Origin of the sequence: Moritella yayanosii, from assembly GCF_900465055.1 — a bacterium.
GTDB lineage: Bacteria > Pseudomonadota > Gammaproteobacteria > Enterobacterales > Moritellaceae > Moritella > Moritella yayanosii.
The window spans coordinates 1-115343 of sequence record NZ_LS483250.1 but is presented as its reverse complement, the minus strand read 5'-3'; the positions used below and the strand labels follow the sequence as shown (position 1 = coordinate 115343).

At 41.0% G+C, this 115343-nt stretch carries 106 protein-coding genes, 11 tRNA genes and 4 pseudogenes (1 of these 121 running past the window's edge); 52 read left to right on the top strand and 69 right to left on the bottom strand.

All coding sequences use genetic code 11. From position 1 onward, the window contains the following. From MORIYA_RS00600 to fabB, 3 genes are all read right to left on the bottom strand, one after another. A protein-coding gene (locus tag MORIYA_RS00600; RefSeq protein WP_112711788.1) for an aspartate-semialdehyde dehydrogenase crosses the window boundary here: on the bottom strand, positions 1-127 show its start. It extends 890 nt beyond the left edge of the window; only the first 127 of its 1017 coding nucleotides appear in the window; the start codon lies at positions 125-127; its stop codon lies beyond the left edge, outside the window. Between the two features lie 17 nt (positions 128-144). Next, on the bottom strand, positions 145-1263 hold the full coding sequence (locus MORIYA_RS00595; protein ID WP_112711786.1) for a 4-phosphoerythronate dehydrogenase: 1119 nt from the start codon (positions 1261-1263) through the stop codon (positions 145-147). 161 nt (positions 1264-1424) lie between these two features. Continuing rightward, entirely contained in the window at positions 1425-2642 is a 1218-nt protein-coding gene (gene fabB / locus MORIYA_RS00590) for a beta-ketoacyl-ACP synthase I (protein ID WP_112711784.1), read from the bottom strand. A gap of 451 nt (positions 2643-3093) precedes the next feature. On the opposite strand from fabB, the gene MORIYA_RS00585 reads away from it, so the two are divergent. Together MORIYA_RS00585 and MORIYA_RS00580 are read left to right on the top strand one after the other, a co-directional pair. After that, positions 3094-3993, top strand: coding sequence for a PhnD/SsuA/transferrin family substrate-binding protein (locus MORIYA_RS00585; RefSeq protein WP_232011442.1), 900 nt, complete (start codon positions 3094-3096; stop codon positions 3991-3993). Beyond that, positions 3990-5822: a response regulator gene (locus MORIYA_RS00580; RefSeq protein WP_112711782.1), complete on the top strand. Its 1833-nt coding sequence runs from the start codon at positions 3990-3992 to the stop codon at positions 5820-5822. The genes MORIYA_RS00585 and MORIYA_RS00580 overlap by 4 nt, the downstream gene beginning before the upstream one ends. Here the strand turns inward: MORIYA_RS00580 and nagZ are convergent. From nagZ to seqA, 10 genes are all read right to left on the bottom strand, one after another. Beyond that, positions 5807-6823, bottom strand: coding sequence for a beta-N-acetylhexosaminidase (gene nagZ, locus MORIYA_RS00575; protein ID WP_112711780.1), 1017 nt, complete (start codon positions 6821-6823; stop codon positions 5807-5809). The genes MORIYA_RS00580 and nagZ overlap by 16 nt on opposite strands. Beyond that, positions 6811-7713 (bottom strand): phosphotransferase, encoded by a 903-nt coding sequence (locus tag MORIYA_RS00570; protein WP_232011441.1) that lies wholly within the window; start codon positions 7711-7713, stop codon positions 6811-6813. Before MORIYA_RS00570 ends, nagZ begins: the two co-directional genes overlap by 13 nt. Beyond that, the gene (locus MORIYA_RS00565; protein WP_112711778.1) at positions 7710-8225 is read right to left on the bottom strand and encodes a penicillin-binding protein activator LpoB; all 516 of its coding nucleotides are present in this window, start codon (positions 8223-8225) and stop codon (positions 7710-7712) included. Before MORIYA_RS00565 ends, MORIYA_RS00570 begins: the two co-directional genes overlap by 4 nt. 131 nt (positions 8226-8356) lie before the next feature. Then, positions 8357-8710, bottom strand: a complete 354-nt coding sequence (locus MORIYA_RS00560; protein ID WP_112711776.1) for an HIT domain-containing protein — start codon at positions 8708-8710, stop codon at positions 8357-8359. A 204-nt stretch (positions 8711-8914) separates the two neighbouring features. Then, complete coding sequence (locus tag MORIYA_RS00555; protein WP_112711774.1) at positions 8915-9787, bottom strand: 6-carboxytetrahydropterin synthase; 873 nt, start codon at positions 9785-9787, stop codon at positions 8915-8917. Between the two features lie 65 nt (positions 9788-9852). Then, positions 9853-10245 (bottom strand): DUF2750 domain-containing protein, encoded by a 393-nt coding sequence (locus tag MORIYA_RS00550; RefSeq protein ID WP_112711772.1) that lies wholly within the window; start codon positions 10243-10245, stop codon positions 9853-9855. Positions 10246-10388: 143 nt separating this feature from the next. Next, entirely contained in the window at positions 10389-11330 is a 942-nt protein-coding gene (locus MORIYA_RS00545; RefSeq protein ID WP_112711770.1) for a pyridoxal-phosphate dependent enzyme, read from the bottom strand. 13 nt (positions 11331-11343) lie between these two features. Further along, positions 11344-12138, bottom strand: coding sequence for an ABC transporter ATP-binding protein (locus tag MORIYA_RS00540; RefSeq protein ID WP_112718342.1), 795 nt, complete (start codon positions 12136-12138; stop codon positions 11344-11346). A gap of 26 nt (positions 12139-12164) precedes the next feature. Beyond that, positions 12165-13184 (bottom strand): vitamin B12 ABC transporter permease BtuC, encoded by a 1020-nt coding sequence (btuC, locus tag MORIYA_RS00535; protein WP_112711768.1) that lies wholly within the window; start codon positions 13182-13184, stop codon positions 12165-12167. Positions 13185-13282: 98 nt separating this feature from the next. Next, positions 13283-13903 carry a replication initiation negative regulator SeqA gene (gene seqA / locus MORIYA_RS00530; RefSeq protein ID WP_112711766.1) on the bottom strand — a complete coding sequence of 207 codons (621 nt, stop codon included), beginning with the start codon at positions 13901-13903 and terminating at the stop codon, positions 13283-13285. 170 nt (positions 13904-14073) lie between these two features. Here seqA and MORIYA_RS00525 point away from each other — a divergent pair, with 170 nt between their 5' ends. From MORIYA_RS00525 to fur, 5 genes and pseudogenes are all read left to right on the top strand, one after another. Next, entirely contained in the window at positions 14074-14841 is a 768-nt protein-coding gene (locus MORIYA_RS00525) for an alpha/beta fold hydrolase (RefSeq protein ID WP_112711764.1), read from the top strand. A 47-nt stretch (positions 14842-14888) separates the two neighbouring features. Beyond that, positions 14889-15104 carry a DUF2788 domain-containing protein gene (locus MORIYA_RS00520; RefSeq protein ID WP_112711762.1) on the top strand — a complete coding sequence of 72 codons (216 nt, stop codon included), beginning with the start codon at positions 14889-14891 and terminating at the stop codon, positions 15102-15104. 25 nt (positions 15105-15129) lie between these two features. After that, positions 15130-15288, top strand: a pseudogene (locus tag MORIYA_RS00515) (LexA regulated protein); the annotation flags it as partial. Between the two features lie 59 nt (positions 15289-15347). Next, complete coding sequence (fldA, locus tag MORIYA_RS00510) at positions 15348-15875, top strand: flavodoxin FldA (protein ID WP_112711760.1); 528 nt, start codon at positions 15348-15350, stop codon at positions 15873-15875. Between the two features lie 411 nt (positions 15876-16286). Then, a complete protein-coding gene (gene fur, locus MORIYA_RS00505; protein WP_112711758.1) occupies positions 16287-16712 on the top strand; it encodes a ferric iron uptake transcriptional regulator in 426 nt (141 codons plus the stop codon). 131 nt (positions 16713-16843) lie between these two features. On the opposite strand, the gene glnS is transcribed toward fur, so the two are convergent. After that, positions 16844-18487, bottom strand: a complete 1644-nt coding sequence (gene glnS, locus MORIYA_RS00500) for a glutamine--tRNA ligase (protein ID WP_112711756.1) — start codon at positions 18485-18487, stop codon at positions 16844-16846. 220 nt (positions 18488-18707) lie between these two features. Here glnS and MORIYA_RS00495 point away from each other — a divergent pair, with 220 nt between their 5' ends. Next, the gene (locus MORIYA_RS00495; RefSeq protein WP_112711754.1) at positions 18708-19088 is read left to right on the top strand and encodes a type IV pilin protein; all 381 of its coding nucleotides are present in this window, start codon (positions 18708-18710) and stop codon (positions 19086-19088) included. Positions 19089-19150: 62 nt separating this feature from the next. Here MORIYA_RS00495 and rfaH read toward each other — a convergent pair whose 3' ends face one another. Further along, complete coding sequence (rfaH, locus tag MORIYA_RS00490) at positions 19151-19675, bottom strand: transcription/translation regulatory transformer protein RfaH (RefSeq protein ID WP_112711752.1); 525 nt, start codon at positions 19673-19675, stop codon at positions 19151-19153. A gap of 320 nt (positions 19676-19995) precedes the next feature. Between rfaH and MORIYA_RS00485 the strand changes: the two genes are divergently transcribed. The 3 genes from MORIYA_RS00485 (at position 19996) to MORIYA_RS00475 (ending at position 22764) form a co-directional block, all read left to right on the top strand. Beyond that, the gene (locus MORIYA_RS00485; protein WP_112711750.1) at positions 19996-21444 is read left to right on the top strand and encodes a peptide MFS transporter; all 1449 of its coding nucleotides are present in this window, start codon (positions 19996-19998) and stop codon (positions 21442-21444) included. A 115-nt stretch (positions 21445-21559) separates the two neighbouring features. Beyond that, the gene (locus tag MORIYA_RS00480; protein ID WP_112711748.1) at positions 21560-22105 is read left to right on the top strand and encodes a septation protein A; all 546 of its coding nucleotides are present in this window, start codon (positions 21560-21562) and stop codon (positions 22103-22105) included. 269 nt (positions 22106-22374) lie between these two features. Then, entirely contained in the window at positions 22375-22764 is a 390-nt protein-coding gene (locus MORIYA_RS00475) for a ComEA family DNA-binding protein (protein ID WP_112711746.1), read from the top strand. 94 nt (positions 22765-22858) lie between these two features. Here MORIYA_RS00475 and nadA read toward each other — a convergent pair whose 3' ends face one another. The 22 genes from nadA to ruvC form a co-directional block, all read right to left on the bottom strand. Beyond that, the gene (nadA, locus tag MORIYA_RS00470; RefSeq protein ID WP_112711744.1) at positions 22859-23866 is read right to left on the bottom strand and encodes a quinolinate synthase NadA; all 1008 of its coding nucleotides are present in this window, start codon (positions 23864-23866) and stop codon (positions 22859-22861) included. Between the two features lie 184 nt (positions 23867-24050). Next, a tRNA-Met gene (locus MORIYA_RS00465) sits at positions 24051-24127 on the bottom strand. A 36-nt stretch (positions 24128-24163) separates the two neighbouring features. Continuing rightward, positions 24164-24239: transfer RNA gene (locus MORIYA_RS00460), tRNA-Lys, on the bottom strand. Positions 24240-24365: 126 nt separating this feature from the next. Then, positions 24366-24442: transfer RNA gene (locus tag MORIYA_RS00455), tRNA-Met, on the bottom strand. 40 nt (positions 24443-24482) lie between these two features. After that, a tRNA-Lys gene (locus MORIYA_RS00450) sits at positions 24483-24558 on the bottom strand. Between the two features lie 66 nt (positions 24559-24624). Then, a tRNA-Val gene (locus tag MORIYA_RS00445) sits at positions 24625-24700 on the bottom strand. 40 nt (positions 24701-24740) lie between these two features. Further along, positions 24741-24817, bottom strand: a tRNA-Met gene (locus MORIYA_RS00440). Positions 24818-24857: 40 nt separating this feature from the next. Next, a tRNA-Lys gene (locus MORIYA_RS00435) sits at positions 24858-24933 on the bottom strand. Between the two features lie 79 nt (positions 24934-25012). Continuing rightward, a tRNA-Val gene (locus MORIYA_RS00430) sits at positions 25013-25088 on the bottom strand. A gap of 29 nt (positions 25089-25117) precedes the next feature. Beyond that, positions 25118-25194, bottom strand: a tRNA-Met gene (locus tag MORIYA_RS00425). Positions 25195-25239: 45 nt separating this feature from the next. Next, positions 25240-25315, bottom strand: a tRNA-Val gene (locus MORIYA_RS00420). Positions 25316-25344: 29 nt separating this feature from the next. Further along, positions 25345-25421 (bottom strand) — tRNA-Met (locus tag MORIYA_RS00415). Positions 25422-25649: 228 nt separating this feature from the next. Beyond that, positions 25650-26435, bottom strand: a complete 786-nt coding sequence (gene ybgF, locus MORIYA_RS00410; RefSeq protein WP_112711742.1) for a tol-pal system protein YbgF — start codon at positions 26433-26435, stop codon at positions 25650-25652. A gap of 12 nt (positions 26436-26447) precedes the next feature. Continuing rightward, a complete protein-coding gene (pal, locus tag MORIYA_RS00405) occupies positions 26448-27032 on the bottom strand; it encodes a peptidoglycan-associated lipoprotein Pal (RefSeq protein WP_112711740.1) in 585 nt (194 codons plus the stop codon). Between the two features lie 19 nt (positions 27033-27051). Then, complete coding sequence (gene tolB, locus MORIYA_RS00400) at positions 27052-28377, bottom strand: Tol-Pal system beta propeller repeat protein TolB (RefSeq protein WP_232011439.1); 1326 nt, start codon at positions 28375-28377, stop codon at positions 27052-27054. Positions 28378-28423: 46 nt separating this feature from the next. Beyond that, positions 28424-29416, bottom strand: coding sequence for a cell envelope integrity protein TolA (gene tolA / locus MORIYA_RS00395; protein WP_112711736.1), 993 nt, complete (start codon positions 29414-29416; stop codon positions 28424-28426). Between the two features lie 49 nt (positions 29417-29465). Further along, entirely contained in the window at positions 29466-29891 is a 426-nt protein-coding gene (gene tolR / locus MORIYA_RS00390; protein WP_112711734.1) for a protein TolR, read from the bottom strand. A gap of 3 nt (positions 29892-29894) precedes the next feature. Then, positions 29895-30587, bottom strand: a complete 693-nt coding sequence (tolQ, locus tag MORIYA_RS00385; RefSeq protein ID WP_112711732.1) for a protein TolQ — start codon at positions 30585-30587, stop codon at positions 29895-29897. Further along, complete coding sequence (gene ybgC / locus MORIYA_RS00380) at positions 30574-30993, bottom strand: tol-pal system-associated acyl-CoA thioesterase (protein WP_112711730.1); 420 nt, start codon at positions 30991-30993, stop codon at positions 30574-30576. The genes tolQ and ybgC overlap by 14 nt, the downstream gene beginning before the upstream one ends. A 154-nt stretch (positions 30994-31147) precedes the next feature. Continuing rightward, positions 31148-32155: a Holliday junction branch migration DNA helicase RuvB gene (gene ruvB / locus MORIYA_RS00375; RefSeq protein ID WP_112711728.1), complete on the bottom strand. Its 1008-nt coding sequence runs from the start codon at positions 32153-32155 to the stop codon at positions 31148-31150. A 16-nt stretch (positions 32156-32171) separates the two neighbouring features. After that, positions 32172-32792: a Holliday junction branch migration protein RuvA gene (ruvA, locus tag MORIYA_RS00370; RefSeq protein WP_112711726.1), complete on the bottom strand. Its 621-nt coding sequence runs from the start codon at positions 32790-32792 to the stop codon at positions 32172-32174. Positions 32793-32882: 90 nt separating this feature from the next. Next, complete coding sequence (gene ruvC / locus MORIYA_RS00365) at positions 32883-33404, bottom strand: crossover junction endodeoxyribonuclease RuvC (protein WP_112711724.1); 522 nt, start codon at positions 33402-33404, stop codon at positions 32883-32885. Between the two features lie 257 nt (positions 33405-33661). On the opposite strand from ruvC, the gene MORIYA_RS00360 reads away from it, so the two are divergent. The 5 genes from MORIYA_RS00360 (at position 33662) to MORIYA_RS00340 (ending at position 36902) form a co-directional block, all read left to right on the top strand. Further along, positions 33662-33889 (top strand): glutaredoxin family protein, encoded by a 228-nt coding sequence (locus MORIYA_RS00360; protein WP_112711722.1) that lies wholly within the window; start codon positions 33662-33664, stop codon positions 33887-33889. A 78-nt stretch (positions 33890-33967) separates the two neighbouring features. After that, positions 33968-34375, top strand: coding sequence for a cytochrome b562 (locus MORIYA_RS00355; protein WP_112711720.1), 408 nt, complete (start codon positions 33968-33970; stop codon positions 34373-34375). Between the two features lie 63 nt (positions 34376-34438). Beyond that, a complete protein-coding gene (locus MORIYA_RS00350; RefSeq protein WP_112711718.1) occupies positions 34439-34831 on the top strand; it encodes a DUF2750 domain-containing protein in 393 nt (130 codons plus the stop codon). A 211-nt stretch (positions 34832-35042) separates the two neighbouring features. Further along, positions 35043-35981, top strand: a complete 939-nt coding sequence (locus MORIYA_RS00345; protein WP_112718340.1) for an alpha/beta fold hydrolase — start codon at positions 35043-35045, stop codon at positions 35979-35981. 126 nt (positions 35982-36107) lie between these two features. Then, positions 36108-36902, top strand: coding sequence for a ribonuclease H family protein (locus tag MORIYA_RS00340; protein ID WP_112711716.1), 795 nt, complete (start codon positions 36108-36110; stop codon positions 36900-36902). Positions 36903-36908: 6 nt separating this feature from the next. On the opposite strand, the gene MORIYA_RS00335 is transcribed toward MORIYA_RS00340, so the two are convergent. The 5 genes from MORIYA_RS00335 to fruB form a co-directional block, all read right to left on the bottom strand. Beyond that, positions 36909-37217, bottom strand: coding sequence for a hypothetical protein (locus tag MORIYA_RS00335; RefSeq protein WP_112711714.1), 309 nt, complete (start codon positions 37215-37217; stop codon positions 36909-36911). 80 nt (positions 37218-37297) lie between these two features. Further along, positions 37298-37711, bottom strand: a complete 414-nt coding sequence (locus MORIYA_RS00330) for a phosphate-starvation-inducible protein PsiE (protein WP_112711712.1) — start codon at positions 37709-37711, stop codon at positions 37298-37300. Positions 37712-37867: 156 nt separating this feature from the next. Further along, on the bottom strand, positions 37868-39613 hold the full coding sequence (gene fruA, locus MORIYA_RS00325; protein ID WP_112711710.1) for a PTS fructose transporter subunit IIBC: 1746 nt from the start codon (positions 39611-39613) through the stop codon (positions 37868-37870). A 13-nt stretch (positions 39614-39626) separates the two neighbouring features. Beyond that, positions 39627-40574 carry a 1-phosphofructokinase gene (gene pfkB / locus MORIYA_RS00320; protein WP_112711708.1) on the bottom strand — a complete coding sequence of 316 codons (948 nt, stop codon included), beginning with the start codon at positions 40572-40574 and terminating at the stop codon, positions 39627-39629. Continuing rightward, complete coding sequence (gene fruB / locus MORIYA_RS00315) at positions 40574-41689, bottom strand: fused PTS fructose transporter subunit IIA/HPr protein (protein WP_112711706.1); 1116 nt, start codon at positions 41687-41689, stop codon at positions 40574-40576. Before fruB ends, pfkB begins: the two co-directional genes overlap by 1 nt. A gap of 308 nt (positions 41690-41997) precedes the next feature. Here fruB and cra point away from each other — a divergent pair, with 308 nt between their 5' ends. Further along, positions 41998-42981 (top strand): catabolite repressor/activator, encoded by a 984-nt coding sequence (gene cra, locus MORIYA_RS00310; protein WP_112711704.1) that lies wholly within the window; start codon positions 41998-42000, stop codon positions 42979-42981. Positions 42982-43007: 26 nt separating this feature from the next. Here cra and MORIYA_RS00305 read toward each other — a convergent pair whose 3' ends face one another. After that, on the bottom strand, positions 43008-43892 hold the full coding sequence (locus MORIYA_RS00305) for a LysR substrate-binding domain-containing protein (RefSeq protein WP_112711702.1): 885 nt from the start codon (positions 43890-43892) through the stop codon (positions 43008-43010). Between the two features lie 164 nt (positions 43893-44056). Between MORIYA_RS00305 and MORIYA_RS00300 the strand changes: the two genes are divergently transcribed. Beyond that, positions 44057-44812: a TSUP family transporter gene (locus MORIYA_RS00300; RefSeq protein ID WP_174216884.1), complete on the top strand. Its 756-nt coding sequence runs from the start codon at positions 44057-44059 to the stop codon at positions 44810-44812. A gap of 26 nt (positions 44813-44838) precedes the next feature. Here the strand turns inward: MORIYA_RS00300 and MORIYA_RS00295 are convergent, their stop codons facing one another. The 5 genes from MORIYA_RS00295 to MORIYA_RS00275 form a co-directional block, all read right to left on the bottom strand. After that, entirely contained in the window at positions 44839-45150 is a 312-nt protein-coding gene (locus tag MORIYA_RS00295) for an S-adenosylmethionine decarboxylase family protein (RefSeq protein ID WP_112711698.1), read from the bottom strand. A gap of 69 nt (positions 45151-45219) precedes the next feature. Then, complete coding sequence (locus MORIYA_RS00290; protein WP_112711696.1) at positions 45220-46968, bottom strand: polyamine aminopropyltransferase; 1749 nt, start codon at positions 46966-46968, stop codon at positions 45220-45222. Between the two features lie 169 nt (positions 46969-47137). Next, positions 47138-48028, bottom strand: a complete 891-nt coding sequence (locus MORIYA_RS00285; protein ID WP_112711694.1) for a DUF350 domain-containing protein — start codon at positions 48026-48028, stop codon at positions 47138-47140. 83 nt (positions 48029-48111) lie between these two features. Continuing rightward, positions 48112-49083, bottom strand: a complete 972-nt coding sequence (locus MORIYA_RS00280; RefSeq protein ID WP_112711692.1) for a CHAD domain-containing protein — start codon at positions 49081-49083, stop codon at positions 48112-48114. A 144-nt stretch (positions 49084-49227) separates the two neighbouring features. Then, entirely contained in the window at positions 49228-49848 is a 621-nt protein-coding gene (locus tag MORIYA_RS00275) for a 3'-5' exonuclease (protein WP_112711690.1), read from the bottom strand. A gap of 116 nt (positions 49849-49964) precedes the next feature. On the opposite strand from MORIYA_RS00275, the gene MORIYA_RS00270 reads away from it, so the two are divergent. The 7 genes and pseudogenes from MORIYA_RS00270 to MORIYA_RS00245 all read left to right on the top strand — a co-directional run bounded on the left by MORIYA_RS00270 (position 49965) and on the right by MORIYA_RS00245 (position 58706). Further along, positions 49965-52367 carry a Lon protease family protein gene (locus tag MORIYA_RS00270; protein WP_112711688.1) on the top strand — a complete coding sequence of 801 codons (2403 nt, stop codon included), beginning with the start codon at positions 49965-49967 and terminating at the stop codon, positions 52365-52367. A 172-nt stretch (positions 52368-52539) separates the two neighbouring features. Continuing rightward, entirely contained in the window at positions 52540-54726 is a 2187-nt protein-coding gene (locus tag MORIYA_RS00265) for a bacteriohemerythrin (protein WP_112711686.1), read from the top strand. A gap of 595 nt (positions 54727-55321) precedes the next feature. Next, positions 55322-55753 carry a tyrosine-type recombinase/integrase gene (locus MORIYA_RS21135; protein ID WP_232011438.1) on the top strand — a complete coding sequence of 144 codons (432 nt, stop codon included), beginning with the start codon at positions 55322-55324 and terminating at the stop codon, positions 55751-55753. A gap of 7 nt (positions 55754-55760) precedes the next feature. Continuing rightward, positions 55761-56069, top strand: a complete 309-nt coding sequence (locus MORIYA_RS21130) for a tyrosine-type recombinase/integrase (RefSeq protein WP_232011437.1) — start codon at positions 55761-55763, stop codon at positions 56067-56069. Next, a pseudogene (locus tag MORIYA_RS00255) lies at positions 56048-56978 on the top strand (IS91 family transposase). The gene MORIYA_RS21130 and the pseudogene MORIYA_RS00255 overlap by 22 nt, the downstream one beginning before the upstream one ends. A gap of 355 nt (positions 56979-57333) precedes the next feature. Beyond that, complete coding sequence (locus MORIYA_RS00250; protein ID WP_112711684.1) at positions 57334-57720, top strand: hypothetical protein; 387 nt, start codon at positions 57334-57336, stop codon at positions 57718-57720. A 122-nt stretch (positions 57721-57842) separates the two neighbouring features. Next, positions 57843-58706 (top strand): HNH endonuclease, encoded by an 864-nt coding sequence (locus MORIYA_RS00245; RefSeq protein WP_112711682.1) that lies wholly within the window; start codon positions 57843-57845, stop codon positions 58704-58706. Between the two features lie 258 nt (positions 58707-58964). Here the strand turns inward: MORIYA_RS00245 and MORIYA_RS00240 are convergent, their stop codons facing one another. Beyond that, the gene (locus tag MORIYA_RS00240; RefSeq protein WP_112711680.1) at positions 58965-60026 is read right to left on the bottom strand and encodes an IS91 family transposase; all 1062 of its coding nucleotides are present in this window, start codon (positions 60024-60026) and stop codon (positions 58965-58967) included. Beyond that, a complete protein-coding gene (locus MORIYA_RS00235; protein WP_112711678.1) occupies positions 60023-60910 on the bottom strand; it encodes a site-specific integrase in 888 nt (295 codons plus the stop codon). Before MORIYA_RS00235 ends, MORIYA_RS00240 begins: the two co-directional genes overlap by 4 nt. A gap of 276 nt (positions 60911-61186) precedes the next feature. Here MORIYA_RS00235 and MORIYA_RS00230 point away from each other — a divergent pair, with 276 nt between their 5' ends. Further along, positions 61187-61363 (top strand): DUF3606 domain-containing protein, encoded by a 177-nt coding sequence (locus MORIYA_RS00230; protein WP_112711676.1) that lies wholly within the window; start codon positions 61187-61189, stop codon positions 61361-61363. 155 nt (positions 61364-61518) lie between these two features. Beyond that, positions 61519-62244, top strand: a complete 726-nt coding sequence (locus tag MORIYA_RS00225; RefSeq protein ID WP_197713337.1) for an HNH endonuclease — start codon at positions 61519-61521, stop codon at positions 62242-62244. A 261-nt stretch (positions 62245-62505) separates the two neighbouring features. Here the strand turns inward: MORIYA_RS00225 and MORIYA_RS00220 are convergent, their stop codons facing one another. Further along, a complete protein-coding gene (locus MORIYA_RS00220) occupies positions 62506-63444 on the bottom strand; it encodes a transposase (RefSeq protein WP_232011705.1) in 939 nt (312 codons plus the stop codon). Between the two features lie 395 nt (positions 63445-63839). Here MORIYA_RS00220 and MORIYA_RS00215 point away from each other — a divergent pair, with 395 nt between their 5' ends. Then, entirely contained in the window at positions 63840-64604 is a 765-nt protein-coding gene (locus tag MORIYA_RS00215) for a glycoside hydrolase family protein (RefSeq protein ID WP_197713336.1), read from the top strand. Further along, a complete protein-coding gene (locus MORIYA_RS00210) occupies positions 64598-65059 on the top strand; it encodes a lysozyme inhibitor LprI family protein (RefSeq protein WP_112711674.1) in 462 nt (153 codons plus the stop codon). The genes MORIYA_RS00215 and MORIYA_RS00210 overlap by 7 nt, the downstream gene beginning before the upstream one ends. A 292-nt stretch (positions 65060-65351) precedes the next feature. Here MORIYA_RS00210 and MORIYA_RS21880 read toward each other — a convergent pair. Next, a pseudogene (locus MORIYA_RS21880) lies at positions 65352-65483 on the bottom strand (IS91 family transposase); the annotation flags it as partial. Between the two features lie 81 nt (positions 65484-65564). Between MORIYA_RS21880 and MORIYA_RS00200 the strand changes: the two are divergent. Both MORIYA_RS00200 and MORIYA_RS00195 read left to right on the top strand, forming a co-directional pair. Continuing rightward, complete coding sequence (locus MORIYA_RS00200) at positions 65565-65798, top strand: ribbon-helix-helix domain-containing protein (protein WP_112711672.1); 234 nt, start codon at positions 65565-65567, stop codon at positions 65796-65798. Next, positions 65785-66048 (top strand): type II toxin-antitoxin system RelE family toxin, encoded by a 264-nt coding sequence (locus MORIYA_RS00195; protein WP_112711670.1) that lies wholly within the window; start codon positions 65785-65787, stop codon positions 66046-66048. Before MORIYA_RS00200 ends, MORIYA_RS00195 begins: the two co-directional genes overlap by 14 nt. A gap of 250 nt (positions 66049-66298) precedes the next feature. On the opposite strand, the pseudogene MORIYA_RS00190 reads toward MORIYA_RS00195, so the two are convergent. Together MORIYA_RS00190 and aspS are read right to left on the bottom strand one after the other, a co-directional pair. Next, positions 66299-66640, bottom strand: a pseudogene (locus MORIYA_RS00190) (transposase); the annotation flags it as partial. A 122-nt stretch (positions 66641-66762) separates the two neighbouring features. Continuing rightward, a complete protein-coding gene (gene aspS, locus MORIYA_RS00185; protein ID WP_112711668.1) occupies positions 66763-68541 on the bottom strand; it encodes an aspartate--tRNA ligase in 1779 nt (592 codons plus the stop codon). 374 nt (positions 68542-68915) lie between these two features. On the opposite strand from aspS, the gene cmoA reads away from it, so the two are divergent. From cmoA to MORIYA_RS00155, 6 genes are all read left to right on the top strand, one after another. Beyond that, positions 68916-69644 (top strand): carboxy-S-adenosyl-L-methionine synthase CmoA, encoded by a 729-nt coding sequence (gene cmoA / locus MORIYA_RS00180; RefSeq protein WP_112711666.1) that lies wholly within the window; start codon positions 68916-68918, stop codon positions 69642-69644. 59 nt (positions 69645-69703) lie between these two features. After that, complete coding sequence (cmoB, locus tag MORIYA_RS00175) at positions 69704-70696, top strand: tRNA 5-methoxyuridine(34)/uridine 5-oxyacetic acid(34) synthase CmoB (protein WP_112711664.1); 993 nt, start codon at positions 69704-69706, stop codon at positions 70694-70696. Between the two features lie 52 nt (positions 70697-70748). Continuing rightward, positions 70749-71594, top strand: coding sequence for an ATP-dependent zinc protease family protein (locus tag MORIYA_RS00170; protein WP_232011435.1), 846 nt, complete (start codon positions 70749-70751; stop codon positions 71592-71594). A 358-nt stretch (positions 71595-71952) separates the two neighbouring features. Next, on the top strand, positions 71953-72747 hold the full coding sequence (locus tag MORIYA_RS00165; protein WP_112711662.1) for an ATP-dependent zinc protease family protein: 795 nt from the start codon (positions 71953-71955) through the stop codon (positions 72745-72747). 2 nt (positions 72748-72749) lie between these two features. Next, the gene (locus MORIYA_RS00160; RefSeq protein ID WP_112711660.1) at positions 72750-74246 is read left to right on the top strand and encodes an inactive transglutaminase family protein; all 1497 of its coding nucleotides are present in this window, start codon (positions 72750-72752) and stop codon (positions 74244-74246) included. A 2-nt stretch (positions 74247-74248) separates the two neighbouring features. After that, positions 74249-75208, top strand: coding sequence for an alpha-L-glutamate ligase-like protein (locus tag MORIYA_RS00155; protein WP_197713335.1), 960 nt, complete (start codon positions 74249-74251; stop codon positions 75206-75208). Positions 75209-75290: 82 nt separating this feature from the next. Here MORIYA_RS00155 and MORIYA_RS00150 read toward each other — a convergent pair whose 3' ends face one another. Both MORIYA_RS00150 and MORIYA_RS00145 read right to left on the bottom strand, forming a co-directional pair. After that, positions 75291-75584: a DUF406 family protein gene (locus tag MORIYA_RS00150; protein WP_112711656.1), complete on the bottom strand. Its 294-nt coding sequence runs from the start codon at positions 75582-75584 to the stop codon at positions 75291-75293. A 170-nt stretch (positions 75585-75754) separates the two neighbouring features. Then, positions 75755-76276: a ferritin gene (locus MORIYA_RS00145; RefSeq protein WP_112711654.1), complete on the bottom strand. Its 522-nt coding sequence runs from the start codon at positions 76274-76276 to the stop codon at positions 75755-75757. Positions 76277-76615: 339 nt separating this feature from the next. On the opposite strand from MORIYA_RS00145, the gene adhE reads away from it, so the two are divergent. Both adhE and MORIYA_RS00135 read left to right on the top strand, forming a co-directional pair. After that, positions 76616-79261: a bifunctional acetaldehyde-CoA/alcohol dehydrogenase gene (gene adhE, locus MORIYA_RS00140; RefSeq protein WP_112711652.1), complete on the top strand. Its 2646-nt coding sequence runs from the start codon at positions 76616-76618 to the stop codon at positions 79259-79261. Positions 79262-79537: 276 nt separating this feature from the next. Next, positions 79538-80305 carry a DeoR/GlpR family DNA-binding transcription regulator gene (locus tag MORIYA_RS00135; RefSeq protein ID WP_112711650.1) on the top strand — a complete coding sequence of 256 codons (768 nt, stop codon included), beginning with the start codon at positions 79538-79540 and terminating at the stop codon, positions 80303-80305. Between the two features lie 90 nt (positions 80306-80395). On the opposite strand, the gene MORIYA_RS00130 is transcribed toward MORIYA_RS00135, so the two are convergent. Continuing rightward, the gene (locus MORIYA_RS00130; protein WP_112711648.1) at positions 80396-81121 is read right to left on the bottom strand and encodes an oligogalacturonate-specific porin KdgM family protein; all 726 of its coding nucleotides are present in this window, start codon (positions 81119-81121) and stop codon (positions 80396-80398) included. Between the two features lie 680 nt (positions 81122-81801). On the opposite strand from MORIYA_RS00130, the gene MORIYA_RS00125 reads away from it, so the two are divergent. Then, positions 81802-82350, top strand: coding sequence for an acyl-CoA thioesterase (locus MORIYA_RS00125; RefSeq protein WP_112711646.1), 549 nt, complete (start codon positions 81802-81804; stop codon positions 82348-82350). Positions 82351-82379: 29 nt separating this feature from the next. After that, on the top strand, positions 82380-84155 hold the full coding sequence (gene ggt / locus MORIYA_RS00120) for a gamma-glutamyltransferase (protein ID WP_112711644.1): 1776 nt from the start codon (positions 82380-82382) through the stop codon (positions 84153-84155). 88 nt (positions 84156-84243) lie between these two features. On the opposite strand, the gene MORIYA_RS00115 is transcribed toward ggt, so the two are convergent. Then, positions 84244-85269, bottom strand: a complete 1026-nt coding sequence (locus tag MORIYA_RS00115; protein ID WP_112711642.1) for a DUF2860 family protein — start codon at positions 85267-85269, stop codon at positions 84244-84246. Between the two features lie 306 nt (positions 85270-85575). On the opposite strand from MORIYA_RS00115, the gene MORIYA_RS00110 reads away from it, so the two are divergent. Next, a complete protein-coding gene (locus tag MORIYA_RS00110) occupies positions 85576-86145 on the top strand; it encodes an NAD(P)H-dependent oxidoreductase (protein ID WP_112711640.1) in 570 nt (189 codons plus the stop codon). A 2-nt stretch (positions 86146-86147) separates the two neighbouring features. Next, positions 86148-88070, top strand: a complete 1923-nt coding sequence (locus MORIYA_RS00105) for a monovalent cation:proton antiporter-2 (CPA2) family protein (RefSeq protein WP_112711638.1) — start codon at positions 86148-86150, stop codon at positions 88068-88070. A 133-nt stretch (positions 88071-88203) separates the two neighbouring features. On the opposite strand, the gene MORIYA_RS00100 is transcribed toward MORIYA_RS00105, so the two are convergent. Further along, complete coding sequence (locus tag MORIYA_RS00100; RefSeq protein ID WP_112711636.1) at positions 88204-89631, bottom strand: MipA/OmpV family protein; 1428 nt, start codon at positions 89629-89631, stop codon at positions 88204-88206. Between the two features lie 489 nt (positions 89632-90120). On the opposite strand from MORIYA_RS00100, the gene MORIYA_RS00095 reads away from it, so the two are divergent. The 5 genes from MORIYA_RS00095 to MORIYA_RS00075 all read left to right on the top strand — a co-directional run bounded on the left by MORIYA_RS00095 (position 90121) and on the right by MORIYA_RS00075 (position 94970). Beyond that, positions 90121-91152, top strand: a complete 1032-nt coding sequence (locus tag MORIYA_RS00095; protein WP_112711634.1) for an NADP-dependent oxidoreductase — start codon at positions 90121-90123, stop codon at positions 91150-91152. 9 nt (positions 91153-91161) lie between these two features. Next, complete coding sequence (locus MORIYA_RS00090) at positions 91162-91782, top strand: glutathione S-transferase family protein (protein WP_112711632.1); 621 nt, start codon at positions 91162-91164, stop codon at positions 91780-91782. A gap of 458 nt (positions 91783-92240) precedes the next feature. After that, complete coding sequence (locus MORIYA_RS00085) at positions 92241-93059, top strand: metal ABC transporter ATP-binding protein (RefSeq protein WP_112711630.1); 819 nt, start codon at positions 92241-92243, stop codon at positions 93057-93059. Next, a complete protein-coding gene (locus MORIYA_RS00080) occupies positions 93056-93916 on the top strand; it encodes a metal ABC transporter permease (RefSeq protein ID WP_112711628.1) in 861 nt (286 codons plus the stop codon). The genes MORIYA_RS00085 and MORIYA_RS00080 overlap by 4 nt, the downstream gene beginning before the upstream one ends. Positions 93917-93962: 46 nt before the next feature. Continuing rightward, on the top strand, positions 93963-94970 hold the full coding sequence (locus MORIYA_RS00075; protein ID WP_232011434.1) for a metal ABC transporter solute-binding protein, Zn/Mn family: 1008 nt from the start codon (positions 93963-93965) through the stop codon (positions 94968-94970). 134 nt (positions 94971-95104) lie between these two features. Here the strand turns inward: MORIYA_RS00075 and MORIYA_RS00070 are convergent, their stop codons facing one another. Both MORIYA_RS00070 and MORIYA_RS00065 read right to left on the bottom strand, forming a co-directional pair. After that, the gene (locus MORIYA_RS00070) at positions 95105-96130 is read right to left on the bottom strand and encodes a nickel/cobalt transporter (RefSeq protein ID WP_112711626.1); all 1026 of its coding nucleotides are present in this window, start codon (positions 96128-96130) and stop codon (positions 95105-95107) included. 27 nt (positions 96131-96157) lie between these two features. Next, on the bottom strand, positions 96158-96826 hold the full coding sequence (locus MORIYA_RS00065) for a DUF1007 family protein (protein WP_112711624.1): 669 nt from the start codon (positions 96824-96826) through the stop codon (positions 96158-96160). Between the two features lie 228 nt (positions 96827-97054). Between MORIYA_RS00065 and MORIYA_RS20675 the strand changes: the two genes are divergently transcribed. Continuing rightward, positions 97055-97336 (top strand): Flp family type IVb pilin, encoded by a 282-nt coding sequence (locus tag MORIYA_RS20675; protein ID WP_162629207.1) that lies wholly within the window; start codon positions 97055-97057, stop codon positions 97334-97336. Between the two features lie 38 nt (positions 97337-97374). On the opposite strand, the gene MORIYA_RS00055 is transcribed toward MORIYA_RS20675, so the two are convergent. After that, a complete protein-coding gene (locus tag MORIYA_RS00055) occupies positions 97375-97731 on the bottom strand; it encodes a winged helix-turn-helix transcriptional regulator (RefSeq protein ID WP_112718330.1) in 357 nt (118 codons plus the stop codon). Positions 97732-97842: 111 nt separating this feature from the next. On the opposite strand from MORIYA_RS00055, the gene MORIYA_RS00050 reads away from it, so the two are divergent. The 3 genes from MORIYA_RS00050 to MORIYA_RS00040 all read left to right on the top strand — a co-directional run bounded on the left by MORIYA_RS00050 (position 97843) and on the right by MORIYA_RS00040 (position 100811). Beyond that, on the top strand, positions 97843-99177 hold the full coding sequence (locus tag MORIYA_RS00050; protein ID WP_112711620.1) for an aldehyde dehydrogenase family protein: 1335 nt from the start codon (positions 97843-97845) through the stop codon (positions 99175-99177). Positions 99178-99216: 39 nt separating this feature from the next. Next, positions 99217-100041, top strand: coding sequence for a prolyl hydroxylase family protein (locus tag MORIYA_RS00045; RefSeq protein ID WP_174216883.1), 825 nt, complete (start codon positions 99217-99219; stop codon positions 100039-100041). A 140-nt stretch (positions 100042-100181) separates the two neighbouring features. Continuing rightward, positions 100182-100811 (top strand): SHOCT domain-containing protein, encoded by a 630-nt coding sequence (locus tag MORIYA_RS00040; protein WP_112711618.1) that lies wholly within the window; start codon positions 100182-100184, stop codon positions 100809-100811. A gap of 60 nt (positions 100812-100871) precedes the next feature. On the opposite strand, the gene MORIYA_RS00035 is transcribed toward MORIYA_RS00040, so the two are convergent. The 7 genes from MORIYA_RS00035 to MORIYA_RS00005 all read right to left on the bottom strand — a co-directional run. Then, positions 100872-102824, bottom strand: a complete 1953-nt coding sequence (locus MORIYA_RS00035) for a bifunctional diguanylate cyclase/phosphodiesterase (protein ID WP_112711616.1) — start codon at positions 102822-102824, stop codon at positions 100872-100874. A 5-nt stretch (positions 102825-102829) separates the two neighbouring features. Continuing rightward, positions 102830-103513 carry a transglutaminase-like cysteine peptidase gene (locus MORIYA_RS00030; RefSeq protein WP_112718326.1) on the bottom strand — a complete coding sequence of 228 codons (684 nt, stop codon included), beginning with the start codon at positions 103511-103513 and terminating at the stop codon, positions 102830-102832. 41 nt (positions 103514-103554) lie between these two features. After that, a complete protein-coding gene (locus MORIYA_RS00025; RefSeq protein ID WP_112711614.1) occupies positions 103555-104190 on the bottom strand; it encodes an OmpA family protein in 636 nt (211 codons plus the stop codon). Further along, positions 104190-105581, bottom strand: a complete 1392-nt coding sequence (locus tag MORIYA_RS00020) for a TolC family outer membrane protein (RefSeq protein ID WP_112711612.1) — start codon at positions 105579-105581, stop codon at positions 104190-104192. The genes MORIYA_RS00025 and MORIYA_RS00020 overlap by 1 nt, the downstream gene beginning before the upstream one ends. A 34-nt stretch (positions 105582-105615) precedes the next feature. After that, entirely contained in the window at positions 105616-106983 is a 1368-nt protein-coding gene (locus MORIYA_RS00015) for an HlyD family type I secretion periplasmic adaptor subunit (RefSeq protein ID WP_112711610.1), read from the bottom strand. Continuing rightward, the gene (locus MORIYA_RS00010; RefSeq protein ID WP_112711608.1) at positions 106980-109166 is read right to left on the bottom strand and encodes a type I secretion system permease/ATPase; all 2187 of its coding nucleotides are present in this window, start codon (positions 109164-109166) and stop codon (positions 106980-106982) included. The genes MORIYA_RS00015 and MORIYA_RS00010 overlap by 4 nt, the downstream gene beginning before the upstream one ends. Before the next feature lie 30 nt (positions 109167-109196). Next, on the bottom strand, positions 109197-115343 hold a 6147-nt coding region (locus MORIYA_RS00005; RefSeq protein WP_112711606.1), incomplete at its 5' end, for a tandem-95 repeat protein.

The following is a 115343-nucleotide window of genomic DNA, read 5'->3' as shown; positions in this document are numbered from 1 at the left end:
CACTACGGCTACTGGCTAATGGATAAATATTACCGATTGGAAATTTACGTTCTTGTAAAATTTCCAACATCATTTTTCCTACAGCACCTGTTGCGCCTAATACTGCAACATCATATAGTTGACTCATCAACAACTCCTAAAAAATTATTTGGCAAACCCAAGTTGATACAACGACTCTACCGCATAATGTGACTCATTTACTAGCCTCAATGAGGAAAACTCCCTTCTTTCTAAGTAATTTTTACGCATTTCATCAAAACCACCAGCTTTCATTATGCTTTTTCTAAAAATAGCGTCATCTCGGCGCACATCGTATACCAAATGAACCAATTTTTTAGCGAATGTTTGATCAGCACTTTGGTTGATATCAATGCGACTGATCGCAGGCACAGGTAGGATATCACTGATACTACGGTCCGCTTGCAGCCCTAGAAATTGTGCGTACGCCTGATAAATCATTTCCGTACCACGCGCTTTTCCTTCAAGGCTATAGCCCGCAATATGCGGTGTAGCAATAGCAACATAAGGGATCAGCTCAAGTAATGGCGTGGGTTCGTTTTCCCACACGTCCAGTACTAACGTCATTGCATGTCCCATTTGTTTTAATGCCAGCAGCGCCTGATTATCAATCACATCACCACGACCACTATTAACCAGGATCGCGTCTTGCCCTATACCCGTCAGTAATTCAGCGGTTAATAAATGCTTGGTTTGATGACTGCCGGTTTTAACTAATGGCACGTGTAAACAAATGATATCCGCTTGTAATGCTTGCTCTAAACTAACAAACCCCGTCAGGTCTTCTTTTTCAACGCGAGGTGGATCGCATAACATCACTTGTGCACCTAAAGCCGTTAGTCTGCTGACCGTTTGTGAACCGGTATTACCAACACCTATAACCGCAATCGATTTATCTGCTAATGTAAAAAGTTGCTGCTCAGCTAATACTAATAATGCGCTACAAACATAATCGCCAACGGATACTGCATTACAACCTGGCGCATTGGTGTATGCAATATTTCGTTGCTGTAAGCAAACTAGGTCTAAATGGTCGATACCAATCGTCGCGGTCCCCACGAACGCTAATTTATTGGCTTGAGCAAGTAATTCGTCGTTCACTTGGGTGACAGAACGTACCATCAAGGCATTTACATCGTGTAAATCCTCGGCTTGAATTGTACGGCCAGATAAAAGCACTACTTCACCAAACTGAGAAAACAGTTCGGTTGCATAAGGCATATTCTCATCAACTAGGATCTTCATTTAAGTATTCTCTTAATAATACGACTAAAGCCATTTTGCGGGTTGTGCAGATAAAAAAAAAGCCCATTTATCAATAATCTGAGAAATGGGCTTACATTGTCTGAATCACGGTAGTGTGTACCGTCACTGAAACCTGGTTATTTAAGCGTTTTAATGCTCAATTATTTAGTGAATTTACTAAATACTAGCGTCGCATTCGTACCGCCAAAACCAAAGCTGTTCGACATTACGTTCGTTAGTTCGGCATCAATTGCCTGACCTGACACGATGTCTAGACCGTCGGCTTTTTCATCAAGGTCGTCAATGTTGGCACTGGCTGCGATAAAGCTATTTTCCATCATGATCAATGAGTAAATCGCTTCATGTACGCCTGCCGCACCTAATGCATGGCCAGTCAGTGATTTTGTTGCACTGATTTTTGGAGACTTATGACCAAATACCGCTTGAATCGCTTCAAGTTCTTTGGTATCACCTACAGGTGTCGATGTACCGTGTGTATTTAGGTAATCAATGTCACCGTCTACTGTTTCTAATGCTTGTAGCATACAACGAATAGCACCTTCACCCGATGGCGCGACCATATCGTAGCCATCTGATGTCGCACCGTAACCGGTGATTTCAGCATAGATAGTTGCGCCACGAGCAAGTGCATGCTCAAGTTCTTCGACGACAACCATACCGCCGCCACCAGAGATCACAAAACCATCGCGGTTTTTGTCATAGGTACGTGATGCTTGTTGTGGTGTATCGTTATACTTGGTTGATAATGCGCCCATCGCATCGAACTCTAATGCTAATGTCCAATCAATCTCTTCACCGCCACCAGCAAATACCACGTCTAGTTTACCCAATTGGATTTGTTCTACGGCATGGCCAATACAATGCGCACTTGTCGCACATGCAGACGTAATTGAATAGCTTGGGCCTTTAATTTTGAATGGTGTAGCAAGACAAGCAGAAATTGTGCTCGACATAGTCCGGGTCACCATATATGGACCCACACGCTTCACGCTTTTATTACGAGCGATATCAACAGAATCCACAACGTTCTTTGATGATGCACCACCTGAACCAGCAATTAGACCAGTACGTACGTTAGATACTTGCTCTGCTGTTAAACCTGAATCATCAATCGCTTCTTGCATAGCAATATAACTAAAAGCGGCTGCATCACCCATGAAACGCATTGCTTTACGATCAATGATTTCCTTAGGATCAAGATTAACAGAACCGCAGACGTGGCTACGTAAGTTTTGTTCAGCAAATTGTGGTGAAAATTCAATACCACTGTTGCCAGCTTTCAGTGACTCACATACTTCAGCTTTGTTGTTACCGATACTTGATACAATACCGATACCTGTTATAACCGCTCTTTTCATGATATTCCCTAATATAAAATTATTACGTCATTCTTACTTATTTTTTAACGTCATCTGGTCTGCTTTCCCTATAATCGGATAAGATTATGACCGTTTTATTAATTTTTCGCCTAAGGATTAATTATTTTCAATCCAAAAACATCGCTTGCCCTTAACAGAAGCCCGACTAGACTCGTGATTCTATCTAACTTCATTATAGCAAAGTGATTATTAACCAGTATCCCATTGCTATCAATAATTGTCACCGCCTAAAGATTGCGTGTGATCAAATCATCTGCAATTATTGTTCCTTTTGCTGATAAAACAACCATAACAACTCTTAAATGGCGCTAACAACAAGCAAAGTTGGCAATTTAAGTCAATGTAAACAATCATTAATAATCACACTTTATTAATGATAGTTGTGAACCCCATAACATCAATTTAACAGATAATGTCTAAGGAGTCGGATATGACCAGACAAGGATTTACTCATTTACCGAGTATGCGTGTTATACACTTTCGCCCACTACTATTGTTGATTACGCTACTGTTTAGTTTTCCAATCAGTGCCGAGATCAATCTTATTTTTGGTCTATATACTTCAGATAAACCAACCACTATGGTCACTAAATTTCGCCCTTTTATTAATACGCTCGAAGCACAGTTAACGCATAAGTTACAGCAGCCAGTCCATATTAAAATGCATATATCGAGTAATTATAATGATGGAGTCGAAGCCCTTACCAGTGGTGAAGTTGATTTTTCTCGTCTCGGTCCAGCCTCATATATCACCGCTAAAAATGCCAACGCCGACTTACAATTGCTTGCTATCGAAGCTAAAAAAGGTAAAAAACGCTTTCATGGTGTGATTGCAGTCCAAACTGATAGCCCAATAACAAAGCCTGAGCAATTAGCAGGTAAGCGATTTGCATTTGGCTCTGAACAATCCACAATAGGCCGCTACCTGTCACAATCTTATCTTGCCGACCATCATATATTTTCCACAGATTTGGCCAAGTTTGACTATTTAGGCAGACATGATGCTGTGGGTGCCGCTGTTGCAGCGGGACGCTATGATGCGGGCGCATTAAAAGAAGGCACCTTTAATAAACTGCGTAGCAAAGGGGTATTATTACGTGAAATAGCAAGGTTCCCCAATGTCACTAAACCTTGGGTGGCAAAAGCGGGATTAGACGAAAAAATTGTCCAAGCTTTATCTGCATTGTTAATCGCAAGTAATGAGTCCAATGCACTATACAAAAACTCACTGAGTAAAAATGGCTTTCTCGCCGGTGATGATAGTGACTATGACATCATACGTAAATCCATGAATGATAATCGGTTTTTCTCAACCAACGCGATTAAATGACCAAGTTTGTTAAACATTTCCCACTCTGGTCCAAGGTCCTTTTTGCCACCTTGTGTATTACCATTGTCACAAGTTTAGCCGCCGGGGAATTGGCTCGGCGCTTTGAATACAATTACCTAACCAATAACCTAACCTTACAACTACAACAAACATTCAATCTTTTATCTGCAACAACCATTGATAGTCTGATCACCGAAGATATCCCGTTACTTGAAACCATCATGTTACAAATATCATCGAATTATCCCGGTATCGAGTTCTTCGCAATTTATAATGAGCTGCAGACAGTGTTAGTCACTTGGGGGACGCTACCAGCAGAAGATAGTTTGCAGCACCAAGTATTTCAACAGCCTGTTATTTTTGGTGGTGAAACCTTTGGCTATATGAAAATAGCCGTCAGCACTGCGCGTTTGCAAGATGATATAACGACACACGTAAACTTAATTCGCCTACTCATCGCCTTAATATTATTATGTTTAGCGCTCTCGATCTCGTTATTTCTGCATTCGTCAGTACTAAAACCAATAACCAATATCAACAAGCGCCTATTACACTTATCACAACTCCATCATAGTGATGAACAAATCATATTAATATCAACCAACGAATTAGACCGTTTAAATGAATCTGTCGACCTTATTCAAGCGTTTACCCATAAGCAAAAACAACGTGAGCAACAATTACACGCAGCAAAAGAACAGGCCATTAATGCGAATACCACAAAATCGACTTTTCTCGCCACCATGAGCCATGAAATAAGAAATCCAATGCATGCGATCTTAGGAGCATTGTCGCTAATTGACAAAAGTGAAATGAATACAGAGCAGCAGCACTTTATCGATACTAGCCTAAAGTCAGCGCATATATTACTGAGTTTATTAAACAACATCCTCGATATGTCAAAAATCGAAGCCGGAAAATTACAGCTCGAACATCGCCCTTTTAATATTCAAGAGATCTTGCAAAGCATCACGAGTGTCCTTGAACCACTCGCGCAGCAAAAACACATCATCTTAAATCATACCAGCAATATAAATGCACCTTTATGGTTGCTCGGTGATGATAATCGCTTAACACAAATACTCATCAATCTGGCCAATAATGCCATTAAATTCACCCAGCAAGGTCAAGTCAATATGATGATGAACGTGGTAAAAGAGCCAAACTATACGCAAATTTGTTTCACTATCAAAGATAGCGGCATTGGTATACCAGAACATAAACTAAGCCATATTTTTGATGATTTTGTTCAATCTGATAGTTCTTTTTCACGAGAATACGGAGGTTCAGGCTTAGGTCTTGCTATCTCAAAACAGTTGATTACTTTAATGAAAGGAACCATCACAGTCACCAGCCAATTAAATAAGGGCAGTGAGTTCAGGGTTAAACTAAAACTAAAAAATACCATGGCTCCAGTTACTGAGCAACCGGCATCACAAGCTCAAGTCGTCAGAAAAGGCCCTCCCCCTCGGCTGCTTCTCGTTGAAGACAATAAGGCCAATCAATTTATTACCAAAACTATTTTACAACGGGCGGGTTATACTGTGGATGTTGCCGGTAATGGGTTACTTGCTATTGCAGCCTGTGAGAATCAGCGTTATCAATTAATATTAATGGATTTACAAATGCCCGAAATGGATGGCTTTGACGCGACAAAAGGGATACGTCAAATGTCTAATCTTAATATAAACACACCGATTATCGCAATGACAGCCAACGCCACGACCGAAGACCGAGAAAATACCCTTGCTGTTGGTATGAATGACTTTTTAATGAAGCCTGCAAGTGAAGACCAATTAATGAAAAAAATACATCATTGGTTAAATTGAATATTAAACTTGGCTAGCGACGTCGCCGTATCTTGCCACAAACGGCTATTTTTAAGCTCCGATAATGAAAAATTACTGGTATGCTTAAGGCCAAAATCATCGGTGGTTAAATTATTATCTAAACCATCGAGTAATGCTTCAACACCCTTGCGATCATTACAGGCCAGCAATAAATTACAGCCAGCCCACATCGCCTGCTCCGCACGCGCTAAATAATTACCCGCAACACTGGCACCGTGCATAGATAAATCATCAGAAAAAATCGCACCTTTAAAGCCCAACTGTTGTCTTAGCACTGTTTGTAACCAGTATTGAGAAAAACCAGCCGCATTACTATCTACTTGCTGATAAATAACATGCGCAGGCATAATGGCATCAAGTTGCGCATTAGCAATGAGGGATTTAAATGGCAATAGATCCGTTGCGGTGATGTCTGCGAAGCTGCGTTCATCAATCGGTAAGGCAATATGTGAATCGGCTAACACACTGCCATGACCAGGAAAATGCTTACCTGTGGTTTTCATACCGGCTTTATGCATACCAATACAAAGCTGTGTTGACAGGTCTGTTACCCAGCTTGGGTCGGCATGGAATGAGCGGTCGCCAATAACTTGACTCCCACGCTCTAAATCAAGCACAGGGGCGAAGCTTAAATCAATATCAAACGCTAATAGCTCAGCGGCTAACATCCAACCACATTGCTGGGTAAACTGTTTCGCTGTCTCACGATCATCCGCATATAATTCCGCTATGTTTCCCATTGCTGGGATCCGGGTAAACTGCTCACGAAAACGTTGCACGCGGCCACCTTCGTGATCAACCGAGATCACAATCGGAGCATTAGCGGCGTTACGAATTGATTTAATTAACGCGGTTAACTGAGCATGATCACCATAGTTCCGACTAAACAGGATCAACCCGCCCGTTAATGGATGCGCTAAGATCTCTTTATCTTCAGGCGTTAATTCATAACCGTTAACATCTACTATTACTGGTCCCACTGCAATTCCTTACTCAATCGGTTAATTTTATCTGTTATGGCATATTCAGATTGCTGCCATAATCTTAAATAGGTGGCATCTTTATCCTGCTGATACATAACTATACACCACAACAAAGTCATCATTTCCACTACTACAGCCATCACATCTAATTGCGCTAATGTCACTTGCGCGGCAGGATAATACTGATTGTAATACCTTAAAAACAGCGCCTGTTGTGCGTTTTGCCACGCGAATGTCTGAAACAAGGTGACGATATCAAAATCACAATGACCCGCAGCGGCAAATTCCCAATCCAACAAATATAACTTAGCCTGCTCATCTTCAATAAAATTCAATGGATTCATATCATGATGACAAAAACCCAATCTATTCGCAGGTAAATGTTGCTCAATTAAATCAATAACAAGTGTCAGCTGCTGTGCGAGTTGCACCGTTTTAAGTTCAGTATTAAGTGTCTGATAATAATGCTGGAGGCGCTCGACCATATCAAGGTGATGGCTAGGCATAGGTTGTTGATGAAGCATGGCGACTAATTGCGCTAATTTTTCAATGTTTTCATCTCGAACTTGCGCGGTTTGATCCCAATGCTCACCAGTAACCCAATCACAAATCATCCCCTGTTTATGCTTAACAATAACATTCGGCGCTAAACCAATATTTGCGGCTTGAATTTGCGCGGCGTATTCGAGCTCAACATCATTATCCATACCAAGATAAGTCGCAGCAAACTGGCGGACAAAGTAGCTGTTGTTCAGACCATTTTGTTGAAACTGCAATCGATAATTATGATTGCTTAAACCACCTAGTACCGGCGTTAAAGAAAATGATTCGGGGCTAAATTGCACGACAAATTCAGGTGTTTTTTTCATCATAAATTTATGGGTCACAATGAGATCACCCGGCTAACTTGCGCTTCAACCGTGTTAAAACGGTTATTAATCAATTTAATAATTAGCGTGTGCTTATTGATGGTATTTTCAACTTTTACAATATGAATCACTAATGAATAACTACTTTCTGTACTCTCTGTACTTTCTGTAAAATAAGTATTGTGGCTACGCAGACGTTGTTGCGCAGTGACAATCTGAATATCAAACCAGTTGAGTTGCGCGAGTGTTTCAGCACTGGCACGTTGTAGTTCTTGATAAGTAATTGGCAGCGTAACCGCACTATTAGGATAAGTAATATAAAGGCGTTGGCCATGCTCAAAAGTGCCTTGCACAAAGAAAGCTTGCTGCAACAATACCCAGTTTAGCGCTCGCACTTGTGTGGTTAACGGGTGTTCTTGCATCGTCTCCAGCTGAATTGTCATCACTTGTTGAACCGGTGTAGCTGGTGATGTACAAGCGGTAACGAATAATGCACTCAGCAGAGACATTAATGTGAGAATCCATTTCATGTACACTCCCCTCCAACGTTACTGATAGTGAATAAGATGACCGATCAAAAGTGTCATGAGATAAGCGGTCATCGTTATGCTGTGTGCCGAACTGTCAATAAACAGGCATTATTTGCTATTTTTGATCCGTACTATTTTATCGTCACCATAGCACCGAGCTGTTCGCCACCAACCAGGTGCATATGTAAGTGGTAAACCTCTTGTCCACCATGCTTGTTGCAATTAACGATAAGACGGTAGCCATTTTCAGCGATACCTTCCTGCTCGGCAATTTTCCGTGCCACAGTAAACAAACGCCCTAGTACTAATTCGTCTGCTTCGCATACGTCATTCGTCGTCGGGATCAGCTTATTAGGGATAATTAATACATGTGTTGATGCTTTTGGATTAATATCACGAAATGCAGTAACTAACTCATCTTGGTAGAGAATATCGGCTGGGATCTCTTTATCAATGATCTTGCGAAAAATCGTTTCTTCTGCCATTTTCAACTCCATTTCAAAATTAAGTGACTCAATAATAAGTGAAAACAAATACAAATACACCTGTTATCCGCAATCGCTCATTATCTACGCCTGATTCAGTGATAAGCGCAACAAAAAAACCCGCTAACCGCTACAATATGAGTGTAGTGGCTAACGGGCTTATTAATTAATTTTAAGTTTAAATGACGTCTCCGCTAAGGACGATCAAGCAGAAGCAATCGCACCTTTACCAACACCTTCATAAGCAAACACAGTCAGTGAATCATTGCAGTCTTTTGCTAATGTATCGGCAATAAACTGGGCAATGTTCTCAACCGTTGTTTCGGTTGGCATAATTTCAACAATTGATTTACTCAGCGCAAGTTGGAACTCACCTTGTGGTGCTTGATATTTAAAGCAGTAATGCTCAGGCGTTAATGCAGCCATACCGGCACGTGAAAGTGATAATTCAGATGCTGAGACCATGTCGCAATGCTCAGCAAGGTAGATGTCTCTCCAACGCTCAGCCCAACTAAATTCAAGGGCAGTATCACGCTCATCATTACGCAGAATTTCAATCGTCGAGCGATGACCATGGGCAATACGCTGGCAATTACCTAAATGTTGACGTAAACCATGACTGTAACAGTAATCGGCACCATCAATTTTTTCTTCACGTAATTTCACATCTAACTGTTTAACGTTATTTGGTAGGCGTAACATTAACTGCTCAGTCAAATACGTTTCTAAACTTGCTAAGGTGATTTCCTCTGCAGGGATAAGTGCAAACGCTTGGTCAGGGCAAGCTAAGTGAATTGATTCACTGTGTTCGCGCCAAGCATCAACGTAGGTAAATGCACCATCACTCATCACATCACAAAATTTGGCATGTGCCGGTACGATCAATTTATGATCAATGAGTTCATCAACCGTTGACTTAATTAACTTTTTAACAATACCAAAGTCAAGGATCATGCTTTGTTCATTTAAGTCGCCATGCAGAACGATATCCACTAACCAACTCTGGCCAATAATGCCACGTGAATAATCCAATACTGACGAATCAATAACAGTAAGATCTTTGACGAATAATTTCATCTAAATTATGTCCTTTATGCTAACTAAAATGGGTAAAGCTGTTGGGCTGGTACTATTTATTGGTACTATTTTTGAGCGTCGTATTCATCTTTAAATGAAGCGATAAGCTCTTCACTATCAACAACAACTACTTCTTGGTCTGCTTTTGGAAATACTGAGATAACCACCCCATCTGCAGCAAGACCTGGTAACCAGTTATTACGCCAAGCACCCATTTCAATTTTAAGCGGCTGACACGCAGACCAATCGCCTTGGATCCATTCACTAGCAAACTCAGCATGTGGCCAAACGGGAATACTTCTCTCACCATCCGCTTCGCTAACAACAAAACCGTTTTCATCCGCTAATGTCCATACTTCTTCAGACTTAACCGCACGAAATATGAAATAGTTGAAACGCGCTTCTGGTGATTTTTCAACTGCTTCAGCAGTTTGCTTGTCATGAATTTTAAATGTCATATTCTTCTCTCAAGAAACCGCCGTTTGCAGTTTCAAATAATGTTTATAATAAAGCAGCAGCGGATTGTACGCTGCACAATAATAAATACCAATAATAAATACCAATAATAAGAGTAAATAGTAAAAGTTAAACCAACGTGATCTTATCTTACCAATGCCAGCTTGCGTAAATAACGCGGTATCATGGTTTCATTACCCTGCAATCCACCTTGGTGTATGTACAGAATGGGGCGTTTATCGGTACTTTCAAGCCCTGCTGCTATATTGGTATTATCGGCAATAAACTCCCGCTGTAAGCACAACCAAGCGAGCGGATCGTAGAGTAAATCAAACTCAATATTGGTGGTTTGTTTTAACTCAGTCCAGATGTGATAAAAAGGCAGGTAAAGTTTACCAAAGTGATACTTTTTCTCTGTTGCGATAATCGTTGGATGTAAAGATTCATCCGCGCACAATTCCAAGAACTGCTGTTTTAAATAACCATCGCCGCCAACACACGCACAGGCTTGCACTTCAAAGGGTAAATGTTTTTGCAAAAATAAGGCGGTAGTGCCGGTGCCAGCAGGTAATACCACGCGAATGTCCGAGTACGCTTTTGCTTCCGCCCACGCCATAATTTCATCGGCAAGTATTTTCAATCCCGTTTCAGCATATTGACAGCGTCCACCCTCAGGAATGAACACCGCGCGCAGACTTTGCGCAACTAACGCCGGTAATACTTGCTGTTGTATATGCTCAATGACAGTAAGTTCAGAATCAACCACGATGATCTTAGCGCCTTGCTCTAACGCAGCGCGATAATTGCCTTGGGGGTTATCAGTAAGATATTGTGGCAGGTGATCAACATAATAATGCAGCTGGCATTGCTTTAATTTAGCTAATACAGACAAGGAATACAGCGAGTTCGCTTGAGCAGAGCCATGACCAACCAGGATATCGACCTGGGATAGATCTTGTTGTAAAAAGTGATAAAACTTTCTGGCTTTATTACCGGTAAAAGCCACGTCCAATAAATCATCGCGCTTAACGTAAACTTGATGGCCTAAAAATTCGATCTCATCCACAGGGGTATTACGGAGTTGCATAGAGCTTTCCTAACTAAACAGACACAGGTAGCGCTGCAGATACAATAAATTGGCGGCCATTAACAGCCAGCAACTCGGTATCAACATCATAGACTTGTTTAATGGTATCAACCGTTAATACTTGAGCTGCATCACCTTGCCCAACCACACGCCCCGCCTTTAACAATAACACTTCAGAGGCATGATTAAGGGCAAGGTTAAGATCATGAATAGAGGCGATCACCGTAATACCAGACTCAGAAAGTTCTGTTAATATTTGCAGTACTTCAATTTGATGTTTTAAATCAAGTCCTGTTAGAGGTTCATCTAACAAGCACAAAATTGATTGTGGATTTAATATTGGTGATACTTGTACTAAGGTACGGGCAATCAATACGCGTTGCCATTCACCACCGGATAATTGATCGCAATTACGCTCAACTAATTTGGCTATATCCAAACGCGATAATAACTGATTAATTACCTGACAAGCTTGTTCATCTTCCAAGCTTATACCCAATGGATGTAAGCCTAACGCGATGAATTGGTATACTGGGATCGCAAACGGTGGCGGTGATGCTTGTGGTAACCAAGCACGCTGAAGCGCTAATTCGGCAATAGGGTAATCCGTGACGCTACGTTCCGCCAATCGATATTCGCCATCGCAAGCTTGCGTATGACCTGCAAGCAATGCTAATAACGTGCTTTTACCACTGCCGTTAGGCCCCAATAAAAATAAACAACCACCGTCATCAATTGAGATGTTGATATCAAACAAGCGTTGTTGATAGTTAACGTCGACAAGCGTTAATATTGCCGGTTTATTCATCGTATTTTTATCCATACTAATGTGCATTAAGCTACTTGCTTACGTAATAGCAAATAGATAAAAAAGGGGGCGCCGAGACTGGCAGTAATGGCCCCAACAGGTAACTCTGCGGTAGCAAATGCACTGCGGGCAATCAGGTCTGCCAATAATAAAAAACTCGCCCCAAGTAATGCCGAAGCAGGCACCAAAAAGCGTAATTGACTGGTCACTAATATGCGGAGTATATGCGGAATAACTAAACCGATAAAACTAATTACCCCCGCCATTGAAACAGATATCCCTGTTAATACCGCAACGCATAAAATAAGCTGAATACGTAACTTAGGCACATCAATACCCGATTGGAAAGCGCCCTGTTCACCAAACTGTAAAAGATTTAGTGCATCAATACGACCCATTATCCATATAAAACTCAAACTTAAGGGGATCACTGCAATATAAATCAGGTCTGCGCCATAAGCTAAATTACCCATCATCCAGTACAGCATTTGACGCATGCTACTGTCATCGGAAAAATACAACAGCCAGGTCATAATAGCACCAGAAAAGATGCCGATCGCCACGCCAAGTAATAAGATTTTTGTCGTGGGCAAGTTATTTTTGGTCACTTGATACAGTACATACGTGACTAAACTGGCCCCAATAAATGCCGATAATGGTAAAATATAATGCTGTAGACCCGCCCACTGTGGAAACAAAGTATCAAGAAAAACAATCGATAACACCGCAAACAAACTGGCAAAAGATGAGATGCCGATAACACCGGGCTCGGCGAGTGAATTGGCCAGCAAGACTTGTAAAATACAGCCCGCAACAGCTAAAGCAGCACCGACTAAAATAGCGGTAACAATGCGTGGCAAGCGTAATTCAAATAATACCTGTTGTTGCAAAGGCGATAAACCATTAACAAGATCATCGACACCAATACTAAAATTACCCGACGCGAGTGAAATAAAAGTAACAGCAACAAGGAACATAGATAATGAAATAAGGGTAGTTCGACTTTTTTTCGTACTAGCACGCTGTAATTTAAGTAGGTCGATCATAATTTAAGTGGGGGATCTAAAAGAAGCAGACAAGGCAGTTCAAATGATGTCAGCATCACGCTTAAGCACATTTCAAATACCTTGTCAGCAGGCTGTAATTAAATAGATTGGCTTACAGCATCAATTAACGCATGGGTATAGCCTATTTCAGCCATCAGTTGCGTAATTATATTACGTTTGCGTCCCGTATTGGTATTAGTAATAACCCAATATGGCGTATGCTCAATATGACGCGGCTTCGTGGTATTACCAGCACTTAACAATTCACTTTCAGATTTTGCAAAGTAAATACGTTTACGGCCTTTAATATCAGTCGCACTATCGAACTCTTTCGGGTTTTCAGCATAAAGCACAGATAAAATCTGAATAAACTTAGTCACCGAAACCGTCGTTTCTTTGAATTTCTTATTTTTAATAAGCTTAGCGATACTGGTTGGCAATGTAGAATGGCTAACTACCTCGACTTCTGTATCTACCACAATAGGTGCAGATACAGGTGTAGGTTCTACTATTACCGGTGATTTAGTTACCGTTTGCTTAGTCTCACTGTTGGTGTCCACTACATGCTGCTGCAATGCTTCAACATTAGTCAAATCTGCAGAAACATCTGTTGATACATCAAGTAAGCGACGTAAAATATCTGATGCACTTTCGCCAATATCTTTCGTTTGACTAGCAATATAACGATATAGGTCGTCTTCAAGCTCAATCGTTTTCATATTTAACTAGTAAATCCTTGCTTATAAATTTGGTTTAATTATACCTTGAGAATAGATTACTCTCTATGGTTATAAGAAAAATATTACCTCTGTGATGCATTTATCGACGATCCATACACGACATTAAGCTAATTATTGCGGTAGAATCAGTCACAATAACGGAGAGATATATGTTACTTAGTCACAAAATATACGGTCAGGGTGTGCCTGTTATCGTTATCCATGGTTTATTTGGCAGCGCCACTAACTTAGGCATGTTAATTAAACAACTAAAAACTGACTATCAAGTCATCGCAGTTGATGTCAGAAACCATGGCTTATCCATGCGCCATGATAGTATGCATTATGATGATATGGCAAATGATATTATTCAGTTGATGGATCATTTAACCATTGAACAAGCACACATTGTCGGCCATTCCATGGGCGGTAAAATTGCAATGCGTACCGCACTAAACTTCCCGACTCGCGTGACGAGTTTGGCGGTAGCCGATATTGCACCAGTGAATTACCCACCTCGACATAATAATGTCTTTGCCGGTTTAAAAAATATACCGTTAGCAGACATCAGCAGCCGCAGTGAAGCGCAAGCAAAACTGGCTGAGTATGTTGAAGACGCTGGCGTGCAACAATTTTTGCTCAAAGGTTTATATAAAAATAGCCAAGGCCAGTTTGATTTTTACTATGCGTTAGACACCATCATAGCCCAATACGATGCTATTTCTGATTGGCCAGAAGTAAATAAACAATATGATAAACCCGTGTTATTTATCAAAGGGATGAATTCAGATTATATTACTAATGCGCATAAATTGGCGATCGCCAAGTACTTCCCACAGGCAAAAGCAAAATTAGTACCAGGTACAGGGCACTGGTTACATGCCGAAAAACCAGTGATATTTAATAAAATAATAGTCGACTTTTTATTTAGTCATTAGTCACATTGTGATATATTTGCCCATTCGTACTTTAGGTGAAAATTGATATGTTGTATGAATACACTGACTTAATTGAAACTGTGGGCATTAAACTATTCTTTGTCGTGCTATTTTTCTTGATCGGGATGGCCATTCACGACGTACTAAAAAAAGGTAACGTACCTCGATTCGGACGTATATCGGTTTGGTTTGTACTCTGTTTTGGCATGGCTGGTTTTGTGTTTAAAGAAATATTGATCACTGTCTGGGAAACCCAGATTTAATTACTAATACTATTAACTGCAATGGCGCAAAGAGCAGTTGACACATACTAAACGTAATCAATTGAGCCGAGATAAGGCTAATGGATTAAAACGTATTGAATTAAAAGTCGAACAAGACTTATTTGATATGTTAAATATGAAAGCAAAAAGTGCTAATATGATACGCAGTGAATATATACAATAATTATTGCACACTCATGTAGTAAGATAAGTTTAAATTAAAACTATTAGGATAATTTAAAAATGGCTAGCGTAGGCTTATTTTTTGGTAGTGACACAGGTAACACTGAAGTAATTGCTAAAATGATCCAGAAACAACTGGGTAAACAGCTTGTTGATGTTAAAGATATTGCAAAATCAACAACTGCAGATATTAACGAATTTAGCCTATTAATTTTAGGTATTCCGACTTGGTATTATGGCGAATCTCAATGTGATTGGGATGACTTTATGCCATCACTCGAAGAAATTGATTTTTCTGACAAGCTCGTTGCAATCTTTGGTTGTGGAGACCAAGAAGATTACGCTGAGTACTTCCTCGATGCAATGGGCACACTACGTGACGTTATTGAAGCAAAAGGTGGTACATTAATCGGTGAATGGTCAACTGAAGGTTATGATTTCGAAGCGTCAAAAGCACTCACTGATGACAACCACTTTGTTGGTTTAGGTATCGATGAAGACCGTCAACCAGAATTAACAGCAGAACGTGTTGAAGCTTGGGTAAAACAGATCCACAGCGAAATGTGCCTTGCTGAACTAGAAGACTAATGTTTTAGTTCATACTCAAACTACTTCAAGGTCGCGATCAGCAAACCTAAGCAGCTTGGGTATAGAAAATAAAAGGTAAATAACGTGCTCATACATTATTTATCTTTTATTGCACTCTCCTCCCTCCAGATCCTTAAGCTACTAAAACGTCATTACCCAACTCTATTTCTGCTAAACACATTTATCTATTTGACAAATATAATATTTACGACTTCAATTAAAGGCTTAATTCAAACTTAACCAGCCACCTTTTCCTATCCAGAAACATGTCCATTTCCATTATATTTACTTAAATTTATGTATTTAAATCCCGCTTTAACAAATATGAGGTTTATTGTTTTTGCGTCTCGTCATATAATGGTCAACAATATAAAGAAATAATACTCTTCTCTATTTTAAAATGAGTACGTTATGACTGATAGAAAAAGCGCATTAAAAAAAGCAGGGTTAAAAATAACACTGCCACGAATTAAAATTTTAGAATTATTACAACTCCCTAGCAGTCAGCATACTAGTGCCGAAGACTTATACAAACAACTGCTTAGCAAAGGCGAAGAAATTGGTCTAGCGACAGTATATCGAGTACTTAACCAGTTTGATGATGCCGGAATTGTGACACGTCATTATTTTGAAGGCGGTAAATCTGTTTTTGAATTGGCAACTCAAGAACACCACGACCATCTTGTATGCCTTGATTGTGGCCACGTAATTGAATTTCATGATGACTTGATCGAAGATCGTCAACGTGACATTGCGGCCGACAATGGAATGTCATTGCAAGCCCACAGTTTATACCTGTATGGCCGTTCATTAGATGGCAAGTGTAACCACAAATAGTCGCACTCTAAACACCAGATAAATAAAAAGGAGCCTATAGCTCCTTTTTTTATATGTCTTTTTTACGTAGATATAACCCCAAGAAACAAAATATTATGTCTTGGGGTTATATTGCTAACTTATAAGCATGCTTAACCACGTAAAGAGACGGTACGGTTAAACACCAGTTTATCCGCTGTTGAATCTTTGTCGGCACAGAAGTAACCTTCACGTTCAAACTGGTATGCGCTTTCGGCTTGCGCTGCAACAAGACCCGGTTCAACTTTAGCTGTTTTAATCACAACTAATGATTGTTCATTCAATGCTTCTTCTAATGTTTCAACACTGGCAGGATCTGCTATTTTAAATAGGCGATCATAAACACGTATTTCCGCATCAACAGCGTCAGCAGCTGATACCCAATGAATAACGCCTTTCGCTTTACGACCATCACTTGGGTTCTTACCCAGTGTTTCATCATCGTAAGTACAGTGAATTTCAATGATATTACCCGCGTCATCTTTGACAACGTCATCAGCTCTAACAATGTACGCATTACGTAAGCGCACTTCTTTGCCTAATACTAAACGTTTATATTTCTTGTTCGCTTCTTCACGGAAATCCGCACGATCAATAAATAGTTCACGGCTAAAGGGCAGAGTACGGGTACCCATATCTAGTTTAGGATGTGCTGGTGCAATTAATTGCTCAGTTTGATCTGCTGGATAATTAGTAATGACTAATTTAACTGGATCAAGAACCGCCATTGCACGTGGTGCTGAATCTTCAAGATCTTCACGGATACAGGCTTCTAGCATACCCATTTCGATGGTATTGATTTGTTTAGTCACACCAATACGTTTGCAAAATTCACGAATTGACGCAGCGGTATAACCACGACGACGTAAGCCAGCAATTGTTGGCATACGAGGATCATCCCAACCAGTTACATGGTTTTCTGTCACTAATGCGTTAAGCTTACGCTTAGACATCATCGTATATTCCAGATTTAAACGTGAAAATTCATACTGACGCGGACGACAATCGATTGAAATATTATCTAATACCCAATCATAAACACGACGATTATCTTGGAATTCTAATGTACAGATAGAATGTGAAATTCCTTCTATCGCATCAGAAATACAATGGGTGAAATCGTACATTGGGTAAATGCACCATTTATCGCCAGTCTGGTGATGATGTACACGTTTAATTCGGTAGATAATAGGATCACGCATACACATGAATGATGAAGTCATGTCAATTTTTGCACGTAAACAACATTCACCATCAGCAAACCCAGCATCACGCATTTTATTGAATAGCGCTAAATTTTCTTCAATGCTAGTGTCACGGTAAGGGCTGTTTTTACCTGGCTTATTCAAGGTTCCACGATATTCACGGGTTTCTTCTGCATTTAAGAAACAAACGTACGCTTTACCCGCTTGAATAAGTTCAACTGCATACTCGAATAACTTATCGAAGTAATTTGATGAATAGCGCACTTCGCCATCCCAGTTAAACCCTAACCACTTTACGTCTTCTTGAATGGCATGAACGTAATTAATGTCTTCTTTCTCTGGATTAGTATCATCAAAACGTAGATTACACTGTCCCTGGTAATCGTCAGCAATACCAAAGTTCAAACAAATAGACTTGGCATGACCTATATGCAAAAAGCCATTCGGCTCTGGCGGAAAACGCGTATGCACATTAGTGTGTTTGCCGGAATTTAAATCTCCATCAATAATCTGACGAATAAAGTTCGTTGGGCGTACTTCAGCCTGACTCATGCCTTACCTCAAACAGTAAATTTTTAATAAAATAGTGAGCAATGATCTAACAAAAAGACGTCAGACACAACAACTAAATGCTAATGCGAGCCAGTTAACCTTGTTCCAGCGCCATTAATCTTCACCTGAACTTAATTACGATCACAACACTGTTTAAAACATCATCAACAGAGTATTTATTACCTAGACTCAAGCCAATTTAACAATAACGGGAAACATAATGCTAAAATTGTTTAGATCATCAGGATTTACGCTCATTGAATTGTTAATCGCACTCGCCATCATGAGTATTTTAGTGGGTATAGCAGTACCAAATTATCACCACAACATATTAACCACATATCGCGATCAAGCTAAAATGAAGTTGGCCACGATCAGCTTATTACAAACGGATCATTTTAGTCGGCAGCAACAATACGCTGAGTTGAGTAATTTAGCGGTTGACCTCAGCAGCAGTAAATACCAGTACCGCATAATCATCGCAGCCAATAATCAGTACCGGGTACTCGCAACAGCGATAAATGAACAACGCAATGATAGTGAGTGTCGAGAATTGAGTTTAGATCATAATTTAACGCGGTTACCAGCAATCTGCTGGTAACAAAAAAAGCGGTGTAATTTAAACGGATGTTCTGAAGAGATGCCATAATGTAGACCAAATACTTAATATTCACTCTCTGATTTACTTTTTATCTCACCGTTAGCGACACTCATTGTGGTGGTGTTATTGATCAAATTAATCAGTAACACCGAACGTTCTAGTCCATCTTTACATTGATAAATAGCCTCTATGCCTTTAAAAGCACCATCTTGAATGATCACTTTTTCTCCGGCGCTAAATACGGTCACTGCGTTTTCCGATTTATCTCGGCATCGTTGTGTTGCTCTTAACTCCGCAACCAATGCAGCAGGCACTTTCGTGTAATTTGCCCCAAATTTAACAAAATCAATGACGCCACGGGTAGAGCGAATACTATTAAAATTTGCCGTATTCTTATCTATTTCAACAAACAAATAATTGGGGAAAATAGCAATATCTTTTAAAATCAACTTGTTGCGCAGTCTCTTTTCAACGGTCATCGTAGGGTAAAAACTGTCAATCCCTTGATTTTTTAGGTTTGTTAATGCCCTAGGTTCTTCTTTTCCTTTACAGTAAAGTAAGTACCAGTCTTTTTTATCGTCCGCCATTTTGACTTGATTATCCTAATCATGATCTCACTTTTAATTTTACGTCAACTTCGACGAAATTAAAGTCTAAATGAAAATTACTTTTAAATGTATATATATCAACCATAAATAATCATAAATACAACACTGGCGCAACATTGAAGATTCAACAATAGAACATAGACTCAATTTAGGGTGATGAAGCTCTTAAAATTGATATCTACGCTTGTCAGTCTCTAACAAAAGGGATATAAAAGAATGAATCGACTGATAACAGATCAATTATCAGCATAAAATTATAAACATAAAAACAAATACAAAAATACAAAACAGGCGATATTATGAATCCTAATAATTCAGATACATTTATGGGTCATCCAAAAGGATTATTCCTTTTATTCAGTACAGAAATGATGGAACGCTTTAGCTATTATGGCATGCGTGCAATTCTGGTTCTTTTTCTTGTGTCTGTAACTCAAGATCAGCAAGCCGCGGCATTATTAACCGACCCTAACTACCAAGCAGGTATTCCAGGTTTAGGTTGGACTCAAGCAGATGCGCTTTCTCTCTATGGAACATACACAGGTTTAGTTTATATCACCCCGCTTATTGGTGGCTGGTTAGCTGATAACTTCCTAGGACAACGCAAAAGTGTGATCTTTGGTGGTATCTTAATGGCCATTGGTCAATTCCTTTTGTTTGCACCATTAGAAGTATTAGCACTCAGCACGACAGCAAGTCTTTACTTAGGTCTTGCTTTCCTAATAGCTGGTAACGGTATGTTCAAACCGAACATCTCAACCATGGTTGGTGATCTATATGAAGAGGGTGATAACCGTCGTGATGGCGCGTTTACTATCTTCTATATGGGTATTAACATTGGCGCTTTCTTTTCCGGTATTCTGGTTGGCGCAGTTGTTGTTTACACGGGCGATTACAAATATGGTTTCTTAATGTCTGGTATCGCCATGGTACTGAGTGTTGTATTGCAGAAACTATTTGCTAACAAATACTTAGGTAACATTGGTATCGAAGCCGCAGCTAAAAAAGCACGTGCTGAAAATAAAGGTAAAAAGCAAACACTAACCGCGATTGAAGTTGATCGTATTAAAGTTATCTTAATTTTAGGTCTATTTGTTATCATCTTCTGGGCTGGCTTCGAACAAGCCGGTGGTCTAATGAATCTTTACGCAAATGATTATACCGACCGTATGATTGGTAGTTTTGAGGTACCTGTTGCTTGGTTCCAATCACTCAATCCATTCTTCATTATTACCTGTGCACCTATCGTGAGCATGATTTGGATTAAAATGGGTCCTAAAGAGCCAACATCACCAGTTAAATTTGCAATGGCACTATTGATGTTAGCAATTGGTTTTGTATTCATGATCTTTGCAACATTAGAACAAGGTGGTGACTTAACCGCTAAAACAAGCATGTACTGGTTAGTCGGTGCGTACTTCTTCCATACTATGGGTGAATTATGTCTTTCTCCAATCGGTCTATCCATGATCACTAAGTTAGCACCACTACGCTTAGCATCTCTGATGATGGGCGCATGGTTTGGCTTTAACGCGATTGCGAATAAAGTGGCTGGTATGATCGGTGCACAAATCGGTGAAGCAGGCCCAATGGCTATCTTTGGTGGTATTGCCATAGCCGCGGTGATTTCATCACTGATCCTATTTGCATCAGCACACAAACTAATTTACTGGATGCACGGAGCAGAAGGTAAAGTGATTACAAAAGACGATACAACGAATCAAAAACCAGTGACAACAACAGCTTAATACTGACAACTGATTTTAAGAAATGTAAAAACAGCCTCATCATGAGGCTGTTTTTTTATATCTGCGATTTTCATGATAAACTAGATGGCATCGTTAGCCTTGAGTCAAAAACTTTATGAAACAATTTACTGAATTTCTTCCCCTGATCGTATTTTTCATTATTTATAAAATGTACGATATTTATTCCGCAACAGCAGCATTAATCGCAGTAACAGCATGTACATTAATCTTTAGCTGGTTTAAATACCGTAAAGTTGAAAAAATGCAATTAATCACCTTTGCAATGGTCTCTGTATTTGGTGGCATTACCTTATTCACTCAAGATTCAAGCTTCATAAAATGGAAAGTAACGATTATTTACTGTCTATTTTCAATTGTTTTATTGGTTAGCCAATATGCCTTCAAACACAATCTGATCAAAAAAATGCTGGGTAAAGAAATGGTTTTACCTGAGTTTGTTTGGGCGCGTGTCAACACAGCGTGGGCAATATTCTTCCTCGCCCTCGCTGGCTTAAATCATTACATCGCTTTTAACATGTCAGAAGAGCTATGGGTTGATTTTAAAGTGTTCGGTGTACTCGGTATCATGTTAGCTTTCACAATATTAACGGTCGTTTATCTTTATCGCTACATGCCAAAAGAAAACAGTGATAATAAATAAGGCTCCATAATCACTGGCTATGCCCTATTTGAGTACTGCATTTAATTGCACTATGATTAGTTCATTGAATGTAGTACTTCACCTAAACTCTCCCTTCAGGTAACAGCTAATACTTTCTTAATACTCAAAATTTGAGCATCCATGAAATTCCTAACTCAAAGATGTGATAGCGCCCACAGCGAGGCTATTGTTGATAACAAAAATATTTATTATTACTACAGTTTGATTCTGAAAGAATAACTCATTGTTATCACTATAAAGGAATTGAAATGCTAAAAAAAATGAATCGCTTAGCCCTGTATATTGCCGTTACCGCACCGTTACTTTTATTATCACAGGCGAATGCAGAACAAGCCGCCATATCAGAACTGACATCAATAAACCTTGATGCTATTGCGACAACCGAAACAACCGCATTTGATCTCAGCCACTCCACTACATCAGCAGATGCGCTATTCATGCCATTAAATATTAATACCGCCACTAAATTAGAGCTTACCGCCTTACCAGGTATTGGCACATATAAAGCCGCCCAAATAATACAATGGCGTGATCATAATGGTGAATTCGTCACAACAACAGATTTAGTTAACGTAAAGGGAATAGGAAAAGCGACTATCACTAAGTTGGCAGGGAGAATTACTGTAACCGACTTATAGTGTGGCTATAAAATTGGCTCTGAGCGATGCGTAACGATAAAAAAAGCCTGAAGCAAAGGCATTCAGGCTTAATTAATTTATTAACGTTAAACGCTTAGTTTGATACGTTAAAATTCAACATACGTTCTAATGGAATAAGTGCTTTAAGACGAATTTCTTCATCAACAAAAATTTCATGCCCTTCATCATTAACCAATGAATCTTCAATCGTTTGCAAGCCATTCATGCCCATCCAAGGACACATAGCACAACTGCGACAACTTGCGCCATTGCCACCGGTTGGAGCCGCAATCATTTCTTTTTCAGGACACGCTTGTTGCATCTTAAAGAAGATACCTTTATCCGTAGCCACAATCAGTTTTTGTTGGGGTAGTTCTTTTGCCGCTTTAATCAATTGGCTCGTTGAACCTACCGCATCGGCAAGCTCGATTACATCGGCAGGTGACTCTGGGTGAACCAAAATAGCTGCGTCAGGGTTTTCTTCTTTCAAGCGTTTTAATGCTGATGCTTTAAATTCATCATGGACGATACAAGCACCCTGCCAACGAACCATTTTCGCGCCAGTTTGCTTTTCAATCCAAGCACCTAAATGGCGATCTGGACCCCAAATTATTTTTTGACCATCACTATCCAGGTGCTCGACCACATCCAGTGCTATACTTGATGTTACAATCCAGTCAGCGCGCGCTTTAACGGCTGCCGATGTATTTGCATATACCACAACGGTATGATCTGGATGCGCATCACAGAATGCTGAGAACGCTTCAACAGGACAGCCTAGATCCAATGAACAAGTTGCATCTAATGCTGGCATGATAATGCGTTTGCTTGGCGCTAAGATCTTTGCCGTTTCACCCATAAAACGAACACCGGCAATGATTAGCGTTTTAGCTGGATGATTATTCCCAAAGCGAGCCATTTCCAAAGAATCCGCAACACAACCGCCCGTCTCTTCAGCAAGTGCTTGAATTTCAGGATCTGTATAATAGTGTGCAATTAATACTGCATCTTTTTCTTTTAAAAGCTGTTTAATACGGGCTTTATATTCCAATTTTTGCTGTGCCGATAACGGAACTGGTTTTTTTGGGAATAGATATTCCATTTCTACTACATTGGGGATCATAGCTAATTACTCAGTACTCAAAAAATATATCTTCGCGCATTATACATGGCATTGTCATGAATACGTAATTTAGCGTGACTTTTTTTCAACGCCAACAAAAAAGCCCCGCTAATAGCGAGGCTTTTTTGTTTATTCTTACAATAGTGTTATCTATCGTTTTAACTGGTTGCGGGAGCAGGATTTGAACCTACGACCTTCGGGTTATGAGCCCGACGAGCTACCAGACTGCTCCATCCCGCGACAATACTGTATGTTCTGTATCAGAATGAAAGAAAGTGGTGGGCTGTGAAGGATTTGAACCTTCGACCAATTAATTAAAAGTCAACTGCTCTACCAACTGAGCTAACAGCCCCAAATTCTTTCTTTATAAAGTCACATTATCTCTATAATCAAACTGAATATTAGTGGTGGATCCTACTGGGCTTGAACCAGTGACCCACGTCATTTATTTAGCGATAGTTGTATCTATCATTTTAACTGGTTGCGGGAGCAGGATTTGAACCTACGACCTTCGGGTTATGAGCCCGACGAGCTACCAGACTGCTCCATCCCGCGACAATGCTGAGTTTACTTTAAAAGTAAATAATAAAGAAAGTGGTGGGCTGTGAAGGATTTGAACCTTCGACCAATTGATTAAAAGTCAACTGCTCTACCAACTGAGCTAACAGCCCCAAATTCTTTCTTTATAAAGTCTGATTACTTATCTTATAAAAAATATAATCAAACTTAATAACTTGTGGTGGGTCCTACTGGGCTTGAACCAGTGACCCTCGCCTTGTAAGGGCGATGCTCTCCCAACTGAGCTAAGGACCCACGTTATTTATTTAGCGATAGTGGTATCTATCGTTTTAACTGGTTGCGGGAGCAGGATTTGAACCTACGACCTTCGGGTTATGAGCCCGACGAGCTACCAGACTGCTCCATCCCGCGACAATGCTGAGTTTACTTTAAAAGTAAATAATAAAGAAAGTGGTGGGCTGTGAAGGATTTGAACCTTCGACCAATTGATTAAAAGTCAACTGCTCTACCAACTGAGCTAACAGCCCCCGTATTCTTTCTTTATAAAGTCTCGTTACTTATATTACAAAATGTATTATAAAATAGTTAACCAAACTTAATAACTTGTGGTGGGTCCTACTGGGCTTGAACCAGTGACCCTCGCCTTGTAAGGGCGATGCTCTCCCAACTGAGCTAAGGACCCACATATACCAAATTAATTGGTAATAGAAATGGTTGCGGGAGCCGGATTTGAACCAACGACCTTCGGGTTATGAGCCCGACGAGCTACCAGACTGCTCCATCCCGCGACAATATGTTTTCATTTAGTTTACGTTAGGGTACGTAATTAAATGTGGTGGGTCCTACTGGGCTTGAACCAGTGACCCTCGCCTTGTAAGGGCGATGCTCTCCCAACTGAGCTAAGGACCCACATATACCAAATTAATTGGTAATAGAAATGGTTGCGGGAGCCGGATTTGAACCAACGACCTTCGGGTTATGAGCCCGACGAGCTACCAGACTGCTCCATCCCGCGACAATTCTATAATCAAGAAGTATCTAATTTAACTTATCAACATCACATGTTGTTTCGCTAATGCCCTTCTCGATGGCGGCTATAATACTTTTTTCCGAAAACTCTGCAAGTAAAATCTGCTTAGAATCACAATTCAATGATGAAATCCTAAATTTCGTTCAGTTTAACGTCAATACGATGACAAATAACACAAATCAATAGTGAGTTAATGTTGAACTCTCTAAAACATTACTTTAATGCTGCCAGTTCTTGCTTCGCAAGCTTAGCGACCGAATTATTAGGGTAATCTTTAATCACCAATTCAAAATAACGTTTCGCTTCACTATTCGAACCAGTTATCTTAGCAAGCTGACCAAGTTTCTGTAATGAGTCTGCACGTTTATTGGATGCTGGATACTGAGAAACGATCTTTTCAAATTCAACTTTTGCTTCATCATTCTTATTATCTTTACGTAACAATAGACCTAACCAATAATGTGCATTCGCGGCTAACTCAGATTCTGGATACGTTGAAATAAAACTTTGTAGCGCAGGAATCGCTTCATCATACTTACGCTCATTTTTGATCAATTTTATGGCGTAATTATAAGAATCTTTACCCGTTAAATTTAACGGCTGATTTACAGCATGCAGAATACTCGCATTAATTGTAACTGGCGTTACCGGTTTAGCGACAAGCGTAATACGTATACGCTCAATATCATTGAGAATATCACGTTGACGTTGTGTGATTTTGCTCTGTTCTAGATTGCTTTCTTCGATAGCACCCTGCAAGTTCATTAATTCAATCGATAATTGATCAAGTCTTTGTTGAGTTTCTAATTGCGATCGAGTGCGAGCTTGGAGGATATTCTCTATACGGGTAAGGCGTTGTTCAACGGAACGAATTGTTTTGTTCGTTACCACCTGCTGAGTATTTGCGGTTGCATCAACTACTGTAGCGGGTGCAGCATGCCCTAAACCACTATAAATAACGGCCATAATCATGGCCGTTTTAGTATTAATTCGAATCAAGGTGACTAATCCTTAGTAAACTAGCACTGCACGTCGATTTTGAGTGAATGCAGCATCAGTATGAGAAGTATCTACCGGTTTTTCTTCACCATAACTCACTGTTGAGATCTGATTTGAAGAAACACCTAGATTGTTTAGATATGTAACCACCGCGTTAGCACGGCGTTCGCCTAGTGCAATGTTATAACCTGGCGTACCACGTTCATCAGCATGACCTTCAATTAAAACTTTAACCGCAGCGTTATCAATTAAGAAGTTAGCGTGATCTTGTAATAACTCACCATATTCTGCAGTAACCGCTTGTTGATCAAAACCAAAGTAAACAACATGGCGTTTACGTAGTTCATCAATTACCTGCTTTTTAACTTCTTCTGCGGTCAAGTTTTCAACTGGATCAATACTTACGTCAGTACCACTACCAACAATAACATTCGAACCAGAACCAGTATTACCATTAGCAGTTGTATTACTTACTGTTTGTTGTGCAGAACTTTCAACGCCATCATTTGTAGTTGAATCGGTTGTTGAGCTACATGCTGCCAATGTCAGCATTGGTAACGCAATGACTAAACTTTTTAAAATTTTATTTAGTTGCATTTCTTTTTCCTATCAATAATTAATTCTTTTTAGATGTCAAGAAAGGTGACCAAGCTGGTGCTTTTACTTCTCCATCACTTGCCGGCAACACCGCTTTAAAACGTCCATCCATTGAGACTAGCGACAATACCTGTTTTCCCTTAACAACCGTACTATAAATCACCATACTGCCATTTGGCGCAATGCTTGGTGATTTATCAAGACGACCGTTAGTCAGTTTTTGAACATATCCATCTGACAAATCCTGCTTGGTTATACTATACTTGCCTTTTTGCAAACTGACCATCACTAAATTCTTACCATCAGGACTAATTGAAGGGTTTAAGTTTGCATTTCCCTCAAACGTAAGTCGTTTAATTTTCTTACTTTCTAAATTAATCTGATAGATCTGCGGACGACCGCCGCGTTCAGAGGTAAATACTATCGACTTACCATCAGGTGCCCAGGTTGCTTCGGTATCAATACCGCGATTTTTAGTCAAGCGGTCAAGTTTTTTAGTCTTCAAATCGTAAACATATACATCTGCCTGGCCTGATTTAGACAGTACCATCGACAGTTTCGAGCCATCTGGTGAAAATACCGGAAAAATATTACTGCCTTTATACGGTTCGATTAGCTCACGTTTTTGTGTAATCAGGTCATAAATCCAGATCTCATGTTTTTTGTCTTCCATACTCATGTAAGCAAGCTTTTTACCCGTTGGATCCCATGACGGTGACATCACCGGCTCTGTTGAGCGGAATAATATATGCTGATTCATACCATCGTAATCAGAGATTAATAACTTATATGGGTATTTGTCATCATAATTAATAGCAACATAAGCAATCCGCGTTAAAAATGCACCCCGAGTACCTGTTAGGTTCTCAAAAATATAATCGCTTAAACGGTGTGAAATATGGCGAGGGCGGCGGGTCGAAAAATCACCTTTCAAATTCAGTTTTATATGATCGTTGTTTTTAACTAACTGTTCATCAATTTTTTGTGGCGTTTGATTTTTAAAACCAGATAACACATTAATGAGTTGAAAATGGATCTGCAAACGGCCATCTTGTAGTGGTTTTATGGTACCTATTACAATTGCTTCGACACCGGTTTCTTTCCATGCTGCATAATCAACGGCACTTTCTGTTGCTGGTGTTTGTGGCATTAAGCTACGTTCTAATGGTGAAAAACGACCGCTATTACGTAAATCGTCTGCGATAACACTAGCGAAATCAGTCATGTCTTTTGGTTTAGGCTGGACGCCTAACCACTTAAACGGTACCACAGCGACAGGTCTCGCACTGTTGGTGCCTTCGGTAATGACAATTTCTAATGCCGCATGCGCAATTTGTATTTGCATGAGACACACAATAAAGACAGATAAAAATCGTTTAATTATGCTCATATTAAATCTCTGGTCTAAAAATCAAATTAATATTTTTAAGTTTGCTAGCAACGTCAGGGTCTGTTGACATAGGCAAGCTCCCAACTTTATTCACTGCGTTAACGCCAGCTCGACAAACGATGCTATCACCTTTGCCACTGGTTACACTTAATACCAGACCGGAATTGGACAAACGAATATTAAGCGCACATGACTTACCTTTCATCGCATCACTGGTTAACATATTACGTTGGATAGAGCTTTGTATTCGAGCTCGGTACTTATCAACTTCACTCAGTACTTCCTGTTGACGCACGGCATCAAGTTGCTGGATCTCACTTGCAAGTCCAGATGCAAACTCGGCTTCAATTTGTTCTTGCATCAAGTGTTCCTGCCTATCACGTTCAATTTCAGCTAAACGTTGGCGTTCTTTTTCGGCGGCTTTACGTTTTTTCTCAACAACACGTTTCTTTTCAGTTTCCTGACGCTTACGTTCTTTTTCTTCTGCTACTTTACGTTTTTTATCGGCAGCGACAGCGGCTTGTTTGGCTTTTTTGGTTGCTGCTTCGGCTTTTTTCCGTTCTTCAACCTTCTTCAAGCGTTGCTGTTCAGCTTTAAGCACAGCGGCTTCGGCTAGTTTACGTTCAACTTCTTTTTCTGCACGCTTAGTTTCAGCACGTTTTGCTGCTTGTTCTGCTTTTCGATGATCATTTTTTGCTTTTACAATGGCAGCTTCTTTCTGCCTGCGTTCTTCATTCAGCTTGTTAATACGATCTTCAGCTTGTTGTAAACGTTGCTGTTCTTTTCGGCGTTTTTCTTGTGCCGTACGTTTGATTCGGTCAGCATGCTGCTTTACAGCTTGTTCACTCACCACCACAGCTTGGATCGTTTTCATCTTTGGCTGTGGTTTTAATGGTGCAGATGTGGCACTTAAACCAAGTAATACGAGTAGAACCACATGTAATCCAACCGAAATAATAATAGCAACCGAGTACTTAGCCTGATTATCCTTCATCTTTTATATACCCTACTCTACTCTACTCTTAACGACTCTTAACTTAATGCTATTCGACTGGGTCTGTCATCAAACCAACAGAAGATACGCCAGCCTGTTGTAGAACAACCATTAAACGGATCACTTGTGCATACGCCACAGAGCCATCACCCTTTATGATAACGGGTGTATCTGGTTGTAGTTTTAAATGGGCTGCAACTAACGTCGCTAAATCATCGGGCGACATTGGCGACTTATCACCGTCACCCACATCCAGATAATATAAACCGTCTTTATCAACAGAAGCGACAATGGGTGGTTTACTGTCTTGTGATAACGCCTCGGCTTGAGCGTATGGTAGATCCACAATCACACCTTGCGTTACTAACGGGGCGGTCACCATAAAAATAATAAGTAACACCAACATCACATCGATATACGGTACTACGTTAATTTCCGCTACAGGTTTTCTGCGTTTACGTCGATAAGGCTGCATCGCTTAATCCTGAGTGTTATTAGCCAAGGTCTGGCGATGTAAAATACTAGAAAATTCTTCCATGAAATTTGCGTAATTATTTTCAATTCTCATCACTTGATCAGAAAATCGGTTATAGGCAATAACCGCTGGAATCGCGGCAAATAGACCCATTGCGGTGGCAATCAAGGCTTCGGCAATACCTGGTGCAACCATCGCTAAAGTAGCTTGCTGGACAGCACCTAACGCAATAAATGAGCTCATGATGCCCCATACCGTCCCAAACAGGCCGATATAAGGACTAATTGAGCCAATTGTCGCTAGATTATTTAAGTGAACCTCGAGCTCGTCAACTTCACGGGATAAAGCAACACGCATCGTACGGTAACTGCCATCCATGATCGCATCGGTATTGTCTTGAACGGCATTATGAATACGTACATATTCTTTAAAACCAGCGTAGAAAATCAACTCCATACCCTGAATATTATTCTTCCGCGCTTCGCTTTCTTTATACAATTTAGATAAATCGATACCAGACCAAAATCTATCTTCAAATCGTTTCGACGCTTCATTGGCTTGCCTCAATGCTTTTGAGCGATGAAAAATCATTGCCCATGATGCTATGGACATGGAAAGTAGTATTAACATTACTGCTTTAACCAATAGGCTAGCTTCCCAAAAAAGTTCAAAAAATGAAATATCAGCAGCTTCCACTGGTTAGTTTCCTTATAATTTCTGTCGGCATCGCACAAGGTTTCTTATGAGACAATTGAATGCACGCCACTTTAACTGTTAATTCTGACAATAATTTACCATTTTCATGATAAATACTCTGAGAAAAGACCAAAGATGCGCGTTTAAGTTCCTTAATATGTGATTTTATAATTAATAAATCATCAAGGTATGCCGGAAAGCGATAATCGATATCTATTCTACGCACCACAAATGCAAGATCTTGTTGCAGTAATAACGCTTGTGAAAAGCCTTTATCACGTAACATTTCGGTTCTTGCGCGCTCTGCGTAGTTCAAATAATTACTGTGGTATACCACGCCACCAGCATCGGTATCTTCAAAATAAACGCGAGCCATAAACTCACTTCGTATTATTTCATTTTGCATTATTTTAAAGCCTACATCTCTCACGCTACAACTCGAATTTATACCGCAATAATCAAATGATTTAACGTTATAAGCTTATTAATATACCTGACAAAAATAAGATATGACATTGATTTAATATGAAGGTTACGTTTCTGTGGCTATTTTTCGGCTATTATTTCTCTGGATAGTCAAAGCCCAAATGCAAATAAGCACGTGCTGTCGCGATACGCCCACGCGGTGTACGCTGTAAGAAACCTTGCTGAATGAGATACGGTTCAAGTACATCTTCGATGGTTTCACGTTCTTCACCGATGGCCGCAGCAACGTTATCTACTCCAACGGGTCCACCCGAGAAAGTATCAATAATAGCGATTAACAATTTACGGTCCATGTAATCAAACCCGCAAGTATCCACATCCATCATGCTTAACGCCGCTGACGAGATCTCGGCATCTATATCGCCATTATGTTTTACTTCGGCATAATCACGTACACGACGTAATAAACGATTGGCAATACGTGGGGTACCGCGTGCACGTCTGGCTATTTCTAACGCACCAGCACGATCCATCTTCAAGCCTAAACACTTTGCCGAGCGTAATACGATATCTTGTAAATCTTCAACTTTATAAAACTCCAAGCGCTGGACAATACCAAAACGGTCGCGTAATGGCGATGTTAACGAACCCGCACGCGTCGTCGCACCGATGAGAGTAAAAGGCGGCAAATCAAGTTTAATTGAACGGGCCGACGGGCCTTCACCAATCATAATATCTAATTGGTAATCTTCCATTGCTGGATATAAAATTTCTTCAATTGCCGGGTTCAAGCGATGAATTTCGTCAATAAATAATACGTCATTCGGTTCAAGGTTAGTCAGTAGCGCGGCAAGATCCCCTGCTTTCTCTAATATCGGTCCCGATGTGGTTTTAATGTTTACGCCCATTTCATTAGCGACAATATTCGCTAATGTGGTTTTACCTAATCCAGGCGGACCAAAAATTAATAAATGATCCAGTGCATCATCACGTCGCCTACTGGCTTCAATAAAAATTTCCATTTGACCACGTACATGGTCCTGCCCTTGATAATCAGACAGCATTTTTGGTCGAATAGCACGGTCTATGACTTCTTCTTCGCGGACGGTACCGCTAGAAATTAATCGATCAGCTTCAATCACTAAAGTAACTTCCTAATTAGTTCTGTAAGGTGGCACGTAATGACAGCCGAATGATCTCTTCACAACTCATACTTGGCTGTGCAACTTGCTTGATCATCTTCGCGACTTGCGCCGGTTTATAGCCTAAACCAACCAAGGCTTCTTCTGCTTCTTCAATCGCATTCGATGCCGTATTACCATAACCTTGTAATTGGGCTTTATCTGCTTCAGGGGTAAATAAATCTTGTGTCACCCAGTTTTTAAGGCGGTCACGCATTTCCACTAATAAACGTTCGGCGGTCTTTTTACCCACACCCGGTAACTTAATTAAACTGTTGATATCATCGTGTTCGACACAGTGTGCAAACTGGTTTGCGGTCATACCAGATAGAATCGCTAATCCCAGTTTAGGGCCAACACCATTCACTTTAATCAACTCTCGGAACATTAAACGTTCCATTTTATTATTAAAGCCGTAAAGTAATTGTGCATCTTCTCGAACCACAAAGTGGGTGTAAATGATCACTTCTTTATCCACATCGCCAAGCTCATAGAAGCAGCTCATCGGCAGTTTAATTTCATAACCGACACCATTCACTTCAAGTAAAATTTCGGGCGGTTGCTTTTCTAATAAAGTGCCACGTAAACGTCCAATCACAATTATTTTCCAACATTTTTAAATACAAATATAATGCTGAGTAGCATAATAAAATACTGGTTAAATATCCAGATCAATTTCTTTTTTCGGTTAATTGTAACGTCCACGCGCAATGCCTTTAACTTTACCCGCCATATTAATCAAGGTGCGTAAACTCTGCGCATGACATAATGCCACGGCGAGTCCATCGGCAGCATCGGCTTGCGGCGTTCCTGGCAACTTGAGTAAATTCACCACCATTTGCTGGACTTGTTCTTTATCTGCGCCACCGTGACCGACCACGGCTTGCTTGATCTGACGAGCGGTATATTCTCCGACCTCAAGATCATTCGATACTGCAGCAACAATCGCGGCACCACGAGCTTGACCCAGTTTTAATGCTGATGCGGCGTTCTTACCCATAAATACATCTTCAATGGCAAATTTATCCGGTTGGAATTGGATAATAATTTCACACACCCCGGCATGAATTTGCTTTAAACGCTCGGGTAACGTATCACCCGAGGTACGAATACAACCACTGCCCAAATATTGGAATTTACCGTGTATATGCTGGATCACGCCATATCCAGTGATCCGCGATCCGGGATCAATGCCAAGAATAATACTCATAGTTTATTATCTTCAATTATCATGTTTATAATTACAGTATACCTGCACCTAAGCTTGAAACCTAAATCCACTACCTAATCCATATTCCATTGAAATAACGCGTATAAATTAAACAGTTAAAACCGCACTCCTTGACCTGATTATTCCACCATAGTGTAAAGAAGTGTATTTCAAATCATTTGCTCATATTGATACATTGTGAATAAACGTTAGCTTGCTATAATGCGCGTTTTTATAATCAACCTTGTGGGGCCAAAATGAAAAGAGTTGTATTATATACGCAGAAAAAGTGTCCAAATTGCGATTCGGCAAAGCGCTACTTAGATGAAAAGAAAATACCTTACCGTTTATGCAGTGTGAATGAACCACGCGGCAGTAAAGAATTAGCCGCTATCGGTGGCCGTGGGGTACCAACCCTTAAAATTGGTGACCAAGTACTGCGTGGTTTCTCAATTAAATCATTCGAAAATATGTATCGCGATTAATCTCGCGCACAGACCTGACTGTTATTACGCTCGGTGTTATTAACAGCAACATTTAATCATTACCTATGGATATAAATCATGAAGAATCGTATTGCTCAACTAGGACTTATCATCAGTTTACTGTTTTCTACCTTGGTAAACAGCGCAGACATCGACAGTATAGATCTTAAAGTCACCATGAAAGAGATGAGATTAGCGTACACTCAAGCAATGAAAGCAACATCAGCGGATGAATTTTCTACTCGCATTGATAAAATGAGTAAAATGCTTGCCGTAGCACAAAGCTATAATTTTTCACCTGAACGTGCAGAGATGTCAAATCAAGGTTTAGATAAAGTAGAATCCATACTAAACAGCCTTCAACAAGCCGATATCACCAACGAAAACCTCACTGTTGCGCAAGCTAAATTAGAAGACGTTGATAGCTTAAGAAAAGAATATCACAAGAAAAGTAAGCCTAGCATTTGGCAGCTCATCTTTGGTTAATAAATAATTACCTGTCGGGAATGAGTATTGCCGTCAAATTAGTACAAATTAGGAACAGATTACATGTCAAACACGCTCGACGAGAACCAAATAGCAACAATTCAAGCTTACGATGAAGACAAGCGCCTTAGCTATTTATTAAAAGAAGTGACAAGCGAACGTAAAATCTGGATCTTAACGGATGAACACGGTTGTGTCATGCTAAATAACGATGACGAAGATTGTGTGCCAGTATGGCCTAACGCAGAGTTTGCACAATCTTGGGCAACAGGCGAATGGAAACACTGTAAAACAGAATCTATCTCGTTAGCGAAATGGCATAGTCGTTGGACATCAGGTCTAATGGATGATGATTTAGCACTGGTTATATTTCCAAACCTGGATGACGAAGGGCTTATCATGTTCCCTGACGAATTTGATATAGCACTGCAGAAACAGGCGAAAAAGAAGCGCTAATCGCCAAATAACAATTCTAAAAGCCTGCCTGTTATCAGATGATAGCGGCAGGCTTTTTATTTTAACGTTTACTTCCCGTCCCGCCACTTAACTCCTCATTCCAATTTCTAAAAAACTAGTGCTACCAATATCACTAAGTTAACGAAATGTTATTTTATTTATCATCAATCTCATGTATGGTTTCTTTATCCTGCGCAATTGGCCTAACGATATGATTTCAAACAAGCTAAAATTAATTATTGTCTGTATATGTTTCTCATTTTTAAGCGGTTGCTCACTGGTTCGATGGAAAATAGACAATGATGAGAGCAGCCTTAAATCAGTTGGTTTTACACAACTCGATATTAGCTTAGCTGAAGGTGGAACACTGAGTTATTGGCGTGGTGGCCAAGGCCAACCCTTATTATTAATCCATGGCTTTGGTGGCAGTGCCGTCACCACGTGGAAAGATGAAATGCTTGCCTTAAGTGCAGATTATGATGTTATTGCACCGGATCTTGCTTGGTTCGGTGATTCTTTTAGTGCTGGTGAAGCCAACTTAACCACAGAAACCAATGCCATTATCCAACTCATTGATGCATTAGAACTTAATAATATCAACATCGCCGGTATTTCATATGGTGGATTTGTCACTTTCAACATACTCAACAATGCTAACCAACATAACCGCATTAATAAAGCCATTATTATTGCCAGTCCGGGTCCCTACTTCAGTGATGATGATCTAACGGCATTAACCGAACGCTTTGCAGTCGATAATCCAGAGGACTTCTTTATACCGAAGAACAGTGATGAATTACGCCGGTTATTTGAGGGTATTTTCGTTGCACCGAAAATGATGCCTGACTTTATTGCCGACCAAATTTATCAAACTTACTTTGCCGCTTGGCATAAACAAAAAGTTGCCATGATCCAATCATTATCCGCAGACCGCGACACCCTATTAACAGCACCTATCGCTACCACACCGACACTCCTAATATGGGGTGAACAAGATCGTATTTTCCCCGTTGAACACGGTATTTACCTCAGTAAAAAAATCCAAGCGCCCCTGGTCGTCATTCCCAACACAGGCCATGGCGTCACAAATGAACAACCCGAGATGGTCGTACGTTTAATTAAAACCTTTATCGAAAGCGAAAAGCTATAACGGCTGTTTACCGCGATATAACAGTATAGCGCCTGATTTATGTACAAGACACTGGTTATCATTGGTGTTTTGTAGGTAACACATTTATGATTTAATCATTAAACTTTAAGAGTATTAAATTAAGTTATGAGTAAAAAACATTACGTAGTATGGAACGGTGTGAAGACTGGGGTATTTGATAACTGGTCTGAAACTAAAGCACAGATTGATGGCCGCAGTGATGCGCAATATATGGGGTTCCCATCAAAAGAAGAAGCTAACCAAGCATTCGCCTCAACCTATACTCGCGCATTAATGAAACGCTCATTAGCAAAAGAAGGTCCAACTGGTTCAGGTGTTAAACCTAAAGCAACACGTCCTGCAGGTGCATCTAAGTCAATTCTATCGACACCACCACAAGTTGCCGATCTCAACATTTATTGTGATGGTGCTTGTTCTCCTAATCCGGGTAAATCGGGTACAGGCATGGCCGTTTATGAAAAAGATAAACTGGCACAATTATGGTACGGCTTATACGAAGCGAACGGGACCAACAATTCAGCAGAATTAAATGGGTTATTAGTCGCCTTCCGCTTTGCAGCCTCTCACATAGAACAAGGTAAAACGGTGCAAGTGCTATCGGACTCTAGATACTCTATTGATTGCATCACTAAGTGGGCAAAAGGTTGGAAAAATAAAGGTTGGAAACGTGGTAAGAATGAAGAAATTAAAAATCTGGCCATTATTCAACAATGTTTTAGTTTGTATGAGCAATTAAAATCCAATTTAATTATTAATCACGTAAAAGGTCATGCGAATATTGAAGGCAATGAGCTATCAGACCGTATGGCGGTATTAGCACGCAGCCAGCAAGAACCTAAGTTGGTGCAATATACTAACAGTATTAACGTTGCCGACATTCTAGCCATGCCATCAGGCTAGTAACGCTTACATAATAGGCGTACAACCTTTCAACAGTAGCGCCATATTCGCACTCGATTTAGCTTGGGCATAATAAGTGTCAGTCGTTGTTGCTGCACTTTGAGTCATAGTGCCTATATCTGCAGAAATCAGCGGTGCTAGCACAGTTAACGCCAATGCCGACTGCCGATCCGCTTCATATGCCAAAAATGCTTTACTGATTTCGGTACACGAAAAAGCATCAGCACCTTGTTGCACCATATTATAAGCCTGAGATGATGTTTCACAACCAGTGAGTAGTCCTGTAAATAATGCTATTGCGATTATTTTATGCATTCATATATCCTTATTTTTCATCAACACCACAATATCTAATACCAAGTGCATTCAATAAATGGTCAACAGAAACACAGCTATTAATCGTCACTCAATGGTTTGTAAGGCCAATAGAAATGACCTGCACGGATAATAACGGTCGATATTGCTAATACTAATGCCGCAACCGATAACCAAACGACATCCACACTCTGTAGCTCTTTCATCCCTAACGTGACATAACGAGCAATTGCCATGATTGCGATATAGATAGGATAACGAACCGGGATCTTACCGTTAACAACAAATTGCTGGATCATGGCGAGTACTTCGAGGTAGATAAACATTAACAAGATATCCGTTAATTTTACCGTTTGTTCTTCATAAACATGAAAAAAGTCATTTGCCATCGCGAAAATTGTTGCAATAGTAATTAAAACAAGCAACACAGCTTCGATATAACTAAATATTTTTAAGAAAATGTGACTAAACTTTTTGGGTAAATGTGATGGCATACTTGCTCCGTGTCAAAATGCGCTCATACTGAATGTAAACAGTAGTCACTAATATACCCGCTATTACCGATAAATCATATGTCTCTATCGTTTATGCAAAAAGCCAGCTCAAGCATTAACTTCAACTGGCTTTGAATTAACACCACGGCAAATTAATTAAGCTGTCACCGCCTCAGTGTTATCTGACTTCTTAAGTACTGCATAGCTGATACCCGTCACCAGTGTACCCGCAACAATCGCGACTAAATACATCCATACAGGGGTGATCGCATTGGGAATTAACAGTACAAATAGACCGCCATGTGGTGCCATTAATTCAGCGCCAAACAGCATAGATAACGCGCCCGTTAATGCGCCACCAGCAATACAGCTCGGGATCACTCGCATTGGATCGCGCGCAGCAAACGGAATTGCACCTTCCGAGATAAAGCATAAACCTAAGACGAATGACGCTTTACCGGCTTCTTGTTCGCTATTGTTGAATTTACGTTTCGCAAGGAAGGTCGCCAGCCCCATACCTAACGCAGGTACCATACCCGCTGCCATAACAGCAGCCATCGGCGCATAGGTTTGCGAGGCTAACAGACCGACACCAAAGGTATATGCGGTTTTGTTAACGGGACCACCAAGGTCAAAACACATCATGCCGCCAAGAATGATACCCAGCAATACTGCGTTCGCCGAGCCCATATTATTCAAGAATTCAGTTAATGCATTCATTGCCGCAGAAACCGGACCACCAACCACATAGATCATCACTAGACCAGTGATCAATGAGGCTAGAAGTGGAATAATTAAGATAGGTTTCAATGCTTCCATTGATTGTGGCAACTGGACTTTTTCGGCAATTAACTTAGCGGTATAACCGGCCAGGAAACCGGCCACAATACCACCTAAGAAACCCGCGCCAGTTGAACTTGCTAACATACCGCCAATCAAACCAGGCGCAAGGCCTGGGCGATCCGCAATCGAGAAAGCAATAAAGCCCGCAAGTACCGGGATCATTAACGCAAAGGCCGAACCACCACCAATCGTCATTAACGCGGCCGCTAATGTGCCCTCTTCTTTAAATGCTTCGATACCAAATACAAATGACAATGCGATAGCCAAACCACCCGCAACGACTAACGGCAGCATGTGTGAAACACCTGTCATCAAGTGTTTATAAGCGCCGGTTAAGCCTGTATTTGCTTGCTCGTTTGTCGCCGCTTTACCATGATGATAAACTTGCGCGTCATTAAAGGCATTATCCATTGTCTGTGTGGTTTTCTTCAATGCTAAACCGGTACTGGTTTTATATACTTTCTTACCATCAAAACGGGCTAAATCGATATCAATATCTGCAGCAATAATAACAATATCCGCAGCGGCAATTTCAGCACTACTCAATTGATTTTTAGCGCCAACAGAACCGCGAGTTTCGACTTTAATGGTATGCCCTAAGCGTTTACCTTCTTGCTCTAACGCTTCCGCAGCCATAAAGGTATGGGCAACGCCTGTTGGACAAGCCGTGATCGCCACAATCGTTTTACTGCTCGTTGCGGCATCAACAGTCGTATCTGCACTTGCAACTGTTGACTCATTACTGCTAACAAGCTCAACCGCATTTTCAATCGCTTGCTCTAAATAATCTTTAGCATCCGTAAATACCGCATCAACTGCTGAGCGATAGACTTTTTTACCCATAAAACGGCCGTCATTGACATTAGCATTAGCGGCAATAACAATACACTCCGCCGCTGCGATCTGTTGCTGTGTTAAAGACGTCACAGGCGCCACAGATGAATGACACTCAATATCTGCTTGCCAATTTAATTCTGCTACTGCTTTTTCTAATAAACCTGCAGCGATGAGGCTGCTTGCGATGCCACTTGGGCATGCCGTTACGATTGCAATTTTCATTATTAATATCCCTTTATTCGCAAATAGTGATGCGTTCACTCAAGGTGATCACTTCATTTAAATCTTTAACGCCAACACCCACTTGTGTTACTGCTAATGCAGATAACGCCGTCGCAAAACTTAATGTTTGTTTTTTATCCCAGTTATTGAGATGACCCCAGCACATACCCGCGACCAAAGTATCACCCGCGCCGACAGTACTGACCACATCCATGGTGGGTGGTTGTGCCTGTAACCATCCCTCTTTGTTTAACCACATCACCCCTTCAGCACCCAGTGATACCACCACGTTGGCAATACCTGTACTTGATAACTGCTCAGCTATTTCTGCCAAAGACTGATCGGCCAGTGGGCCACCTTTCGCCCAATGCAGCAATTCTTCATCGTTCGGTTTGATTAACCAAGGTTGAACCGCAATACCCGCAGTCAGCGCGGCATTACTGCTATCAAAAAATACTTTCTTACCTGCCTGCTGTAACTGTGCGATCCAATGCGCACATTGCTCAGGTGTCACGCCAATAGGCAAACTACCCGCAATGACAAATACATCATGATCAAGGGATAGGTTAAATAGCATGGTTTCAAATTCCGCAATCGCGGCAGCCGTGACGCTCACCCCCGGAAAATTAATATCACTGACCTGGCTGCTGGCTTCGACTAATTTAACGTTGATGCGCGTGGCACCTTGTACGCGGATAAACCTATCTGTGACCTTAATACGTTCAAATAACTGACAAAAAGCAGCTTCATTTTCAATGCCTAAAAAACCAGTAGCAGTCACCTCGGCACCAAGTTCCGCCAGTACTTTAGCCACATTCACGCCTTTACCCGCAGGCGCTAATACGCAGTGTTGAACTTGGTTTACCGCGCCTTTCGTCAGCGTGTGTAAATGCCCGGTTAAATCTAATGCGGGGTTTAACGTTACCGTGACTACTTTTAATTTTGCTAATTGCATGGTCATTATTTACTTTCACCTAATCCAGCTTCAATACCTTCACTTATGGCTTTTAGGGCTAGCTCCGCATCATCACCATTCGCCGTAAATGTTAATGCTTCATCACAACGCACGCCTAAAGACATTAATTTCATTAAGCTTTTCGCATTGGTTGATTTACCCGCCGCATTGGTAACTTGAATATCGGCCTGAAACTGCTTGGCGATGCTCACCAGTATTGCACTTGGTCTTGCATGTAAGCCATGACTGTTATGGATAGTGAATGTGGCCGTGATGCCGCTCGGTTTTACTGCTGTTAATAAACGGATAATGGCCTCGGCATCCGCATCAAACAATTGACTGACCTGTTGTTTATAAATCAAATCAATCACGCATTGCATATTATCTCGATGTAAATGGTTAGCACTTGCCAGCATGATAATGCCTTCCACGGCAAAACTTCCTTGCTGTAATTTCTGTGCTGGTGTCACAAATGAGATCGCAGTAGTGGTTACTGACTTCGTTGTTTTCGCTAACCATAAACCCTGACCAAGATACGTTGCAGGTGATGTAATCGCATCGGCGACACCGGTATTATCAATACAGTGGTGATGCTTAAGTAACCCCGCAGCCACGGCAATAAGTTGCGATAGGTCTTGCGCAGGGAAAGCAAGTTGCACTAGGTCAGTAGTTAATAGTGTGACTGATTGCTGATGATTACCTTCGAGCAAGGTAATCACCGATTCAGCACTGTCACATTGCTGTAGTTGCTGTTCGATGCCGTCAGCACTGAGCACATGCGTGAGTTGCTTTAAAATAGCAAGATGTTCATCTGACTTAGCCGCGATCGCAATGGCGAGGTAAACAGTTTGCCCCTCGCCCCAATCAACACCTTGTGGATAATGATGTAACTGCACTCCGGTTTTATTGACTAAGTCACGTGTATCAACGGTGCCATGCGGGATGGCGATACCATTACCTAAGTACGTAGAGTGCTGCGCTTCACGCGCTAACATACCGTCGACATAACTTGCTTCAACGTATGTTTTGTTCGCCAAGCTTTGCGCAAGGGCTTTAATGGCGTGCTGTTTGCTCGGCGCCGATTGATTTAACTGAATGTCATTCGAAGACAGTGACAACATAACTTTTCTCCATACTTCTGTAAATAATACCGTCGGTAATAGTGCGACTACTCTTTGTTTAAATATTTGCTTACTCTTTATTTATTCTTTTACTTACTCTGTGCTTTCAATATACGTAAAAACGACAGCTGAATCGTTTCAGCAACCAGGCCGTTAAAAAGGCTTCAGTGATGACAAAATGATTATAAATGGCATTGCTGAAACCTTTCAGCTAATATACTGAAGTGTTTCTGGGCTGATTACAATTGTTCAATAACAAATCATGTCAGAAACTATGAGCGAGCGCACAGATTAGGGATGAAACAACCATGACATTAGATGAAATAGCCAAACTAGCCGGTGTATCACGTACCACAGCCAGTTATGTGATCAACGGGAAAGCCGGTAAATACCGCATTAGTGAAAAAACCCAAAAGAAAGTAATGGCTGTCGTTAATGAACATAATTACCGCCCCGATCATGCCGCACAATCATTACGCGGTGGCAGTAATCGTTCGCTTGGTTTAATCATTCCCGATTTAGAAAACAGCAGTTATGCTAAATTAGCCAAATTACTTGAACGTGATGCGCGTAAAGCCGGATACCAGCTCATTATTTCTTGCTCTGATGATGATGTGGATACCGAAATTAAAGTCGCAGAAACCTTATTAAGTCGTCGTATTGATGCGTTATTAGTGGCAAGTGCCCTGCCTGCAGATCACAGCTATTACCGCACTGTTCAAGCCAATGGTGTGCCGGTTATCGGATTAGATCGCGCCATGGATGATGAAATTTTTGCGTGCGTGATCAGCGAAGACTTAGACGGGGCTTATGAGTTAACCCAAGCCTTATTACAACAAGATATTTGTTCTATCGGCTTAGTTGGCGCAGTACCAGACCTGTGTATATCGAAAGAGCGTGAGCAAGGGTTCTTAGCCGCGATTGAGCAGCATGGTATCCCGGTTAAAAAATTAACCGCTTATGGTGATCACTTTAGTCAACAACAAGGCCAAGCCCAAGTGCAACAATGGATAGATAACGATACTGTTCCTGATGCCATCTTAGCCACCTCGTATACGCTGTTTGAAGGCGTACTAGATTGCTTGATACTCAACCCAAGTTTAATGGCAACAACCAAGCTGGCTACTTTTGGTGATAACCGTTTATTAGATTTTTTACCCAGCAAAATTCAATCATTACCGCAGCAATTTGAATTAATTGCCGAACACGCACTTAAAATGGCGTTAAATGCCGTGAATGGCCGCAATCAACCGGGTGTTGAAGTCGTATCTCGAAAGATCATCCGTCGTTAATATAACTAAGTCACGCGCAAATATGATTATCGATACGGTGCAAATAAAGGCAATAACCAGTCAACGAAGGTTTGTACTTTCAGCGGTAATGGATTAGCCGTAGGCGTCAGTAAATAATAACTATATGGACTGACAAATCCGGCTGAAAATGGCACCACTAAGCTGCCATCGGCTAATTGCTGATCAACAAAAAATCGCGGGATCAATGCCACCCCCATACTGCTTACCGCAGCCTGACTGAGCATATAAAAATGCTCCATACCAAACTTATTACCTGTGGTTAATTCCATACCAATATCATCTGCCCAATAACGCCATAAACCCGGTCTCGAAGTATGCTCAAGTAAGGTCATCTTGTTGATATCATGCAGTGATGTCATCTGCTTGGCTAGTTGTGGCGAACACACCAGGCACAAATCTTCATCCATCAACTTGATCACATTGCAACCTTGAGGTGGTGTCTTCGCACTGCGTATCGCAACGTCATACGGATGTTGAGTAAAATCAATTGTAAAATCGCCAATTGATAAATCAACAAATAAATTAGGATTGCTGAGTTTAAAGCTTTCCAGACTCGGGATTAACCAACTAATCGTTAAACTCGGTAATACATTAATGGCGATACGTTGTGCCAATTGTGGCTGGGATATGAGCTCTTGCGTGGCACTATTAATTGTTTGCAACGCATTCTGCACCTTGAGCAAATAAGGCTTGGCTTCTTCAGTAAGGACTAACTTTCGATGCTGGCGAATGAATAGGCTCACACCAAGGTATTGCTCTAATATCTTCACCTGTTTGCTCACAGCGCCATGCGTCACAAATAATTCCTTGGCTGCTAGCGTAAAACTCACATTTCTTGCAGCAGATTCAAAAGCACGCATGGCATTTAATGGCGGTAAATTAGGATACATAGCAATACTCATCAAAAATAACGGACACACGCTGCGTGAGTTTATCTCACACTATAAAGAAGATAACTCCTTTGCGTTGATCGTGCAAATAAGATTATATACCCAGGTTATTTCAAGATATTACAATTAAAATCACGCAGGAGTACAACATCATGGGTTTGGATATGTCGTTACAATTATCAGCAGAAATTGTTGGGCTATTATTTTTAGTGGCTGTGGTCGCTGGTTTTATTGATTCTATCGCTGGCGGTGGTGGTCTACTGACTATTCCAGCATTATTATGGGTGGGTCTTCCTCCTGCAACGGCCCTGGCAACTAACAAACTGCAAGCCTGTGGCGGTAGTTTCTTTGCCAGTTTTTATTTTATTCGTAAAGGCATGGTCGATGTGAAGAAAATGAAATTGGCCATCGCCTGTACTTTCGTCGGCTCAGCACTCGGTAGTATTGCGATCCAATCGATTGACCCAAGTATACTGGAAGTGATCTTACCTTTTCTTATTCTTGCCATCGGCGGTTATTTTTTGTTGTCCAAACAAATTGGCGATGAAGATAAACATCAACTACTGACACCAACGCTATTTGCAGTAACGGCGGCTTTCGGTATTGGTTTGTATGATGGGTTCTTTGGTCCAGGCACTGGCAGTTTTTTTGCCATGGCATTCGTATCATTGGCTGGGTTTGGATTGGCTAAAGCAACGGCACACGCCAAGGTACTTAACTTCGCGACGAATATCGCGTCACTCTTGTTTTTCGCATTAGGTGGCAAGGTACTCTGGGCATTGGGGGGCATTATGTTAGTTGGCCAAGCGCTAGGGGCAACACTTGGCTCACGTTTAGTATTATCAAAAGGCGTTAAAATCATTAAACCATTAATGGTCACCATGTCTATCGCGATGAGTTTGAAATTACTCTATTCGTAGCATTTTATACGAATGTAATATACAAACTAGGACGTCGTTACTTGCCACTGCTGTTTAGCCGCCGCATCACGCAAGTAACGGTCAAAATGTTCTAATAAAGAAGCAGCACAACTGGATAACTCGACATACGATTTCCCCTCTTCAGGAAACGTATGTACCGCGGCATGGCTTTCGGCTAGCAGCCACAACGCGGTATAACCCTGTGGCTGAAAATAATGCTCAACGAAGTTCAATATCGTAAAACCGGCGCGATTAAGCTCTGCTGAAATCACCCGTTTAAGTGCTTCACTATCGCAACTACTTAACCACCAGCGTTGATTATATATTTTTGCTTCCATTGTTATTTTCACTTACTAACATTAAAATAAATAACCTAGTTACAGGGTATTAATCATTATTCCCAGCAACTAATTCTTATACAGCTCAGACTCTGTTTGCCACGCTTCACGGTTATAATCGTACAATACCCCAGAGCCTAATCGATTAATCTCAATCGTGTCTATACGGTCATAAAAATTACCGGGGAAAACAAACGACGCTAATAAAAATTCTTTGTTTAACCAGTTCGATGGCACAGGTAAAGTATCGACATCCTTTATACGTCGGCTTGCCGATTTGCCACGTGTTGTCGCTATCGTCCAGCCCCATTGACCAAATGACGGGATATTACGTTGGTACTGTTCAACGTGTAAAAACCCCGCTTCTTTCACCGTTTTACCGATACTCAAAAATGCTTTTTGGGCATGATAAGGTGAGGTTGATTGTATGGCTAATGCCCCGTCTGCGGCTAATAATTGCCGCACCTGATTATAAAAATAATCACTATAGAGTTTATTCAAATCGGGGTGATTCGGATCGGGTAAATCAATAATTATGGTATCAAATTTAGCCCCTTCATCGAGTAGTTTTTCTACCTGTAAAAATGCATCGGTAGCAAACAAGGTTAACCGTGGATCTTGTAATGACGCTTCATTTAATCGCAACATACGTTGTTTGATCATTTCAGGTGCTGCGTAATCTACTGTATTGGCACCAAATAGTGCTAATAGTTCCGCATCGAGATCCACTAAAGTCACCGTTTTCACTGGCCAGCGCAGTACATTACGCAGTGCTAATCCATCTCCACCACCAATGATCAACACCTTATCATGACGATTAGACGCCAGCATTGCCGGATACACTAATAAGTCGTGATATAGCTGCTCATCGACACTGGAAAATTGTAAATGACCATTAATAAACAAGTCTGTTACTGGTTCGGCTTTATTTTTCAAATAACGCTCAGTCACCACCACGTGCTGATATTTTGTCGATTGTGAATAGATCACTTTATCTTTGTATAATACACTGCTTAATTGCACTAACCAGCCTGTGCCTAAGGTTAAAATAACCGAGAACAATACAATTAATAACAAGTGACAAAGGAATAATAATTTCGCCCAACGGATCTTATTTTGATAACGCCACAAGAATGCCAGGCCCGCGATAACATTGAATAATGCCGTCCAGGCCGCCGCTTCCATAATGGGCAACGACAGCATGATAGAAACCCAAATCGCGGCACCAATACCAGCGCCAATATAGTCTGCACCATAGATAGTACCGGCGTTATTTTCTAAAAAACGACCGTATACTTGCTGACGCACTCGAGCGATCAGTGGGATCTCCATACCAATCAAAATACCGAGAATTAAACCGAACACATAGGGCATGAATTTAGCGATTTTTTCTAACTGTTGCGGTAAATAACCATCGAGCACCACATTACTAGGTAAGTTGAACGTCGCCGATAATAACTGTGGCAAACTATAACTCACGGCGATTATCGCTGCAATAATCAAAATACAGCTCATACCAATTAAGGCGATCAAGGCTTCTAACCAAGCGAATGCGGTAAACGCATCTTTAAACCAACGCGCCATAAACGCGCCGATACCCATTGCCACAATCATGGTACCGATCATCGCATAAATCGCACTTTCGACCGAGCCTAACACCCTGCCTGCATAATGCGAAAGCAAGTATTCATAGATCAAACCACAACCAGCAAGTATGATCATGACCGAGATTAATAACGCATCGTGAAACAATAATGACCGTTTACGCTGCTGTGCTTGTTTTACTTCATTATCACTATTTACAACTGAGTGTTCCACACGGAGCCTTACTGTATTGAGATAGAGTGTTCAGGAATGACAAAACCCAGACCCAATAACACGTCAGCATTGTTATTACTGCCAATCGGTATCGAGTCTGAGCTATGACTATTCTAAAATGACCATGCTTAAATAACTATGGTTAGAAAATTATCGCCGCAATAGCGAATTAGCTACCGAGTAACGTCGCCATTGTTAAACCAATTGAAAACGATACCGCTGCCGAAATAACCGCAACACCAATGTTCTTCTGACGAATGACTTCATCAGCAATATCAACACCGGATAAAATCACTTTAATGGTGATTAATTGTAAAACAGCAAAAATAACCACACTGATAATCGCTGAGAATGCCCAGTACATCAGACTCTGGGTGATATTATCAGCAGCATACGGTGCCAGACCGGTTGCCGCAGTAATAGCTAAACCCGAACCAATTAAAAACCCAGCATAACGAATACCAACAGCCAAGTTATCGTCCAAAATAAGTTGTTGTAAGCAGTCTCCTGTGCGTTTAAATAAATGTACGCGATACTTACTCACCAGTAGCATAATGATATTAGCCACAACAAACGCGGCAATCACCACAGGTAAGCCATGCCAACCTTCAGTTAATACCCAGATCAACGCTGAACGCACCACGATCGCAACCGTGACAATATGACCAAACTCAACAAACGCGGCGGTTACATTACCTTTTACGATTTCATCGTGCAGACTGACTTTTTGTAATGCCACCTTATCTTGGAAAAAATGACCGGCTTTAATTAACGCAATCGCTAATAAGCCATACCCTGCCATTTGTGTTGCTTCTTCAAATAATGAATCAGCAAAATCACCACTGGTGACGCCAGTTAATACAATTGCCAGACCGGCTAATCCTGCGGCAAAACTAATACCAAAAGCAAAATTATCACGCTTGGCAATTTCATCATTGGCATGTAAATTTGAAACCCAGCCTTTGATCATTTTTAAACTAACAAATAACGCAATGATGATAATAAAATCAATAATCAGTGCTTGTGTCGTCCACATCGTCAATCCATCAAACTCGTACATACTCAATCTCCATAACTTGTTCTATCTGTTTGCTCAAGGCTGTTCTATCTATTTGTTCAAGGCCGCTATTCGCTCAAGACTGTCTATTTACCGCGACGAACACCACGTGAGGTACGGCTGCCACTATTACGAAATGATCCCGTATTACTGGTCGCTTTACTGCTAGTGAACGACTTTTTCGGTTTAGAATAGCTACTCACCGTCTTTGTTGGAGTATAACTAGAACGACTCAAGCCAGCAGCGCCTGAACGTTTTTTCGCATAAGGAGAGCTAAATGTCTGGCCTTTACGCTGAAATGATTTACGCGTTTTAGTTTCAACGGCAGCTTGCTGAACACTTTGCTTAGGGCTGGTATAACGTGAACGCCCATAGTCATTGTAGTAACTATAACGACGATTTTGGCTCCAATTTGAATAGCCAACACGTCCCGTTAAATCACCCAACATACGATACATACCGTACCACTGCCAGAAACTGGTACCGCTACTGCCGCTTTGCCAGTTACCGTAATTCGGGTTACCGACCATCTGACTACCAGCACCGTAATCAGCTCCACCACCATTTTGTTCTGCCTGCTGACTAATAGCACCAACACGAGCAAGTTGCCCATCGGACATATCCGCCAACACATTAATCGGATCGGTTAACGCATCATTAAATAAGCTGTGTTTAGACGCTTCCTTAATACGTGTCAATTCATCAAGCAATAAGCCCGCATTGTCTAACGTCACCGTTTCCGCTTTAACATCATTTAATCGCATCGCCAAATTTTGATATAAAGGCCCCTGTCGCGTGGCATCTTCAGCGATCAAATTGGCGATACGAGTGAGTTCTGGTTTTTGTTGTTTTAAAACTTGCGCATATTCAGATAACAATCTTGCATTACGCACTGCACCCGTTTCAATTGCCGACCCAAGTCGAGTAAGCGACTGTGCAGTACTAGCAACTTGCTGGTTAATTGTCATTTGCGTTTGTTCAAGTTTTGATTCACAGCCAGCTAATAGCTGTAAAATAAATAACAGACTTATTAACTTCCATGGTTTAATCATTGACATAAATGGTCACCTATCTTGCCTACCGACTCTAATAAAATCACACCATGACGTTCTGCGAGTACTGATTTACACATCGCGTTCTGGCTTTCTAATACCTTGTTACTGTACGTTCTAAGCATCAAAAAATCAATTGGTTATAGCGTGCTAATTAGCATAACGTCGTAAAAAATTATCCACTGATTTTTTTGGTGTTTTAGCCAACTTTTGTACCAACTTAAAAGGAATGTGGGCTAGGCTATAGCGTGATTTTATTTCATCTAGCATCACCAACCAGAGTTTAGTCGTCATTTCCGAATCAAATAACGCGCGGTGAAAACCACCACCCGACGGGATATTGGCATATTTAATCAACTCACCCAATTTATGGCTCGGTGCATCTTGAAAAATACGTCTTGCCACCAGCAGTGAACAGCTAAACTCACCGTCATAGCCGCGACCAATACGCGTCAATTCAGCATCTAAAAAACGCTTATCAAATGAGGCATTATGCGCCACTAAATTATAACCTTGGATAAAATCGGCAAAACGATGCATCACCTCTTCACAAGGTGCGGCGTCGACTAACATATCATTAGTTATACTGGTGTAATCGGCAATAAAACTGCTCACCCGACGACCAGGGTACATGAGTTCTTGAAAGCGCCCTGTGATCTCACCATCTTCAATTTTTACCGCACCGATCTCAATCGCACGATCGCCCATATCGGGAGATAACCCAGTTGTCTCGAAATCCAATATAATCAGGGTGTCAGCGTTCACTATCATTCCTATTCTCTCTCTTTTGGTCGCTTATAAGCTAGCCGTGAAGTATAAAACAGTATGCTCACACAAGCGATCTATGTCTACACTAGGGGTATAGCTGTTTTATAAGAGGGAACTGTATGTCGATAAAACCTCTAGATTGTAGCCAGTTGTATCGTACCTCAACACTGAGCAAGCTTGCTGCCGACTGTAAATCAACCAAACATCTACAGCCACTCGATCAAATCATCGGCCAAGACCGGGCACAACAAGCGGTCGAATTCGCCATGTCGATAAAAGAAAAAGGTTATAACATCTACGCGCTCGGTCACAACGGTCTGGGCAAGCGTACGATGATATTACGCTATCTTAACCGACACGAACCGAGCAGTAATAATCATACTATTTTTGACTGGTGTTATACGGTTAATTTTGATGAAGCTCGTCATCCAAAAGTATTAAAATTGCCAGCGGGCTCTGCCCATCAATTTAAAAAAGATATCGATAATCTTATCCATCGTTTAGTCAAAGCTTTACCGATGGCCTTTGATAACGAGATCTACTTCGCTCGCTCTGAGAAACTAAAAAATCGATTAGAAAGCAAACAAGAAGCTATTTTACAAGATCTGACCCAGTCAGCCCGACAGCACAGTATTAGCTTAACATTAACGGCACAAGGCGATTACCAGCTTGTCGCCATGAACGATAAAAACGAAGCCTACTCTGAAAACGATTTTGAAGCATTAAGTGACAGTAAAAAGAAACGATTTGAAACTAAAATTGCAGAATTAGAAATACAGCTACGTGACATTATCCGTCAATTAACTATTTTAGAAGAAAAGTTCTCCGATAAGATCCAAAAGCTTGACGAACAAATCGCACAGGACGTATTGATACATTGCACCACGCCATTGAAAAAAAAGTACAATCATTTAGCCGAGGTAAAATCGCATCTCATCGCGATGAATAAAGACATATTAGACAATCTTGAGATCTTTGTTGAAGGCAGTGAGGATGATATCTCTTTGGCTTATGCCGCGTTAGATAAAAAAATGCCCCGCCGCTATCAAATTAACGTGCTCGTTTGTCAAGAAACCAACTCCTTCCCTATCGTGGTCGAGGACAGCCCTAATTACCATACTATTTTTGGTTATATCGAAAGTGCAACCTTCAAAGGTACCGTGTTTACCGATGCCTCTTTGATCAGAGCTGGTAGTTTACACCGTGCTAATGGCGGGGTGTTGATGATTGATGCGGTCAAAGTACTAGAGCGACCTTATGTTTGGGATGGCTTGAAACGCGCCTTGCGCGCCAACAAATTAAACTTAAGTTCATTGGAACGCGAGGTCAGTTTATCCGGTACCATTTCGTTAGACCCCGAACCAATACCACTCTCCGTTAAGATCATTCTCTTTGGTGATTATCAGACGTATCAACTGCTGCAACAATATGATCCTGAGTTCAGAGAATTATTTCGGGTTACCGCTGATTTTGAAGATGTCATGCCCAGAACAGACATTGCAGAAGCACACTACGCACAATTCATTTCGAGTATCGTACACGATAACAATATGCTACATTGCGATCGTAAAGCCATGAGTCGGATCATCGAGTACAGCTCACGCCAAGCTGAAGATCAAGATAAGCTCTCTTTGCATTCACTTGATATCGCCAACTTATTACGTGAAAGTAATTATTGTGCACGTCTTGCAAATGCCACGCTTATACGTCATCACCATGTTGAACAAGCGCTGACAAACAAACAGCAACGAGCCGGTAGATTACAAGACTATCTACTGCAAAGCTTTATCAATGGTGCCACTCTCATTGATATTAAGGGTAGTGTGATAGGACAAATTAATGCACTTTCCGTGATTGCAACATCAGACAGCGAATTTGGTATCCCAGGGCGTATCACCGCAACAGCCTCCTTTGGCGAAGGGGAAATTTTTGATATTGAACGTAAAGTGAAGCTTGGTGGTAACCTCCATTCCAAAGGCGTGATGATCCTATCCGCTTATATTGCATCGGTATTTGGCCAAACTGTCACGATCCCACTCACGACACGTTTGACGTTCGAACAATCTTACGGTCAAGTCGATGGTGACAGCGCTTCGCTTGCCGAATGCTGTGCTATTATTTCTGCATTTTCGCAAGTACCGTTACGTCAAGATATCGCCATCACCGGGTCCATGGATCAATTTGGTCATGCCCAACCCATCGGCGGGGTAAATGAAAAGATTGAAGGTTTTTTTGATGTTTGTTCATCGATTACACAATTATCAACACAAGGGGTGATAATTCCGCGCACTAATGTACATAATCTCATGCTACGAAACGATGTTATTGAGGCCGTTGAGCAAGGTTTATTCCATATATGGGCAATTGACCATGTCACTGACGCTATTCAGTTACTCACCAACATTATCGCGGGTTCAATGAACAATAAAGGAGAATACGCACACAATTCGGTGTTTGGCATTACCCAACACCGATTAACCAATCTCAGAAAAGACCATCACAACGCCGCCTCAAATACCTAAACTGATTCCAGCATAATAAATAACTGACATTGAATATCAAGGTATTCCCTGTTAATGACCATAAACATGAATGACCACTCATTTAGGGGTAAAACATTAGCTAAATAAGTTGACTTAAATCAATGAAATTTTATACTGCAGATTCTTTAATCAACGGTAAGTAGTCGCACTAATGATTAGCCTCGAATGGAATGAAGAGATGAGTGTCGGTATCGATGAGATTGATACTGACCATAAAAAGATCTTCTCTGTTATTTCAGCTATTATCGAAGCGATTGATACTAACTGTAATGCTGCAACCATCGAAAAATATTTCTCTGACCTTACTGCTTGTACTACCGCTCATTTTAAACAAGAAGAAGCCTTAATGCAGACATTGGCGTTCAACAATTTTATTGAGCACCAAAAGGAGCATCAAACTTTTTTAAATCAGCTCCCCGAATTAAAACATAAACTGTTAAATTCGAATAATGTAGAGGCGGCAGAACAAGTCAGTCAATTTTTATATGATTGGGTTATTGAACACATTCTTATATCCGATATGGATTATGTGCAGGCTTTTCATAATGAAAAAAAACATTCGACATCATTAACCTCCATATTTCGGCGTACGTCTGAATGGCTAAGCTATCGCATCAACATTTCTACTCGCGTGCTTATTACCTCGCTATTACCAATTATTGGTATGTTGTTGCTCAGCTTTATTGCGGTCAAAGACAATTACCAACAATACAAAAATATGCTGCTATTAGAAAACCTCACTCAGATCGTGCAACAAGTAAATTCACTAACACATAACTTACAAGTTGAACGAGGGTTACTCTCGAGCTACATAAGTTCAGACTACCAGCGTTTTTCTCAGGTCCTCACCGCACAACAACGCAAAACTAAGAATGAAATAGATACATTTTCAACGCTACTGAATTCACGCAAGGCGTTATTAACAGAACCTTTGTTAATCGAGTTTATTAACTCGACCAAAATTGATATTGCTGAATTAAATATATTTCGAAGTGGTTTAAAAAATATCAGCATAACCAGTGAGCAAATGTTAGCAGAATACAATGACATTATTGCCCGGTTATTGTCACGGGTAAATCGTTTATCACAGATCAAGATGGATGCCCAATTTGCCCATAATATTACCGCGATCAATGCTATCCTCGGATTGAAAGAAATTCTTGGGCGACAACGAGAGATAGGTACACTGCTCATCGATAGTAAACTATCGGTACATGATTTAATTCATAGTGAGCGCTACAAACAACTATACATACAACTTGGCATGCAGCTTAATGCTATCTTTGTGTTTAATTATTCAGCAACACCCGCACAGCAACATGCTTGTGGTCGCTTGTGTAATATTACAGCCCAAAAAGAATTTATTAATAACACAGTGACCGATTTCATGCTGCAACCAGATACGCATCAAAACAGTCAATTTTGGTTTATTCAGCTAACAAACCGGATTGATGACATAAAAATAGTCACAGATAAAATAATCAAAGACCTCGATGTTAAAACACAACAAAAATTAGGTAAATTAGAGCAACGATTTTACCTAGTACTCATTATTATTAGCACCATCGTCATCTTTAATACGTTACTTTTCACTGTCCTCTATCACAGTGTCATCACCCCTATTCGCCGTATTACGTATGCTTTGAAGCAAGTTACATTAGGCCGTTATAACCAGCAAATGCATGAATACACCTCCAATGATGAAATTGGTGCGATGAATGATGCTTATGAAACATTACGTAGAAAGCTTTTACAGGCTGACATATCAAAAAATATTATTAAACGTCAGCAACAATCGTTACTCGTCCGACGTAAAGAACGGGATAAATACCGCGAACTAGCGTCAAGAGATGCACTCACAGGCGCATTAAATAGACGTAAATTTAACCTTGTCCTGAAACAAGAAATTGGTTTTGCCAAACACGATAAACAGAAGTTGTCATTACTACTGCTCGACATTGATCACTTTAAGAAGATCAATGACGCTTATGGTCATGGTGGCGGCGATCAAGTCCTACGTGATTTCTATGACACCTGCTTTAATAGTGTTAAATCATCCGATATCGTCGCTCGTATTGGTGGTGAAGAATTTGCTATTTTAATGCCCGAAACGAACAGCGCACAAGCACACATCATTGCCGAACGACTCCGCCATAATGTGAGTGAACTGCAGGTGCCTTATGGTCAAGATAATATTCGCCTAACCGTGAGCATTGGACTGGCAGAATGGCACGAGTACGATTCATTTAATGCTAAGGAATTTATCGCACATACCGACAAAGCACTTTATCGAGCAAAAGATAATGGTCGAAATTGTGTGATGGTAGATAATCGATAAACTTAATTTCACCGCTAACTTAATTATGCCCCAAAGTGGCTTAGAGCTTTGACTTTCTTACAATATACTCATATCGACTTTCCATACATTTGTTGATGTATTATTTCTGTGGTTAAGTGAAAAAGAACGCCGTGTTGGCTAGCTAAAAAAATGTCAGCTGTTCGACACATACGTTCGGGCGTTTTCCTTAAGTCAAAACTGGCTTTGCATACAAGTATAATGAAATCTAATCATTTTTTGCTAAACATGGATTACTTATATTGCCAAACAGTCTCAGCTTCACTTTTTGTAAAAAGCTAATGTATTGAAATATAAAGCTTATGTTCTTTATTAAATTGACTTATAGAGACCCCTATAAATAAAAGTCTCAATTTTGCGGAATAGAGTGGTCAAGTTCTGATTTAATAAAAGTATGTAATGCATTGATTTATAAGTTAGTTTAAAATAGTATTTAAAAATTTTGCAGTCGTCTGAAAAAAGACTTATGAAGACGTCTGTATAATACACTGTTGAACTAAGCCGCTGCGCGGAGCCAAAATCTCACCAATTGTTCCACACTTACCTCTAGGGACCATCCCTGCTTAGGAGGTATGTCATGCGACAACTGCGACAACTACTGCAACAATTCAACGAAGAAATCACCTTAAGAGGTTACTCTGAGCGAACACGGAACTCTTACCGTTATGTTATAAATCAACTGTATAAGTATTTTGGGCAACCTTTCGATACTATTTCAGATAAACAGTTGGAAATGTATTTCCGCTATTTTAATTTGGAAAAACACCATTGTAGAGCAACATTAAAGCTACACCTTAATGGTATTCATTTTCTGTTTGAGCACGTCTTACATCGCAGTTTTACTATCTCAGTTTGTTTACCTAAACGAAAAGAAAAACTGCCACAACTATTAACACCGCAAGATATTTCTGCGGTCATTTACTATTGTAAAACGAATAAACACAGAGCCATGGTGGCGTTGTGTTACGGCTGTGGTTTACGTGTAATACTGGCAACAGTATCACCCTGATACTTGGTTGTTTGGTTCTCGCTGGCATGGTGTTATTTTCCCGATTCATGAATCCACATTTCGTAAAGGACTAACTTGCGCAGCCAAAAAAGCAGGAATAACAAAACCTTGTAGTCCACACAGCTTACGGCATGCTTATGCCACTCACCAATTACAAGCGGGTATGCCACTCAATCAACTGCAACAGCAGCTTGGGCACCAAAGTATTCAATCCACGGAAAGGTATTTACATTGGTCGCCAGAGTTAGGTCACCAAGGCACCGACTTGTTGGCTAATTTAGGAGGCGGTTTGTCATGGCAACATCCAATCATCTGAGCGATATCCTCACGCTTAATTTGGCGCATTACCAACAGCAGCACAAATTGACTCAGCAACAATCTTTAGTGTGCCAGCATATTCAAGCTTGCCGCACTCAAGCGTTAGGTGAGCAACAATGGCGTTGCGGAGCATGCCATTATGAACAACGTATCTTTTGTTCTTGCCGAGATCGGCATTGTCCGAGATGCCAAGGGCAGCAGACGCAAGCGTGGATAGAGAAGCAACAAACTGAAGTGCTAAACTGTCGCTATTTCCATCTGGTGTTTACTTTGCCTCACGAGCTGAATATTTTGGCGCACTATAAAGCCAAGGAATTGTATAGCGCACTGTTTGAAGCAGTGTGGCAGACACTGAGCCAATTTGGGATGACACGCAAACACTTGCAAGGTCAACTCGGCGGTACAGTAGTTTTGCATACGTGGGGACAAACCCTGACGCAACATATTCATTTGCACTGCTTAATTCCCGGAGGGGTGTTAACCTCGCAAGGAGAATGGCATGGGGTAACATCGGATTATTTGTTTCCAGTAAAAGCCCTTGCTAATGTGTATCGAGCTAAGATGATGCAAGCGTTAAGGCATCGAGAATTAGTTATTGAGCAAGCTGATGCAGCTCACAGCGGATGAGTTTATCCGTCGTTATTTATTGCATGTACTTCCTAAGGGCGTGATGCGAGTTCGCCACTTTGGATTTTTAGCCAACGCTTGCAAACGAAAAAGACTGGCGCTTATTAAAGAGCAGTTATCATCGGCTCCCACTAAAACCGAAAAGACAACAGTTGAAATAGGTTGTCAATGGTTATGTCCTCAATGTAAGGAAGGCTATTTGCTGTTTGTCGGCATTATCAAACCTCTGTCGCAGATGATGATGCAAGGATATCGAGAACCGTTACGATTGTCAGGCTGATGAAGTCAAGGTGGCGGTAACGTCATTGCAAACAGTAGAAAATAGATACCTTGTTGGTATGAATACCGACGAGGGAGGCAGAGCTGTTTTAAAAAGTGGGAAGTTGAATTTATCACTCAAAAAAAGTACATGAAGATGATAACAATAGGCACGTGTAAGCAACAAAGAGTAAATAGTATCAAGCGATTAACAGCAAGTTACGTAAAAATACCTACCCGATAAAAGCAAATTCCTATAGCATAAAGCATACCGAATAGATTGGACGTGGCATCGGCCAAGTCCAACAAGCGATTTGAGCCTTGCAAAGAACGCAAAGCACAAATACTAAGACGTTAAATGGCAAGAGGTATTTCAAATGTCACAGAATAAAAATTCGGGTGCTGCTGCTAATAAATGGGGCAGAGAAACAGCAAGATCCATTGCATCAAAAATAGGTGCAACGATGATTTCAAAGGCAAGCAATGAGTGTAATCATAACGGGTGTAAAGCCGTAATTAAATGTGCAAAAGTAGCGACTGATAGTGTTGGTGTTACTTATAAAATGCTTGAGCGACTTGACTATATAATTGGTGCCTTCCAGTCTGAAAATGGCACATTTGAACTTTTCCAATTATCTTCAAGCTATTTTGAAAATGACATGCGAGCAACCGCTTCATTAGGCTCTGCAAGTGGTAAAGTCGGTATTGTAAGAAAAACAACATTCGAAAGTAAAGGCCAAAATATGGGGTTAATTACTTTGTAAGTTTGCCATTTAACAAGTCAATTTAAACGGAACTAAAACAGTTTGCCATGTTTCGTTCCTCAACAAGTTTGGCAAACAATTTTAGTCCGCTTAATATGGGCGTTATACATTCTTGGAGCATCATGGCAAAACGGACATCTATCCCTAAAAAGGTAAAAGAGGTGCTACGATCAGAAGTCGGCTTTGGCTGTCCTGTTCGGGATTGTGGTAATCCATATTTGGAATATCATCATTTTGATCCCCCTGTACATATTACTCCTCATAATAACCCCGAGGGGATGATTGCGTTATGTGCTCAACACCACAAAAAAGCGGATGGATATGCTTATACCAATGAGCAATTGCATGCATTCAAGAATAATAAGGTTCACTCTAAAAGTGTACAAGGAAATCTAGACTGGTTACGAAGAGATTTATTGTCGATAGTTGGAGGGAATTTATTTTACGAAACACCGATAGCAGTTCAAATTGATGGTCATAATGTCGTATCGTTCAAACGAGATAGTGATGGTTATCAAAGGTTGAGTATTTGTATGCTTTCCTTATTACCCGAAGAGCGGGTAATAATCGAAGAAAACTCTTGGGAAAATATTGGTAATCCATTAGATCTCAGATCTCCACCACAAGGTAAAGAGCTGGAAGTTAGTTACCATAACGGTGACTATCTATATTTAAAATTTTCAGAAATACGCGATGAACTCGAACTCCAAAAAAAGTTCAATATTTCACCTGACGTTAGTGTTGAGTTTAAGTTTCCAATTACCGTTGTCGAAATTAATTTTGCGGTTGGTGGTACAAACATTAACTTTTCATCTAAAGGCACTCAAGCTTTTGGTATTAGTGCTAAACAGTGTGTAATAAGTCATTGTGGTGTCGGCTTTAGCTTGAATTCAGGGATAGCATGGCAACAAAATCCAAAGTGGAAATTGGAGAACAAATATGAACTGAGAGCAGGAAATGTTATTAAAGTAGCATTTGGTAAATGAATGTATAACAAATAAGAATAGGTGTCGCGCAGCCGACACCTTATTCGGGTGTTGAACAAGCCCGAGCCCTTCTTTATATAGTAAATAACGTGTTTGATCTTGGTGGGTACTTCGCCTTGGGCTAAACCCAAGGCGAGCGAAATTGAGATAAATAACAGAACCGTTATTTATCAATGAACTAGTCAATTTTAATCATAAATTTAATCTCTCCAACCTGTAACGTTAACGCCATTATGCCTATTATGTTACGCCTTTCAGCTAGATCGTTCGCGAGATGCCAACGCATTTCATTTCATGCTGGCAGCAAGGACAAATACGGATTGCTTTCGCAGTTATCGTTGCGACGAATTCAGGCATTTTCCAATTGAACAGATGCAGCAATATTGCTTGGATACGCACACGTAACCGCTTGGCATTACCGTGTAAAAACCCATAATCCCGCACTCGCTGTAATCCTTTGGGGAGCACATGTTGCAAGATAAGCCAGAGAAATTGTAACGTTGGTAAGGCTCTGGTTTTCGTTGCTTGAGTTTGCCCGTCTTTATATTTGAAGGTCACGGAATTATGGCTTGTGTCGATGATGTCTTTATCGGGCAATACGCCCCGATACAAATAGCGCGATAAATATTGCAATGCAGGCAGACCGTAACCGACTTTTCGGCAATCAACCACCCATTTAGTGGGTAATGTGTCGGTGTTAGCCAGTGATAAATCAGCGTGCTGATTGATAGCATCAAGCATCCTTGCTCGCCAGACTTTAGCTAGTGCAAAGGCATTAAACAGATAATTACGCTTGCCTTTATGCCATTGGTTTCGGGTTTTATTGTAGCTGCCACTGGCGACAATAATGTGCAGGTGAGGATGTAAATTTCGTTGCCGGCTGTGAGTATGTAAAACGGTGGTAAAGCCGATTTCACCGCCGTGTTTACGCCTGGCAAAGTCTTTTAATATTGAAGCCGCGACTGAGAACATGGATTGATAAAGCGCTTTGGGCTGACTGCAAGCCAAGGGCCTGAGTTCACTGGGTAAAGTGAACGTAACCATGAAGTAATGCACGGGCAGTAGTTTCGATTGTTGGCGCATAAGCCAATCGGAGGTGGTGCGCTGCTGGCATTGCGGACAATGCCGATGGCCGCAGGACAGTGGCAAACGGTCATCATGTTGGCAATGAGAACAAATCCATTGCGAACAACCTTGTTGCCCCGTTTTGCAACTTAACATGGCGTAGATGGCGCGGCGACTGTCGTGAGAAAGTTGATTACCAAATTGCCGTTCAAACTCGTCATGATGAATGCGCAATAAATCAATAAATGTACTCATGCCAAGCTCCAATCTAACGCTAACTTGTCAGCAAGCTGATTAATGGCAACGGCCGCATCACGTTGTTTCAATTGCGTGAGTTGAGTATATCTAGCGGTAGTATTAAGGCTGGCATGACCGAGTAACACTTGCAGTGAGCGTAAATCCAATCCGCCTTCGAGTAAATGCGTAGCAAAGCAATGTCGGAGTGAATGCGGGCTGACGAGTTTATTAATATGACAGTCACGTAATACTTGTTTGATGGCTTTTTGAATGCCGCCTTTATCCATCGGCGAATTCATGCCATTACCGAGTCCAGGGAAAATAAGTCGCGCGTGATGGTGCGTTTGCCAGTGGCAACGCAGAGCATGTAGCGTACGTTTTGGCAGCGGTACTAATCTATCTTTGCCACCCTTAGCATCACGGATATGAACCTGCATGGTTTGGCTATCAATATCATGAACGGTAAGGTTTAAGCCTTCGCTTAATCGCAGGCCCATGCTGTAAAGGGTGAGAAAGAACACTTGATAGCGCTGTTTCTTCGTCGCACTTATCATTTTGCTTATTTGCGCTGGCGTCAAGATATCGGGCAGACGTTTAACTTGCGGCGGTTTGACAATACTTAGCCATTCCCATTGTTTGTCGAGGGTGTAGCGGTAGAAAAACTGTAAGCCATTACGGTCGATTTTAACGGTGCTCCAAGAGTGGGTCTGGATCAGGCTGTTGAAATAGTCTTTTAAATTGGCAGTAGTTAATCCATCGGGAGATTTATCAAAATAAGTAGAAATGCGTCGAACCGCACGAGAATAGGCATCAATGGTCGCTGGTCGTTTACCTTGCAGCCTTAGATTGATAAGATGTTGTTCATAAAGAAAATTAAATCGTTGCTGTTGTGAATGATTCATACTGATAGCTCCAATAAGGCACCACCATAATGGTGATGCTATTGGTTAGTATGAACGCTGGCTTGTTTACTCCGCCGCGCAGCGGCTTCGTTCAACAAGCAACTCAACGCGGATTCGAATTACAGTCACGTGTTTTGCAAAAGCACGCAAAACCCGCGCCAGCAATCCTCACCAGTTAGTTGGGCGTGAAGTGCTAAAGGGTTGAAATTAAATTAATTATCCCCATTAATATTATAACTATCAATGTTGGTAGTTGAAAACTAGATGGATGTTAGAATGAGTGATAATTTAAAGCGTAAAGGTCCTGAAGACCCAAAAAAAATCAACCTTAATCAATCTTGGGAAATTACCTATTGGACAGGAGCTTTATCAATTTCGGAAGCTAAGTTGCGCGAAGCTGTTGCCGCAGTGGGTGTTATGGTTGTTGATGTTAGAGCTTGGTTGAATAACTAAGTTTCTATCTGCGGCATGGTGTTTCAATCTATGCCGCACTTAACAAGTCAAGCCAGTCGGACTGCTAACACTGTCGCATTTTTTGCAATAAACACGCAAAAACAGCGCCAGCACGCAGCCGCTGCTTGAGGCGTTATGTGCTTAAAGGAGTTTCTGTGAAAATCGAATTAGATTCAATTAAACATGTATATGAACTTGCCAAACAAGTACATTTCAGTGGTATGCCACGTGGTGAAGCGATCAAAACCTCGATTGAAAATGGTTGGATGGGTAAAGGATCGACTCAAGACTATATACAAAACTTCAAATATTTAATGAATGGCTTTGTTTATAAAAGAACTATGAATTTAGCTGGTACTGAATTTTTCCTCCGTCAAATACTTAACGATTTTGGAATGGCATCATTCACCAAATCATTACGTTTAGTCTCTGAACATGTGACTTATTACAACTCACTTGGTCATGGTCGCCAAGTCCAAACTCAAAAGCTCGTTGAGGATTTAATTATAGAGTTCTCAATAAATATTGATGAGCATATCTTTCCAGATGAAATTGATGATGCATCAATTGTTGAGGGTGCAAAAACCAAAGTGTTAGTCAATACATACGAACGAAGCCGAAAGGCTCGCTCTTTATGTATTGAGCATTATGGTGTTTCTTGTTTTGTATGTGATTTTAATTTTGAAAATACTTATGGTTCTATTGGTACTGGATTTATTCATGTTCACCATATTTTAGATATAGCCGAAATTGGTAAAGAGTATATTGTTGAGCCAATTAAAGATCTAAGACCTGTTTGTCCTAATTGCCATTCAATGTTGCACAGAACAAAACCAGCTCTTTCAATTAGCGCTTTAAAAAAACAATTAGGTTTATCGTAATCAGCACATAACATATAAGAATAGGTGTCGCGCAGCCGACACCTTATTCGGGTGTTGAACAAGCCCGAGCCCTTCTTTATATAGTAAATAACGTGTTTGATCTTGGTGGGTACTTCGCCTTGGGCTAAACCCAAGGCGAGCGAAATTGAGATAAATAACAGAACCGTTATTTATCAATGAACTAGTCAATTTTAATCATAAATTTAATCTCTCCAACCTGTAACGTTAACGCCATTATGCCTATTATGTTACGCCTTTCGGCTAGGCCGTTCGCGTGATGCCCACGCATTTCATTTCATGCTGGCAGCAGGGACAAATCCGGATTGCTTTCGCAGTTATCGTTGCGACGAGTTCAGGCATTTTCCAATTGAACAAATGCAGCAATATTGCTTGGATACGCACACGTAACCGCTTGGCATTACCGTGTAAAAACCCATAATCCCGCACTCGCTGTAATCCTTTGGGGAGCACATGTTGCAAGATAAGCCAGAGAAATTGTAACGTTGGTAAGGCTCTGGTTTTCGTTGCTTGAGTTTGCCCGTCTTTATATTTGAAGGTCACGGAATTATGGCTTGTGTCGATGATGTCTTTATCGGGTAACACACCGCGATACAAATAGCGTGACAGGTATTGCAATGCAGGCAGACCGTAACCGACTTTTCGGCAATCAACCACCCATTTAGTCGGTAATGTGTCGGTGTTAGCCAGTGCAAAGGCATTAAACAGATAATTACGCTTGCCTTTATGCCATTGGTTGCGCGTTTTATTGTAGCTGCCACTGGCGACAATAATGTGCAGATGAGGATGTAAATTACGTTGCCGGCTGTGAGTATGTAAAACAGTGGTGAATCCAATTTCACCGCCGTGTTTGCGCCTAGCAAAGTCTTTTAATATTGATGCCGCGACCGATAACATGGATTGATAAAGCGCTTTGGGCTGACTGCGAGCCAAGGGCCTGAGTTCACTGGGTAAAGTGAACGTAACCATGAAGTAATGCACGGGCAGACGTTTAACTTGCGGAGGTTTGACAATACTTAGCCATTCCCATTGTTTGTCGAGGGTGTAGCGGTAGAAAAACGGCAAGCCATTACGGTCGATTTTAACGGTGCTCCAAGAGTGGGTCTGGATCAGGCTGTTGAAATAGTCTTTTAAGTTGGCAGTAGTTAATCCATCGGGAGATTTATCAAAATAAGCGGAAATGCGTCGAACCGCACGAGAATAGGCATCAATGGTCGCTGGTCGTTTACCTTTGCAGCCTTAGATTGATAAGATGTTGTTCATAAAGAAAATTAAATCGTTGCTGTTGTGAATGATTCATACTGATAGCTCCAATAAGGCACCACCATAATGGTGATGCTATTGGTTAGTATGAACGCTGGCTTGTTTACTCCGCCGCGCAGCGGCTTCGTTCAACAAGGCAATTTAAACGGACAAATTACAGTTGGTTTTTGCTCCTGCGTCGCTTATTTTAACCAACTATTTTTTGCCCATTATTTGGGCGTTAGTTTTTACTCTTGAAATTCTTCCATGTTTCGGCGTGGCTGACTCTCATCAATAACTATAGAAATTCGATCCATAAACTAAGGAAAGTAATAATGAAAAAGATAATAGCATCAGTTGGTAATAAAGGTAAAAATAATTTATTAGACGTTAAAGTGGTGCAAGGTTTGCTCAACCAACACAAATTAGTTGGTTTTCCAATTATTTTAAAGATCGATGGAAAATCAGGACCAAACACGGTTAAACGAATAGAAGCTTTCCAAAAGAATGTTTTAAAAATGATTCGTCCTGACGGTTTAGTTGACGCTAATGGAAAAACCTTCAAACATTTGGTTGCGATTAAAGTTGGGACGAAATCGAGTATTTCTATGTTCTTTGGCCAAAAAGGTATTAACCTTTTAAAGTCGATTGAAGAATTGGCAACTAGTCCTTATGACGACCAAACAGGTAAAGATATAACAGTCTGGATAGAAGGCGCTACTATAGGTTACGGACACTTGATTGCTAAATCTGATTGGTCAAAATACAAAGATGGTTTGACGGAGACTGAAGCCCTTTCATTATTTAAAGGAGATCTAAGCCCTTTTGTAAACACCATAAAAAACAAAGTGAAGGTTAGTGTTACTCAAAATGAATTCGATGCAATGGTTATACTGGCTTTTAATATAGGTCAAACTGGTTTCTCTAGTTCATCTGTTTTGAAAATGGTGAATGATCCATTGACAACAACGTCTTACACTACACTAGAAAAAGCTTGGAAAGCGTGGGATAAATCTCAAGGAAAAGTTAGTCGAGGCTTAACTAACAGAAGGCAAGCAGAGTGGAATATATATAATAAAGGAGTTTATGCAAAATGGTAAAAAGAAAACAGGGTACTGCTTATAGATGTATCATCGGGTGCTTTTTGACAATAGGCTTGGTTGTAGGGGCATACGCGATCGATAATCCTGAAGCACCAGACTTGATTGGTGAGTTTGAAAAACGAGAAATCATTTATTTAACGGATATTGATAACCCACAAAATAGTACGAGAGACTTTTTGGTTGCCTATGATAATTACCTAACCTTTTTAGATGAGGAGTTGAATAAAGCTTCTGAGATACTTAGTTCAAAATTGCCAGAAGCAAGAAAGTCAGAGTTGATTGCAGCACAAAAGTATTGGATAAATTATCGTGATGCTGAGTTTGAGTTAATTAAAAACACTTGGACTCGCAAAGAATTTGGCAGCTCTGCAGGCGTTTCGCGTGGTGATTATCGAACTAGTATAGTCAAAGATCGTGTTATTCAATTATTGCATTATGTAAAGAATTTTTAGCCTTGGGTATTTTATACTTGGTGAAGTTTTAGTTTACACGTTTCAAAAAACTAACAAATAAGAATAGGTGTCGCGCAGCCGACACCTTCTTCGGGTGTTGAACAAGCCCGAGCCCTTCTTTATATAGTAAATAACGTGTTTGATCTTGGTGGGTACTTTGCCTTGGGCTAAACCCAAGGCGAGCGAAATTGAGATAAATAACAGGACCGTTATTTATCAATGAACTAGTCAATTTTAATCTCTCCAACCTGTAACGTTAACGCCATTATGCCTATTATGTTACGCCTTTCGGCTAGGCCGTTCGCGTGATGCCCACGCACTTCATTTCATGCTGACAGCAGGGACAAATACGGATTTCTTTACTTGAATACGCAGTTGTGAGTAACGGCATTTTCCAATTGAACAGATGCAGCAATATTGCTTGGGTTAGTTGCTCATCCAAGTCCGGTGACATTATAACGTTGTGGTGTTATAGTGTTGTTATTGATTAAATGGAGTCATCACTATGAGTAACTTATCTAAACGTTCGACTGTTTATTTTGAACCAAAGATACATCAAGCTTTAAAAATGCGCGCAGCCTCAGCACACCTATCTGTTTCAGAGCTAATAGATGAAGCTGTTCGCTTACTAATGCGTGAAGACCAAGAAGATTTAGCTGCTGTATCAGAAAGAATCAATGAATCTGAAATATCTTATGAAGATTTGCTAAATGATTTGAAGTCGCATGGCAAAATATAAAATCACATTTAAAAAGTCAGTAGCTAAAGATTTACGAGTTATACCTAAAAACGATATAAAAAAGATATTAGGTAAAATTGACATTTTATCTGAGAATCCGCGAGGTGAAGGTTGTATAAAGTTATCAGGCAAAGAAATCTATAGAGTTCGACAGGGCTTATATCGAATAATTTACGAGATAAAAGATGGTTTACTTATTGTAAATGTTGTAAAAGTCGCCCATAGATCACATGTGTATAAAAGCAACTAACAAATAAGAATAGGTGTCGCGCAGCCGACACCTTATTCGGGTGTTGAACAAGCCCTATCCCTTCTTTATATAGTAAATAACGTGTTTGATCTTGGTGGGTACTTCGCCTTGGGCTAAACCCAAGGCGAGCGAAATTGAGATAAATAACAGAACCGTTATTTATCAATGAACTAGTCAATTTTAATCATAAATTTAATCTCTCCAACCTGTAACGTTAACGCCATTATGCCTATTATGTTACGCCTTTCGGCTAGGCCGTTCGCGTGATGCCCACGCATTTCATTTCATGCTGGCAGCAGGGACAAATCCGGATTGCTTTCGCAGTTATCGTTGCGACGAGTTCAGGCATTTTCCAATTGAACAAATGCAGCAATATTGCTTGGATACGCACACGTAACCGCTTGGCATTACCGTGTAAAAACCCATAATCCCGCACTCGCTGTAATCCTTTTGGGAGCACATGTTGCAAGATAAGCCAGAGAAATTGTAACGTTGGTAAGGCTCTGGTTTTCGTTGCTTGAGTTTTCCCGTCTTTATATTTGAAGGTCACCGTATTATGGCTTGTGTCGATGATGTCTTTGTCGGGCAACACACATATCTTGTAGTGATTCTTTTATACCCTAATAAAAAGCGGATATAACCAAAGGCTATATCCGCTTTTTATTAGCAACAGCAGTTAACTAGATAGCCACCATCAAACTAATAGCGATATAATTATTCAGCGTCAGTCGTTTTTTCTTTTTTAACCACCGCAATACTTAGCTCTTCAAGCGACGCAGGGTTTGCTTCACTTGGTGCTGATGTTAATAAACATGCCGCCGTTGTTGTTTTCGGGAATGCGATAACGTCACGGATATTATCGGTACCTGTTAGTAGCATAGTTAGACGGTCTAAACCGAATGCTAAACCAGCATGTGGTGGCGTACCGTATTTAAGTGCTTCAAGTAAGAAACCAAACTTGTCTTGTTGCTCTTTATCTTCGATACCTAAGATTTCAAATACCGCTTTTTGCATTTCACCTTTATGAATACGTACCGAACCACCACCAACTTCATAGCCATTGATAACCATGTCGTAAGCATCCGAAATAGCGTTCGCAGGGTTGGCGAGTAACTCTGCAGCGTTAACGTCCATTGGCGCTGTGAATGGATGGTGAACCGCGTTTAGGTTACCTTCTTCATCTTCTTCAAACATTGGGAAGTCAACAACCCAAAGCGGTTTCCATTCGTTTGAAGTTAGTTCTAAATCAACACCAACTTTCAGACGTAAAGCACCAAGTGCTTCGGTGACAACTTTGTTGGTATCAGCACCAAAGAAAATGATATCGCCATCTTTCGCGTTAGTACGCTCAAGTAATGCCGTGATCACGTCAGCGCTTAAGAACTTAGCGACTGGTGATTGTACGCCTTCAGCACCCGCTGCAACGTCCTTCACTTTCATCCATGCCATGCCTTTCGCGCCATAGATACCCACAAATTTAGTGTAGTCGTCAATTTGCTTACGAGACAGTTTAGCGCCGCCAGTAACACATAATACCGCAACACGACCTTTCGGGTTGTTAGCAGGTTCTGCGAATACTTTAAATTCCACATCTTTTAGAATGTCTGCAACGTCGATAAGCTCTAATGGATTACGTAGATCGGGTTTATCTGAACCAAAACGACGCATTGCTTCAGCATAAGTCATGCTTGGGAACGCTGGTAATTCAACGTCTAAGATCTCTTTCCACATGTGGGTAATTAAGCTTTCAGTCACTTCACGCACTTGTGCTGCTGTCATGAATGAAGTTTCGATATCGATTTGGGTAAATTCAGGCTGACGGTCAGCACGTAAATCTTCATCACGGAAACATTTAACTATTTGGTAATAACGATCAAAACCAGACATCATCAACAGTTGCTTAAATAACTGTGGTGATTGTGGCAATGCAAAAAATTGACCTTTGTGAGTACGGCTTGGTACTAGGTAATCACGTGCACCTTCTGGCGTTGCTTTTGTTAGTACTGGCGTTTCAATATCAAGGAAACCATGGTCATCCATAAAACGACGTACAAGGCTACTTACTTTAGCACGCGTCTTAAGACGGTTGCTCATTTCAGGACGACGTAAATCGAGGAAACGGTATTTTAGACGTTGTTCTTCAGTATTGGTTTGGTTGAAATCAAGTGGCAGGATGTCTGCTTTATTGAACACTTCAAGTTCTAAACCTGAGACTTCAACCCCGCCCGTTGCCATGTCTTTGTTTACTTGGCGTTCGTCACGCGCACGCACCGTACCGGTGATTTTCACGCAAAACTCTTGACGTAGTTGGCTAGCACGTTCGAAAACATCGGCTAAATCTGGATCATAAACAACTTGCACAATACCTTCACGATCACGTAAATCGATAAAAATAACACCGCCTAAATCACGACGACGATTAACCCAACCACACAATACAACCTGCTGGCCGATATGTGTTTCATTTACTTGTCCGCAATACACTGTGCGCATTTGTATAATCCTACTAAATCGATGGATCGGGTAACTACTCTTAGCTACCCTCAAAAAATTACCGTTATTGTAATAGAAATTAGCACCGCAACCAATAGTTATACTAAAACAACTTCAAGTTATCCCAAAACTACTTACCGTTATCGCCAAACGGCGTAAGAACCCCCTTCCCCACTCACCCTCCAATTGTCCCTTGCTGGTTAAATAACCGTTATTTTATTAACAAAAAAGTCATTTTTAGCGATGAAAAAACCAACACGACAGCGAAACAAGTAAATTATTCCGTCTATATGTGGTTTAGATAGAGACAAAGTCGGTCATTTTAACTAAAATATGTCGCCTTATTTTGCTAATTTTTATTGCAGGTCATAACAATGCAACAACGCGATCAGATTTTCTCAGCCCCGTTAGATCAAATTGGTGATTTCACCTTTGACGAACGTGTCGCTGAAGTCTTTCCAGATATGATTAAACGTTCTGTACCCGGTTACTCTAATATCATTTCTGCGATTGGCATGATGACCGCACGTTATGCCCAAGATAATACCCAGCTGTATGATTTAGGTTGTTCACTTGGTGCTGCAACCATGGCCATGCGCCGTAACGTGCAAGCAAGCAACTGCAATATTGTTGCGATTGATAATTCACAAGCAATGTTAGAGCGTTGCGAACGCCACCTATCTGCTTATAAAAGTAATACCCCAGTGCAAGTGCTGTGTGATGATATTTGTGCGGCCAAGATTAACAACGCCTCAATTGTGGTATTGAACTTTACCCTGCAATTTATTCCACCAGCCAAGCGCCAAGCCCTATTGACCAAAATTTATGATGGGCTAGTCCCCGGTGGTATTCTTATCTTGTCAGAAAAGTTTTGTTTTAGTGATGATAAGATCAATGATCTACTGATCAATTTACACGAAGATTTTAAACGTGCGAATGGCTATAGCGAATTAGAAATTAGTCAGAAACGTAGCGCGATTGAAGATGTGATGCGTCCAGACAGCATTGAAACCCATTTGAACCGTTTTAAAGAGATTGGCTTTAGCAGCGCAAATTCTTGGTTCCAATGTTTTAACTTTGGCTCTATGGTTGCCATTAAATAGCACCATAAATCGCATTAATTTAAAGCAGTAACATTAATTAAAAGTAATATAGGTTACCCATGATCGACTTTTCAAATTTTTACCAGATAATTGCGAAAAACAAATTACACCATTGGCTTTACACGTTACCAGCACAAATGCACGAATGGGAGCGCGAACACAAGCATGGTTTTTTACCGCGCTGGGAAAAAGTATTAAAAAAACTACCAAAAGTCGAAACCAAACACATCAATATCACTGACAAATTCGAAGTTGGTATTCCGGGTGAATTAAGCGAAAGCGATCTGCGTAAAACAGAGAACCTGTTACAAAAATTCCACCCTTGGCGTAAAGGCCCGTTCCACATTCATGGCATTCATATCGATACCGAATGGCGCAGTGATTGGAAATGGGAACGTCTACGCGAGTTTATCTCACCGTTAAAATACCGTTATGTGCTTGATGTGGGTTGCGGCAGCGGCTACCACATGTGGCGTATGCTCGGTGATGGTGCCGAGTTTGTCGTTGGTATCGACCCAAGCCAATTATTCTTAGTGCAATTTGAAGCGATACGTCATTTTGCTAATAATGACCAACGCGTGCATTTATTGCCACTTGGTATTCAAGAATTACCTAAACTGCGCGCATTCGACACGGTTTTCTCTATGGGTGTCCTGTACCATCGCAAATCGCCAATTGATCACATTGAACAGCTTAAAAACCAACTGCGTGATGGCGGTGAATTAGTACTCGAAACATTAGTCGTTGATGGTGACGAACAAGCGGTACTTGTGCCTGGCGATCGCTATGCTCAAATGCGTAATGTTTGGTTCTTACCAAGCTGCGCGGCATTAAAACTCTGGGTTGAAAAACTGGGTTTTGAAAATGTCCGTATCGTCGATGTGTCTGATACCAGCATTGAAGAACAACGTGCAACACCGTGGATGCGAAACGAATCATTAGTTGATTTTCTTGATCCTAACGATCACCGTAAAACAATTGAAGGCTATCCAGCACCCAAGCGTGCCGTATTAATTGCCACTAAACCTTACGCAGAAAAGCTAGACGAATAACGCGATATCCAGCACCTGAAAGGGTGCTTAGAGAAGGATAAGAGAATAGGTTATGCATATTGTCAATGAGTTAAGATTAGAAATGGATACGTTGAAACCACCCCGTCAATTAATTATCGGCATCATGTTTAGCATCCTGCTGTCAGGCTGCGCGAGTGTTGAGCAATTTCTCAATCAGGGTGAAACATCAGCGCAAATACTGCAATTACAGATTGAGCAACAAAACCAGAAAATCGAACTAATAGTTGAGCAGCAAAAAACAATTTTGGCTGAATTACAAAAACAGCCTGCATTATTTGTCCTGCAACAACATATTGCGCAGCTAGCTAACAAGCTCGAAGACTATGTGCAATTACGTCAACAAGTGATCAGCAATAGCCAGCTTATCGCGAGTTATCAGCCTGATAAGCCAACCAACAATATCGAGCATCTTCCCCTTGTACAATCGACTGAAGCAATAGCGCCAATTGATAAATTAATCATCGGCTCTGAAGAACTCATATTACTCAGTAATCTGCCAGAAAAGTATAAGGCCCGTATTGATACTGGCGCGACCATATCATCACTTAATGCGACTGATATTGTCGAGTTTGAGCGTGATGGGATAAAATGGGTGCGTTTTAACTTCAGCCAAGCGATCAACAATGAAACGCAAATTATCGAAGCTAAAGTTGCTCGCACTATTTTGATCCGCCAGGCCAACAACAGCGAACCCACACGCCGCCCTATTATCGAATTACCCGTACAACTTGGCGACATGAAAATGCTGACAGAGTTTACGCTTACCGACCGCAGTCACATGGAATTTCCGGTATTACTTGGCCGAACATTCTTAAAAGACATCGTCGTGGTTGATGTTGCTCGCACTTACACAGTAACCGAATCCATCACCCAGTAATGTACATAGAGTGCAACGTTAAGCTTGCACTCTATACCATTAACTCAATACGACACCCTGCCCAGTATCTTGTGTAGAAACAAATAATACTCAGTGATAAATATCTAACTATGGTATTAGATATATTTCGCATATCTAATAAGTAATAATGTCATTATCTTATGACTAGCATCTTAAAAACAATTATAATCTATGCAATAACATTGTTTTTACGATGGATATTCATGCTTTTAAAATAAAAACCAGTATTACTTTAAATAAATATATAATTTATATCTTATATGGAGAGATGACGGAACTATTTACCAACTTTAGTGAACTACCCCCTCTTTTCATCTGTTTACAAGGCCAATACCTAATGAAAAATACAAACATATTACAAACATCAAAGATAGCTATTGCGGGTGTACTTAGCCTTGTATTTTTAAATGGCTGTGCGACAACACAAAATGAAGCCAATACTGCCATTGTGGTACAACAGCAAGCACAAATAGAAACCATCTTGCAGCAGCAGCAACAAATATTAACCACATTGCAATCACAACCAGATAAGTTCAGCGAGCAAGATAAAGCGATCGCAAAATTAACCGCGCAACTTGACGATTTAAGTACCACCACACAGGTTAAAAAGGCAGCGCCCATCGTGATACCAGTAACGCCTCAAGCCAGCAATGACTACACCCACAAAGTAATTCTTGGCCAAGAAGAGTGGGTATGGTTTGAAGCATTGCAAACCAATTTTAAGTCACGGGTTGATACAGGTGCTACGACATCGTCTTTAAATGCAACAGAGATCGTTAAATTTGAACGCGATGGCAAAGACTGGGTCAAATTTAATTTATCACACAAAGATAATAGCGCAGTATTCCCTATGGAAGCAGCAGTCGTGCGCACCATTAAGATCCGTCAAACTAACGCGGCCGACGCATTGCGACGTTATGTCGTGAGCTTACCTATCGAACTTGGCGATATTAACACTGAAACCGAGTTTACCTTGGCCGATCGTAGTCGTATGATCTTCCCTATACTATTAGGCCGTACCTTCTTAAAAGATATTGCCATTGTCGATGTCGCTCAAGAATACACGCAACCTAAAAAACAAGCGACTGCTAATAAAAAACAACCTACATCCACTAAAAAAGGGGCTAACTAATCATGCCGTCTAAGATCCAATTTCGCATCTTTGTTGCGTTACTTTTCCTGCTCGGTGTTGGCAGTATTGCACAACGCCATTACAGTGGAGAGATCCCTTGGTTTCCCGGTGACACCTATTCAACCTGGATGATTGAAGCGAAAGTTGAGTTTACTGCACAAGGTGACGCAGTGAATGTATCCTTCGCCACACCGTCGACACAGTCTAACTTCACCGTGTTAAGCCAAACTGCTGCATCGCCGGGTTATGGCTTATCCTTTATCGATAATCGCGCACAATGGACCATTCGTAGCGCACAGGGCAAGCAAGATCTATACTATAAAGTGAATGTTCTAACTAATGATATCCCATTAGATGTGATTAATGAGCAAGACATTACCATTAATAAAACCACCTGGTTACCACCCTATGATATAGCTGCAGAACAACTTGTTAACAGTGCGATGGCAACAAGCGCCGATGCTTTTTCATATAGCCGTGAATTACTCAAGTTACTGTCTGGAGATGATTTAGGCCAAAATGCGAAATTAATGCTGCAAGAAAATAACAAATCAGCATTATTTGTCGCATTGCTCAATGACGCTAATATCCCCGCCTTACTGGTTAAAGGTCTGTATCTTGAAGACGGTCGTCGTCAACAACAACTGCAACCATTTGTACTGGTATTCGGCGAAGATGACACCCGTTTAATTGACGTCAAATTAGGCCAGATCGCCGACGCGAAAAACCTGCTGCTTTGGGAACAAAATGGCGAACCAACATTAGATCTCATCGGGGGTACAAATTCACGGGTTAGTTTCTCTATTATTCAACAAACCCAACCTGTTATGCAGGTACTAAAAGAAAAATTCAATGAGACTAACCTGTCCAATTTTAGTATCTACAGCCTACCACTCGAAGAACAAGCGTTATTCAAAGGCATCTTACTCATTCCATTAGGGGTGATGATTGTGGTGCTAATGCGTATTCTGATTGGACTACGCACTTCTGGTACCTTTATGCCAGTATTAATCGCCATGGCATTTGTACAAACCAGTTTAGTGACCGGTTTAATTGGTTTTACCCTTATTGTCGGTATTGGTTTAGTGATCCGCTCGTACCTGTCGCGATTAAATCTACTATTAGTATCGCGAATATCCGTGGTGATCATTACCGTTATCGCCATTATTTCATTGTTCTCCGTTTTATCGTACAAGATTGGACTTACAGAAGGACTTAAAATTACCTTCTTCCCGATGATCATTCTATCTTGGACCATAGAACGTATGTCCATTCTGTGGGAAGAAGAAGGCCCGAAAGAAGTATTTGTACAAGGTGGTGGCAGCTTGTTTGTGGCCGTGCTTGTGTATCTCACCATTAGTAATGAACTATTACGCTACTGGGCATTCAACTTCCTTGGTCTACAACTTATTATTATGGCAGTCATCTTAATGTTAGGGACTTATACTGGCTACCGTCTACTCGAACTACGCCGCTTTAAAGATATGCAGGGTGATTAATCATGACATTTTCGTTTTTTAAAGAATTCGCGATGCCGAGTAAGTTAAAACAACAAGGTATTCTGGGGATGAATCAGCGCAATAATATGTACATATCGCGCTACAACCCCAGAAAACTGTTTCCATTAGTGGATAACAAATTAAAAACCAAAGAAATAGCCGAAGAGGCCAATCTCAGCACCCCTGAACTGATTGGCGTGGTTGATAATCAACACGCCGTAAAATCTGTTAATAAACTTATCGAAAGTCTTAGTGGCTTTGTCATCAAACCGGCAAAAGGCTCTGGTGGTAAAGGTATTTTAGTGATCACTAAAGTGGAAGATGGTCGCTATTATAAACCCAGCGGCAGTGAATGCTCGCTCGATGATATTGAACGTCATTGCACGAATATTTTAGCTGGTCTATTCTCACTCGGTGGAGGCATCGATGTTGCTATTGTTGAAGCGCTTATTATATTTGATGATAGCTTTGAGGGTTATAGCTTTGAAGGGGTGCCAGATATACGTGTGATTGTATTTAAAGGTATCCCGATGATGGCCATGATGCGGTTATCAACATCCATGTCGGATGGTAAAGCTAATTTACACCAAGGCGCGGTCGGTGTGGGCATAGACATCACCACAGGCGTAGCGCTCAACGCCGTGCAACATGACGAAATTGTCACCCACCATCCTGATACACAAAAAGAATTAGCCATGTTAAAAGTACCGCATTGGGAAGAAGTTATTCGTTTAGCGGCTCAATGTTATGATATTTCAGGCTTAGGTTATTTAGGTGCCGATGTGGTGTTAGATCAGCATCATGGTCCTATGCTATTAGAGCTTAACGCACGTCCAGGGCTGGCTATTCAAATCGCCAATGGCATGGGGTTGCTACCAAGGTTACAACAAATTGAAGCGGCGAATACCGATAGTATGGATCTAGACCAGCGTCTTGCTTATTGTAAACAACACTTCGGCTAGATCGCTATACAAGCATCAGTATAAAGGCATACAGATTCATCTTGTATGCCTTTATACTGAACTATTCAAAAATCGAAACCATTTAGGCCAATAAATGACGTAAATTCATTTCAAAAATCATTTTTTCTGCAGTACAAGTAAAGCTCAATGTTACTAGATAAGAATGCTCATCTTGCGCAGTAAAGGTAATCGTTACTGCTTCATCGAATTGTTCATCAACATAAGCCTCAAGCTCACTGCGTTTTGCATCTACTGCAAGTTGCGAGTCAAATGTAATAGAGAAAGATAGATCGGTATCATCAGGGTGAATAATGCTGCCAATTTCAGCAAACGCACCACAGCAATCTTTAATATCAGTATTGTTATCATTCGACATAATTATTCTACCTATTGATTAAAATTCACGATTAACATCAACAATAGTACCACTAAAGTATAGGTTGTAAAAATAAAAAACCGCTTACACCAAAGCATAAGCGGTTTTTATACTCACATCTTGATCTTTAGCTAATCTGAATCAATTCGCCAAACTACAATAAAGAATAATTAAATAGCAATGCCAGCTGACGCTTTGCTCATTGCTTTCAGTTCTTGATCCATAATAAATAGACCGTGACCATTATCAACACCAACACGGCGGATTTGGCTAACGATACCATTAAATAATGCTTCTTCTTCTGTTTGCTCTTCCATCAAGGTATTTAGATGAGCCACAGATTGAAAATCTCTTAGTTCATGCGCTAAGCCAAGAATTTCAGAAATAGATTCCGTGATCATCACTTCATGATCCAAGGCTTTGTTAAACACATCAAGTAGATCTGAAAATTCAGATTCTGCCGCAGGAATCGTGTCCATTAATGGCTGAATACCACGGTCGATCATATAACGGAATAACAACTGTGCATGTTGCTGCTCTTCCGCGGCGTGCGTATAAAAGAAATCGCCTGCGCCAATAAAATCAGATGCATAGCAAAAAGATGCCATGCTGCGGTAAAGATGCGATGCAGTAAACTCTTTTGTCATTTGTTGGTTAAGCGCTGTCGCCATAACCTTAGATAATTTCGGCATAGTAAAACTTCCTCTAATAAACAGATCAGGCAATGCTACCTTAATGGCTCTAACATTAACAATAACTTTGTTAATTTACGTCTTTTTTTTTAAATTCAGCATGTTACGACCCTATAAATGAGTCTTAATCGCATTGAAATAAAATTACAAAAAAAGTGCTTTTTACATATTTATGACCGACTTAACACTATTATGAAAATATAATACGTAATATTACTACAATTGATTTAGATCAATTTGTAATCCTTACAATTATCTATACTTAAATCAAAGTTATTCACTAAGAGGTAACCCTTAGTAAATAACTTTTAGATTTCAAATTAGTTTTAAGGATAGATTATGACTGTCAAGAATATTGAAACACTCAACGCAATGGTTGCCAAAGTCAAAACCGCGCAACAAGAATTTGCCACCTTCAATCAACAACAAGTTGATAAAATTTTCCGCGCTGCAGCCCTTGCAGCATCTACAGCACGTATCCCACTAGCACAAATGGCTGTTGAAGAATCTGGCATGGGTATATTAGAAGATAAAGTAATTAAAAACCACTTTGCATCTGAATACATCTACAACAAATATAAAGATTCCCTCACGTGCGGAATTATTGAAGAAGATAACGAATTTGGCACCATTACCATTGCCGAGCCAGTTGGTATCATCTGCGGTATCGTACCAACGACTAACCCAACTTCAACGGCTATTTTTAAAGCGTTAATTTCACTTAAAACACGTAATGGTATCATCTTCTCGCCACATCCACGTGCAAAAAATGCAACCAACACAGCCGCTAAAATTGTCTTAGATGCCGCAGTTGCAGCAGGCGCACCACAACATATCATTGGTTGGATTGATGAACCATCAGTTGAGTTATCACATTCATTGATGCATCACAATGACATTGACCTTATTCTTGCCACTGGTGGTCCGGGCATGGTTAAAGCCGCTTACTCGTCAGGTAAACCAGCCATTGGTGTTGGCGCAGGTAATACGCCTATTGTGATTGATGAAACAGCAGACATTAAACGTGCCGTATCTTCAATCTTAATGTCAAAAACATTCGATAACGGTGTGGTATGTGCTTCAGAACAAGCAGTTATTGTTGTTGATGACGTCTATGACGCAGTAAAAGCGCGTTTCATCACACACGGCGGTTACATCTTAACGAAGAAAGAAGCCGATAAAGTACGTGCAATCGTACTAATTAACGGCAACATGAATCCTGCGATTGTGGGTCAATCTGCCATTAAGATTGCAGAAATGGCAGGGGTTACTGTGCCTCCTTTCACAAAAGTATTGATTGGTGAAGGTCCAGAAGTACACGTAGATGATGCATTCGCTCACGAAAAACTATCGCCAACATTAGGTATGTTCCGCGCTCGTGATTACAATCACGCTGTCGAGCAAGCTATCACTATGATTGAGATTGGCGGTATCGGTCATACATCTGGTCTCTATACAGATCAAGATGCCAACGAAGATCGTATCAAAGACTTCGGCGATAAAATGAAAACGGCACGTATCCTGATTAACCAACCAAGTTCACAAGGTGGTATCGGTGATTTATATAACTTCGGTTTAGCACCATCCCTCACGTTAGGTTGTGGTTCTTGGGGTGGTAACTCTATCTCAGAAAACGTGGGTCCTAAGCACCTCCTCAATAAGAAAATTATTGCAAAGCGAGCTGAAAATATGTTGTGGCATAAACTACCTGAATCAATTTACTTCCGCCGTGGTTCATTACCAATTGCGATGGATGATCTTGTTGGTAAAAAACGTGCTTGTATCGTTACCGATAAGTTCCTATTCAACAACGGTTATGTTAACGACTTAGTTTCAATCCTAAAAAGAAAAGGCATCGATACTGAAGTATTCTACGACGTAGAAGCAGATCCAACGCTTGCAATCGTGAAAAAAGGTGTTGCCGTGATGAACAGCTTCCAACCGGATGTGATCATTGCCTTTGGTGGCGGTTCACCAATGGATGCAGCGAAGATCATGTGGGTAATGTACGAACATCCAGAAGTACACTTCGAAGATCTTGCCATGCGTTTTATGGATATCCGTAAACGTATTTACAAGTTCCCTAAAATGGGCATAAAAGCCATGATGGTTGCGGTAACGACAACATCTGGCACTGGTTCTGAAGTAACACCATTTGCGGTAGTGACTGATGAAGTAACGGGTAAAAAATACCCAATTGCTGACTATCAACTAACGCCAAACATGGCGGTTATCGATGCTAACTTAGTGATGAATATGCCAAAATCATTAACTGGATTTGGTGGTTATGATGCGGTAACACATGCGTTAGAAGCTTATGTCTCTATACTACAAAACGAATACTCTGATGGCCAAGCATTACAAGCGCTTAAACTATTAAAAGAGTATTTACCAAGTTCTTACAAAAATGGTGCTAAAGACCCAATCGCACGTGAAAAAGTACACAACGCGGCCACTATTGCGGGTATCGCCTTTGCCAATGCTTTCTTGGGTGTGTGTCACTCAATGGCACACAAACTAGGTGCTGAATTCCATATTCCACACGGCTTAGCAAATGCACTACTTATCACTAACGTTATTCGTTATAACGCCACTAATATGCCAACCAAACAAGCGGCATTCTCACAATACGACCGTCCGACAGCACGTGCTCGTTATGCTGAAGTTGCTGAGCACTTGGGCTTCCGTGAAGGTAACACCGCGGACAAGGTTAACGCACTACTAAACTGGTTAGACGAACTTAAAACCGATTTAAATATTCCTAAATCAATTCAAGCAGCTGGCGTAAACGAAGCTGATTTCCTTGCTAAAGTTGATCAACTAGCGATTGAAGCATTCGATGACCAATGTACTGGTGCTAACCCTCGTTATCCACTAATTAGCGAGCTAAAAGCACTATTACTTGCTTCTTACTACGGTACTGATTACAAAGAAAGTTATGAACTAGAAAAACAACCGACTAAGAAAGTAGCGGTGGTTAAATAGTCGTAAATAGTATTGATGATTGCTATCGTTCAATAAGCGAATAGCAATCACCTACAAAGGGTGGGGGATGTGGATTTTTTAATCCATATTTCACACCCTTTATTATGTATTGAATAATAATATCCCCTGAATACCTCGAAAAGTTTAATTTAGTCCAGCGCAGCAATTTATATTTCCCCAGCTAGTATTCAAGAACGGTCAAATATCATAGATAACAGCTGCTGTTAATCTATGATATTGTTACACTCTTGTCTTTAATAAATGAATCGCATCACCATGTCAAAACGCAATACTCAACAACGTCGTCATACCATCATTAAATTACTTGAAGAGCAGGGTAAGCTCAGCGTTGATGAACTAGCCCAACGTTTTGAAACATCAGAAGTCACCATCCGTAAAGATCTCACCGCATTAGAACAAAACGGGCTGTTATTACGTCGTTATGGTGGCGCAATCCCTATCCCGAAAGAACTTCTACCTGAAGTTGAAACCGATAAAGTCTCTCAGTGCAAAATTGAAATTGCCATTGCGGCCGCATCACGCATTCGCGATCACAACCGAATCATTATCGATAGCGGTACAACAACTGCCAGTTTAATCGAGCAGCTCGCCAATAAAAAAGGCTTGGTCACCATGACCAATTCACTACACGTTGCTAATGCGCTAAATGGTTTAGAAAATGAGCCGACATTATTAATGACAGGTGGCACTTGGGATCCGCACTCAGAATCATTCCAAGGTCAAATAGCCGAACAAGTACTGCGTTCATACGACTTTGATCAGCTATTTATCGGCGCCGATGGCATTGATTTAGAACGTGGCAGCACAACGTTTAATGAATTAATTGGCCTCAGTCGTGTCATGGCAGAAGTATCTAGAGAAGTTGTGGTCATGGTAGAATCAGACAAGATCAGTCGTAAAATGCCTAACCTCGAACTTGCATGGGATAATATCCACACCCTCATTACCGATGCTGATATTACGGATGAACAACGCTGTGCCATAGAAGCCAAAAATATCGAAGTCGTCATTGCAGCGAGATAACCACCAAACACGATGAACAAAAAATCCCGCTTACTGCAAATAAGCGGGATTTTACATAAAGGATTTATTGTTTTGCTATACGGTTAAGACTTAGAAACCGTAAGAAGCACCAACTACAAACACATTGTTGTTGTGACCAGGATTAGTTTTGCTTGAAGACTCTTGGTTACGGTATTCAACGTATGGTTGAACACCAGCACGTGTCCAAGTTGCACGTAATTCATGTTCCATAGAGTTATCCTTAGTAACACCATCATTTACGTAATAAACATTGTTATATTTAACATTCACAGGCATATCTTGGAATTGGTAAGCAATGTTGTTATCAAAACGAACTTGATCGTTTGTTTCATCTACGCCACTAACATTAATTGCATCATTTGCTTGGATTTGCATACGAGTACGGTTAGAGATAGAGAGGCCATTATCGAAGTTATAACCAATTTTTACTAATGGACGGTATTGAACTGCTTTACCGTCGTGTAATAAATGGTGGTAACCAGCTGCTACCCATAAATTCTCGTTAATGCTGAATGATTGTTCAACACCTAACGTAGTGTAAGCAGAAGCTGCTGAACTACCTTGCTTACCGGTTGTGCCATAGTCAGTGTTACCAAGCTGAATACCATCAATCTCCACTAAAAGTGTAGTGCCAGTTGTAAAGGTATGGCCAGCTTCGATAGTTGATGTCACATCAGAACCGTTAAAATCTGCACGGTCATGTAGTTGTACATTACCTGTTACATAAGATGAACCACCAGCAAGTGCAGGTGCTGCGATTGATGCGCAAAGAAGAGTTAATGCAAATTTTTTCATGATAGCCTCGATTATATAAGTACAATTTTAATCTTGTTAAATTGCGAATTAAAGTGAACTGTTTCACTGACTAGCTTGTAGCTAGAAGATGAAACAAATATAACACTTTAGAGGCAGTCGATAATGCTGTTGAATTGTTTCATCGATCTGAATCACAACTTATTTCACACTGATTATTAAGATAAGATCAAAAATTAACACTAAATGAACAAATTAGCATATAGAACGTTACGTCGACACTTTCTTTTAGCTTACCCATCAGTGCCTTAGAATAAGAACAGAAAAGGATGTAACCTAAAATTTAAAATAATTAACAAATAAAACTAAATATCATATGCATTATTAATAACACCAAAATTGTGAGCTAGTTAACGACTTCAAACTCAAACAAGGCCACTACCAACAGAATAAAAAACTAATTTTCAAACTAAATAGCGTTACAACTAGAACAATACACTCATCAAGCATATTTAACTTAATTTACACTGCGAATATTGTACTAATAGCGCTTACGGACTGCTTATTGATAGCCTGTGAAACCACATCAGGGCGTCGGATCCCGTTTCTAAAACGCCATTCAAACCACAATTAACATTTTCATTACAATTGACGTGACAAGCATGCGGAACTAAGTAGACTCTTTGTTCTATTTATCTATAAACAATAATTATTGAGGCGTTATGATCAGTGAATTGATTCGTTGTTTTTATCTACGTAATAAGCAAACTAATACCAAAGGTTTTTTCGATACCATCACCCGCTCTTTTCGAGTCGGCTTTCGTCATATCGATCTGAACCTACATATTAACAATGCAAAATATCTGATGTTTCTTGAAAAAGCGCGGTGGGACCATGCAATTCAGACCAATACATTTAATACATTATTGAAGAACAAATTAAACTTCATCGTGGCAGGTGTTGAAGTAGGCTATATTCGTGAAATACGCTTATTTAAAAAATTCGATGTCGAAACCACCTACTTAGGTTGGGATGATAAATATTTTTATCTCGAGCAAAAATGCGTCGCCGATGGTAAGTTATGTAACTACAGCTTAGTCAAAGCGGTGTTTGTACAAAAAGGCAAAGTCATCTCACCCGAAAAAGTAATGACCTATATTCCTGTTGAACAGCGCCCACAGCAATTACCAGAGCACATGCAGATCTGGAAAGATCTTGGTATTGCCAAACGTAACTTCACCACCAGCGAACCAATAAACAACGCGGCTTAACATCACGCGCAATCGAATAGGGACAATTCATGCCAACGACACACGTTATCAAAGCACTTACCTTTGGATTCATCGGCTGCATTAGCTTAACGTTACCAACAGTGTTCGCCAAGATCACCAGCAGTGACACAGTCGCTAACATTAAACCATCCACGAGTGCTATTTATAGTCAAATGGCGATCCACCATCCCGTTTGGGCTGCCAATGGCATGGTGGCGAGTCAAGAAGCGCTCGCCACGCAAATCGGTGTCGATATCATGCAACAAGGTGGTAACGCTATTGATGCCGCTGTCGCCGTGGGTTATGCATTAGCAGTTACCCTGCCCCGCGCCGGTAATCTCGGTGGCGGTGGATTCATGCTGGTTTATTTAGCCGAAGAACAACGTGCTATTGCAATTGATTACCGTGAAGTAGCACCACAGGCTGCTTACCCTGATATGTTTTTAGATGACGAAGGTAATCCAAGTAGTAAACTATCTCGCTTTCATGGTCTAGCCGTCGGCGTACCAGGGACAGTATTAGGTTTTGAACTCGCATTAAATAAATACGGCAGTATGTCATTAGCACAAGTCATGGCACCCGCCATTCAATTAGCGCGTGACGGTATTGTGGTTACGCCTGACTTAGCCAATTCACTCAGAGCAACGAAAAAGCGCTTAAGCCAGTGGCCAAGTACACAATCTATTTTCTATAAAGCCGATGGCAGTAATTATCAACCTGGTGAAATATTAAAACAAACCGATCTGGCTAATACGTTATCCGCCATTGCTAAAAATGGCAGCCCTGCATTCTACCAAGGGCCGATAGCTAAACAGATCAGCGATTCGGTACGTAACGCTGGCGGTATCATGACAATACAAGATTTAGCCAGTTATAAAGCCATAGAGCGACAACCTATTACTGGTGATTATCGTGGTTACCAAGTGATATCCATGCCACCGCCGTCCTCTGGTGGTGTACATATAGTGCAAATGTTGAATATGCTCGCGGAGTTCCCGATTGATAAAATGGGTCATAATAGCGCGGCCACTATTCATGTCATGGTAGAATCAATGCGCCGGGCTTATGCCGACCGGAGCTTATACTTAGGCGATCCTGATTTTGTTAACGTCCCGGTAGCAGCACTCACTAGCCAGCAATACGCAAAACAATTAGTCAGTCAAATTGACCTTAACAAAGCGACGCCAAGCAGTGACATTTCTCCTGGTACGCTAGTGCCTTATGAAAGCAATCAAACAACCCACTTCAGTGTGGTAGATAAGTTTGGTAACGCGGTAAGTAATACCTATACCCTTAACTTCAGTTATGGTTCAGGACTGGTTGCTGATGGCACTGGGGTATTACTCAATAATGAAATGGATGATTTTTCGGCTAAACCGGGCACCCCCAACGCTTACGGCCTGATTGGCGGCAAAGCCAATGCAGTCGCCGCGAAAAAACGTCCATTAAGCTCGATGACGCCGACCATCGTATTAAAAGACAACAAACCTTATTTAGTCACTGGTAGTCCAGGCGGTTCACGTATCATTACCACCACGCTGCAAGTGATCATGAATGTCATTGACCATAATATGAATATTGCACAAGCCAGCGCCGCGCCACGTTTCCACCACCAGTGGTTACCGGACGTGATCCGCATCGAGAAAGGGCTAAATATCGATACGATTAACTTATTAAAAAGTAAGGGGCATAAGGTTGAAGTGAAAGCCGCGATGGGCAGTACCCAAACCATAATGCTAACAGAGGAAGGCGTTTACGGGGCATCGGACCCACGCCGACCAGGTGCACTTAGCTTAGGTTATTAACTGCCGTTATTAATCTTCTTCACTCGTAAATGAAAAGGGGCGCGATACTCACTGTATCGCGCCCCTTCACGTTCTTGCTAATTCTAAATTAAAAGCTATAACTCATACCAACGGAGACAAAATTCGTCGAGCTATCATAGAATTCAATATTGGCATCATTCTCTTTGTTTTGATAAATGATATTAAGGTTACTGCCTTTTATATCGAACGGTTCCGTATAAGAGTAAAGGAATGAATAATGGGCAACATTGTCTTCTTGAACCTCATCAAAGATTGGATTTTTGGCATCGTACTCGCGATCCGTAAACGCAGCTTGAACTGAAACAAAATGCCTTTCATACTTAGTCATGATACTGAGGCTATAATGAAATTCATCAAAACTCTGACTTTCACCTTTAGCATCTTGCGTACCATAAAACACGTTTGCTTTAGCGTATGTGCCTTGCCACAGCGGTATTGAACTTTCGACACTCAGTCTGTGGTAATCACTGTCACGATTTAACGAGGCTTGTTCTTCTGCTGTACAGGTTCGGCTTTGGTTATTACAAGGCATACTTTGACTACCGCTTTGCTCATCTTCTATCGAATATGATGCATACGAGTACTCAACCTGAATAGGGGCAAATTTATAAGCAACACGCATGGCACTCGAATCGATATCAGTTTGCTCTCTTGGCGCATCTGTTAAAAACGGATCAGACCAGGTTTCTTTTAAAAATGGCACGTGAGGGACATAAGCAAATGTCATGCTTTGACGTTTATCGAATTGATGTGTCACCCCAATCTCATATTGTATGGCGCTATTTAAAATGTTTTCAGGACTTTGGCCAATAAAATATTGAGTCTGCAAATCATCGGTTGTATAAGCCAAGCGAAAAAAAGGAAACAGCACAGCAGTTGTAACCTCCTTGCCGGGGTTATTTAGATCTTGGGTCTGTTCATTATCGTCATCAATATTAAATTGACTTTGCGTGTCATTTACACCTGCATTAATACCCATCGTGCCAGAAAAACCCGCGTGTTTTGCCAGAGGTTTCGCGATTGCGTCACTACCAAGTAAACTGCTGAGCAATAATAAAGGTAATGAAAGTACGCTGTAATGTTTAAAGAACATGTGTAAAAATCGCTCCAGCAATGAGTCTTTGTTAATGAATAATGTTGATATCAATTTTGACGCCAGATCATAACACAACGACTCTAATATAGAATAGTTAATGACGTTTCAAGCATGCACCACGCAAGAATTCGAAAATAACATTGATATCACTGATATCAGCCAGAATAGTTAAATAAACACTGAAATAATTTGTTTTATATTATAAGCTTAACCAATAATAATTCAAAAATCACACACTTTAGACACTAAGCTATTGAATGCCAATATAAAGATCTATTTCAATAAAGGATGATTGAAAATCATATGCACAAAATTCTCGTTTTATTTGCCCATCCTGCATTACAAAAATCAATTGCACATAAATCATTATTCAATGCAATTCAAAACATTGACGGCATTACTTGTCACGACCTCTACGATACCTACCCAGATTCGTTTATCGATATTAAACATGAACAAACTTTATTACTTAATCACGACATCATCGTCTTGCAATTCCCGCTTTACTGGTATTCATGCCCGGCAATATTAAAAGAGTGGCAAGATCTGGTACTCGAACATGGTTTTGCTTATGGTGAACATGGCGATAAACTGGTTGGCAAAAAGCTAATGCTGGCCATATCCACTGGCGGGAGTATGAATTCTTACTCTACCGCAGGCTACAATGAACATGATATTAGTCAATTTTTATTACCATTTAGCCAAATGAGCAAACTGTGTAATTTAGAATACCTCACTCCATTTGTTGTTCATGACATTCATAAACGTTACGACCCAGCCCGAATTGCACGTAAAGCGAAAGAATACCGCCAACTATTATTAACGTTACAACAGAATGATGACGCTGTTGCGGCAAGACAGGAGAACTGTTAATCATGGAACATGGCGTATTATTTAATATCTTCATCTATCTTGCCGCGGGAGTCGTGGCGGTGCCAATCGCAAAACGCCTGGGACTCGGCTCAGTACTGGGCTACTTGATTGCGGGAGCCATTGTTGGACCTTATGCATTAAGCTTAATATCCAATCAAGAAGATGTTATGCACGTGGCCGAATTTGGCGTAGTCATGATGCTTTTTTTAGTCGGTTTAGAATTAAAACCGGCCTTGTTATGGCAGTTAAGAATGCCTATTTTAGGCACAGGTGGCTTACAACTTTGTGCGACAACCTTGTGCATCTTCTTGCTACTACTTGCCTGTGGGCTTGCTTGGCAAACAGCACTCGCAATCGGTTTAATCGTGGCGCTGTCATCGACTGCAATTGTGTTGCAAAATCTACAAGAACGGGAGTTAATGAAAACTGAAGCGGGTAAGAGTGCCTTTGCCGTTTTACTTTTCCAAGATATTGCCGTTATTCCAATTCTTTCCTTGCTACCGCTATTAGTAATACAAGACACTGCCATTATCGAATCAACAATACCAAGTTGGCAGAGTGCATTAATGATTGCCGGTGTCATTGCCGGAATTATCATCGGTGGTCACTTTCTGGTGGTACCGCTATTACGCATTATTGCCAGATCACGCTCGCGTGAAATTTTCATCGCAACAGCACTGGCACTGGTTGTTGGTATCGCATTGGCGATGGAAACAGTCGGCTTATCTGCTGCACTGGGCACGTTCTTAGCCGGTGTCGTATTGGCAGACAGTGAATACCGCCACGAACTTGAGAGTGATATTGAACCGTTCAAAAGCTTATTATTAGGTATTTTCTTTATCTCTGTCGGCGCCAGTATCGACTTTAATTTATTGTTCGATCAACCCGCACTCATCGCCTTTCTCGTCACCGGACTCATTGTGATTAAATTCGTGGTGTTATTTATTACCGGTATCGTCTTTAAGATCCAGCGTAGTCAAAATTGGCTATTTTCTTGTTCTCTTGCCCAAGGTGGTGAATTTGCCTTTGTACTGACTTCGTTCGCACTACAACGTCAAGTTTTTGATAACGAAATAGCCAGTTTACTGGTTTTAGTGGTCACCTTATCGATGGTATTCACACCACTACTATTAATTATTAACGATAAAATCATCGCTCCAACATTCAAGCGAAAAATACCGCATACCGACAATAAAACGACACCAGAGCATCAAATTCCCGATGATACCGACAGCTCGGTCATCATTGCTGGCTTCGGTAGTTTTGGACAAGTGGTTGGGCGATTACTGCATGGTTACCATATTAATACCACTATCTTAGAAAATGACGTCAGCCAGATAGAATTATTACAACAGTTCAAATACAAGGTATTTTATGGCGATGCCGAACAGCTCAATTTATTACACGCCGCGGGCGCAGAGAACGCCAAACTGTTTATTATTGCCGTGGAAAGTGCCAGCAGAACCAAGCGTATTTTAATTAAGGTTAAAAAACACTTTCCGCACCTAACGGTATTGGTACGCGCCACAGACCGTAACCATGCCCAGCAATTAATCCGCCTCGGCGCCGATCATGTGTTTCGAGAATCGCTCGACTCTGGTATCAGCTTAGGGGTAGAAACATTAAAGGCGTTGGGCATGCGAGCTAATCAGGCTCACCGTGCAGGGCAGGTATTCCGTCGTCACGATGAAGCCGTATTACATGAAGAAGCAAGGCAGATGCATGAACACGAACCCGAGTTTGTTAATCGCAGTCTGACTGAGCGCCGTATATTGAAAAAATTATTGGGATTAGATGCGTTAACGTATTACGATAATCTCAATGATGCTTGGTCAACTGAAGCACATAGCAACGAAGACAAAAATACCGTTGGTAACTTAGCCGCTGCACACAAACATAATAAATCGACAGGTGAGCAGAGTTAGTGACTCAAGTTTAAACGATAAGTTAAGCAAATAAATTAACGGCGCAGTGATGACGATAACTCTGCTATGGTCATCACTGCGCCGTTATACCCATTACTTTAAATAAGTGATCATCTATTGATGATGACTGATATTAAAAGTGCCACTGTAGATAAACGGTTTGATAATTACTGCCACCTTTAATTCGACCAAATACCGAGCTACTTTCAAAAATACCAGAACGATGATGGATGCTATAACCAAACCAGGTTTGCGCTAATGCCTTGTTATTAAAAATATCACCTACATTCACATCCAAAGAAAAATCAAGATAGTTAAGTAACTTCGATGAATTTTCATAACCTTTTTTACTGTCTTCATCTGTCAACTCAAAGCCTTCGATATAAGTAATAGCAGATACATAAGACAAACCTTCAGCAATACCTAAACGCCAGCGAGGACCAAAGTCAAACGTATAAAATGCTTTGATCGCCAGCACGATTTCAGCAATATCTTGCTGTACATCGGAACTATAATGCCACACTAGACCTGGCGTAAAGTAAATATCAATAGGCATCGTCAACAAGCTATCGGCAACCTGAGTACCATAAAATACCGAACTCATTTGGTTATTTTCATCATCGTGCTCGGTGTGGAACTTTAAAATATCGCCAATATTAGACGGTGTTGCCCAGCCATGAGCTAAACGTAAGTATTCATCTGTCTTTGCTCTACCTGCAGTGCGTACAAATGGTTTATGTGGCTCCGGATAAAAAGCAATGCCAAGGAAAGACTCCAATTGGTAATTCTTTGCCACTCTCTCTAAATCATAAACGTTATCTTCCAAACGTGTCACACCAAACTGGCCAATGAGATACAAGTTACTGGCGACATGATAAGCACCTTTAATACCACCACTGGCAGACACACCAGCACCAACGTGCTCAAGGTCAAAGCCATAGTAATAATCATTAAAGTCAGCACTTTTCCACTTAAATTCCGCGAAAGGGATCAATGTCCAGCTATCATATTCCCAGCGATACTGCGCTCGCGTGTAACCATAAGAACGCTTGTAATTATCTGACAATACCGCAATATCCGCTTCCCATGGGCCATCGAAATAACGGTACTGTAAGCCAAAGTCGAAAGACTGACCTTTTATTTCATTCTGAAATTCTTTAGGGATGTCATTAAATCGAAACCGGCTATACACATTGACTTGATGATCCGCGTTTTTCCATAAATGCACGCCACCTTCTAAGCCATTAATAAAACCATAGTCATTTTCAAATCTGATGAGGGGCAAAATATCATAAACGGCGGTATCTTCACTCACCTCTGATACCGCGAAAGGAATATCGGCACGGCGCATACCTATCGCAAGCCCCCACTGATTAACCGATAAGATCGGAGACTCTACAGTCATCACATCGGCATTTTCGCCCTGAGTTATCTCTGCTACGGCCACCGCTTGAGATTGAGTTGAACTAGCAACATTTACGCTGTTTTCAGCATAGACAAAACTTGAAGATAAACTAAAAATACACACTAAACGTATAAGATGGCGAGAACGGTGTAACATGACTTTTTTAATATCCTTAAGTTATAAATAATGATTTTTATATTACCTTTAATTCGGATAATAAGTGCAATAATAAATCACAATATAAATATAGTGAAGTAAATGCCGATTAATCATATGCCTGCTGGCATATCTCATCACAAGTTCGAACAAAGCGCACCGTTAATTGTGTATCATTTCCAAAGTCTGGATAGCTACTGCGCTCAATATTACTATCACTGCCATTAGGGCAACCCGTAAGCAATAGACAACTTAAATATATAGCCAGATACCGCATGAGTTCGCTCGACTGAAAAAAATGAAACGTGATATAGATCAAAGTTTAGATTACGAATATTGAATCAACCGCAAAAAACATCACTAGTTAGTAGACGACCGGTCTACTTACGCGTATCGTTCAGACATTAATAACCGATCAAACGTTTTTGCATTCAATAACAAGACGATCGGTCACGAATACCATAAACGATTTAAAACCAAGGATTTTTCATGCCACAATCAAACTCAGTTAATCGCCGTATTGCACTTGCTTCACGTCCCGTTGGCGCGCCTACATCAGCAAACTTCCGCCTTGAAGAAACAGTCATACCGACGCCTTCAGAAGGTGAACTATTATTACGTACCAATTACTTATCACTAGACCCTTACATGCGTGGTCGTATGAATGATGGCGCTTCTTATGCTGAACCCGTTGCTATCGATGGCACCATGGTTGGCGCGACAGTATGCCAAGTAGTGACTTCTTTACACCCTGATTATCACGCTGGTGAATGGGTGCTTGCGTATACAGGTTGGCAAGATTATGGCATTTCAGATGGCGAAGGTCTGATTAAATTAGGCGCAGAACCAACCAACCCTTCTTTTGCACTTGGGATCTTAGGTATGCCTGGTTTTACAGCTTATATGGGTCTACTCGATATCGGTCAACCTAAATCAGGCGACACGCTTGTTGTGGCAGCGGCAACAGGTCCTGTTGGGGCAACCGTTGGTCAGATTGGTAAGTTAAAAGGTTGCTATGTGGTGGGTATCGCTGGCGGCGCTGAAAAATGTAAATATGCGGTAGACGTATTAGGCTTTGATAAATGTATTGATCACAAAGCCAGTGATTTTGATGCCCAGCTAAAAGCGGCGTGTCCAACAGGTATTGATGTTTATTTTGAAAACGTAGGCGGCAAAGTATTTGATAGTGTGCTACCACAGCTAAATACCGGCGCGCGCGTGCCAGTGTGTGGTCTAGTATCACAGTACAATGCAACAGAATTACCATCAGGCCCAGACCGTTTATCACTATTAATGGGCACGTTATTGGTGAAACGCATTAAGATGCAAGGTTTCATCATTTTTGATGATTATGCACACCGCTATAACGAGTTTTACGAACAGATGATGACGTGGTTACAATCAGGTCAAATTAAATATCGCGAACATATGATTGATGGTTTAGAAAGTGCACCAGCCGCATTCACCGGTATGCTACAAGGTGAAAATTTCGGTAAACTTGTCGTTAAAGTAGCAGAGTAGGAATCTAAAATGATTAAATTACACCATTTAAACAAATCCCGTTCAAAACGTATCATTTGGTTATTAGAAGAACTGGGCGTTGATTATGAAGTCATTGCATACCAGCGCGATAGCCAAACCTTCTTAGCGCCCGCTGAACTCAAAGCCATTCATCCACTGGGTAAATCACCTGTGATTGAAGATGATGGCTTAGTCATTGCTGAATCAGGCGCGATCACAGAATACCTTATCAATAAGTACGCCGCAGACAAATTAGCACCTAAGCCGTTGTCACCAGAATACGTGGCCTATTCGCAGTGGATCCATTTTGCAGAAAGCTCGGCTATTTTACCATTGTTATTAAAAATGTTTGTCGACAAAGACGGTTGTAAAACCAACTTTATGGCAGCTTATGCTGATAGCGAAATTGCTAAAGTGATCAGCTATTTTGACGCATCACTGGAAGGTAAAACCTACCTGATTGCAGAGCAGTTAACCGGCGCTGATATTATGATGTCATTTATTGTTGAAATCTTAGCGAACAATAAAGTACTGGATAACTTTGCTAACCTAGCACGTTATAACAAGCAATTACACAGCCACAATGCGTTGTTAAAAGCAGTTGAAATCGAAGCTAAATACGATAATTAATATGATTATTTAGCCCTGATAGATAACGGATCTATTAGGGCTATTTGTAAACATGCGCTAATTTCGCTTGTTCCATTTTTATATCTCCAAATAACACCGCCTCCCTCTCTTCAATTCGTTCTTATTAATTGCAGCCAACCACAAGTATCACATCCCTTATATATAAGCTCAACCAAGCCTAACATCGGCGACAAAAATGACGATAACGTCAAGCACGTTTAAATGTATTGTTATAACATAACATTAATCTTGCATATTACTATTGTTATGTTATAACATTCTCTATCAATAACACTAAAGAATAATAATCAACCACAAAGAAATATAAAATGCAGCCAGATCCTACATCAAAAAAAATATCTTTATTACTAAGTAGCGTGTTTACACGCCTTTGTATCGCACTCGTCATCACAACCAGTCTTTGGTTAACACTGTTACAGTTTATCGGATAATTAAGCATGATTAAAATTAATGATCTAAGTGTTTCTTATCAAAAAAACATAGCGCTTAGCCATATCTCGACAACGATAGACGATGGCGATCTCGTCGCGATTGTCGGTCCAAATGGTGCCGGTAAATCAACATTACTCAAAAGTATCATGCAACAAATGGCCGCCGTATCAGGCTCTATCGAGCTTGGTCGCTTGAGTTTGAAAGACATTGCCTACTTACCACAAAGTAACCAAATAGATTGTAAGTTTCCAATAACGGTGACTGAATTTGTGTCTGCTGGCGCTTGGCAACGTTGTAGTTTTTGGCGACTATTTAGTCGTCACGAACAGCACTTATTGCAACAGGCATTAGCCAAAGTAGATTTAGAAAAAATGGCTGAACGTCAAATTAATCAATTATCTGGAGGGCAATTTCAGCGCATGTTATTTGCACGTATGCTATTACAAGATGCCGATATTCTACTACTTGACGAACCATTCGGTGGCATTGATGCACAAACGACGGAACTGTTAATGCGCGTTATTCAGGCGTGTCAGCAACAAGGTAAAACCGTTATCGCCGTGATCCACGATCTGGCCTTGGTGCAACGATACTTTCCAACCACATTACTTATTGCAACCCACTTAATTGCCTCAGGTAAAACATCAGATGTATTAACTCAGCAGTATTTACTGCAAGCGGGTTATCAACATTTTGCTCACTGTGCGGTGCATAACACCTTTAATAATCCTTTTCATAACCCTGTTCATAACACTGCAGACAACAACACTAACGAAAATGCGGTTACTTCTGTGTCCGCTAACATCAAGAGTCAAGCATCATGAGTGCACAGTTATACGAATTATTTATCGCCCCTTTTTCTGAGTTTGTATTTATGCAACGCGCATTATGGGGGATTATCGTACTTAGTATTAGCGCGACACCAGTGGGCGTATTTTTAACGCTTAGACGCATGAGCCTAACGGGTGATGCAATGGCACATGCTATCTTACCCGGTGCCGCGATTGGTTTTCTTATCTCGGGTTTATCTGTCACTGCCATGACGATTGGCGGTATTGTCGCGGGTTGCGTGGTCGCTGTACTAGCAGGCATGGTAGCCCGACATTCAAATGCGGAAGAAGATTCAAGCTTAGCTGCTTTCTATCTACTGTCACTCGCTATCGGGGTATTAATCATTTCGTCCAATGGCAGTAATGTGGATTTATTACATGTGCTATTCGGTTCAACACTCGCACTCAATGATGAGGCGTTAATACTACTCACCGTTATCGCCACAATCTCTCTTTTAGCACTAGCGATACTGTATCGTCCTTTAGTCATGGAATGTGTAGACCCCCACTTTTTCAAAACCATCAGCAAACTAAGTGCCGTTGCTCACTATGGATTTTTACTCCTCGTCGTTCTTAATTTAGTTGCAGGTTTTCATGCATTGGGCACCTTAATGGCCGTTGGTTTGATGGTCCTGCCCGCTGCGATTGCGCGCTTTTGGTCTAATCGTTTAGGTGGCATGTTAATCGTGGCGTTTATCTCTGCAGTGATCAGTGGCTACTTCGGTCTGTTTCTTTCTTATCATGCCAGTCTAGCAACCAGCCCGGCGATTGTATTAGTACTCGGCATACTTTATATCGCCTCACTCATATTTGGCCGTCAAGGCGGATTACTGTTTAAAAATAACAACTAGAAAATAGCTCAACTTATTAATATTTAGCCCTTATAAGGACAATGAAATGTTTAAAATTACGCTCACTTCATCCATGATGATGCTTAGTTTAACAACCAGTACTGCCGCCATGGCAGAGCAAAAGCTTCATGTCATCAGCAGTTTTTCGATTCTCGGCGATCTCGTGTCACAGGTAGGTCAAGAACATATAACCGTGACAAATTTAGTAAAAATTGACGGTGATGCGCATGTATTTACCCCCACCCCTCAAGATGCCAAAGCCATTTCAACAGCACAATTAGTTGTCACCAATGGCTTACATTTTGAAGGCTGGATGCCACGTTTAATTGAAGCGGCTAACTACCAAGGTGTGCACGTAATTGCCACTAACGGTATCGATGTACTCAGTACAAAAAAAGAACATGAACATCATGACGATGAACATGAACATCATGACGATGAACATGAACATCATGACGATGAACATGAACATCACGACGACGAACATGAACACCATGACGACGGACATGCACATCATGATCACGGTGATATAGACCCGCACGCTTGGCATAGCATTAAAAACGTTAAAGTCTACATACACAATATCGCAAAAGGCTTGATTCAAGTAGACCCTGCGAATACAGATGACTATCAAAAAAATGCGAAAGACTACATTCAAAAATTGGATAAATTAGAATTAAAAATAAATGCTCAACTTGCGACGGTACCAGAAACGCAGCGTAAAGTGATCACCCCACATGACGCGTTTGGTTACTTTGCGCGTGACTTTAATGTCACCTTCTTAGCACCACAAGGAACCAGTACCGGATCAGAAGCAAGCGCAGCGGATGTAGCCGCGTTAATCAAACAAATTCGGCACGACAAAGTGAACGCGGTATTTATGGAAAACATCGCCGATAATCGTCTAATTGAACAGATAAGCCGTGAAACAGGAGTGAAAGTTGGCGGTAAACTGTATTCAGATGCATTATCTTCACCTGATCAACCTGCGGCAACTTACCTAAAAATGATGCAATATAATGTTGATACGATCGTGAATGCGTTGCACAAGTAAAATATATATCTATACCCACACTATCTAAAAATGCTATATCAGAGACTAGCTTCGATATGATACAAAAAAGCCCGAAACACTTATATTTTTACAGTCATGTGTGTTCGGGCTTTTTTGAGCATTACGTTGAACAGTTAAAACAGCGGAGACATACCAACAGGTCTCGATTCAAGTAACAACGTTCCCAGTAATATTAATAACAAACCACCCATAATTGGCACTATAAATTTAGTGAGATTAGCGCCATTTTTGGGGTGTTTATTACGTTTTCCCGTCGCTAAATACCGTCTTACAGCTTGCTTACCGGTAATTGTCATTATCGCAATCGTCGATGTGGTAAGCGCAGTACCTAACGCCATGGCAATTGCACTGACTATACCTAACCAGTAAATATCCAGCATGTTGGCAAATAACAGGACCATGATCGCCCCCGTACAAGGACGGATACCAATACTCAAAATAATAGCCAAATACTCTTTGAATGAAGAGGCATCGTTAATTAGCTCAGGTGCCACAACATGTTGATGCCCACAGCCACAATTATCATGATGCTCATGGTTTCCAGCCACCGATTTTAAGCCCGCAGATATTAACCCTTCTTTATGGCGACGAACCGCACGCCACATTAATACTAAGTTACGCCACACGATCACCAAGCCTAATACGATCACAGTATAAAAACTCAGCGGAATAAGTAACTCAGCCTGACTATTGATTTCTCGCATCGACGAGTTAAATAATATTAATAATGCAGACACAAGTGCCACAGCGACCAGCGCCTGCATGAGCGAAGATAATAAAGTTAAGATCAAACTGATTTTAACTTTGGCATCTTGCGTTGCAATATAGGTAGTCACAATCAACTTACCATGTCCGGGGCCAATCGAATGTAACATGCCATAAAGGAAGCTAAGTGCAATCAAGGATATACCGGCAATTAAACTCTCGTGTTTAGCCGCATACAAAAGTTCGCTTAATTCATTATTAATCTGCTTTTGCCATTGCATACTGTTTACAATAATCATTGGCCAAGCTTGCCAAATAAAATAGCCGGCAATAGCCAGTAAACCAATAAAAATAACCAGGCTGTACTTAGCTAAAAAACCTGGTTTAACCCCATCCTCTGCGACGGAATTAGTATTCGATACTACATTTGTCATTACTTCAACCTTCATATCGATACATAACTAATAATTACAATGAATGGTGATCGATTGTGTGAATAACTCACCAATAGCATCATCTCTTTTTGTATCCACGGGTAATGACATTACGTAAACAAGTTGTTCTGATGAGGGTGTCGCTTCAATAAGTTCTAACTTGCAGTATTGCGACAATGCCGGTGATAGCTGAATGGCATTTTTTGCGGGCCAACTCATGTCGACATAATAACTCGGATCATAAATAAGCAATTTAAGAACGTTGTCAGACAACAGCAGTGGCTCAGCCAAAGGTAAATAGAAACTTAATGTCGCCTTTATTTTATCTTGTTCTAGGGTACCGTTTTCAGCCAACGCATATTTAACTGGCATGTCATCTTCATAAAAATAAGTCAGATAATGATTGGTTGTCATATTCTGCATAATCGAATCAGCAAGAACCTGCAATGACTGCGCTTTATTTTCAACAGACAAATCTTCACCATCTAACATATAAGCAGACGTCATGGCATCAAACTCCCAAGTCATTAAAAATCCAGCTATGTGTTTTCCATCCCCTTGGATCTCAGTTTTTATATCCACCCAGGAGTGTGGGTGTGCATAACTGCTCATACTTATTAATACACCAATAAACATGATAGTCACTTGCAATAAGCACCTTAGGTAACTTGGTTTTAATGCATATATAGGCATCATTTCAACTCTCAAATATACAATATTGGATAATCGATAAAGGCTTTGTTCACCAAAGTACCCTTAACGACACATTTTTATCGTATGTTATAACATAACAATACTATTATAAAGAATGATTAGACTAGATATCGTTAAAACCTAGCGAAAAGAAGGGAAATACACTATGTTTGGACTATCATGCTCATCTTACATTCATTATTAGAGGGGCATTAAAACGAGGGCGTTAATATGCGGGAGCTAGTCAGATTCATTGACAATTTCATCCATGATGAACAAGGTTTAACCGCAGTAGAGTATGCCCTCGCTGGTGCTTTAGTCGTGAGTAGTCTCGCTTCAAGTTTTATTGCATTAGGTTCGGGGGCAAGTAATAACATCACTGAATTAGCCTCACTAATTGTAACGTCAGCTCCCGCAGAGAACGGCAACAACGGTAACAACGGTAACAACGGTAATAATGGCAACAACTGTAACAATGGCAATAACGGCAACAACGGTAATAGTTGTATTTAACGGTTTAAACGACCTATACCCAACGCACTAATGAAAGTTCAAATTCCATGTTCTTCAGACCACTCTTTTAAGCGTTTTAAAATATCCAGTGCAGTACGACCAAACTCGGTAATTTCATAGGTTACCGCAATCGGCCGATCACTGATCACTTTACGTATGACCAAACCTTGGCTTTCTAACTCTTTTAAGCGTTGATCAACCATCTTTTTGCTGGCGCCACCTAACATGCGGGACAAATCATTGAAACGCACCGGGCCATCTTGCAGGTGCCAAAGTATGGATGCTTTCCATTTTCCGCCCAACATGCGCATGCCACGCTCAACAGAGCAAGGTTCGTCACACGGATTTATAACTTTTTTATGACCATTAGCCATTGTTTCTACAGTTGTTTTCATCATTCCCCACAAGGTTACTAAAAGTATACTGGTTGCTTTTATATCCCAGAGTAGCAAAATACACCTTAAACATACTAATTAAATTTTATCATGACTCAGGAATTAGCCACCATGCAAACATTAACCTCTTACGATGCCCATACACGTAAAGCCTTAGGATCAGTGGCTATCACCACCGCCGAACACATACCAGCATTAATTAATGAATCGAATAAAGCACAAAAACAATGGGCGGCGCTATCACTAACCGAACGCCAGACTCTTGTAGTCAAAGCCTATCAACGACTCGAACCAGTACAAAACCAACTGGCGACGCTTATTAGTAAAGAAATGGGGAAAGACTACCGCCGTGCCACCTATGAAGCAGGTGGTACCATTCAAAGTGCCAGTTATTTTGCCAACGAAATTGTCCAAGCACTCACCACTGAGCGTCTTGATCGTGGCACCGAACTACAATATCGCCCACTGGGTATTGTCGCTGTTATCTCGCCTTGGAATTATCCACTCGCAATGGCGAATAACTTATTAATGCCAGCGTTGATTGCCGGTAATAGTGTCATTTTAAAGCCCTCAGAAGAAACGCCATTAGTCGCAGACCTATTTGTTAACACCCTTAATCAAGTATTACCAAAAGGCGTGTTACAGCTGGCTCACGGTGATAAACAAACTGGCCAAGCATTGGTTGCCAGCAATATTAATATGGTTGCGTTTACCGGTTCTATGGCAGCCGGTAAACATATTATGGCGAATGCCGCGCCCAAGTTGAAACGTCTGGTGATGGAGCTTGGCGGTAATGATCCGATGATCGTCATGGCCAGCGCGGATATAGATGCGGCCGTGCAATTTGCAGTAGCCAGTTCATTTGAGAACGCTGGACAAATGTGTACATCAACCGAACGCGTTTATGTCGATGCCCGTATTGCCGCTGAATTTGAACACAAGGTGGTGGCACTCGCACGCCAATATCAGGTCGGTGCATGGGATAAACCAAACGTAAATATAGGTCCAATTGTCAATCCTAAACAACATGAAAATGTGTTATCACAATTGCAGGATGCAACGGCCAAAGGCGCTAAGCTATTACTCGGTAGTGATAATTACCCTCAGCCCTTCATTCAGCCAACCGTTGTCACGGGGATCACCCCAGATATGCGTTTAGAGCAAGATGAAACATTTGCGCCTGTCGTTGCCATCAGCCATTTTGAACATATTGATGAGGCTATTTCTCGCGCAAACGACAGCCCTTATGGTCTGGGTGCGGTCGTTTTTGGTGGCCAAGGCGCCAATGCAGTCGCACAGCAACTTGAAGCAGGCATGGTTGGCGTCAATCAAGGTGTCGGTGGTGGTAATGCGCCTTGGGTAGGCGCAAAACAAAGTGGCTTTGGTTTCCACGGTTCTGCTGCTGGTCATCGCCAGTTTGCCCAAATACGCGTTATCAGTAAATAACTCACAGCTCGTTTAAAAAAGTAACAAAGGATAGATAGAATGAATACTAAATCCATAACGGCTGGATCCGTGAATATTGCATCCGAACGTATTAACTCAGACCATACTGACTTTTTCGTTGCCGCGTATGAACCCGGCGCAGAGCATCCAGCGCTACCAACTTGGGCTAACAGCAAAGCAAATTTAGCGGCGCTATCAGCGGTCAGCACCAACAAGATAACAAAAAGAAATGTAGCAGGAGTACCCGGCGCATTTCAATTGCTTAATGTATTTTCGAAAGAAGAATGCCAACGCCTTATTGACGTTAGTGAGTCAATGGGCTATTTACCCGATGCCGCAGTGTCATTGCCCCGTGATGTTCGCCATAACGACAGCCTAACCTGGGTGGTCGATGAACAAACTGACAGTATCATTTGGGAACGGATTAAACATTTAATGGCTGATGACCAAGGTATATTCGATAATAAAGCAGCCGTAGGCATTAACGCCCGTTTTCGCTTTTACCGTTATAATAAAGGCGATTACTTTAAGCCCCATTCAGATGGTTCTTGGCCGGGCAGTCGAGTGATTAATAATCAATTAATTGCGGATGCCTATGGCGATCGTGTTAGCCAACTGACATTTTTAATCTTACTCACTGAAGATTTTGACGGTGGCGCGACCCGATTCTTAGTCAATGCCAATGATCCGAGCCGACCAGCCCACCGTGGCGATCAGGTAGCAGAAGTGGATGTACGCACGCCTGCTGGCAGTATCCTTTGCTTCCCTCATGGCATGCACCCTTTGCACTGTATCCACAGCTCAGAGCCTATTTATAACGGCGTCAAATACATTATCCGCTCGGATGTGTTATTTGAACTGTAGTGAGATAAGATCAGGGAAAATAGATAAAAATTTGAAAACTAATCTCATTCCTGTATGGTGAAGCACAATAAACTGCCAATTCACATTGTATTAGTAGACAATGTGAATAACACCAACTCGCACGATATCAGGGAATAGTTATGAAAATCTTCAGCCAAAAAATGCGTAAATTATTATTGGTTATCGCTTTACCAGTTTTAGCCTCGGGCTGTGCAGGCAATATCGAGACATTGAAAGCCGATACTGAATTTGGTCCGGCGCCACAAGCTTACCAACAAACCATTAAGGATTATTTTGCTCAAAAGTTAAATAACCCTGAAGTGGCTGAGTATGTCATTAGTGAACCAATGAAATTTTATCGTTCAAAACCATCGATTGCTGGTCTTGGTGGTGGTATTAAATGGCACGCTTGGGTAGCAGAAGTCGGGATCCCTGGTAAAGCGGTATACAAATATCTATCTGGCAGTAACAACGATCTTACTCATTACTATGTTCGTTTTGAAGGTAATGACATTGACACTGTTTATGACGGTAACGGTTATACTTCATTAAAAAATGAAACTGGTTTTACCGTGGGTGAATATGCAGGCATCGACCACATCACGGTGACAGCAAAAACAGCTCAAGTAATTGAAAGTAATAAAGCCGCGGAAGATGCCGAATTAATTAAAAGTTTTGAATCTATTCGAGCTTTAAACACGCTATATAAAGAAGGTATTATTACCGAAGAAGAATATAGCTTGAAGAAAAAAGCAATCTTAAAAATCTAATTACGATAATTGCATGGCAACGCGAGATAGGATAACTCCGATCTCGCGTTAACCAACCGATTAATAAACCTCAGCAGTCACTTGCACATCTTGCACTAACACATCTGTAGGGGCTGAAATATAACCTTGATAACCAGCGGTACGTAATGACTGGATCTGCTCTAATTGTTGCTGATTTTCAATCGCAGTCATGATCACCTTAATATCGAGTCCCTTAGCAATATTAATCAACGCGCGACATAACTCATTATTCTGTTGATTGTTACTGTAAAAGGCCAACGATTGATCCAGTTTCACATAGTGTGGTTTTAACTGTTGTAAATAACTTAACGACCCCATCTGTCGACCACAATGGTCAATACCGAGTTGAGCACCGCCTGCGCGGATCAGCTCTGCTAAATGTATACATTCAGCTAAATTATTATTTGCCGCCACTTCGGGGATCTCAAAATAAATCTGCTCTGCAAATTCAGTTTTCTGTAGAAATGCCGCAAGCCAAGTATGAAACTCAGGATCCTGTAAGCTATCATGAGTCAGATTCACCGCCACAGGTTCGTTATTTATATTCAAAATCCCCTGTTTAACAACGGATTCCAATAAGCATCGGTCAAGCTGACTACCCAATGACAGTAATTCGACATACGGCATAAATTGCCCTGCCCGCACTTGTTTACCATCAATATTTAATCGACAATATAACTCACGCTGTAATACCTCATTAGTCTCACAATCCAACACTGACTGCCACTGAAATACAAACTGGTTTTGATTAATGGCGGTGACTAAACGATCACGCCACTGCTCACGGTTAAACTCTTGTAGATGCTGGCTATCAAACCAACTGCTGGCTTTATTGGCCGTCGCCGCATGTTGCAAGGCATTATCAGCCTGTGATAATAAATCGCTGGCTTGCATATCCCCGTCGCGCTCTGTCACGCCAATGGCAAAACCACGGTTTGGTACACAACCTGCCTTTGACATCTCTTGATTAATCAAACGGATCAATGCTTGTAAATACAAATTGATGTCCTGACGCTCACCCTTAGTGATCAATAAAGCAAACTCAGTGTTAGCGATACGAGCAATCACACTTTCAGCTATCGATGGTAACTGCTCTTGCATCCGCAGAGCCAACACCCGAATGGTTTCATCGCGAACTTGATAACCGTATTTACTGTGTATCTCCTCCAGCCAATCCATCTTCACCAATAACAGACCACCATAACCGGGTTCGGTTAACCAACTATTCATTTGTCCAGTGAGGTACTGACGATTAGGTAAATTAGACACACCATCAATCAAATTATCTCGACGTAAACTATCTACTTCGTTATCTAACGTATTAAAGACTTGCTTAAGCTGGCCAGACATCGAGTTAATCGCCTCAACAACGGTCTTCAATTCAGCCGTTTTTGGTAACACCATATCCGGGTTAAATACCCGCTGTGCAATCTCACTGGCATGAATGGCGATGTCGTTCAACGGTGTTAATAATGTCTTCAACCTAAAATGTAGTACTAAAATAGACAGTAAAAACAATACCGATATCACTAATAAAGTATTGTTCATTACTCGCCACAATTCTTGATATCCCAAGCCGGGATGCGCTTCAATTCTCAAATTAGCCAACTGCAACCAGCCCGATGTGATAACAGTTTCACTGCTTTGACTAGTAAACAAATCTAAGTCAATAAACCATTGCGGCACACCCTCTACCACGATCGGGTTTTCCCACTCTTGGACCTGTTTGTTAGCTAACCAAGTCAAACTTACTTTACGATAAAAGCCACCTTCAAAGATCACGTTGACTAAGGTTTCTGCGGCAACCATATCACCAGTCTGTAGATGTGGTTTAAGCATCAAACTTAACGATGTACTGGCATTATTCAGCTCTGATTCCATCTGATTGGCCATAAAATTACGCGTTTCAGTAAACTGAAAATAGGCCAAACTTGTCATCACCAACACAAAAAGGCCAAATAACAACGAGTAGATCTGTTTAAACAAGGTCATTCATATTACTCCAAACTCAGCTTTGCTTGCTTTAAATTTGACAAGCCCATACGCTGATTTAAATTATTCCAACGTTTTAAACGTTGTGATTTACCTGCCAAAACCCCTTGGCCTTTTTCTTTATTTAGCCATAACTGTTTACCGTTAAAACTGTATACCGGCAGCAAGTCATTGCGTTGATCTGCGGGTTTTATCTCACCGTCAATATTATCCAAAATCAGTGGTACCGCCCCAGGGGTTGGATAATAAGCAACCACCATATGATATTGATTGAGCGTTAATGATTTCACCATAGTGATGCGCATTTTTTCATCGGCAATACCTAGCTCTAATAAGCTAAAATACTTCGCGATGGCAAAGTCTTCACAGTCGCCACCGTTTACCCCGATAAACTCGATCGGTGTCGCCCAATAGTTTTCAACACCCCACAGTTTACTGTCATCGATAAACTGTAATTGGTTGAAAAAACTATTTATCTTAGCCAGTTTATCTGCGGTAGCGGCATCTCTCGAATTCGCCATAATCGCCAACCAAGCACGGCCTCGCAATGCCGCTCGTTGACCATAATGCTCACTAAGCGCCGCGATAATTTTTTGATCATTAAGTTTAGGTACCGATTTAGCAGGTAACCCAAAAACCAGTAATAACATCAGCATCACTGGTAATTTAACGAACCGGGTAACATTCATCTTACGAATAATAAAATAGAACACAGCGACGTCGAACGCGTTTAATCAACACTGTAAATCGTCCACTTCATATCTTTAACTAAATTGTCACCACTTAATTCCGCGACAATACGTCGGTTACGTTGATGTGCAGCACTATTATTACCTTCATCAAGCAAGCGCTCAAAGCCAAAACCTAGCGCAGATACGCGTGAAGTTGAGATACCAAATTTATTAATCAACAAATCCATCACCGCTTGTGCTCGGCGTTGGGATAGATCCATGTTTAACGCAGCACTGCCTTGTCGACTAGAGTGCCCTTCAATGACAACATCTAAATCAGAATAATGCTGCATAAAGTTAGATAGAGCTTTAATATCCGCAAAATATCGCGGTGAGATCACCGCAGAATTATTACTAAAATTAACTTTTAATTCCTGTCTCACTTTATTAACCGTATCACCACCACAGCCGCTATTATTAACTTGCGAACCCAGCACCGAATTTAAACACTGTTCACGATAAGCAATCACCCCATCGGCGTCATCATCACTTAAATCGTTCTCTTGTTGCATTTGTTTAGGCATCAAGGTTGTTTCTATAGGCGTTGATGGCGCTGCCGCGTTGGCTTGTATTTCCGCGATAGTTTCACAACCTAATAACAAAAAACTCATCAAAAAAATGCTTAACAATTTCATTATTGAACGCCTCCTGCGTATTCATGTTCACCTTGCCAAACAGCAGGTCGTGTCACCCTGAGCGAATCCAATAATTGGCCAGTGGCGTTTAACAAGCGATACTGAGTTACAATCTCGTTAAACTCAGCATCGACGTATTCTTTACGTGCTTCAAATAATTCATTTTCGGTATCAAGTAGATCCAGTAAACTACGTTGACCCAGTTTAAACTGTTGCTCATAAGCCGCTTGTGAGTCTTTCGAGGCAATAACGTGCTCTTTGATATACTGCATCTGCAATTCCAGTAACTCATGGGCATTCCAGGCTAAGGTAAAACCTTCGATAATTTGACGATGTACGCTGCGATTAATCTCACGCGCTTCAGTGATCTTATAGGCCGTCTCTTTGGCTAATGCTTTATCTTTACCACCGGAATACAAGTTGTAAGAAAAACGAACCATCGCAGTCACATCATTATGATGACCACCAACACCATTACCATCGACACCATCAAGGTCGTTATTAAAATTAGCATCGACTTCAAATGTCACTTTCGGATAGTAATTTGATTTGGCCGCATCATGTTGATAACGCGCTGCGGTGATATCATTATTCGATGATTTAACCACAGGATGGTTAATAAGCGCATCACGTAATCCGGCTTGTCGGTCTATCGGTAACAACGCCACATCGGGAATAGGAATAACCAAACTATCCGGTTGCTGATCTGTCACCCTGATAAATTGTGCTTCACTGTCTAAATAATTATTTTTTGCTGCAATGACATTCGACTGCGCACGCGCCAAACGGCCAGTAATTTGTGATAAATCGGCAATACTGCCAAGGCCCGAGTTTGTACGTTCTTGGATCTGGCCAAAAATCGTTTTATGGGTCGATAAGTTACGCTCAGATAACTCTAGAATACGTTGGCTCTTCAGTACATTGGTATACACTTTAGTGACATCTAACGCGACATCTTCAGCGGTGCCGAATAAACGCCACTGTTCGGCGCTAGCAGTATAACTGGTGCGGCTAATATCACTGCTGGTTTGAAAACCACTAAACAAGCTTTGTTTAAGACTAACCCCAAATTCACCACGATTTAGATCCTTAGAGTCGCCACCATTAACCCGTGTCCCTGGGCTATTGGTATATTCATAACCATAACCGCCGGTCATATTAATGCTGGGTAAATAACCGGCTTCAGCTTGCAGCACTTGCTCTTCACGTACTTTGAATTTAGTAAAAGCAATGCGGATATCAGGATGGCTACTTAACGTCATCGCGACAGCCTCTTCTACAGACTGTGCATTAACCGCTGCAGACCAACCAATCGAAGAACACATAAGTGCAGGGTAAAGTAACCCTTTAATGAATAATTTCTGCTGACAGAAATAGTCGTGGCTTGGCATTTTTTTTTCCTTGTTATAGACATTTATGTGCAATTTAAAGTTCCCTGAGGGCCATCGCTTTGGCTCGCAACACTGGATTTAATATGTATTCGAGTACCGTTCGTTTACCGATGATGACATCCACAGACGTCATCATGCCGGGAATAATAGGCATGTTATGATTGCCCTGAATATCTGAAACATCAGTTCGAACTCGAATAATATAAAAACTATTACCGTCTTCATCTTGAGTAGTATCGGCACTGATGTGCTCAACCACGCCTTTTAAACCACCATAGCGAGTGAAATCATAAGCGGTTATTTTGACCACTGCTGTTAAACCTAGGTGGATAAAGGCGATGTCTTTCGGTTTTATTTTGGCTTCAATTAATAATTTATCTTCTGTCGGCACTATCTCTAACAATGCTTGACCAGGCTGTATAACACCACCTAATGTATTAATATGTAGCGTTTTAATGGTGCCGACTACCGGTGATACTATCAGGGCTTTGTTAACCTTATCTTCTGCCCCGACTTTAGCTTCTGTGATCCGAGAAAATTTACTTTGTAATTCATTGAGCTGTGCACGCGCATCGGCACGATAGTTCAGTACTGCTTCGCGACGCTTTAATACCGCTTCAGCCATCACTGATTGTAACTTTGGTACCATTAAACGGATCGAATTTAACTCACCTTTAATGCTATTAACGCTACGCTCTAATTTAAGTAATTCTACTTCCGATATGATGTATTTCTTCGCTAACGGTCGCGTTAATGCTAGCTCTCGCGAGGCCAGTTTATAGCTGACTTCTAAGGTCTTAATTTTTGATTTAAGCTCTTTCGTTTCTTCAAATCGCTGCAGGATCTGCTGACCTTGAATCGCAACCAGATTGGTTAGACTGTCTAATCGAGCGCGGTATTCATCTTGTTGACGCGTCACTAAATAAGGTAAGTTTTGCTGTAGATCATCAGGGAAAATCAGTGGTGTTTTAGTGATCTTAATTTGTAACTTCCAATTCGGTACATCTGCAACCAAGATACTGCTTAATTCACTGCGTAAACGGATAATATCAGCGCGTAAGCTATCCACTTCCTGGCGTTGTTGCGCTAAATCGGCACGAAAACGGGTATCATCAATGCGCGCTAACGGTTGGTTCTTCGTCACCATCATGCCTTCTTTTACATATAATTCCTGTAAGATCCCGCCATCTAAGCTCTGAATAATTTGTATTTGAGAAGAAGGAACTACCTTGCCAATCCCCGTTGCGACCCGATCTAATTTGGCAAAATAAGCCCAGACAATAAAGCTGAGCACAAAGGCGGCCAACGCCCATATGGTTAGCCGGTGAATACGGGGACTTTGCGTTAACAGCGCACCATAAACATCATCCGCCATCTCTAGATCTTGTTTGCTTATTTTCATTGCGTCGCTCCTGGGACCAAAGCGCCACTTTTCAGTTTCTCGAGGATCACATCTTTTGGACCATCCGCGACTAATCGCCCTTTATCCAACACAATGATCCGGTCAACTAACTGCAGTAGATGCATTTTATGGGTAATCAATAATAACGTACGATCTTTGGCAATAACCTGCAGTGAATTAATAAATTGTTTTTCCGCGCGCGCATCAAGACTTGCGGTAGGTTCATCTAATAATAAGATCTGCGGATCATTTAAGATCGCCCGCGCTAAGGCGATAGATTGACGTTGGCCGCGAGATAAGGCTTTACCACCCTCGCCGACTTGTTGATCGAGACCTTGCGAATCAAGATCGGTAAACATGTTTACCCCTGAAAACTGCACGGCTCGGATCAATTGATATTCGGTTACTTGCTTGGCGCCAAACAAAATATTTTCTTTAATGGACCCGTGGAATAACGTGATATCTTGCGGTAAATAACCAAAATTACGACGCAGATCACTGGGATGGATCTGGCGTTGATTCATACCATCAAATTGCAGACTGCCCGTGGTTGGTTGATATAAACCTAGCAATACTTTAGCTAAGGTACTTTTACCCGAACCATTGCGACCAATAATCGCGATTCTTTCACCCGGTTGGATATGCAAAGACAAAGGATATAAACTTGGTCTATCCACGTCAGGATAGCTAAAACCCAGTTGTTCTAACGTGATCTTACCTTCAAGCTTACTGCGACTAACAAGGTGGGCTTTATCTTCAAACTCATCAGTTTGTTCCATGATCGCATCGAGCTGGCGCATCGCACTAATGGTTTGATTAGAACGCGTCATTAACGAGGCTATTTTAGCCATTGGTGAAATAGCGCGACTGGATAACATCACCGCGGCGATAATTGCGCCCATTGATATCTGGTTATCAGCGACTCGATACACCCCTAATACGACAACACCAATCACAGAAACTTGCATAATCAAGCTAGCGACATTAGCAACCGAGTTAGTGAGTACTTTCGCCTTTAACTGCCAAGTTGATATATGCCCGAGCATTTGTTGCCAGCTCTGTTGTACTACACCTTCAGCGCCGTTGGCTTTGATTAATTCAAGTACCGATAGGCTTTCCACTAAGTGACCATGACGTAAACTCGAAAATTTGTTCCCTTCTTCTATGGCATGACGTAAACGCGGTTGTATCAACAAGGTATAACCAATAATCAGTAAGGTGGCGATCACCGAGAACATCGCTAAATCACCAGCGACTAACCAAATAATGACCATAAACAAGATGGCGAAGGGTAAATCAACTAATGCAGTAATTGTCGCGGAGGATAAAAACTCACGTACACTGTCAAATTCACTGAGTTGTTTGGCCATGCCACCAACACTCGATGCACGTTTTTCTAATGGCATACCTATGACTTTGGCAAACAGTTTAGCGGAGGTTTCTAAATCAATTTTCTTGCCGGCCACATCAATAAGATAACCACGCAGTTGCTTCATGATAAAGTCAAAGATATAAGCAACGGTTGCGCCAATCGCTAATACCCAAAGTGATTCAAACGCTAAGTTAGGGACGATTTTATCGTACACATTCATCACAAATAATGGCGATACTAAGGCAAATAAATTGACTAATACCGAGGCGATAATAACATCACGATAGATAGAACTCGACGACTTCACTGTTTGCCATAACCAATGCTCTTTAGTGTCGTTCAGATGCACATCAAATTCACGATCACCATGGTATTGCTGCTTGACTAAAAACAGATAACCCACATAAATGGCTTCCAATTCAGCGATCGTCAGTAATGCCTCACCACCCGTTTCCGGCATGGAAATAACGGCTTTATCAGCATCAAAATCTAGCTCTTGCAATACACAGGCTTGTTGGTCTTTTAACAGTAAAATACACGGCAATAACATCCGTGGTAATTCATTCAGCCCTTTTTGACTTAATTTCGCACTTAACCCGGCTCGGGATGCAGCTTGAGGCAGCAATTCCGGTAATAAATTGGCACCTGATATAGATAAACCAGCCGTCAACGCATCGCCCGAACACGGATTACCAAAGTGTTCAGTCAATAAAATTAAACAATCCAGCAGTGGATCGTCAATCATGCGCTGAGAAGGATGGATATGCCACTGTGGTGTTGACGCTGTATTCGTTACTGCCTGCACTGCGATTAATTCCTTAATATTTCAAAAAACTGACTATTAAATTAAGATATCATCAGCATCATTCAGTATGCTGTTTATACCTGCCGTACTTGTAAAGTCGACATCGGGATAAGCAGTGCTTAAATCGACATTATCCAGAATGATCACTTGGCTTACCGCAGAGGTGTCACCTTCAGCATGAATACTGATAGTGGTGGTGTCACTACCAAAACTGAGGTCCAGGTAATCACCAAGATCTTTCGTTTCAACCCCGTCTAGCAAGTCGCTCAAATCTAATTTATCTTCGAGGATATTAAAATCGGTAATATGATCAATGGCCGGAACAGCTACTGTACCGTCATCCCCGTCTAACCAGACAAAGGTATCGATACCACTACCACCAGTGAGAATGTCGTTACCAGTGCCGCCGATGAGGATATCATTATCCGCGCCACCATTTAGCTGATCGTCCCCCCCTTGACCAAACATGATATCGTAGCCAATACCACCAATCAGTTGATCATCACCATCATTAGTCTCATTGCTGTTAAATTCATTTAGATTGTCACTGATGTAGTTATGAACATCTTCCACGCTCAAATCATCAACATTAACGTTAGTTTCACCAGCGATATAATTTTCTAGTGCCGTATAACCATTTTCTACTTCAAATGAATCTGGGGCTAAATCACCAAACAGAATATCATCGCCCTTGCCGCCATCTATAGTGTCGTCACCTTGGTTAGAGAGCGCGCTCGTGCTAAGAATCGTCCCAGCTAGTTCCGAGACATCAATATTATTGCTTGCTGAACCATCACTATCATAACCATCAACCGCAGGTGCCGAACCACCGATTGAAATAGCTTCTACATCTGAAACTTTAGCAAGTTCAGCAAAAGCAGCTGAAGTTTTTTTGGTATTCTCGTTAGGCTCGCCGTCTGTAATAAAATAAGTTTGATTGTATTCGTTGTCACCGGTGCTCAAACTATTAAACCACGCAGTGGCCATATCAAAAGCCGCGGTATAGTTAGTCCGACCACCATAACTTATAGAGGCATATTGACTCTCTAACTCTGCTATTAATGTATCTTCCGTATAATCATTCAGATTTAACGCTAAACCCTGTCTTGCATTGGTATCGAAATCAATCAATAAAATATTCACAGAACCCGCATTATCAGCAGAAGTGCTTTCAAAGAGATTTCTAACTACCTGAGTTAATTGTGTTTTAGCTGTTGTAATTTGAGCAGACCCCATACTACCCGAAGAATCCAACACAAATGCTATATTATAACTTTTACCTTCTACAATCTCATTGTGTTGTGTGTCTGCAACAATCACGTCATTAGCATCAGTGCCGTTAAGGTTATCGTCTGCGTTTGTGCCAGAGCTTTCCGCATAACTAACGGTACTGTTAACGGTTACTGTAACTGGTAACGTTGTTGAATTGGTGTCGCCGTTCGAAGACTCTGTTGCAGTCGCAACTACATTTAATGTGTAAGACGTTGTATCAGTGATATCGATTGTTGTTAATATGAGATTATCTAAACGCCAATCGGTAATATCAATACTTGTTGCATCAGCATCAGCCGTAAACGTGTTTGTTCCGTCTGTGAGTGTAAAACCTTCAGGAATATCTTCTAATACAACAGCTAATGATTCTGAACCATCAGTGTCTGTCAAAGCAGACGTTATATTCAGTGCCACAGAACTATTTTCATCGATAACAATAGGATCTGTAATAACTTCTTCTACTACTTTGTCATATGTAATTGAATGAATCAGATAGTCATCACCTGAATCGCTTGCAGTAAAGACTATTTTGTTAAAAATTGCGCCATTATCTGGCGTGAGCGTAATAGCAGCATCAATCTTGTCACTTCCGCCATCAACAACACCCGAGTCCACTACAACACCATTTTTATAAAATGTATAAGTAGCATCTTCTCCTGAATGTAGCCACGCAAACGCGACATCAACAGATGAAACATCATTATCAAAAATGACAACTAATGACTCCGAACCACCTAATTCACTATTATCGCCAGAAGCCTTGCCCTCCACACCAAAGCCCATATGGTTGGAGTCTGAGTTCTTACTGATTGTTGATTTGTTGCCAGAAGCATCATATGCAGTAATGGTAAAACCACTCGTTTTGTCAGTCACATTATCAAGCGTAATTGACTGACTCTCTGTTGATTCAGTTGTAACACTTAGTGTTGGCGCATCTGCTACTGCATTTACAGTAACGTGTATTGTTGAGTAATCCGTTGTAATTGAGGATTCATCACTCGCCGTACTTGTTGACGTTACCTGTAGATCAAAATCGGCATCACTATTTGTCGGCGGGATAATTTTAAGATCCGTTAGCTGTTCAGCAGTCAATACCGCTTGACCTTGGTCATTTACCTCAATAAATGAACCATTCCCACATGATAATTTTGCACCTTCAGGAATACCATCAATGGTAACGGTTAGTACACTATCAACATCAACCAATTCTGAGCTAATATTAAGCGCAATCGCAGTATCTTCATCACCTTTTGACGGTTCAATGCTGATAGTCGGCGCATCATTCACACCATCAATTTGAATAGTTACAATTGCGCTATCAGAAAGTTGGCCATCACTAATGGTGTATTTAAATTTAACCGTTTCACTTTCACCCTTACTTAACGACTGCAAGGTGCCAGTTGGGTTAAACTGAATCTGACCGTTCACAAGTTGTGCTGTGCCGATAATGTTATTATCAGAATCAGTCACCTCGACTGCCTCACCGTTATTCACAACAGCTTTATCTTGAATATGTGTAATAGATAATGCATCGCCATCAGGATCGTGATCATTTGCAAGCACATCAATCGTGATCGATGTATCTTCATCTGTTGTTAATGTTGTATCTACATATTCAGCATTTACATATTGAATAGTAAAGTTTGAGCCTTCATTTGACTCTACACCAATTTTTATACTGCTAAATTCTACACCCACAATAAAAGAGTTGGTCATCGGTGTATCATCATCATCCTGCTGCACTATGCCTGTAGCGACTTGCTTTCCGTTACTATCATATGCAGTCCATATCGCTTTGGCATCGACTTTTTGATCACCCGAAACAAAATGACCACCGAGACCTGTCAGCCCTATTTCAGTATCACCAGATACTGTGCCTCCAAAATCTATCGTTATTGTTTCATCATTTTCTATCTGTCCATCACTGCCACTCGAAACACCGATTCCTACACCATGTTGATCATTAAAATCAGTATTCATAAGCGAAATCGATGAACGGGTTTTTCCATCGCTTGTTGCACTTATTGTAACCGTATGGCCACCATCTGTTAAATATGTAACTGAGTCATCAGTATTTTTAGTTTCCCAATCACTTAACTCGGTATTTTCCGCTTTGGTTCCTAAAAATACACTATCAGCGATAGCTGTATCATCAATTGCGACAGCTTTATCATCAGTTGCGACAGGGGCATCGTTGATGCCGTCAAACTTGATAAGCGCAGTCGCTTCACTTGAATTAACCGTGCCATCATTCGCCGTTACACCTAACGTGTAGGTCGCATCAACTAATGCGTTATTGGCCAGCGCGGTTTCGCCCGCCGCCGTTAAGGTCACTACGCCCGTGCTGCTGTCTTTCATTTCGAAGTAGCCGCTGTCATTGCCGCTGCTGATACTGAACGTAACATCATCGCCATCCAGATCGCTGGCCGTAAAGGTCGCGACCGTGTCGCCTGCTGCCGCCAGGTTTTCAGTCTGTGTCGAGCCCGCCGCCGTGTCGATGGTCGGCGCATCGTTGATGCCGTCAAACTTGATATCCGCGGTCGCCTCGGTGGAGTTAACCGTGCCATCATTCGCCGTCACACCTAAGGTGTAAGTCGCATCAACTAATGTGTTGTCGGCCAGCGCGGTGTCGCCCGCCGCCGTTAAGGTCACCACACCCGTTTTGCTGTCTTTAATTTCGAAGTAGCCGCTGTCGTTACCGCTGCTGATACTGAACGTGACTTTATCACCATCCAGATCGCTGGCCGTAAAGGTCGCTACCGTCGCGCCTGCTGCCGCAAGGTTTTCAGTCTGTGTCGAGCCCTTCGCCGTATCGATGGTCGGCGCATCATTTTCAGAAGTTACATTGATTTTGACCGTTGCTACATTAGATTCAACACCATGATCATCTTGTACTGTATAAGTAAATGAATCAGTTCCAGTATAATTAACATGAGGAACATAAGTTGCGATACCATCATCATCGAACCTCACCGTTCCATGTTTAGGGCCATCTTTTAGCTCAACCGTTTTAGGATCAATCTTACCGTCAATATCAGTGTCATTAGATAAGATATCTATCTTGACTTGACCATCTTCAACAACAGAAATTGCGGCATCTGAAGAATGAGATAAATTATCTCCAATCCAGATATTTTCACCTAGAGCGCCATTCTCATCAACAGGTTTAAGAGTCAGATCAAACTTATGACCATAACCTTGATCCCAATATAAAATTTCAACAGAGTGTGAACCTTCGGTTAAATCATCAATAGTAAAGCGATCTTGTTTGATTGATGAGTTTCCATCATATGAGAATCTAATTTCGTGATTGGTTCCCTTATCTAAAATAATTTGGAAGCCATCATCATGTAAAATATTAAATTCATATTGACCTCCCTTATCGACATTTAAAGAGCCAGTTAATCTCATTATCGCATCTGTTGCTAATTCTGTACTTGAACCACTTATACTGTCAGCGTCATTATTAAGGAAGTTTTTCAAATTAGCGTTATCAACACCATCGGCTAAATTTGCTGAAGACTCAGAGGTTTGTTGATAATCAATACCTGTCGAAACAAATGAAATTTCAGAGACCTTATGCGCACTAATATACTCTTCTACTTGTTCGATAGTTGTTAGATTTTCTTGATTACCAGTCTGATGATTTTCCAACTCAATTAATTTAGCAGCGCGTTCATCTTCAGATAGATGACCATAGGACTGATTGAAAAAGTAAGCTTTTTCTTCCGCTTTATAATCTTCAAAACCTTTTTCAGTGAATGGGTTTCCATCCGCATCAGTGGCATCTGCAAGCTCTCCATGACTATCTGTTAACCATGAATCCTGCACATATCCCCAGTATTCACCTCTTAAACCACCATTAGGATCATCTACTGCAATCGGTGCTGCGTTATAATCTTGATCAGCTTTAGCTGTAATCGAATTTCTATGCTCATCAGTAACTGTAATCTCAGCTGAGATTTTAGTATCACTATCCGCAACTAAATCTTGCCCAGATACTTCTATCTTATAAACAAGCTGACCTTCTGCGTTTTCTTCAACTAAACCAGTAAATTCCTTAGCATGAAGATGAATTGTAACAGTGTCGCCAACCTTAGCATCTCCACCGACAGTACCTGTGATTTCAACAGTCCCTTTTGATTCAGCTGCATTAATTACATTATCACCAGTAATGGCATCTATTGTGATAGAAGCTTCGTTTACATTTGTTTCGGTGAGCTCAACATTTATCTCTGTAGCAGCACCTTTAGAGTCTGTCGCAACAACCTCTAAGTTATGAATATTCTCTAATTCTTCGAAGTTATTTGTATTTGCTTCAACACCTTTCGCAGTCAGCGTGATCTCACCCGTTGACTCATTGATTGCAAAGAATTCATTTGCTGTTTTTAAGCTGTATTTAATAGTGTCACCAGCATCAGCGTCAGTAGCTTTAACCGTTCCTATCACATCGGAACTAGCGCTATTTTCAGTGTATGAGAAGTTGTATGCGCCGTCAGTATCATCACCATTGTCGTAATCAACAAACAGCGGCGCATCGTTGATGCCGTCAAACTTGATATCCGCGGTCGCCTCGGTTGAGTTAACCGTGCCATCATTCGCCGTCACACCTAACGTGTAAGTCGCATCAACTAATGCGTCGTTGGCCAGTGCAGTTTTACCCGCGGCTGTTAAGGTCACTACGCCACTGCGGTCATCTTTGATCTCGAAGTAGTTATTGTCGTTGCCGCTGCTGATGCTGTAGGTGACATTATCACCGTCCAGATCGCTCGCAATAAAGGTCGCTACCGTGTTGCCTGCTTGCGCCACATTTTCAACTTGGGTTGAGCCGGTATTGGTATCAATCACGGGGGCATCGTTGATGCCGTCAAACTTGATATCCGCGGTCGCCTCGGTTGAGTTAACCGTGCC

Coding starts and splice junctions, on each gene's coding strand:
- fruB (WP_112711706.1), bottom strand. CDS start 41,689: ATGTTGTCACTGTCTTCGAATGACATTCAGTTAAATCAATCGGCGCCG.
- MORIYA_RS21135 (WP_232011438.1), top strand. CDS start 55,322: ATGCGACAACTGCGACAACTACTGCAACAATTCAACGAAGAAATCACC.
- MORIYA_RS00350 (WP_112711718.1), top strand. CDS start 34,439: ATGTCAAACACGCTCGACGAGAACCAAATAGCAACAATTCAAGCTTAC.
- MORIYA_RS00210 (WP_112711674.1), top strand. CDS start 64,598: ATGGTAAAAAGAAAACAGGGTACTGCTTATAGATGTATCATCGGGTGC.
- MORIYA_RS00345 (WP_112718340.1), top strand. CDS start 35,043: ATGATTTCAAACAAGCTAAAATTAATTATTGTCTGTATATGTTTCTCA.
- cra (WP_112711704.1), top strand. CDS start 41,998: ATGACATTAGATGAAATAGCCAAACTAGCCGGTGTATCACGTACCACA.
- MORIYA_RS00075 (WP_232011434.1), top strand. CDS start 93,963: ATGTTTAAAATTACGCTCACTTCATCCATGATGATGCTTAGTTTAACA.
- MORIYA_RS00115 (WP_112711642.1), bottom strand. CDS start 85,269: ATGTTCTTTAAACATTACAGCGTACTTTCATTACCTTTATTATTGCTC.
- MORIYA_RS00335 (WP_112711714.1), bottom strand. CDS start 37,217: ATGCATAAAATAATCGCAATAGCATTATTTACAGGACTACTCACTGGT.
- tolB (WP_232011439.1), bottom strand. CDS start 28,377: ATGCAAATACAAATTGCGCATGCGGCATTAGAAATTGTCATTACCGAA.
- MORIYA_RS00550 (WP_112711772.1), bottom strand. CDS start 10,245: ATGACATTTAAAATTCATGACAAGCAAACTGCTGAAGCAGTTGAAAAA.
- MORIYA_RS00355 (WP_112711720.1), top strand. CDS start 33,968: ATGAAGAATCGTATTGCTCAACTAGGACTTATCATCAGTTTACTGTTT.
- MORIYA_RS00045 (WP_174216883.1), top strand. CDS start 99,217: ATGAATACTAAATCCATAACGGCTGGATCCGTGAATATTGCATCCGAA.
- MORIYA_RS00055 (WP_112718330.1), bottom strand. CDS start 97,731: ATGAAAACAACTGTAGAAACAATGGCTAATGGTCATAAAAAAGTTATA.
- MORIYA_RS00240 (WP_112711680.1), bottom strand. CDS start 60,026: ATGAGTACATTTATTGATTTATTGCGCATTCATCATGACGAGTTTGAA.
- MORIYA_RS00485 (WP_112711750.1), top strand. CDS start 19,996: ATGAATCCTAATAATTCAGATACATTTATGGGTCATCCAAAAGGATTA.
- MORIYA_RS00035 (WP_112711616.1), bottom strand. CDS start 102,824: ATGACCTTGTTTAAACAGATCTACTCGTTGTTATTTGGCCTTTTTGTG.
- MORIYA_RS00565 (WP_112711778.1), bottom strand. CDS start 8,225: ATGAAATGGATTCTCACATTAATGTCTCTGCTGAGTGCATTATTCGTT.
- MORIYA_RS00215 (WP_197713336.1), top strand. CDS start 63,840: ATGAAAAAGATAATAGCATCAGTTGGTAATAAAGGTAAAAATAATTTA.
- MORIYA_RS00170 (WP_232011435.1), top strand. CDS start 70,749: ATGCATATTGTCAATGAGTTAAGATTAGAAATGGATACGTTGAAACCA.
- MORIYA_RS20675 (WP_162629207.1), top strand. CDS start 97,055: ATGCGGGAGCTAGTCAGATTCATTGACAATTTCATCCATGATGAACAA.
- MORIYA_RS00540 (WP_112718342.1), bottom strand. CDS start 12,138: ATGAATAAACCGGCAATATTAACGCTTGTCGACGTTAACTATCAACAA.
- MORIYA_RS00105 (WP_112711638.1), top strand. CDS start 86,148: ATGGAACATGGCGTATTATTTAATATCTTCATCTATCTTGCCGCGGGA.
- MORIYA_RS00090 (WP_112711632.1), top strand. CDS start 91,162: ATGATTAAATTACACCATTTAAACAAATCCCGTTCAAAACGTATCATT.
- fabB (WP_112711784.1), bottom strand. CDS start 2,642: ATGAAAAGAGCGGTTATAACAGGTATCGGTATTGTATCAAGTATCGGT.
- MORIYA_RS00130 (WP_112711648.1), bottom strand. CDS start 81,121: ATGAAAAAATTTGCATTAACTCTTCTTTGCGCATCAATCGCAGCACCT.
- MORIYA_RS00135 (WP_112711650.1), top strand. CDS start 79,538: ATGTCAAAACGCAATACTCAACAACGTCGTCATACCATCATTAAATTA.
- pfkB (WP_112711708.1), bottom strand. CDS start 40,574: ATGACCATGCAATTAGCAAAATTAAAAGTAGTCACGGTAACGTTAAAC.
- adhE (WP_112711652.1), top strand. CDS start 76,616: ATGACTGTCAAGAATATTGAAACACTCAACGCAATGGTTGCCAAAGTC.
- ggt (WP_112711644.1), top strand. CDS start 82,380: ATGCCAACGACACACGTTATCAAAGCACTTACCTTTGGATTCATCGGC.
- MORIYA_RS00200 (WP_112711672.1), top strand. CDS start 65,565: ATGAGTAACTTATCTAAACGTTCGACTGTTTATTTTGAACCAAAGATA.
- MORIYA_RS00125 (WP_112711646.1), top strand. CDS start 81,802: ATGATCAGTGAATTGATTCGTTGTTTTTATCTACGTAATAAGCAAACT.
- MORIYA_RS00040 (WP_112711618.1), top strand. CDS start 100,182: ATGAAAATCTTCAGCCAAAAAATGCGTAAATTATTATTGGTTATCGCT.
- nadA (WP_112711744.1), bottom strand. CDS start 23,866: ATGGAATATCTATTCCCAAAAAAACCAGTTCCGTTATCGGCACAGCAA.
- MORIYA_RS00245 (WP_112711682.1), top strand. CDS start 57,843: ATGGCAAAACGGACATCTATCCCTAAAAAGGTAAAAGAGGTGCTACGA.
- MORIYA_RS00230 (WP_112711676.1), top strand. CDS start 61,187: ATGAGTGATAATTTAAAGCGTAAAGGTCCTGAAGACCCAAAAAAAATC.
- rfaH (WP_112711752.1), bottom strand. CDS start 19,675: ATGGCGGACGATAAAAAAGACTGGTACTTACTTTACTGTAAAGGAAAA.
- MORIYA_RS00020 (WP_112711612.1), bottom strand. CDS start 105,581: ATGCCAAGCCACGACTATTTCTGTCAGCAGAAATTATTCATTAAAGGG.
- MORIYA_RS00555 (WP_112711774.1), bottom strand. CDS start 9,787: ATGAAATTATTCGTCAAAGATCTTACTGTTATTGATTCGTCAGTATTG.
- MORIYA_RS00025 (WP_112711614.1), bottom strand. CDS start 104,190: ATGAAATTGTTAAGCATTTTTTTGATGAGTTTTTTGTTATTAGGTTGT.
- MORIYA_RS00250 (WP_112711684.1), top strand. CDS start 57,334: ATGTCACAGAATAAAAATTCGGGTGCTGCTGCTAATAAATGGGGCAGA.
- ruvC (WP_112711724.1), bottom strand. CDS start 33,404: ATGAGTATTATTCTTGGCATTGATCCCGGATCGCGGATCACTGGATAT.
- MORIYA_RS00110 (WP_112711640.1), top strand. CDS start 85,576: ATGCACAAAATTCTCGTTTTATTTGCCCATCCTGCATTACAAAAATCA.
- MORIYA_RS00165 (WP_112711662.1), top strand. CDS start 71,953: ATGAAAAATACAAACATATTACAAACATCAAAGATAGCTATTGCGGGT.
- tolA (WP_112711736.1), bottom strand. CDS start 29,416: ATGAAGGATAATCAGGCTAAGTACTCGGTTGCTATTATTATTTCGGTT.
- MORIYA_RS00270 (WP_112711688.1), top strand. CDS start 49,965: ATGTCGATAAAACCTCTAGATTGTAGCCAGTTGTATCGTACCTCAACA.
- MORIYA_RS00030 (WP_112718326.1), bottom strand. CDS start 103,513: ATGAATGTTACCCGGTTCGTTAAATTACCAGTGATGCTGATGTTATTA.
- MORIYA_RS00475 (WP_112711746.1), top strand. CDS start 22,375: ATGCTAAAAAAAATGAATCGCTTAGCCCTGTATATTGCCGTTACCGCA.
- MORIYA_RS00160 (WP_112711660.1), top strand. CDS start 72,750: ATGCCGTCTAAGATCCAATTTCGCATCTTTGTTGCGTTACTTTTCCTG.
- MORIYA_RS00580 (WP_112711782.1), top strand. CDS start 3,990: ATGACCAAGTTTGTTAAACATTTCCCACTCTGGTCCAAGGTCCTTTTT.
- MORIYA_RS00275 (WP_112711690.1), bottom strand. CDS start 49,848: ATGATAGTGAACGCTGACACCCTGATTATATTGGATTTCGAGACAACT.
- MORIYA_RS00595 (WP_112711786.1), bottom strand. CDS start 1,263: ATGAAGATCCTAGTTGATGAGAATATGCCTTATGCAACCGAACTGTTT.
- MORIYA_RS00520 (WP_112711762.1), top strand. CDS start 14,889: ATGTTGTATGAATACACTGACTTAATTGAAACTGTGGGCATTAAACTA.
- fldA (WP_112711760.1), top strand. CDS start 15,348: ATGGCTAGCGTAGGCTTATTTTTTGGTAGTGACACAGGTAACACTGAA.
- MORIYA_RS00330 (WP_112711712.1), bottom strand. CDS start 37,711: ATGCCATCACATTTACCCAAAAAGTTTAGTCACATTTTCTTAAAAATA.
- MORIYA_RS00085 (WP_112711630.1), top strand. CDS start 92,241: ATGATTAAAATTAATGATCTAAGTGTTTCTTATCAAAAAAACATAGCG.
- MORIYA_RS00155 (WP_197713335.1), top strand. CDS start 74,249: ATGACATTTTCGTTTTTTAAAGAATTCGCGATGCCGAGTAAGTTAAAA.
- MORIYA_RS00280 (WP_112711692.1), bottom strand. CDS start 49,083: ATGTCAATGATTAAACCATGGAAGTTAATAAGTCTGTTATTTATTTTA.
- MORIYA_RS00095 (WP_112711634.1), top strand. CDS start 90,121: ATGCCACAATCAAACTCAGTTAATCGCCGTATTGCACTTGCTTCACGT.
- MORIYA_RS00585 (WP_232011442.1), top strand. CDS start 3,094: ATGACCAGACAAGGATTTACTCATTTACCGAGTATGCGTGTTATACAC.
- MORIYA_RS00480 (WP_112711748.1), top strand. CDS start 21,560: ATGAAACAATTTACTGAATTTCTTCCCCTGATCGTATTTTTCATTATT.
- MORIYA_RS00285 (WP_112711694.1), bottom strand. CDS start 48,028: ATGTACGAGTTTGATGGATTGACGATGTGGACGACACAAGCACTGATT.
- MORIYA_RS00015 (WP_112711610.1), bottom strand. CDS start 106,983: ATGAAAATAAGCAAACAAGATCTAGAGATGGCGGATGATGTTTATGGT.
- MORIYA_RS00080 (WP_112711628.1), top strand. CDS start 93,056: ATGAGTGCACAGTTATACGAATTATTTATCGCCCCTTTTTCTGAGTTT.
- MORIYA_RS00100 (WP_112711636.1), bottom strand. CDS start 89,631: ATGTTACACCGTTCTCGCCATCTTATACGTTTAGTGTGTATTTTTAGT.
- MORIYA_RS00495 (WP_112711754.1), top strand. CDS start 18,708: ATGCTAAAATTGTTTAGATCATCAGGATTTACGCTCATTGAATTGTTA.
- MORIYA_RS00070 (WP_112711626.1), bottom strand. CDS start 96,130: ATGACAAATGTAGTATCGAATACTAATTCCGTCGCAGAGGATGGGGTT.
- btuC (WP_112711768.1), bottom strand. CDS start 13,184: ATGATCGACCTACTTAAATTACAGCGTGCTAGTACGAAAAAAAGTCGA.
- MORIYA_RS00305 (WP_112711702.1), bottom strand. CDS start 43,892: ATGTATCCTAATTTACCGCCATTAAATGCCATGCGTGCTTTTGAATCT.
- MORIYA_RS00340 (WP_112711716.1), top strand. CDS start 36,108: ATGAGTAAAAAACATTACGTAGTATGGAACGGTGTGAAGACTGGGGTA.
- MORIYA_RS00145 (WP_112711654.1), bottom strand. CDS start 76,276: ATGCCGAAATTATCTAAGGTTATGGCGACAGCGCTTAACCAACAAATG.
- MORIYA_RS00525 (WP_112711764.1), top strand. CDS start 14,074: ATGTTACTTAGTCACAAAATATACGGTCAGGGTGTGCCTGTTATCGTT.
- MORIYA_RS00295 (WP_112711698.1), bottom strand. CDS start 45,150: ATGGAAGCAAAAATATATAATCAACGCTGGTGGTTAAGTAGTTGCGAT.
- MORIYA_RS00360 (WP_112711722.1), top strand. CDS start 33,662: ATGAAAAGAGTTGTATTATATACGCAGAAAAAGTGTCCAAATTGCGAT.
- MORIYA_RS00300 (WP_174216884.1), top strand. CDS start 44,057: ATGTCGTTACAATTATCAGCAGAAATTGTTGGGCTATTATTTTTAGTG.
- MORIYA_RS00235 (WP_112711678.1), bottom strand. CDS start 60,910: ATGAATCATTCACAACAGCAACGATTTAATTTTCTTTATGAACAACAT.
- MORIYA_RS00545 (WP_112711770.1), bottom strand. CDS start 11,330: ATGCAACTCCGTAATACCCCTGTGGATGAGATCGAATTTTTAGGCCAT.
- MORIYA_RS00050 (WP_112711620.1), top strand. CDS start 97,843: ATGCAAACATTAACCTCTTACGATGCCCATACACGTAAAGCCTTAGGA.
- MORIYA_RS00150 (WP_112711656.1), bottom strand. CDS start 75,584: ATGTCGAATGATAACAATACTGATATTAAAGATTGCTGTGGTGCGTTT.
- aspS (WP_112711668.1), bottom strand. CDS start 68,541: ATGCGCACAGTGTATTGCGGACAAGTAAATGAAACACATATCGGCCAG.
- MORIYA_RS00195 (WP_112711670.1), top strand. CDS start 65,785: ATGGCAAAATATAAAATCACATTTAAAAAGTCAGTAGCTAAAGATTTA.
- cmoB (WP_112711664.1), top strand. CDS start 69,704: ATGATCGACTTTTCAAATTTTTACCAGATAATTGCGAAAAACAAATTA.
- tolR (WP_112711734.1), bottom strand. CDS start 29,891: ATGCAGCCTTATCGACGTAAACGCAGAAAACCTGTAGCGGAAATTAAC.
- pal (WP_112711740.1), bottom strand. CDS start 27,032: ATGCAACTAAATAAAATTTTAAAAAGTTTAGTCATTGCGTTACCAATG.
- cmoA (WP_112711666.1), top strand. CDS start 68,916: ATGCAACAACGCGATCAGATTTTCTCAGCCCCGTTAGATCAAATTGGT.
- seqA (WP_112711766.1), bottom strand. CDS start 13,903: ATGAAAACGATTGAGCTTGAAGACGACCTATATCGTTATATTGCTAGT.
- fur (WP_112711758.1), top strand. CDS start 16,287: ATGACTGATAGAAAAAGCGCATTAAAAAAAGCAGGGTTAAAAATAACA.
- MORIYA_RS00065 (WP_112711624.1), bottom strand. CDS start 96,826: ATGATGCCTATATATGCATTAAAACCAAGTTACCTAAGGTGCTTATTG.
- ybgC (WP_112711730.1), bottom strand. CDS start 30,993: ATGCAAAATGAAATAATACGAAGTGAGTTTATGGCTCGCGTTTATTTT.
- fruA (WP_112711710.1), bottom strand. CDS start 39,613: ATGAAAATTGCAATCGTAACGGCATGCCCAAGTGGCATCGCAAGCAGC.
- MORIYA_RS00560 (WP_112711776.1), bottom strand. CDS start 8,710: ATGGCAGAAGAAACGATTTTTCGCAAGATCATTGATAAAGAGATCCCA.
- MORIYA_RS00265 (WP_112711686.1), top strand. CDS start 52,540: ATGATTAGCCTCGAATGGAATGAAGAGATGAGTGTCGGTATCGATGAG.
- glnS (WP_112711756.1), bottom strand. CDS start 18,487: ATGAGTCAGGCTGAAGTACGCCCAACGAACTTTATTCGTCAGATTATT.